Origin of the sequence: Micromonospora sp. NPDC049497 (assembly GCF_044465805.1) — a bacterium.
GTDB lineage: Bacteria > Actinomycetota > Actinomycetes > Mycobacteriales > Micromonosporaceae > Micromonospora.
Genome location: NZ_JBITMC010000012.1, coordinates 95914 through 202490 on the forward strand (window position 1 = coordinate 95914; position 106577 = coordinate 202490).

Genomic DNA, 106577 nt, shown 5'->3' on the forward strand with positions numbered 1-106577 from the left:
CCCGGGGGGCGGGGGGGGGCCCCCCCCGGGGGGCGGGGGGGGGGGGGGGGGGGGGGGGGGGGGGGGGCGGGGGGGGGGGCGGGCCGGGGGGGGGGGGGGGGGGCGGGCCCCGGGGGGGCCCGGCCCCGCCGCCCCTGACCCCGCGCCGCCGCCGCCCGCCGCCGTTCCCTTCGCGGCCCGCCGCCCGCGTGACCCCCGCACGGCCCGGCGTCCGTCCGCCGCGCACCGCACCACCTGAAGACCCTCCGCCGGTACGTCACGTGCCCGCGTTCGAGAACTGTCGACTCAATTTCCGTCGTACCGACACCCCGCCTCGCTCTGCGGGGTTGGTAATGCGGAGCGCAGCCCTTGGCGAAAATGCGTAACTCCGGACATAAGGCGCATGAGGCGCTTTAATGGTTTCACGAGATTAAGTCGACCTTGGGGGTTTTCGTGAAGTTCTTTGGCGTTACCGGCCTGGTACGGAGGCGCGCCTGATGGACCTGTACCGCCAACTCCGCCTGGTGCGTCGCCACTGGTGGATCGTGCTCCTCACGGTCATGGTCGCGCTCGGCGTGACCACCCTCGTCACCGTCCGGGCCCAGCCCCGGTACGTCGCCTCGGTGACCTTCTTCGTCACCACACCGAGCCAGGGCGTCACCGACGCCTACCAGGGCGGCCTGTTCCTCCAGCAGCGCGTGAAGTCGTACGCCGAGCTGCTGACCAGCGACCGGCTCGCGCAGAGCGTCGTCGCCGACAACCCGGTCGGACTGACCGCCGAGCAGGTCCAGCGGCGTGTCTCCACCTCCACCGAGGCCGGGACCGTCCTGCTGCGCGCGTCGGTGACCGACACCGACCAGAACCGCGCCCTGCGGGTGACCGAGACCCTGTCGGCCAAGTTCGTCGAGCTGGTCGGGAAGGTCGAGATGACCTCCGACGGCAAGGCCGGGCCGATCCGTATCGAGGTGGTCAGCGGGCCGCGGGTCACGTCCACCCCGGTGTCCCCCCAGCCGGTCCGCAACTTCACCCTCGGCGGTCTGCTCGGCCTGCTCGCCGGCGTGGGCCTGGCGATCCTGCGTGGGCTCGCCGACGTGCGGATGCGGGACGCGGCGGGTCTCCAGCGCGCCACCGGCGGCCCTCTGCTGGGCGAGATCCCGTTCGAGGGCAGCGCGAAGGCGTCGCCGCTGATCGTGGGTGACGCGGCGAACTCGGCCCGGGCCGAGGCGGTCCGCAAGCTGCGGACGAACCTGCGCTTCGTCGACGTGCACGAGCCCGCCCGGGTCATCGCCGTGACCAGCGCCCTCCAGGGCGAGGGGAAGACGACCCTGTCCTGCAACCTGGCGATCGCGCTGGCCGAGGCGGGGTGGCGGGTCCTGCTCGTCGATGCCGACCTGCGCCGCCCGAAGGTCGGCGACTACCTCGGGCTGGACGCCGGCGTCGGCCTGACCGACGTGCTGGTCGGCGACGTCGGGGTGGGCGACGTGGTGCAGCGCTGGGGCGACAAGTCGCTCCTGGTGCTGCCCAGCGGCTCGGCCCCACCGAACCCGAGCGAACTGCTCGGCTCCAAGGCCATGGCGGACCTGCTGCTCGCGCTCCGTGAGTCGGCGGACATCGTCATCATCGACACGGCGCCGCTGCTCGCCGTGACCGACGGCGTCGTGGTGGCCGTCCAGGCCGACGGCGCGCTGCTGGTCACCCAGCAGGGCCGGACGTCCCGGTCGCAGGTCGCCGCGGCGGCGCGGTCCCTGCACTCGGTCTCCGTCCGGCTGCTCGGCTGTGTGCTCAACATGGCGAAGGTGCCGAAGGCCGACGCGTACCAGTACGAGGCGTACCGGGTCGTCGCGGCGGCCGAGACGACGCCCGTGCACGCCGAGCGGGGCGCCGGGCCCCGGCACGCGGAGCACCTGGACCCCGGCGACGTCGGCGACCGGACGCAGGAACTCACCCGGCTGTCCCGATGAGCACCGCGAGGGGCCGCATCACGCGCTCGATCTCCTCGGCACAGCGCCGGAAGTCGGCGGCGGACCCACCCAGCGGGTCCGGCAGGTCGTCGGCGTCGGGGGCGGCGGGTTGCAGCCGCCCCCGGGCGCGGGCGGCCGCCTCGACCGCCGCACGCAGCGGGCCGGCCGTGCCGCCCCGGGCCGGCTCCGCCGCGTCCGGGGCGGCGCCGGCCGCCTCGGCGAGCCGGCCGAACTGCCGGAGGGTGAACGTCCGGTGCAGGGCGGCGGGGGCGAGCGCGGTGCACACCGACCGCTGCCGCCGGGTCGCGGTGAGCACGAGGGTCGCACCGGCCAGATGCTCCGGGCGCAACCGGCGGCTGCGGAACAGGCGGGGGTCGGCACCGGTGCCCGCGGCCACCTCCGCCGCGTACGGGTGCATCGCCAGGTCGTCGTGGGCGTCGGTGCCGGCGCTGCCCACCACCACCGGTTGGTCCGCCAGCAGGCGACGCGCGATGTACTCCGCCATCGGTGACCGGCACAGGTTGGCGTGGCACACGAACAGAACCCGGTCGACCATGTCGACCCCTCTCGTGACTGCGGTCGCGGGGAGTCCGGCCGCGACGCCGCGCATCCGGCGGCGGCCGGACGCGGAGGGGTTGTCCGCATCGTACGCGGGAGCGGGGCCCGTCCCGCACGCTGCCGCGCCGGTACGACGCCGGTCGTCGGAGGTGAACCGGTGAGGATCGGCATCCTGTCGTACCACTTCCCGCCCGAACCGGCCTTCATCCCGGGCAGCCTCGCCGAGGAACTGGCCCGCCGGGGGCACGAGGTGCGGGTGCTCACCGGCTTCCCGGACTACCCGGGCGGGCACGTCTACCCGGGCTGGCGGCAGCGCTGGCGCCACGAGACCCACAGCGAACGGCTCACCGTCCGGCGGGTGCCGCGCTACACCGGCGGGGACGCGTCGAGCCGCGGCCGGACGGCGGCGTACCTCTCCTTCGCCGGCAGCGTCGCGCTGGTCGGGCCGCGGTTCCTCGCCGGCGTGGACGCGCTCTACGTCCACCAGCCGCCCGCCACGGCCTTCGCGGCGGCCGGGCTGCTGCGTCTGCTGGGGCGGGTGCCGACCGTGCTGCACGTGCAGGACGTCTGGGCCGCCGACCAGCCGGCCGACACCGGGAACCGGCAGTGGGCGGAGCGACTGGGCGCGGCCATGGCGCGTACCTATCGGACCGCGGACCGCGTCGCGGTGGCCGCGCCCAGCCTGCGCGACCTGGTGGTCGCCGCGGGCGCGGACCCGTCCCGGGTCGAGGTCGTGCTGAACTGGACCGACGAGCGGATCTTCCATCCGGCCCGGGCCAGCTCGGCGGCCCGCCGGCTCGTCCGCCGCGAGGGGCGCTGCGTGGTCATGCACGCGGGGACCATCGGCCCGCGGCAGGGGCTGGAGACGGCGGTCCGGGCGGCGGCGGCCCTGGACGGCACGATGGACCTGGTCCTGGTCGGGTCGGGGCCCGAGGAGCGGCGGGTGCGGGGGCTCGCCGCCGAGTTGGGCGCCCACAACGTGCGGTTCGTCGAGCGCCGCTCGCCGCTGGACATGCCCGACCTGTACGCGGCGGCCGACTACCAGCTGGTCATGCTGCGCGACCTGCCCGAGCTGCGGGGCACCCTGCCCGGCAAGCTCCAGGCCGCCTTCTCCTGCGCCGCCCCGGTGGTGGCCTCCGCGGGCGGTGACACGGCCGAGGTGGTCGAGCGGGTCCGGGCGGGGCTGTCCTGCCCGCCGGAGGACTGGGCCACGCTGGCCGACCGGTTCTGGCTCGCCGCCACCATCCCGGCACCCGCCCGGGCCGACATGGGTCGGCGGGGCCGGGAGGCGTACCTGCGCGAGATGGCCATGCCGGCGGGCGTGGACCGCGTCGAGCGGCTGCTGTACGACGTCGCCGGCGGGCGTGCCGCCACGCGCGCGACCCACGAGTGATCCTCACATAACGGTCGGGGCGTCATATTTCGACGTCCTCGATCGTTACCTGCTGGGAACGTCCAAGAAGTATGTGCCTTCCTGTCTGATTTGCCGAACGGAGTGTGTGGTGTGACGGAGAGCGAGAGCGGACGTCGTCCACGTGGCCGGTCCCGTCGGCGCCGCAGGGCACGCCTGCGCCGGGCCCTGCTCGCCGGCCTGGTGGTCGGGTCGCTGCTGCTGCTCACCGGGGGCTGGGTGGGCGTACGCGGCTGGCAGGCCCGCGCCCATCTCCTGAACGCCGCGGGCCTGGCCCGCGACCTGAGTGCCCAGGTGGTGAGCGGTGACACCGACCGCGCCCAGCGGACCCTCGCCGCGCTCCAGGAGCAGGCGGCGGCGGCCCGGGCGGCGACCGGCGACCCGGGCTGGTGGCTCGGCCGGCAGACGCCGTTCGCCGGGGACAACCTCGCCGCCGTTCGACAGATCGCGGTGGCGATCGACGAGCTGTCCCGGCAGGCGTTCCCGGCGCTGCTGCGGACCGATCTGAGCAGTCTGCTGCCCCGGGCCGGGCGGCTGGACGTCGGCCGCCTGCGGACCGTCTCGACGGAAATGGCCACGGTCGACGACGCCGTGCAGGCCACCCGGGCGGACCTCGCCGCGGTGCCCACCGGCGGGCTGGTCAGCCAGGTGGCGCAGGCACTGACCGACCTGCGGACGGAGATCGACCGGCTGGCCGGTCTGACCGCCGCGGCGGACCAGGCGGCCCGGGTCCTCCCGCCCCTGCTCGGCGTGGACGGTCCCCGCAGCTACCTCCTCGTCTCCCAGAACCCCGCCGAACTGCGGGCCACCGGCGGCATGATCGGCGCGTACGCGGTCCTGCACGCCGACGCGGGCCGGGTCCGGATGGGGCGCCAGGGGTCGAGCGCCGAGCTGGCCCGTTTCACGCCGCCGCTCGCCGTGCCTCCCGAGGTGCGCGCGGCGTGGGGTGACCTGCCGGGCATGTATCCGGCCGACGTCAACCTGACCCCGCACTTCCCGACCGCCGCCGCGCTGTACCGGGAGATGTTCCGGCGCCGGACCGGCACGGTCGTCGACGGGGTGCTCGCGGTCGATCCGGTGGTGCTGTCGTACCTGTTGAAGGCCACCGGGCCGGTGCTCGTGCCGGACGGCGTCCCGCTGGCCACCGACACCGTGGTGCGCGCCCTGCTCAGTGACGCGTACCAGCGGCTGGACACCCGCCAGCAGGACCAGTTCTTCGCGACGGCGGGGGCCGCGGTCTTCGACACCCTATTTAAGAACAATGTCAACCCTCGTGGCTTAATGTCCGCATTCGACCGCGCTGTCCGGGAACGCCGGATATTGTTCTGGAGTGCCCGACCGGAGGAACAGCGGATGTTCGGCGACAGCCGGATGGCCGGCGTGCTTCCGGAGAAGGACACCGTGCCGACGGTCGGCGTGTTCCTCAACGACGGCAGCGGCGCGAAGCTCGGCTACTACCTCCGGCCCACGGCCACCCTCACCGTGGGCGAGTGCCGGTCGGACGGCCGGCGTGAACTGCGGCTACGGGTCACCCTGCACTCGTCGGCGCCGAAGTCCGGACTCAGCACGTCCGTCCTCGGCCTCGGCCTGGCGGGCGACCCGTACACCGTGCGGACGCTGGTGTCCGTGCACAGCCCGGCCGGCGGGGCCGTTCTCGGTACCCGCCTGGACGGGGTCGAGGTGGCCGTCGGTGCCGACAGCGAGCGGAACCGGCACACCGTGACCACGAACGTCGACGTCGGACCCGGCGCCACCCGCACGTTGGAGACGACCGTGCTGACGGCGAGCACCGGCAGCGGCTCGGCCGAGCTGTGGCTGACCCCCACCGCCACCCCGTGGACCACCCAAGTTGTTACCGCACCAAGCTGTGACCAGTAGGAGGGAACCAATCATGCGGCTATCCCGCATCATCATGGCGCTCACGGTCGGTCTGGCCGTGGTGGCCGTACCGACCGCGGCGGGGGCGGCCCAGCCGCAACAGCCGCCGCCGACCACGACCGCAACACCGCAGCCGCCGGTCTACCCACCCGGAACCGGCGCCGCGAGGCTGACCGTCAGCGATCCGACGATCTTCCTCGGTGACACGGTGGACATCATCGGGGACAACTTCGGGCCGAACGAGCGGGTCGTGATCACCGTCTCCTACACGCCGCTGGCGGCGGGCGCGCAGAACGCCCGGCGGAGCGACGGGTCCGCCGTGGCGATGACCACGGTCGCCGCGCAGCCCGGCACGGTCGAGCGCACCATCGAGGCGGTCACCGACGGGAACGGGGACTTCCGCGTCGAGGAGTACAAGCCCTCGGTGACGGGCCGATTCATCCTGAGCGCGGTGGGTCAGGAGTCCCGGCGCAGTGACACCGCCTCGCTGCGCGTGCTGCGCAAGAAGCAGCCCGCGCTGCCCGTCACGGGTGACAGCCTGGGCACGCCGATGAAGGTCGGTGGCGGCCTGCTCGGTGCCGGCGCGGTGATGCTGCTGCTGAGCCTGGCCTGGCGCCGGCGGCACCGGTTCGGTGGCGGGGCCGCCCACTGACCTGACCCCGCTCCGGGCAGGGCCCGGACGCGAACAGACGGCGCCCGTCGGATCACTCCGGCGGGCGCCGCCGTTCGTGTCGGGGACCCGGATCAGCAGGCCCCGTAGAGACGGCGGGTGCCCACGCCGGCCGCGTACGCCGCCCGGTCGGTGAACCGGCAGCCGTAGTCCGGCGCGGCCACCACCGCCTGGTCGGTCACCGTGTCGCCGGCCGGCCGCTTGCCCTGGCGTACCCAGGAGACCAGGTCGTCCCAGGCGGTGCCGGCCTCCGTCGGGGTGAACTCGCAGTGCTGCGCCGCGCGGATCGCCCGCTGCACGACCAGCCGGCTGCGGCCGTGCTTCGCGACGTCCCGTGCGTACGCCTGCTCCATCGAGAAGGGCACGAACAGGTCGCCGAGGTTGTGCAGGCTGACCACCGGCGCGGTGGGGCGGCCGGCGATCCGCGGCACCTCGGTCAGCGTCGGCGAGAGCCGCTGCCACAGGTTCTCCGGGGCCACCCGCTGCACCGTGGCGTTCACGTCGACCGGCGAGTTCGGGCTGTAGCGGGTGAACAGGTTCGTGGCGAGCTGCCCCGGGCGCTCGGCGGGGGAGTCGCCCCCGTTGGTGACGCTGATCCCGAAGAGGAAGTCCTTCCAGATCGCGAAGGACGCGTCGGCGCCCGGGCGCGGCCCGCCGGAGCGGTTGACGGTGATGTCGCGCAACTGCCGCCCCCGGTCGTTGGTGATGGCGGGGTTGGTCGGGCTGATCCCGGTCAGGCCCAGCGCCACCTGGATCCGGGGCACCGCATTGGTCAGGTAGTCCGGCGGCGTCGGGTACGCGCGTACCCCCGCGAGGGCCTGCGCGGCGAGGTTGTAGTCCAGGAAGAAGTCCAGCAGCTCGTGGTCGCCGAGGACGCCGCACATCGGCAGGCCGCCGTCGTAGTAGCCCGGGTACTGCTCCAGCGAGCGGCCGATGATGTAGCCACCCATCGACACCCCGGCCAGGTACGTCCGGTGGGGACGGTCGACGAGCCGGGCGAAGTGGTCGGCCAGGTCCTTCGTGCTGAGCACGCCGGAGCGGATGTCGAAGCCGTTGCGGGTGTACGAGGAGGCCGCCCAGGCATACCCCTGCTCCAGCAGGCGCTGCCGCAGGTCGAAGGCGGGCGCCTCGGGTGACAGCACCGTGGTCTGGCCCCGGTAGCCGTGCGCCCACATGACGAGGTCGCCGTTCCAGTTCGCCGGGACCTCGACGATGTACGCGGCGTGCCGGTGCACGCCCTGCCGGACGGTGGTCGGCACGCCGCCCACGACGAGGGGGGCCAGGGGCGGGTTGCTGATGGTGTAGCCGGGCAGTGGCTGCGTACCGTCTGAGTGGCGGTCGCCGGCGGCGGAGGCCGGCGCGGAGCCGGCGAGGCCGACCGCGACGGCCAGGGCCACGCCGGCGCCGAGCAGGCGACGAAGGGTGCGGGTGGTTGAGGACGGCATCGTCGCTCTCCCTGGGACGGTGGTCGCCCGGTGGTGAGGCGGGCGGGACGGGTGCCTACCGGCCGGTAGGGACCTGAAACTAGGCACGCCGTTCCACCGATGTCAATGGCTGCCTGACCGGCCGCTCAGATCAGGCCGTGCGCCAGCATCGCTTCCGCCACCCGCCGGAATCCGTCGATGTTCGCCCCCGCGACGTAGTCCCCGGGCAGCCCGTACTCCTCGGCGGTCGCCCAGCAGCGCGCGTGGATGTCCCGCATCGTCTCCCGCAGCCGCTGCTCCGACGTCGCGAACGTCCACGATTCACGGCTGGCGTTCTGCTGCATCTCCAGCGCGCTCACCGCCACCCCGCCGGCGTTGGCCGCCTTGCCCGGCGCGAACCGCACCCCGGCCCGGCCGAGGATCCGCACCGCCTCCGGGGTGGTCGGCATGTTCGCGCCCTCCACCACCGCGACGCAGCCGCCGGCCACGAGCGCCGCGGCCTCCGCGCCGCCGATCTCGTTCTGCGTCGCGCACGGCAGCGCCAGGTCGCACGGCACCTCCCAGACGGTACGACCGGAGACCGCCACCGCGTGCGGCACGTGGCGTACGTAGTCGTCGAGGCGGGCGCGCCGCTGCTCCTTCAGCTCGCGCAGCAGCTCCAGGTCGATGCCCTTCTCGTCCAGCACGTACCCGGTCGAGTCCGAACAGGCCACCACGGTGCCGCCGAGCTGGTGCACCTTCTCGATCGCGTAGATCGCCACGTTGCCCGAGCCGGACACCACCACCCGCTTGCCGTCCAGGCCGTCCCCGGTCTGCCGCAACATCTCCTCGGCGAAGAACACCGCCCCGTACCCGGTCGCCTCCCGGCGTACCTGCGCACCCCCATAGCCGAGGCCCTTGCCGGTGAGCACTCCCGACTCGTACCGGTTGGTGATCCGCTTGTACTGCCCGAACAGGTAGCCGATCTCCCGTCCGCCCACCCCGATGTCGCCGGCCGGCACGTCGGTCTGCGCCCCGATGTGCCGGTACAGCTCGGTCATGAAGCTCTGGCAGAACCGCATCACCTCGCGGTCCGAGCGACCCTTGGGGTCGAAGTCCGCGCCGCCCTTCCCCCCGCCGATCGGCAGCCCGGTCAGGGCGTTCTTGAAGATCTGCTCGAAGCCGAGGAACTTGACGATCCCCAGGTACACCGACGGGTGGAAACGCAGGCCACCCTTGAACGGGCCGAGAGCGCTGTTGAACTCCACGCGGAAACCCCGGTTCACCCGCACCCGGCCGTGGTCGTCCTCCCACGGCACCCGGAAGATGAGCTGCCGCTCCGGCTCGCAGATCCGCTCGACGATCCGGGCCTCCGCGTACTCCGGGTGCCGGGCCAGGGCCGGGCCGATGCTCTCCAGCACCTCCCGCACCGCCTGGTGGAACTCCGGCTCGCCCGGGTTGCGGGCCACCACGCTCGCGAACACCGTCTCCACGGTCTCCGGCATCACCGACACGTCCCTTCGGTCCCCGGCGGCCCCGTTGCCGCCCGCGTCGGCGTACGTGCGCCGAGCCGCCCCCGGGTACGGCCCGCGACCCCCGTCCGGTTCACCGACCGGCTCTACTGTGTCGGCGTGGACGAGACGATCTGGGACGCCGCCCGTGCCGCCCGTGCCTGGCTGGACGCCGCCAACGGCACCGGGCAGGCCGAGCTGACCTGCCGCATCCTCAAGCTGAGCGAGGAGGCGGGCGAGGTTGCCGGCGCCTGGATCGGCATGGTGGGGCAGAACCCGCGCAAGGGGGTCACGCACACCCGCGAGGACGTCGCGGCGGAACTCGCCGACGTCGCGTTCACCGCCCTGGTCGCCATCGAGAGCCTCGGACTGGACGCCCGCACCGTCCTGGACGAATGCGTGACAAAGGTGCGCACCCGCCTACTCCCACCCTCCCCCTGACCCCCCGCCCCGGTCGCCCACCGCGCCCCATGCCCCACGCCGGCGCTGAAAGGGCGGCAACTTCGGGGAAGTTGCGGGCTGCGGCACGGGGGAGGGGACATCTTCCCCGAAGTTGTCGCCGTTACGGCCGCCCGGGCGGCTGCGGTGCGCGTGGTCTGTGGCGTGGTGTCCGGTTCGGGGGTGTGGCCGGGGGTATCCCGGCCGCGGAATCGTGGCCGGCCGGGGGTCGTTACACATGGCAGACGATCGAGCAGGACGCGCAGCCCCCAGGCGCGGGTTCCTGGCCCCGGAATGACGGCGGGCAGCCGGTCGTTACATCCCCCTGGCACCGCGGACGAGCAACCCCCTGCTCGACGAGCGTGTGCCGATCCCCCGAACTTCCTTAGAGCGCCGGATGGTGCCTTGCACCCCGTACGGCCGATCCCCCTCGGCCCAGGGTGCTGACCCCCGAAGGAGCTTCCCCATGAACACGATCCTGCGTAAGAGCGTTCTGGGTATCGCTGGTCTGGCCTTCGCCGGTGGCGTCTTCGCCGGCCCGGTTGCCGCGCACGCCGCCGCTCCGATGGTGGAGTCGACGCCGGTCGCGGCTGCGGTGCAGGCCGACAAGGCCGACACCGGCAAGCTGATTCCGCACGGTGTGCAGGGCAAGCAGTCGCGCATCGACCTGTCGGATGAGCAGGTGGGCAACGTGAAGGCGATCATCGCGGCGACGAAGAAGGCCGACATGGACGAGCGTGCCGCGGTGGTGTCGATCGCGACCGCGTTGCAGGAGTCGAAGCTGGAGAACCTGGGTCACCTGGGTGAGCGCAACGACCACGACTCGCAGGGCCTGTTCCAGCAGCGTCCGAGCTCGGGTTGGGGCACCGTCGAGCAGATCACCGACCCGGAGTACTCGACGATGGCGTTCCTGAAGGGTCTGAAGCAGGTCGACGGCTGGCAGGACATGCCGCTGACCGAGGCCGCGCAGACCGTCCAGGTGTCGGCCTACCCCGACCACTACGCCCAGTGGGAGCAGCAGGCCGCCGACCTCGTCACCGAGCACTGGAACAGCTGACCATCACAGACCTTCCTCTCAGGGGGAACCAAGCCGCTGGCCGGCACCCGACAACGGGTGCCGGCCAGCGGCGTCTCCGGACACGGTCGAGGGGAGCGGGCGCGTCTGCAGGGCTCGGAGGAGCCAGTCGACCGCCGGCAGGAGGCTGTCCGTGGCCGCCGGCCAGCCGTTGACGACCGAGAGCAGGTGGAGGTACCGCTCCCGACGCGGGTCGCGGGCGGCCTCCAACCGGCTCAGCAGCCGCCGCCGGAGGTCGACGCCGTCGGGATGGCCGCAGAGGTCCGCGTACCGGGCCAGGGCCGTGGCGACGACGCGATCCGCTTCCGGCGCGGCGGGGTCGATGCCCGCCGCCAGAGCCGGGCGTACCTCCTCGTGGACCGTGACGAGGGCGTCGCGGCGTACCCCGGTGGCACCGCCCGCGACGCGGTCGTCCGCGTAGTGCTCGGCCACCCGTCGCAGGCCGGCACGAAAGTCCGGGTCCCGGGACAGCTCGGCCAGCTCGATCCACGCGGCGACCTGGTCGGCGTCGGGATCGTCCGGCAGGTCCGGGGTCATCGAACGCATGATCCCGGCGAACCCGCCGTCCGCGTCGAGCCCGCCGAAGACGGCGTCGAGGAACTCGTCCACCGACTGCCGTCGTCGGTCCGACGTGAGTCGGGTCAGCCTATGCATCAGATCCATCTCCTCGGGAGTCGTTCCGCGTCGGGCGATCGCGGTCAGCACCGCACGCCGCAGGCGCAGCGTCCGGATCTGCACGGTCAGCGCATCGGCGTGCGCCGCCGCGACCTCCGGAAGCGACACGTCCCGGTCTACGACCTTGCGCACCGTGGACAGGTCCAGACCGAGTTCGCGCAGCGTACGGACAAGGTCGAGACGAGCGAGGGCCTCGGTTCCGTAGCGGCGGTGGCCGGCCGGGGTGCGGCCGGTCGGCGGCACGATCCCGTGGTCGGAGTAGAACCGGATGGCCTTGACCGTCAGGCCGGTACGCCGGGCCAGGTCACCTATCGAGTGGAGCGCGTCGCCGTCCATGCCCTCCAGCTTTGCGTCTCCCCCGACGGGAGACGCAAGGAGTGATCCGTGGGCGCGTCGCACCCGTACCTTCTCGCGGGGACCGTGAAAGGGGAGACGATGGCGGCGTCGGGGCACCAGGAGAACCGCCGTCCGGGCGCGCAGGGCGGTGACCGCCCGACACCTGTGCCGGACGCCGTGGAGGAGCCGGCCGGGAAGCCCGGAAGGGACGACGCCGAACGGCCGGCGTGGCCGTACACGGCACGGGTGCTGATCGCGGCGGCGCTGGCGGTGCTCGCCCTCGGCGGCGTCGCAGTGGTGGTGACGCTCTCCGACCCGCAGCGGCTGGGTGTCGCGTTCTCCGGCGGCGAACCGGCCGGGCCACGGACGGGGCCGGCCGGGCGGCCGGCGGCCGAGCCGGGCGGCCTGGGCGCGGCGGCCGAGGCGTCCGCCCAGGAGACCGCGACGGGCGAGGTCGCCACGGCGCCCCTGGCCGGCCGGGGACGCGCGACCTTCGAGCTGGTGGACGGGCTGACCCGGCTCGACCTGCGGGTCGAGGACCTGGGCGACGAGCTGTACCGGATCGGCACGCCCTCGGATGGTGGCCTGCGGGCGGAGGCCGAGGTACGCGCCGACGTCGTCCGGCTGCGGTTCGCCCCGAGCGGACGGCCCGGTCCGGGTACGGCGGAGGTGGTCCTCAACGCCGCGGTGACGTGGCGGCTACGGCTGGCCGGCGGGGTGACCGAGCAGCGCCTGGACCTGACCGCCGCCCGGCTGGCCGGGGTGGAACTGGCCGGCGGGGCGACGACCACCGAGCTGCGCCTGCCCGAGATCACCGGCACGGTGACCGTGCGGATGACCGGCGGGGTGAACCGCTTCGACGTCGTCGTCCCCGGCACCCCGCCGGTACGGGTCCGGGCCGCCGCCGGGGCCGGTGCGGTCGCCGTCCACGGCGAGCGGACCGACGGCGTGGCCGCCGGCGCGCTGCTCGGCTCACCCGGCTGGGACCGCCTCCCCGACCGGCTGTTCCTCGACCTGGTCGCCGGGGCGAACACCGTCACCGTGGGTGCGGCTGACCGGGCCAGCACCGGAGGCGGGAGCTCGTCCGGGAGCCGGTGACGCGGGCCGCGTGCCGCGTAGAGTCGGGCCGTGGAGCGTACCGAGAAGATGCCGGCGGAGACCCGACCACCCGGCGTGGCGACGGTCGACCCCGGCAGCGTCCTGCTGCCGGGTCACGACGTGCCACTGGGGCGGTACACGACGGTGCGCCGGTTGCTCCCGCAGCGGCAGCGGCGGATGGTCGGGGCGTGGTGCTTCGTGGACCACTTCGGTCCGGCCGACGTCTCGCAGCGCCCCGGCATGGAGGTGCCGCCGCATCCGCACAGCGGCCTGCAGACCGTGACCTGGCTGCTCGACGGGGAGATCCTGCACCGCGACAGCCTCGGCAACGTCCAGCCGATCCGGCCCGGCCAGCTCAACGTGATGACCTCCGGCCACGGCATCACCCACTCCGAGCGGTCGCCGCAGGTGCGCCCGCCGCTGATGCACGGGATGCAGCTGTGGGTGGCCCTGCCGGACCCGGCGCGGGCCGGCGCGGCCGACTTCGCCCACCACGCCGACCTGCCCCGCTTCGTCGACGGCGATCTCGACGTGACGCTGCTCGTCGGTGAGCTGGCCGGCGAGCGGTCCCCGGCCGTCGTGCACACCCCGCTGCTCGGCGCGCAACTGGAGCTGCGTGGTGCGGCGCCGGCGACGCTGCCGCTACGGCGGGACTTCGAGTACGGGCTGCTGGCCATGTCGGGCTCGGCCGAGGTGGACGGGGTGGGCGTCGAGCCCGGCGCGCTGCTCTACCTCGGCAGAGGGCGCACGGAGCTGGCCCTGCGCGGCGAGCCGGGTTCGCGGCTGCTGCTGCTCGGCGGCGCACCGTTCGAGGAGCCCCTGGTGATGTGGTGGAACTTCGTCGGCCGCTCGCACGAGGAGGTCGTCGCCGCGCGGGAGGACTGGATGGCCGGGCGGCGGTTCGGCACCGTCGCCGACGACCCGGCGCCGCCGCTGCCCGCGCCGGAGCTGCCCACCACCCGCCTCAAGGCCCGCGACCGCAGCGGCGGCCTGCACGGCTGACCGGCAGGCGTGGCCGGCCCCGCGGTGGGTAGTCGCCGGGCATGCCGACCATCGCCATGTCCCGTACCGAGGACAAGAAGCGCCTGGTCCGCCGCCTGGCCGGCGGCGGGCGCGGGTTCGCCGAGCAGTACGGCTTCCGGGTCACCAACAACCCCTCGAGCCTGTTCCAGATCCTCTGCCTGGCTGTGCTGCTGGCCCGCCGGGGCGACTTCCGGCGTGCCGTGGACAGCGCGCACGCCCTGCCCGCCCAGGGCTGGGACAGTGCCGCCCGGCTGGCCCGGTCCCTGCACGCCGACCGGGTCCGGGTGCTACGCGAGTGCGGTCAGCGTGGTGACGTCGACGCCCTCGCCGACACGCTGGGCGACCTGGCCCGCACGGTGGTCGAGCGGTACCGGGGCGACCTGCGCCGCCTCCGGGCGGTGGCCCACCACGACCCGGCCCGGGAGCGGGAACTGCTCACCACGCTGCCCGGTGTGGACGCCGCCGTCGCCGACCTGTTCCTCCGCGAGGCGCAGGCGCTGTGGCGGGAGGTCGCTCCGGTCGCCGACCGGCGGGCGCTCGTCGCGGCCCGTCGGCTGGGGCTCGGCCGGTCCGCCGACGACCTCGCGGGACTGGCCGGCAGCGGCGAGTCCGAACGCCTCGCCTGGCTGGTGGGGTCGCTCGCGCGGGTGGACCTGGAGAAGAGTTACGCGGAGTTGAGCACCTGACGCCCGAACGTGCGTCGGCCCACAGTTCTGAAACTGTTACCCGTTCGGATGATATCTCGTCGTATGATGGTCCCGGCAGTGATGCCCGCCTGGTTCGGGCGTACATCAACCGCCTGGTGGTGAGGCCCCGGTTCGGGGTCTTCAGCATCGGGGACAGGTTCGTGGGGTGGCGCCCCGGGACGCGGTTCGCGACCCGGGGCGCCCGCCTGTCCAGCTCTCTCACTTCGGCAGGCCGGCCAGCAGGTTCACCGTCGCCGCGATGACGAACGCCCCGAACAGGTAGGACAGCATCGAGTGCGCCAGCACCGCGCGGCGCATCGCGTTGCTGGTCAGCGTGGTGTCGGAGACCTGGAACGTGGCCCCCACGGTGAACGCCAGGTACGCGAAGTCGGAGTAGCAGGGCCTCACCGGCTGGTTGAAGTCCACCCCGCCCTGCATCCCGGTGTAGTAGATCCGTGCGTACCGGGCGGCGAACACCGTGTGCACGACCAACCAGGACAGCAGCACGGTGAGCACGCCCACGGCGCCGAAGGCGTTCCGGGAGAGCAGCGTCGGCGCCCGGTGCGCGTTCGTCACCACGAGCCCCACCCCGAGCAGGCTCGCCAGGCAGGCGGCCAGCAGCAGCACGTCACGGACGGCCCGGTTGGGGTCCTCGCGTACCGACAGCCGGGCGGTCCGCGCGGCGTCGAGCGGGAACAGCTTGTGCCACACCAGCGCGAGCCAGCTCAGCGCGGCGGCGTCCCAGCCCACCAGCGGCGCGAGCATCGGGCCGGCCAGCACCAGCGTGGCGCCACCGGCCAGCACGCCGACCAGCGCCATGACGGTGAGTTGGACGGCGGCAGGAGGGTGACCGTCACGCACGGGTCAGGCGGCCGGCGCGGGCCCGGGTCACTCAGATGCCGCGCAGGTGCTGCGATACCCGTGTGTGCGGGTCCCGCGCCTGCAGGTTCCGCTGCGTGGCATCGACCTCCGGCGCGGCGTCGATCCCCGCCGAGCGGGCCACCTCGTTGCCGTTGGCGTAGTCGACCGGCGGCAACGCCCGCAACGCCTTCAGCACGTCCGGCGGGGCGCCCTCGCGCTCGGCCTCACGTACCACGTCGTCCTTCTCGGCCGGGTAGTCCAGGCTCGACAGGTACTGCAGCACGTCGGCGTAGCTCGCCATGGTGTCGGCTCCTCGTGGCATCGATGCGGTCACGACCGGCGGCGGTTACCCGTCCGCCCGGGTCTCACGCCGCCGGTACCGGAAAAACCGGGGCCGTTTCCCGACCCCGGCCGCGGGTAACCGCCAGCCCCGGCCCAGCCCTCAGGGAGTACCCATGAACTACGACACCTTCATCGTCCAGGTGGCAAGGCGCACCGGTTCGTCGTCGGAGCAGGCGGTGGAGCTGACCCGGGCGACGTTGGAGACGCTCGCCGACCGGCTCACCGGCGGCGAGGTGCTGGACCTGGCCGCGCAGCTGCCCCAGCCGTTGCAGGTGGTGGTGAAGGGCGGCGGGGAGGCGGCGGAGCGCTTCGGCGCGGCGGAGTTCGTGGCCCGGGTGGCGGCGCGCGCCCACGTCGACGAGGAGACGGCCCGGGACGCCGCGCGGGCGGTCTTCACGACGCTCCGGGAGGCGATCACCGGCGCCGAGTTCGACGACGTGGCGATGCAGTTCCCACGGGACTACCGGGACGTGGTGGAGCCGGCGATGGCGCCCGGCGCCACCCTGCGCTACTCCTGACCGGTACGCGCCTCAGGCGACGGCGCCGCTCGCGCGGAGGGCGGCGATGCGCTCGGCGTCGAAGCCGACCTCGGCCAGCAGCTCGTCGGTGTGCTCGCCGGGCTGCGGCGGCGGCCGGCGCAGAGCCGTCGGGGTGCCGGAGAAGCGCGGCGCCGGGGCCGGCTGGAGGACGCCGTCGGATTCGGTGTACGTGCCACGTGCGGCCAGGTGCGGGTGTTCCGGCGCCTCGGTCCAGTCCAGGACGGGCGCCACGCACGCGTCCGACGCGGACAGCAGCGCCGTCCACTCGTCCCGGGTGCGGGTCCGGAAGAGCCGGCCCCACGACTCGCGCAGCGCCGGCCAGTTCGCCGGGTCGGTGCGGTCCAGCGCCTCGTCCGGGTGCATCGGGAACCCGGTGCGTTGCACCAGTTCGTCGTAGAAGCGCGGCTCCAGCGCGCCCACCGCGAGGTACCTGCCGTCGGCGCACTCGTACGTGTCGTAGAACGGGGCGCCGCCGTCGAGCAGGTTGACCCCGCGCGGGTCCTGCCACATGCCGATCCGGCGCAGCGCGTGGATCTGGGTGCCGAGCACCGCGACACCGTCCACAATGGCCGCGTCCACCACCTGGCCGGGGGCGCCGCCGCGCACCGCGTACAGGGCGGAGACCAGGCCCAGGGCGAGCATCATGCCGCCGCCACCGAAGTCGCCGAGCAGGTTCATCGGCGGCACCGGGCGCTCCCCGGCCCGGCCGATGCCGTGCAGCGCCCCGGTCAGCGCCAGGTAGTCGATGTCGTGCCCCGCGTACGGCGCGGCCGGCCCGTCCTGGCCCCAGCCGGTCATCCGCCCGTACACCAGCCGGGGGTTGACCGCGTGACAGTCGGCCGGTCCCAGGCCGAGCCGCTCGGTCACGCCCGGCCGGAAACCCTCGATCAGCGCGTCCGCGTCGGCGAGCAGCGCGAGGACCGCCTCCCGCCCGCCGGCCGACTTCAGGTCCACCGCGATCGAGCGGCGGCCCCGGTTCAGCAGGTCCGGGTGCGGAGTGCCGAACGCGGAGGGGTTCACGTCGCCCACCCGGTCCACCCGGACCACGTCGGCGCCCAGGTCGGCCAGCATCATCGCGGTGAACGGGCCCGGCCCGATGCCGGCCAGCTCGATCACCCGTACGCCGGCGAGGGGACCGGTCACCGCGTCGTCCGTCATCGGGCCACCATAGGCGCTCGGCGTTTGTCGGGTAAGGGGCGGGGAACGCTCATGGGGTGGATCGGGGGAGTGGCGTGATCAGGGTGGCCATGCTGCACGGCCCCGGCCGCCCCGACGCCGATGGCGTCAGTGACTACGTGACGCACCTGGTCGATGCGCTGCGCGAGGTGGACGTCGAGGTGACCCCGGTGCCGCTGCGGCCGACCCGGGCGCGGGGCGGTTGGCGCGTGGCCGCCGCCCGGGCCGCCCGCCGGGTCCGTGAGCTGGCCCCGGACCTCGCGCACGTGCAGTTCGCGCCGTCGGCGTACCGGTTCTGCGGCCAGGCCGGCCTGCTGCCGCTGCGGCTGCCCCGCCGGATGCCACTGGTCACCACCGTCCACGAGTACGGCGGGTGGGCGTGGCCCGGCTGGCTGCCCGGCCGCCTCTGGTCCCGGGTCGAGCGGACCGGGCGCTGGGACCGGGAGACCGGTCGGCTCGTCCCGGCCAGCGCGGCGGTGGTCGTCACCAACCCGGGCCACGCGGCCCTGGTACGGGAGCGCACCGGACGCGAGCCGACGTACGTCCCGATCGCCCCGAACGTCGTCGACGGGACCGGCACGGCCACCGCCGGGCACCGGCTGCGGGCCGAGCTGGGCCTGCCCGAGGGCGCACCGGTGCTGGTCTTCTTCGGTTTCGTGCACCCGGTCAAGGGAGTGCGGTACCTGATCGAGGCGCTGCCCGACCTGCGGCGCACCCACCCCGACCTGCGGCTGCTGGTGGTGGGCGGCTTCGCCTCGCAGGCGCTGCCCGAGCCGGAGGCCCGGGCGTTCCGTGCCGAGCTGACCGCGCTCGCCGCCCACCACGACGTGGCCGGCGCGGTGACCTTCACTGACCACGTGCCGCGCGAGCGGGTCTCGGCGGTGCTGCACGCCGCCGACGTGGCGGTGCTGCCGTTCACCGCCGGGGTGAGCACCAAGAGCGGGGCCCTGCTCGCCGCGCTCGCGCACGGCGTGCCGACCGCCGTCACGGTGCCCGAGGAGGACGCGGACGACCTGCACCGCAGCGGGGCGGTGGCGGTGGTCCGGGCATGCCGGGACAGCGGTGCGATCGCGCGTACGGTGTCCCGGCTGCTCGCCGACCCGGTCCTGCGGCGACGGCTCGCCGAGCGGGGACGCGCGTTCGCCGCTGCGTACTCCTGGCCCCGGGTGGCCGCCGCGCACCGCGACCTGTACGCGCAGACCCTGGGGTGGGCCGGTGCCTGACCGGTACGCGGACATCCTGGTGGTCGACCTGCTCGGCGGAATCGGCGACCTGCTGATGCTGTTGCCGGCGGTGCACGGCCTGGCCCGCCGCAACCCGGGCGCGCGGCTGCGGGTCCTCACCCACGACCCGGGCGCCGGCCTGGTGCGCGTCGACCCGGCGGTGGCCGAGGTACGCACGCCCCGACACGACCGGCCCGGCGCCGAGCGGGAGGCGGTCCTGGCGGCCCTCGCGGCGCGGCGACCCGACCTGGCGGTCAGCACCACCCGCTACGACGGAATCCCGGACCTGCTGGAGGCCGCCGCCACCCACGCCGTGACGAACCTGTGGCGCGACCCGCCACCGGACCAGCCGGTCGGCCAGCGCTACCTGGAGATCCTGCACGCCGAGGGGCTGCTGGACCCGGCCGACCGGGCGGCCCGACCCCGGGTGCACGTCGGCGACCAGGCGCACCGGGCGGGGGAGCGGACCGTGGCCCGGCTGGTGGGTGAGCCGCTCGCGCCGCCGGTGGTGCTGGTCACCGACGCCGGAATGGCGGTGAAACGGTGGCCGTGGCGGCACTGGCGGACCCTGGCCGGCGAGCTGACCCGGCGCGGCCACCCGGTGCTCACCGTCGGCCCGGTCGACCCCGAGGCGCCGCTCGGTGTGCCGCTGCCCCGCGTCGACCTGCCCACCCTCGCCGGGCAGCTCGCCGCCGTGGGCCGGCGGGGTGGCGTGGTGGTCGGGCCCGACACCGGACCGGTGCGGCTGGCCGCCGCGGCCGGCGCCGCGACCGTCGGGCTGTTCGGGCCCACCGACGCGCGGCGGTACGGGACCGGCGACCTCGACCTCCAGGGGCTGCCCGACTGCGCGTACCGACGGCCCACCGCGATCGCCGACCAGCCCTGCTGGTGGCAGGCACGGTGCCCGCTGGACCCGGCCGGACCGGCGTGCATGGCCGACCTGGACGTGGACACCGTCCTCGCGGCGGTCACCGGCGGCACGTGAGACCGGCGTGCCCCGCTTGGCGGGCCAATGAGCCTGGCCTAACCTTGTGGCGGCGAGGGGAGTACTTCCCACGAACCATTCCGGTCAGTACGGCGGGCCTCAGAGCCTTCCCCGGGTGGTTGCCCACGATGTGTGGGTGAAGGAGACCTCGAACATGACACGGTGTTCGAGGAGGCCCTATGTCCGGTTCGTCATATCTTGCTGCCACCGAGATCACTTCGGTGGGCACCCCCACGCTGTGGGGCGTCACCATCGCCGGCGTGCTCGCGCTGCTGGTCCTGGACTTCCTCGTCACCCGTAAGCCGCACGAGGTGTCGATCCGTGAGGCGCTGGGCTGGTCGGCGTTCTACGTCGCCCTCCCGCTGGCCTTCGGCGCGTGGATCTGGTCCCGCTACGGGTCCCAGCAGGGCATCGAGTACCTGACCGGTTACCTGGTCGAGAAGTCCCTCTCGGTGGACAACCTGTTCGTCTTCATGCTGCTGCTCGCCGCGTTCGCGGTGCCGGCCGTGCTCGCCCAGCGCGTCCTGCTCTACGGCATCGCCGGGGCGCTGGTGCTGCGCGCGATCTTCATCGCCCTCGGCGCCGCCGCGTTGCAGACCCTCGACTTCGCCTTCCTGCTCTTCGCGATCATCCTCATCGCCACCGCGGTGAAGCTGCTGCGCGACGCCCTCTCCGGGCACGAGCAGGAGGTCGACATCAGCAAGATGCGCTCGGTGAAGCTGCTGCGCCGGTTCATGCCGGTGACCGACGAGTACCAGGGCACGAAGCTGACCGTCCGGGTCGACGGCAGGCGGGCGCTCACGCCGCTGGCGCTGGTCACGGTGGCCGTGCTCGCCACCGACGTGGTCTTCGCCGTCGACTCGGTGCCGGCGGTCTACGGCATCACCGAGGACCCGTACCTGGTCTTCGCCACCAACGCGTTCGCCCTGCTCGGCCTGCGCGCGCTCTACTTCGTCCTGCACGCCGCGCTCAGCCGTCTGGTGCACCTCAGCTACGGCCTGGCGATCATCCTGGCGTTCATCGGCGTCAAACTGGGCCTGCACTGGGCGCACGGGATCTGGTCCGGCGTCCCCGAGATCCCGACGCTGGCCTCGCTCGGCGTCATCATCGGCGTGCTGGTGATCGTCACCATCACCAGCCTGCGCGCCACCCGGACCACCGTGTCGCAGGAGAAGGACGTGGTCGTGGAACACCGCTGAGGTGGTCCGCCCCGTCGGCCGGTTTCCGGTCGAGAGGGCGCGGCGCACCCGCCGCGGGTGGTACGACTGACGGATGGGAATCGTGTCACCGGGCTTCCAGGGCCGGCCCCGCTCGGCGGAGCCGGCCCTGCCGCCGGGGCAGTACCTGACCGAGGACTTCCCCGTGCTGTCCGCCGGACCCACACCGCGGGTTCCGGTGGACACGTGGGAGTTCGTCGTCGCGACCGAGACCGCCACCGAGTTCCGGTGGACCTGGGACGAGATGACGGCGCTGCCGCAGGAGACCTTGACGGCGGACATCCACTGCGTCACCCGCTGGTCCAAGCTGGGCACCTCCTGGCGCGGTGTCTCACTGGACACGCTCCTGGAGGGGGTGGACACCGCGGCCGACTACGCGCAGGCCCACTCGTACGGCGGGTACACCACCAACCTGCCGTTGGACGACCTGCGCGACGGCCGGGCCTGGGTGGTGCACACCTACGACGACGAGCCGCTGGCCGCCGAGCACGGCGGCCCGGCCCGGCTGCTCGTGCCGCACCTGTATCTCTGGAAGTCCGCCAAGTGGGTGCGCGGCATCCGCCTCACCGTCGAGGACGAGCCGGGCTTCTGGGAGACCGCCGGCTACCACGACTACGGCGACCCGTGGCGTGAGCAGCGGTACCAGGGTGACTGAGCGGGCCGTCGTGGCGGACACCCCGGCGCGCGGCCCCGCCCGGTGGCGGGTCGCCCGGCTCGTCGAGCGCCGCATGGAGACCCCGACCGCGCAGACCCTCGTGCTCGACGTGCCCGACTGGCCGGGGCACCTGCCCGGGCAGCACCTCGACGTGCGGCTCACCGCCCCGGACGGCTACCAGGCCGCCCGGTCGTACTCGATGGCCGGCCCCGCCGACGGCAGCCGGATCGAGCTGACCGTGCAGCGGGTCGCCGACGGCGAGGTGTCGCCGTACCTGCTCGACACGTGGGCGCCGGGTGACCCGGTGGAGGTGCGTGGCCCGGTCGGCGGCTGGTTCGTCTGGCGGCCCGAGGAGACCGCGCCGGTCCTGCTCGTCGGGGGCGGCTCCGGAGTCGTCCCGCTGATGGCCATGGTCCGCGCCCGGCGCGCCGCCGGCAGCCGGGTCCCGTTCCGGCTGCTCTACTCGGTGCGCACCCCGGCCGACGTGATCTACGCCGACGAGCTGCGCCGCCGCACCCGCGACGACTTCGGCCTCGACGTGGCGTACGTGTACACCCGCGAGGCGCCCGTGGGCTGGCGGGGCGAGCCGCACCGGGTCGGCCTCGCGGACGTCAACAGTCACGGCTGGCCGCCCGACCTGGAACCGCTCTGCTACGTGTGCGGGCCGACCGGGTTCGTGGAGACGGTCGCCGACCTGCTGGTCGGGCTGCGTCACCAGCCCCGGCGGGTGAAGACCGAGCGGTTCGGTCCGACCGGCTGACGTTCGCCTGTCGCCGGTTCGCCGCACCTGGAGGAGGAGAACGCGATGACCGACATGTCGTACCTGGACGGCAACATGCTCGACGGCCCGCTGCGGGAGTTGTTCGCCGTCGACCTGAGCAGCGCCACCGGCCGCTGCGACCACTGCGGCAGGGTCGGCCCCATGGCCGGGCTGCAGGTCTACTCCCACGCACCCGGGCTGGTGGGGCGCTGCCCGGCCTGCACCGAGGTGATGCTGCGCCTGGTCCGCGCCCCCGACCGGGCCTGGTTCGACCTGCGCGGCACGACCTTCCTCGAGGTCCCGATGCCCCTGGACCAACCCCACCCGGGCCCGCTCTGACCCACCCCGCCCCACCCCACCCCCTCCCCGCGCCCTCCCCGCGCGGTCCCCACCCCCTCTCCCGCGCGATCTTGCACTTTCGGTCGCGTGAATGAGGTTTTCGAGAGCCTTTGTCGCGGCACAAAGTGCAAGATCGCGGAATGAAGAGGAGATGGAAGGGGGAGGGGATCAGGGAAGGTGGCGGTGTACGACCCGGCAGCGCCGAGGGTCACCACCACCAGGCGTACGCCCGCCTGAACACCACGGGTCCCGCCACGCCTCGTCGTGCCAGGTGGAGTTGCCGTGCCGCTCGTACCAGCGGCCGGCGGCGGTGCGCACCGGCGAGGTTGCGTGGCGCTCCCAGGTCAGCAGGTCCGTCGACGTGGCCAGGCCGATGTCGTCGAACGCGGGCCGGTCGGCGGGCACGTCAGGGGGAAATGATGCCTCATCAGGCACGCCGCGACGGCACGACCCAAGCCGACCGACCCCGGCGGACCAGACCCGAAGACCTGGCCGCCGTCTCCTCCGGTTGGACAGCCGGCGGGCCGACCGGCCAGAGTGTCCGCCGTGAGGTACCTGCGGACGGCCGGCGCGGTCGGGATCAGACGGCCCCGGCCCGGCGACGAGGCGGAGTTCACCGCCGCCGCCCGGCGCAGCCGGGACCTGCACCACCCCTGGCTGACCGCTCCCGCCGACCCGGCGGCGTACGCCGCGTACCTCGCCAAGCTGCGCCGCCGGGACCACTCCGGCTACCTGATCTGCGACCGGGCCAGCGGAGCGATCGCCGGGTACGCGAACATCAGCGCCATCGTCCTGGGCGCCCTGCGCGGCGGCTTCCTGGGCTACGCCGCGTTCCTGCCGTTCAGCGGCACGGGACACGCCTCGACCGGTATCGGCCTGGTCGTCGACCACGCGTTCACCGCGCTGGGCCTGCACCGGCTGGAGGCCAACATCCAACCGGGCAACGAGCCGTCCCGGGCGGTGGCCCGCAAGCTCGGCTTCCGGCTGGAGGGCTTCTCCCCGGACTACCTCTTCATCGACGGGGCCTGGCGCGACCACGAACGCTGGGCCATCACCGCCCCCGATCGGTGATCAAGGGGTTCGCGTCAGGGTCCGCGCCGGAACTGACGCAAACCCCTTGATCAACGCGGGGTGGGGTGGGGCGGGGCGGGGCGGGGCGGGTGGGTGGGGTGGGGGGTGGGTGGTTAGCGGCCGGGGCCGCGGGTTTCGCGGCGCTGGACGCCGAGGCGCTCGATGCGCCCCTGCTTCTGCTCGACGCGCCGCCGCTGCCGGGGCGTGAGCTGCTTGCGGCCGCTCTGCTGCAGGTAGATCGGCTGGCGCTGGTCGTTCGACATGGGGGCGCTCATGACCGTTTCCTCCTCGTCGTGCGTGCTGCGGACGCTCCCACCGTGCGCCCGCACCGGGTGAGCGGACCCCACCCGATGCGGGCTATCCGGACCGGACGTCAACTGGGTCCGCGGCGACCGATACTTCCGGTACCAGTGCGACAACAAGCTGGACGGGGGGTGCGGGAGCAATACCCGGAGTATGCCGAAGGTGGACGACCTGATCCGCGAGATGGTGTTCGAGCACCACGACAAGATGTCTGAGGCCGGCGAGCCGGTCAGCGAGCCTGACGCCGAGGACCAGGAGCGCCTGGAGGGTATCGAAGAACTGCTCCAGGAACTGTGGGCGCAGTGGAAGCACCCGGACAAGAGCCAGAGACTGCCGGGGCAGGACTACTTCGCCATGCGGGCCGAGCTGATTAAGGAGAGGGACGAGCTGCTGGCGGCGCGCTCCGTGGTCGAGAACCGGACGGCGTCGACCGACCAGGTGAGGGATGTGCGCAACGGCTGGGACGCTGCCACGATCCACGAGAAGCGCGCCTTCATCAATCGGTACGTGGAGGCCGTCATCATCCTGCCGATCGAGCCGGTGTGGAACGAGAAGCTGGGTCGCGTAGTCAGGCCGGGGACGAGGCTATTCAACGAGGATCTGATCGAGCCGGTGTGGAGGTAGGCCGGAAGCACGAAAAACCCCCAGCACGGATGCTGGGGGTTTTTCCTATGCCGCTTCCCGGCGCTTTACCTTGATCCCGAGGCCGCATTCGCGGCTGACCACTGCTCCCAGGTGATCGGCGGAGCGTTCTTGAGCTGGCGATCGATCCATGCCCTGCGACGGGCTTCGGCCTCGCTCACCCGAGCATCCCCGCCGGGTCGCCCTCGTCGCCGTGCGGCTCGAAGATGATCGCGCGCAGCTCCTCGTCGTTACTGCCTGCGTCCGAGGCGTCCAGCGGTGTTTGTCCATATCGGCAGTCATGGATGGTGGGTTCACCCGGTGCGGGTGATGCCGCGGCCCCGTGTCCCTTCCTACGGTGGATGCATGGCTGCCGCGCGTCCGACGCCCGCCGACCCGTTCCCCGGCGTGACCGCCCTGAGCCGTGAGCCGGGGGACCAGCGGGCCGTCCCGCCCGAGCTGGGCACGAACTCCATCGCCGTGCTCAACGGCCCGACCTTCCTGTACTCCGACTCGTGCGGGGACGTGCCGCCGGGCACCATCGGGGGGCTCGTCCACATGGACACCCGCCTGCTCAGTGGTTGGGTGCTCACCGTCAACGGGGCTCAACTGCTGCCGCTGCGCGGCGAGACGATCGACCACTACTCGGCCCAGTTCATGCTGGCCAACCCCGACGTGCCCGGGCTGCCGCCGGACAGCCTCGCCGCCCGTCGCATCCGCTACGTCGGTGACGGCTTCCACGAGCGGGTCGAGCTGCTGTCCTTCCGGACCGAGCGGGTGCGGCTGGAGGTGCGGCTGGCCGTCGCCGCGGACTTCGCCGACCTCTTCGAAGTCAAGTCCGGGGTGCGGAATCGTTCGGCCCGGATCACCCGCTCCCACGCCCCGCACGAGCTGCGTTTCGACTACTCCGCCGACGGTTTCGCCGCGTCCACGCAGGTCCGGTCGGATCCGCCGGCCACCCGCGTCGAAGGCGACGACCTCGTCTGGGAGGTCGAACTCGACCCCCGTGAGGGGTGGCATGTCGACCTGGTCGTGCCCCTGCCGACGGGGCACCGCGTGATGATCGACCCCCTCGGCGGCGACATCTCGCAAGTTATTCACCGGTCCACCGACAACCCACTGCGCCGCTGGGTGGAGGACCGGGCTGCCCTGCACAGTGACAACTCGGTGGTGGAGCGGGCCACCAACCGCTCCCGCTTCGACCTCGCCGCGCTCCGGCTCGACCTGGAGATCCGCGGGCAGCGGGTGATGCTGCCCGGCGCCGGCCTGCCGTGGTTCCTCACCGTGTTCGGCCGGGACACGGTGATCACCGCGTACCAGACGCTGGTGGCCGGGCCGGCGCTGGCGAAGGGGGCGCTCCTCGCGCTCGCCGGGCTCCAGGGGCGCACCTGCGACGACTTCACCGACGAGGAGTCGGGCAAGATCCTGCACGAGTTCCGCAGCGGCGAGCTGACCCGCACCGGCGTCAAGCCGTACAACCCCAACTACGGCACCGCCGACGCCACCCAGCTCTGGTTGATCCTCCTGTCGGAGTACTGGCGGTGGACCGGTGACGACGACCTGGTCCGATCGCTGCGCGACAACGCCCTCGCCGCCCTGACCTGGATCGACGAGTTCGGCGACCGCGACGGCGACGGCTACGTCGAGTACGCCACCCGCTCACCCGAGGGGCTCGGCAACCAGTGCTGGCGGGACTCCCCGGACGGGGTGCGCTTCTCCGACGGGCGGATGCCGGTGCTGCCGATCGCCACCAGCGACCTGCAGGGCTACACGTACGACGCGAAGCTCCGGCTCGCCGAGCTGGCCGACGGCCCGCTGGCCGACCCGGCGCTGGCGCGGCGGCTGCGCGCGGACGCCGCGGACCTGTTCGACCGGTTCAACCGCGACTTCTGGATCGAGGAGCGGGGCGGCTTCTACGCAACCGGCCTGGACGGGGACAAGAATCGCATCGACTCGAAGACCTCCAACATGGGCCACCTGCTGTGGAGCGGCATCGTGCCGCCGGACCGCGCCGGAGCGGTGGTCCGCCAGCTCGTGCACCCCGACATGTTCTCGGGTTGGGGCATCCGCACCCTGTCCCGGGAGGACCGGCCGTACAACGCGCTCGGGTACCACCTCGGTACCGTCTGGCCGCACGACAGCTCCATCGCGGTGCTGGGGATGGCCCGCTACGGCTACCGGGCCGAGGCCAACCAGGTCAGCATCGCCCTGCTCGAAGCGGCCGAGCAGTTCGACTACCGGCTGCCGGAGGCGCTCAGCGGGTACGTCCGCGAGCGGACCCTGTTCGCCGTCCCGTACCCGACCGCGTGCAGCCCGCAGGCCTGGGCGGCGGGTGCGCCGCTGGCGCTGGTGCGGGCGATGCTCGGGCTCAACCCGGTCGACGGGCGCCTGACCATCGACCCGGTCATCCCGCCCGAGATAGGCCGGATCACCGCCGAGCGCGTCCGTGCCTTCGGGCAGCTCTGGGAGGTGGAGGCGGTCGCCGGCACCGGCCACGTCCGCCGGTCCGCCGGTCCGCCGGCTGACGGCAGGTCACCGGCTGCGCCTGATCTGCCACGTTTGTCCGCCCCGGCGATGGGAACGGGGCCGAAATGACGAAACCTCGTGTGGTGATCGTGGGGGCCGGGTTCGCCGGTTACCACGCGGCGAAGACGCTGAGCCGGCTGGCGAAGGGCCGGGCCGAGATCGTGGTCCTCAATGCCACCGACTACTTCCTCTACCTGCCGCTGCTGCCCGAGGTGGCAGCCGGAGTGGTCGAGCCGACGCGGATCTCCGTGCCGCTCGCGGGCACCCTGCCCGGCGTACGGGTCGTCATCGGCGAGGCCGACCACGTCGATCTGCAGAACCGCTGGGTCGGCTTCACCCAGCCCGAGGGGGACCACAACCGCCTCGCGTACGACCGGCTGGTGCTCGCCGTCGGCAGCGTCAACAAGCTGCTGCCCATCCCCGGTGTGACCGAGTACGCGCACGGCTTCCGCAGCCTGCCCGAGGCGCTGTTCCTGCACGACCACGTCGTGCGGCAGATCGAGCTGGCCGAGCAGGCCGAGGACCCGGACGAGCAGCGGGCCCGTGCCACCTTCGTCGTCGTCGGCGCGGGATACACCGGCACCGAGGTCGCCGCGCACGGGCAACTCTTCACCGACGCTCTCGCCCGCCACCGGACCCGCCTCAAGATCCGCCCCAGGTGGATGCTGCTGGACGTCGCCCCGCGTGCGCTGCCGGAGTTGAACGAGCGCATGTCCAAGACCGCCCACAAGGTGCTCGACCGGCGCGGCGTCGACGTCCGGATGGGCACCTCGGTCGCGGTGGCCACCGCCGACGGGGTCAAGCTCACCGACGGCGACTACATCCCGACCTGCACCCTGGTCTGGTGCGTGGGCGTCCGCCCCGACCCCTTCGTCTCCGAACTGGGCCTGCGCACCGAGAAGGGTCGCCTCGTCACCGACGAGTTCCTGAACGTCCCCGGCTTCCCCGAGGTGTACGCCTGCGGCGACGCGGCCGCGGTGCCCGACATGACCCGCCCCGGCCAGATCTGCACCATGACCGCCCAGCACGCCCAGCGGCAGGGCAAGTTGGTCGCGCACAACATCGCCGCCTCGTACGGGTTCGGGCGGCGCAAGCCGTACAAGCACCACGACCTCGGCTGGGTGGTCGACCTGGGCGGCAAGGACGCCGCCGCGAACCCGCTCCAGGTGCCGCTGGCCGGGCTGCCCGCGAAGGCCGTCACCCGGGGCTACCACCTGCTCGCCATGCCCGGCAACCGGGCGCGCGTCGGCGCCGACTGGCTCCTCGACGCCGCCCTGACCCGCCCGGCCGTGCAGCTCGGCCTCGTCCCGGCGAACTCCGTCCCACTGGAGAGTTCCTCACCCGAGGTCCCCGTCCACGCCACGCGCTGACGCCGCCCCCAGCTCCACAAGCTGGGATCTGGCTCCGATATCCAAGACCTCCCCCCGGAGCGGGGCAGGGCGCGGGGCGCGGGTGTCAGGGTGGGGTGGTGAGGGTGGCGTCGGTGGCGGGGCGGGCGCCGGCCGTGAACCTGTCGAGGGGTGCGCCGTGCAGGACGCCTCCCGGTACCTCGTCGCGGGCGGCACGGGCCGCCAGGCGGGCCACCGGCAGCCGCCCGGTGCGTGCCGCGGCGGCGAGCACCACGTTGCCGTACCGCCGGCCGCGCAGCATCCGCCGGTCGGCGACCAGGCACACGTCGCCGAAGACGGCCCGCAGGGTCGCCACCTGCACCCGGGCGAAGACCAGCGGGGGCAGGTCGGTCACGTTCACCAGGTACACGCCGTCCGGGCGCAGGGTGCGGGCCACCTCGGTCACGAACTCGACGCCGGCGACGTGCGCCGGCATCCGGGCGGCCTGGTAGATGTCGGCGAGCACCAGGTCGTACCGGCCGGCGGGGGCGGCGGTGACCGCCGCGCGGGCGTCGGCGACCTGCACGGTCACGTCGCCGGGCAGGGTGGGCAGCTCACGGGCCACCAGGTCGACGACCGTGGGGTCCCGCTCGACCACCCGTTGGCGCGACCCGGGCCGGGTCGCGGTCAGGTAGCGAGGGAGAGTCAACGCGCCGCCGCCCAGGTGCAGGACCTCCAGGGGCCGACCGGCCGGCGCCACGAGGTCCGCGACGGCGGCCATCCGCCGGACGTACTCGAAGTGCAGGTGCCGGGGGTCGGCGAGATCCACGTAGGACTGTTCGACACCGTCGGCGAGCAGCAGGCGCCCGGTCGGGCGGGCCGGGTCGGCGACCAGCTGCAGCCGTTCGTCGGCGCGGTCCATGCGGGGCACGCTAGACCATCACGCGTCGGCGGCGGGCCGGTGGGCGTACACCCACCGGCCCGCCGAACGCTGTCAGGAAGGTGCCGGGTCAGCCGCTCGCCATCCCGGCGCCCGCCTCGTCGATCGCGTCGTCGATCGTGTATGCCAGGTCGACGTCCTGGGCGGTCACCGCACCGGCCTGCCGGGACCGTACGGTCAGCACGGCGGTCGTGGCGTCGGGCCGGCCGATGCGCGGACCGCGACCGGTCTCCAACCGGAGCCGGTCCAGCCGGTCGAGGACCCGGTCCAGGTTGTCCGGCGGCAGTTCGACCGTCCGCGTGAGCGCCTGCCCGTCGCCCGACCAGTACGGCAACCCGTTCAGCGCCTCGTTGAGCTCGTCGCCGCGCAGCGGCGGCGTGCTGGTCGTCGGGCCGACCACACCCCCGCCGGCGTCCGGCGGGGCCAGCAGGTCCCGCAACCCGTCCGGTACGTGCAATGACTCGACCAGGTCGCCGTCGCGGGCGGCCAGCGCGGCGAGTGTCGCCGATGCCTGGTAGCGGGCCTGCTCCGGGCTGCGGCCACTGAGCCGGCCGACCTCGGCCAGGAAGCCGGGCAGGTCGGCGTGGCTCCGCACCCCGTCGACCGGCGTGACGTCGTGCAGGGACACGGGCACCGCCTCCAGCAGCCGGCGCCGCTCACCCTCGTCGAGCGCCCACGCCAGGGCCAGCACAGTGGCCTCCGCACCGACCTTCGCCGTACGGAAGTCGACGCCGGCCCGGCGACCCACGTCCTCCACCAGATCGCGGTAACCCGTCTGCGTCACCCCGGGGGTGCCGGTGGCGGGACCGGGGCGTGGCCAGTTGGTCTCGGGCACGGCGGCGGGCGGCGGCGCGGGCCCGCCCCGGGTGGCGTCGGGCTTGCGACGTTGGCCGGCCGGGGCCGGGCCGATCCGCCGGCCCTTGTCGAGGTGGGTGAGCTGCTTGGAGGCGCTCAGGCTGGCACCGGTCTCGCTGGCCTGCATGCCACGTTCCCGCGCCTCGCGGGCCAGGGCCCGACGGCGCTGGTTGTCGCCCTCCATCTGCTTGCGCATGGTGACACCTCGCTTCGGCTGAGCGTGCGTACGTCCGTCGGTCGCCTTCCCGTCGAGGCCGGGGAAGTAACGGGCCGGACGGGTCGACGGCGGGGTGCCGACGGTGCCCGGAAGCTTCATCCCGGGCGGGTGAGGGGGGGTCACCCGGAGGCGGCCCACGATGGCGGTGGACCGGGGAACTTCCGATGTACGCGGAAGGAAAAGGTCGTGATGAAGAGGATCGTCGAGATCGTTCCCGCCCGACCCGGCTGGTACGCCCGCTGGCGGCTCTCACCCGAGGACACCCGCAGTTACGCGGTCAGCCTGTGGGCGCTGCTGGAGGACGCGGACGGCACCGGCCGTGAGGTGGTCGGCGTGGACTGTATCGGCCAGTGGCCGGGTGCGGACGACAACGAGGCGGGTGGGGAGTTCGTCCGCTATCTCTTCCAGACACCGGATTCCGGCTCACCGGAGGACGCCGAACCTCTCCGGACCGAGCAGCAGCGGACGACCGGACCTCGACTGCAACCGGTCACCGCGCCCTGAACCACACTCCGGCCCCCGACCCCTGGTCCCAGGGTCGGGGGCCACCCCCCGTCCGGGCCGCAGGCTCGTTCCCGGCGGTGCGGGTGGGCTCCCCCCGCGCCGAGACGACAGCGATGACGTCGGGTGGATCGGGGCGCGTCCGGGTCAGCCGGCCTCGCGCAGGCCGCCGTCCGCGCTGGGATCGACGGCGAGCAGCTCGACGAGGCCGGTGCGGTCGAGGAGCTGCTGAAGCTGCGGGCTGACGCCCGTCAGGCGCACCGGGCCGGTGCCGGCGCGGTGCACCACCACGAACGCACTGAGGCCGGACGAGTCGCAGAGCCCGACGCCCGTGAGGTCGATCACCAGGTCGTGGCAGCCGTCCCGGCGCAGCTCGGCCACCGCGTCGATGAGCTCCGGCGCGGTGTCGTAGTCCAGGTCTCCGGTCAGCCGCAGCCGGGCGTGCCCGGCGCCGAGCCGGGTCACCTCGATGGTCAACAGCTGGTGCGCCATGACTCCATGTTCCCAGCACGACGGCGGATGGCAAACAGCGGGGAGCGCGGCGATCCCTACCGGACCCGCGAGTGGTGCCGGCAGGCCGCCGGCGCAACGGTCAGGCCTGACGTTGCACGCGCATTGCGCTGTGCGCGTCGCCCATCGGGCGGGCCAGCAGGCCCATGACGCCCGTCATGTCCAGGATCGTCTCCAGGAAGCGGGGGACCGCGCGCAACTCGATGGCGGTGCCGGCCTGCTGCCCCTCACGCCAGGCGTGCACGATGACGCCGAGGCCGGTGCTGTCGATGAACTCCAGTCCGGCGAAGTCCAGGACGAGCACCGCAGGCGCGTCGGCGAGCGTCCGCTCGACCTCGTACCGCAGCGGTGCGGCCGTGGTGTAGGCCAGGTCGCCACCGACCATGATGAGGGGGACGTCCGGATCCGACCGATCGACGGACATGATCAGCGGCACCGTCTCCGCCTTCCTCCCATGGGGTGACACGCTCAACGCCTTTCCGCAGGCGGCCGCTCGGGCAGGGGCCGAGAGGATCGTAACAACGCCCGTCCGGACCCGCCCGGTGTGCGGCCATCCACCCGCGAGGGCGTGGGGTGGCGGAACCGGCACACCGGCGTAGGGTGGGTCGAAGAGACGTGACCACGAGCGCCGTGTCCGGCGCGTTGCAGGTGTCGACAAGGAGTGGGGCTCAGCTGGTGACTGCTGCCGACGTCAGGGGTCAGGACCCGGGCGACGGACGGATCTCCACGCCGAGTGCCGCGCGGGCCCCGGCGTGGCCCGTCGACGCCCCGGCTCGCTCCGCCGCCCTGCCCGCGCTCGCACCGGACCGCGGCCACGCCGCACCGGACTGGTCCGAGGTCGTCGAGCACTTCCGGGAGGGCCTCGTCATCTGCGACGCCGACGGCGTCGTCCGCCACCTCAGCCCGGTCGCCGAGCGGCTGCTTCCCGAGGTCGTTCCGGGTGAGCTGCTGGCGGCGGCCGGTGTCGCCGGGCTCGGCGCCGGCGGTGACTTCACCCACCACGGGCGTCGGCTGCGAGCCCGCCGGGTCCCGTTGTCGGCCGCCCGCTCCTGCTGGTACGTCGAGGACGTCACCGAGATCGTCTCCCGCGCCGACGCGCTGCTCGCCGAGCGGGCCCGTTCGGCGTTCCTCGCCGTGGCCGGCGAGAAGCTGGGCAACCCGCTGCACCCCGACCGGGCCGCCTCCGCGGTGGTCCGGCTGGCCGTGCCCACCCTGGCCGAGGTCGCGGTGCTGGTGCTGGCGCCCCGGTCGGGGCGGTCCCGCTGGTGGCGGGCGTCGCGGGGCCAGGACGAGGCGCCCACCGTCGACAGCGGCGTGCTCGACGCCCCCGACCTGCCCCCGGCCATCGTCGAGGGCCTGCAGGGCTCCGAGCCGCACGCCGTGGACTGGCTGGTCGAGCAGGCCGTGGAGGCCGGGTGGCTGCCCGGCCTGACCTCCGTCGAGGCGTGCGCCCGGGTGGTGCCGCTGCCCGGCCGGGACGCGCCGGCCGGGGTGCTGCTGGTGGCCCGGCGCGCGACCCGGTGGTACGACGACGCCGACATCGATCTCGTCCGGGCCTTCGGGGCGCGGGCCGGGGCGGCGCTGACCACCGCCATGCTCTACCGCGACCAGGCCGAGGTCGCCGACACGCTCCAGGCCAGTCTGGTGCCGGTGGAGCCGGCCGAGGCGACCGGCGTGCAGTGGGGCACCGCGTACCGGCCCGCGCAGGCGGGGTTGCGTATCGGCGGGGACTTCTACGGCTCGCACCGGCTGCCCGACGGCAGCTCGCTGTTCTTCCTCGGCGACGTCTCCGGCAAGGGCGTCGAGGCGGCCGTCTTCACCGGGCAGCTCCGGCAGTGCCTGCACGCGCTGCACCGGGTCGAGTCGCACCCGGGGCGGCTGCTGAAGCTGCTCAACGACGCGTTGCTGGAGACCACCCAGGCGCATGACCGGGGCCGGTTCGCCACCATGGTGCTCGGGGTCGTCAGGCCACACCGCGACGGTGGGCTCACCCTGGCTCTGGCCGGCGGTGGCCATCTGCCGCCGCTGGTGCTGCGGAACTCCGGCGAGGTCGAGCAGGTGTCGTTGAGCGGCATGCTGGTCGGTGTCGTGCCGGATCCGCGCATCGGCGAGGCGACGGTCCGCCTGGAGGCGGGCGAGACGTGCCTGCTCTACAGCGACGGCGTGACCGAGGCGCGCGGCGGCCGGAGCGGGCAGGAGCAGTTCGGCCCCGAGCGGCTGGTCGGCCTGGTGAGTGGTTGCCACCGCATGCCGGCGCCGGCCCTGGCCGAGCGGATCGAGCAGGTCACCTGTGACTGGCTGGGGCACGGGGACCACGACGACATCGCCGTGCTGGCGCTGCGTGCGACCGGCCCGGGTGGGCGTGTCCCGCGGCATCTGCACGCGGTGCCCGAGCCGGCGGCGACCGACACGAGGGAGTCGCGCCCGTGAGTGCTCCGACCACCGAGGCCGGCCTGACCGGCGCCTGGTCCGGCTACCTGAACTGCCTGGAGGAGGCCGACGAGTACGCCGCGATCGAGGTGGCGACCGGTCTGCTGGAGGGCGGCGTGCCCGCCGAGCGGGTGCTGCTGGACCTCGTCGCGCCCGCGCAGGCCGAGGTGGGGGAGCGGTGGGCGCGCAACGAGTGGAGCGTCGCCCAGGAGCACGCCGCCACCCACATCAGCGAACGGGTGGTGGCGGCGGTCGCCGCGTACGCCAATCCGCGTCCGACGCGGGGGCGGGTCGTGGTGGCCTGCATGGACGGCGAGTGGCACGCGCTGCCGCCCCGGCTGGTGGCCGAGGTGCTGCGGCTGCGCGGCTGGCAGGTGACCTTCCTCGGAGCGAGTGTCCCGGCCGCGCACCTGGTGTCGTACCTGCACCGGCACGACGCCCACGCGGTCGCGCTGGCGTGCGCGCTGCCGATGCGGCTGCCGTACGCGCACCGCATGATCGAGGCGTGCCGCCGCTCCGACGTCCCGGTGGTCGTCGGTGGTCGCGGTTTCGGGGCGGACGGGCGGTGGGCGCGCCGGCTCGGTGTGGCGTGGGGGCCGGACGCACCCTCCGCCGCCGACCTGGTGGCCGACGAGCCGGCACTGCGGCGGGTGCCGCCGGCGCAGTTGACCCACTTGGCCGACGACGAGTACGCGGGCCTGGTCAAGCGGCGCGGTGAGCTGATCGACGGGGCGCTGGCCGACCTGCGGGAGCGGGTGCCGTCCGCCCGGGACTACACCCCGGCACAGATCGACTCGACGGTCAGCGACCTGGGGTACATTGTCGACTTCCTGGCCGCCGCGCTGTACGTCGACGACGGCACCCTCTTCGCCGAGTTCGTCGACTGGCTGGTGTCCATCCTCACGAGCCGGGGGGTGCCGGCCGGCGCGGTGGGGCTGACCCTCGGGCACTACGCCCGGGAGCTGCGGGACTTTCCCCGGGCGACGCGGTTCCTGGAGGAGGGCCGGGCGTCGGTGGCCGCCGTGCGGGGTGCGGGCGTGCGCTGACGTGCCGCCGGGGCTCCCCGGCCCCCTGTCTATACTTGCTGCACTGCAAGCGTCTCGGCCTGCGGTGGAGTGAGGGGGTACGGGTGTCGTTCACCGTCACGTACGCCGAGCGCGACGGCGGGGCGTACCTGCGGCTCGCCGGCGAGCTGGACATGAGCACCGTCCCGGAGCTGACCGCCGTGCTGGACCGGCTCGCCGCCGCCGGCACGTACCGGTTGCTGCTCGACCTGGCCGAGCTGACCTTCTGCGACTCGACGGGGATCGCCGCCTTCGTGCGCGGCGACAACCAGGCGTCGGCTGCCGGGGGCTGGCTGCGCCTGACCGGAGCCAGCGGACGGGTCGACCGGGTGCTCCAGGTGACCGGGCTGGCCGACGTGCTGCGACACGCCGCGGACACCGCCGACCCCAGGACGCGGACTGCCGGTTGATGGGCTAGATTTCCCCGCCAGCAGGTCCCGCAAGGCTCCGCCCCCTCCCCGATACGAAGCAGGTAGCCATGCCTCCAGTGACCCCGAGTCCGGTACGCATCCTGGTGGTGGACGACGACCCGGGCGACGTGCTCATGATCGAGGAAGCGCTCGCGGACTCCGACGTCGAGAAGGTCATCGACGTGGTCAGCGACGGCCAGGAGGCGATGGAGTTCCTGCGCCGCGAGGGCCGGCACACCGAGGCCCGGCGGCCCGACGTCATCCTGCTGGACCTGAACATGCCCCGGATGGACGGCCGGCAGGTGCTCGGCGAGGTCAAGAGCGACGAGGACCTGCGGACGATCCCGATCGTCGTGCTGACCACCTCGAACGCCGACACGGACATCCTGGGCAGCTACACCCTCCAAGCCAACGCGTACGTCACCAAGCCGATCGACCTGGACGACTTCAACGACGTCGTGCGTCGCATCGACGAGTTCTTCGGCCGCGTCGTGGTGCTCCCGAAGCGCTCCTGAGGGCGGTCCACCCCGCACCGCTCGCATGCTGAACATTTTTCCCGATCCCCTCCGGCTGTCGCCGTGAGCGCCGAGGATCCAGGTGGGGAAGGAAAGCATCGGCTGCCTGGGGGGCGACAGCATGAGGTTCTCCGTCGTGGAGATGGGCTACGACCGGCGGCAGGTCGACTCCTGCCTGGACGAGATGGGCATCCGCCTGGCGCGGCTGGCGGCGCGGGCGGAGAGCGCCGTCGGGACCGGCCGGGAGTGGGACGAGGTCCGCGGGGAGGCGCTCGCGCTGAGCGGCCTCCTGGACCGGTTGGACCTGGGCGACGCGGCGGTCGCCCGGCGGCATGCCGACGCCGTCGACCGCGAGGCGGCGGACCTCCTCGCGCAGGCGCGCTTCGAGCTGGACGCGGCCCGCGAGGAGGCACGCCAGCTCCGGGAGCGGGTGTACGCCGAGGCGGTGCAGGCCCGGCGGGAGTTCGAGGATGCCCTGCAGGCGCGCCGTCGGCGCGAGTCGCGGGTGGACGAGATCCTCAGCGGGGTGTCCGTGGAGCCGGTGCCGGCCGACACCCCGACCGCCGCCGCCGCGGTGCCGGCCAGCGGTGTCCCGGCGACCCGGGCCGCCGGGACGGCGACCGAGCCGCCGGGTGGGCGCGGTGATGCCTGAGCGGCTGTGTCAGGTGAGCGCGGCGACGATCGTGCTCGCCCGGTCCTCGTGCTGGGCGTACGCGTCGGGGAAGGCGGAGACCTGCACGGCCTGGGCTGCCCCGGCGACGCTCATCTCCTGCCAGCCGGGGATCTCCCGCAGCGCGAGGTAGAAGGCGCGGGCCGCGTACGCCGGGCGCATCAGCTCGGCGACGGTCCCCCAGCCGCTGCTGGGGCGCTGCTGGAACAGGCCGACGGAGTCGTGGTCGGCGCCGCTGCCCTGGTTGGGCAGGTCGAGGGACTCGGGAACCCAGTCGTTGGCCAGGTTGTAGAGGTTGCTCTCCTGCATCGCGGTGGCCATCGCGACGACCAGCGCCCGGTGGGGCATCTTCAGGCCGACGCCGACGTCGACGATCACCTTAGCGTTGTCCATCTGGGTCTGGGTCAGACCGGCGACGGGTCGCGGGCGCACCGGCTTGGTGGGCTTGACCGGCTTCTTCCTCGTCGGGGCCGGTCGGCTGGCCGAGGGGGAGGGCTTGGCGCTCGGGGTGGGGCTGGCGGGGGCGGGGGAGGCGGCCCGGTCGAGGGACCGGGAGGCGCGTTCGTCGGCGGCGGCGCGGTCCGCGACCGCCTCGGCCACCGGTTCGCGGTCGGCCTCGGCCCGGTCGCCCACGCCGGTCGCCGCGAAGACGCCGACGCCGAGACAGCAGGTGACCCCGGTGGCGAGCGCGACCCGCATCCGCGCGGACACGTAGACACCGCGTCGCGGCTGCTCGGCGAGGCGGTGCCGGCCGACCGTCCGTTCGGTTGATGCGGTGTCGCCCGGACGGGTGGCCGGTCGATCCTGGGTCGGCTTGTGGTCGATGGAGTCGTCGGGATGCACCCGCCGAGGCTAGAAAGAGGAGCGCTCTTTGCCATCGGCGCGATTAGTGGCATGCGCCACAATTTGCGGTAATCGCGGTTGCGAATCGCCTCGGCTGATCAGCAAAGCCGCCTTCTCCGCCTATCCGAATTACCGGAAAAATACGCTCAGTAGTCCGTGAATCGGTCGTTAAGTTGATCTTATGCCGCATTGGTGGCGAGGTCGGACGCATCCTCCGTACGGTCGACCCGTCGTTGCACCGTACGGAGGAGGGGTGGCTGGCCGAAAACGTCAGGTCCCGGTGCTGAGCCCGTCAGTGCCGGCCGTTCTCGGCGGGTGTGACGGTCAGCCGGGTTCGACTCGCGTCTCCGCTGGTGAAGGGCCACAGCCGGTCGGCGTGCTCCACCAGCTCGGCCAACTGCTGTCGGCTGAGCCCGGCGGAGGAGATCGAGGCGTGCACGTCGGCCCGGTAGCGGCCGTCGTCGTCGCGACCCAGCTTGGCCTCGGCGCGTACCTGGACCGTGTGGGCCTCGTTGGTGATCTCACCGGCCGCCTCCACCGCGGCGTGGTGCAGGCAGGAGGCGAAGGCCGCGGCGAGCAGCTGCTCGGGCGTGAGACCCGTGCAGTGCGGTGCCAGCGGGGACGCCAGGGCGGTGGACAGACCGCCGTCGTCGGTGCGTACGTGACCGCCCTCGGCGGTCGCGGTGGCAGTCTCGGGTAGCCACGAACCTGAATCCGGCATCGAGTTCCTCCCGTCACTCACCGGCCCGGCTACCCGGCACCCGGGCCGTGAAACCGCAGGACACGGTGGTCCGCGACGGGACGGCGGTCAGCTGGCGCGGGTGGACCAGTCCGGCAGGGCCGCGGCCTGGGTCGCCTCGGCGGCGGCCCCGTCGGTCCACGGCGAGACCACCTCCCGCTGCCGGGGCGGTACCGACCGGAGCATCGGCACGTATACCCGGGCGTCCACCGCCTCGGCCAGCAGCAGCGCGGCCATCAGGCTGGTGGGCCGCTGCGCCGGGTCGTCGGCGAGGCAGCTCGCGCACAGGTCGGCCACCTCCGGCGGCAGGCCGGGGATTTCCGGCAGCGGCTCCGGCGGTAGTTGCCGGCGCCGGGCGCCGAGCAGCTGCATCGTGGTGTCGGCCTGGTACGGCATTCGTCCGGACAGGCTGTAGTAGAGCAGGACGCCGAGGGCGTACATGTCCGCGGCGGGGGTCGCCGGCGCCCGTTCCAACTGCTCTGGCGCCAGGTACGCGGGCGTGCCCACCAGTATCCCGTCCGGTGTGGGGTCCGCGGCGCCCGACGGGGTGGCGATGCCGAAGTCGAGCACCTTCACGCCGGCCGGGGTGAGCATGACGTTCGCCGGCTTGACGTCACGGTGCACGATGCCGTGGGCATGCGCCGCCGCCAGGGCGGCACTCACCTCCGCGCAGACCCGTACGGCGATCCGCCAGTCCAGCGGCCCGGCCCGCAGGTGCGCGGCGAGCGTCTCGCCCTCGGCCAGCTCCATGACGATGTAGGGCAGCTCGATGCCCGGCAGCGTCGCCGAGGTGCCGAAGTCGTGCACGCTGGCCACGTTGGGATGCACCAGCCGGGCGGCGGAGCGTGCCTCGGCGCGGATCCGCTCCACCGACGCGTCCGGATCCTCCTGCCCCGGGGACATCAGCTTCACCGCGACCGGCCGGTCCAGCACCGCGTCGTGGGCCCGCCACACCTCCGACATGCCACCGATGCCGATGCGCTGTTCGAGCTGGTACCGCCCGTCCAGCGTCCTCATCGATCGCTCCTCGCCTCGTCGTCCCCGATTGCGCCGGATGTCCGGCGCCGGTGCTTCCGATGCCGGTACCCGGCCTCCGAGCAGGGCAAACCGCAGGGTACGCCAGGTCGCGGTGGGGTAGCTTGCCAGCCAGGGGCAGCCGGCGCGAGGGAGTGCGACGATGAGCGAGGTGACCGTACGCTTCGTCGGCGGTCCGGCGCACGACCTGGAGCGGGCGCTACCGGCCGAGCCGGACGGCGGGCCCCCGGCCCGCTGGATCCTGCGCCATCCCGACGGCGGTGACCCGGGCCTGGCCGACCACCTCTACGAGCGCGCCGATTCCCGTGGCGGTGGGTGGACGATGCGGTTCGTGCACACCTACCCCGTCGGCATGACCGAGTGAGACCGGCCGTCACCGGGTGGCACAGCTGGTGCACAGGATGCGCACAAACGCAGCACAGCGGTCGCGCCCACGATGGGGGCCATGGTGACGGACGAGCACGGCGCACCGGCCCGGATCGAGCTGCGGCGCCCCGACGGTGAACCGGTCCGCGTCCTGGTGGTCGACGACGAACCCACCCTGACCGACCTGCTGTCGATGGCGCTGCGCTACGAGGGCTGGCAGGTACGCACCGCCGGCAACGGCATGTCGGCCCTGACCACGGCCCGGCAGTTCCAGCCCGACGCGGTGGTGCTCGACGTGATGCTGCCCGACCTCGACGGCTTCCAGGTGCTGCGCCGGTTGCGCGCGGCGGCGCCGACCGTCCCGGTGCTGTTCCTCACCGCCCGCGACGCCGTGGAGGAGCGGATCGCCGGGCTGACGGTCGGTGGCGACGACTACGTCACCAAGCCGTTCAGCCTGGAGGAGGTGATCGCGCGGCTGCGGGCGCTGCTGCGCCGGTCCGGCTTCGCCGTCGCGGCCCGCGAGGAGGCGGTGCTCACCGTCGGCGACCTCAGCCTCGACGAGGACAGCCACGAGGTACGCCGCGACGGGCAGCTCGTCACCCTCACCGCCACCGAGTTCGAGCTGCTGCGCTACCTGATGCGTAACCCCCGGCGGGTGCTCAGCAAGGCGCAGATCCTCGACCGGGTCTGGAACTACGACTTCGGTGGCCAGGCCAACGTGGTCGAGCTGTACATCTCGTACCTGCGCAAGAAGATCGACGCCGGCCGGAAACCGATGATCCACACGCTGCGCGGCGCCGGCTATGTCCTCAAACCGGCGGAGTGAGCGGGGCCGGCTGCGGCGGTGGCTGGCCGGCTGGTCCCTGCGTACCCGTCTGGTGGTCATCCTCGTCGCGCTGCTGGCTGCGGTCAGCGTCGCGACCGGCGCCGTCGCGACGGTCGCGCTGCGACAGTTCCTGGTGGAGCGGGTGGACGCGCAGCTGACCGCGGAGCCGGGGCCGCGCGACGGCCGGCCGTTCCCCCGGTTCTTCCCGCCCGACGGCGGCGAGTTGCTCATCCCGGCGGGCCTGCCACCGGACTCGATCGTCGCCACCCTGTCCGGGGGACGGGTGACGCAGGCGCTGGTGCAGACCGGCGAGCGGCAGGGCGGGGAGGGGGTACCCGTCGACGAGGTGGCCGCGCTGGGCGGGCTGCCGGCGGATGCCGGGCCACGCACGGTCGACCTCGGTGACCGGGGCGAGTACCGGGCGATCGCGCGACGGTGGCCGGACGGGACGGTCCGGGCCTTCGCCCTGCCCCTGGCGGAGGTCGAGGAGATCGTCATGTGGTTCGTCGCCGCCCAGGCCGCGCTGGCCGCCGCCGGCCTGCTGGTCGCCGGCGGCGCGGGCGCGCTCATCGTCCGGCGCACCCTGCGCCCGCTGCGGCGGGTCGCGGCCACCGCCGGCCGGGTCAGCGAGCTGCCCCTGGACCGGGGCGAGGTCGCCCTGTCGGTCCGCGTGCCCGAGGCGGACACCGATCCGCGCACGGAGGTCGGCCAGGTCGGCGCCGCGCTCAACCGCATGCTGGGGCACGTCGCCGCCGCACTCGCCGCCCGCCAGGCCAGCGAGACACGGGTACGCCAGTTCGTGGCCGACGCCAGCCACGAGCTGCGCACCCCTCTCGCGGCCATCCGCGGGTACGCGGAGGTGTCCCGCCGCGGCCGGGACCGGGTGCCGCCCGACGTGGCCCACGCGCTGCGCCGCGTCGAGTCGGAGAGCACCCGGATGACCAGCCTCGTCGACGACCTGCTGCTGCTGGCCCGGCTGGACTCCGGTCGCCCGCTCGCCGTCGAGTCGGTGGACCTGTCCGCGCTGCTCGTGGACGCGGTCAGCGACGCGCACGTCGCCGGCCCGGAGCACCGCTGGCAGCTCGACCTGCCCGAACGGGTCGTCCGGGTGCCCGGCGACCCCGCCCGGCTGCACCAGGTCCTCGCGAACCTGCTGACCAACGCGCGGGTGCACACCCCCGTGGGCACCACCGTCACCGCGTCGCTGGGCGTCGAGCCCGACGCCGCCGTGCTGCGCGTCACCGACGACGGACCGGGCATCCCACCCGAGCTGCGGCCGGAGGTCTTCGAACGTTTCGCGCGCGGGGACAGCTCCCGGTCCCGGGTCCACGGCAGCACGGGCCTCGGCCTGGCCATCGTGGCGGCCGTGGTGGAGGCCCACCGGGGAACGGTCGCCGTGGACAGTCGGCCGGGCCGCACGGTGTTCACCGTGCGCCTGCCGCATCCCACAGCGGACGCATAGGCGGCTCAGGGGAGCGGGACAGCCCGGCCACCCAGTGTTGCCGGCATGGACAGAACAGAGGCCCTGCCCGCCGCGCCCGCTCCGGCGCCCTCCCGCGAGGTTGCGCCGCCGGTCCCTCGGTCGCCCCGCTGGGCCCGCCCGGCCCTCACCACTCTGCTGCTGGGCACCGCACGCCCAGTGCGGCTTCAAGGCGATCCGCGCGGACGTCGCCGAGGGACTCCTCCCGCTGGTACGCGACACCGGGTGGTTCTTCGACACCGAACTGCTGGTGCTCGCCCAGCGGGCCGGCCTGCGCATCCACGAGGTGCCGGTGGACTGGGTGGACGACCCGGACAGCCGGGTGGACATCGTGACCACCGCGCTGGCCGACCTGCGCGGCATCGGCCGGCTCGGCCGGGCGCTGGCGACCGGCGCGCTGCCCCTGGCCGAGCTGCGCGAGCAGGTGGGTCGTGCGCCGCTCAGGCCGCCGCCCGCGCAGGTGCCGGTCGGCCTGCCCCGGCAGCTGGCCCGGTTCGCGGCGGTCGGGGTGGCCAGCACCTGCGCGTACCTGCTGCTGTTCGTGGCCACCCGGGGTGCGCTCGGCGCCCAGCCGGCGAACCTGCTGGCGTTGCTGGTCACCGCCGTGGCCAACACGGCGGCGAACCGGCGGTTGACCTTCGGCATCACCGGCCGCCGGCACGCCGGCCGGCACCACCTCCAGGGACTGCTGGCCTTCGGGCTCGGCCTGGCGCTGACCAGCGGCTCCCTCGCCGCGCTGCACGCCGTCACCGCCGTACCGGCCCGACCGGTGGAGGTGGCGGTGCTGGTGGTCGCGAACCTCGCCGCGACGGTGCTGCGGTTCGTGCTGCTGCGCCTGGGCATGCACCACCGCCGGACCTGAACCCCCACCCCCTCCGCCCGTGTTGATCAAGAGGTTTGCGTCATATCGCTCGCGCGATCCTGACGCAAACCTCTTGATCAACACGGACGTTGGACGGTCAGGCCGTCAGCACCTCTGCTAGGACCTCCACGATGATTTCCGCGTGGCGACCGTCGGGGTCCTCGTCTGCGTTGAGGTCGGCGACGCTCATGCCGAGCAGCCGGCCGGACCGCACCAGCGGGGTGATCAGCGCGGCGAGGTCCGGCCACTCCAGCCCGCCCGGCACCGGGTAGGTGACCGCCGGCAGCACGAGAGGGTCGAGGACGTCCAGGTCGAGGTGCAGCCAGGCGGGACAGACGCTGGCGGCGGCCAGTTCCCGGCCCACCCGGGCGGCGTCGGGGCCGCGCAGCCGGTCGGCCGGCACCTGGTGGATCGCCCGGTCCACCCGGGCCGCCTCCAGGCCGCTCTCGGCGTCGGTGGGCGGGCGGTGGCCGAGCAGGTGGACCTGGTCGGGATCGACCAGCGGGCCCTCCCGGTCGAGGAGGCCCGCCGGGCCGTGGTCGGTCACCAGCGACAGGTCCATGTCCGCCGCCTCGCCGGTGGGGGAGGTCCGTCCGTCGTGGAAGTCGACGTGCCCGTCGAGGAACCACAGGTCGAAGCCGGACGGCAGCCCCAGGAGGATCCCGGGCAGGATCGCGCAGTCGCCGCCCAGGACGAGCGGGTGCCGGCCGCCCGCGGTCAACTCCATCACCCGCGCGGAGATGTCCCGGATGGCCTCGCGGACCTGGTCCGCGCCGATCACCCCGGTCTCCGGGTCCCGCACCGGGTCGGTGACGAGCGTGTCGAGCGCCCCGGCGTCCTCGGCGCCGAGCCGCGCGAGCAGTCCCGCCGTACGCAGCGCCACCGGCGCCCGCCGCTCGCCCCGCCCCCGGCCGGACGACTCCAGCGGGGCGTCCAGCACCGACCATCGCATGCCGTCGAAGGTAGTCCGACGTGACCGGCCGGACGGCGCGTACGGCGAAGGTCGCCGCGGACGTCGGGTGGAGTGTCCGGTGTGGGTCTCCTTCGACCGTGAAGCGGCGTACGGTGTCAGACAAGCCCGGCGTAACGCCCAAAACCCGCATAGCGGTCGTTCAGGCGCGCCCGGGGACGAGACGGTAAGGGAAAGGAGCGGTCGGTGAACCACCTGGCCTACCTGGACGCGGGATCCGGCAGCTTGATCGTGCAGGCGGTGGTCGGCGGGGTCGCCGGCGCCGCGGTGGCGGCCAAGCTCTACTGGCGACGCCTGGTGGACCGGTTCCGCCGGCAGCCCACCGACCAGCGCTGACCGGCATGGCGATCTCCGACCCGCGGCTGCGGGCCGAGCCCGGTTCGTTCCGCGACCCCGCCAACCGGATCTTCCACCTCGGTGACGAGGTGCTGCGCGGGCTCGACGAGGAGGCGGCCGTGCAGTGGCGGGCCCTCGCCGCGAGCGGGTTCTTCCCGTCGCTGGTGGCCGCCGGCAAGGTGTGCGGCACCGAACCGGCCGATCCGGCGCCGCTCCCGCACGGCTGGGCGGCGGTGCTGCGCCACGAGCGGATCCCCTTCGTCTCCCACCCGTACGAGTGGTCCTTCGCCATGCTGCGCGACGCCGCGCTGCTGCACCTGGAGATCCTGCGCGCCGCCCTGCCGGAGGGGTTCACCACCAAGGACGGGTCCGCGTACAACCTCCAGTGGCGTGGCGCGGAGCCGGTCTTCATCGACGTCGGGTCCTTCACGCCGGCCCGCGACGGCGAACCGTGGGCCGGCTACCGGCAGTTCTGCCAGACCATGCTGTACCCGCTGCTGCTCGGCGCCCACCTGGGGCTGGACTTCCAACCCTGGCTGCGGGCCCGGGTCGACGGCATCGAGCCGGAGCAGATGCGTCCCCTCCTCGGCGGCACCCGGCGGCTGCTGCCGGGGGTGCTCACCCACGTACACCTGCACGGCGCCATGCAGCGCCGCAACGCCGGCGCGAGCACCGCCGACGTTCGCTCCCAGCTGCGCGCCGCCGGCTACTCCCGCGAGCTGGCCCTGGCCACCGTACGCGGCATCGAGAAGCTGGTCCGCCGCCTGGACCGCCGGGGCGCGCCCAGCCACTGGGTCGACTACCAGCGCACCTGCGGCTACACCGCCGACGACCGGGCGGCCAAGGAACGCTTCGTGGCCGAGGCGCTGACCGCCGGTCCCCGCGCCCGCCTGGTGCTCGACCTCGGCGCCAACGACGGCCGGTACGCGCGCCTGGCCGCGCGGCACGCCGACTACGTCGTCGCGGTCGAGCAGGACCCCACGGTGGTCGACGAGTTGTACCGGACGCTGCGCGCACAGGGGGAGCGGCGCATCCTGCCGCTGGTCATGGACCTCGCCGACCCGTCCCCCGGTGGGGGCTGGCGGGGCGTCGAGCGGGCCTCGTTCGCCGACCGGGCCCACGCCGACGTGGTGCTCGCCCTGGCGGTCGTGCACCACCTCGCGATCGGCCGCAACGTGCCGCTGCCCGAGGTGGTCGACGGGCTCGTCGCGCTCGCCGCGCCCGGTGCCCGGCTCGTGGTGGAGTTCGTCCACCCGGAGGACCCGATGGCCCGGCGGCTGCTGGCCAACAAGCCCGAGGGACTCTTCCCGGACTACCGGCGGGAGGAGTTCGAGCGGTCCCTCGCCGCCCGCTGCCGCATCGCCCGCCGGCTCGACCTGCCCTCGGGCACCCGCACGCTCTACGAGGCGGTCGTGGGTGACTGAGCCGGCGACACCGGCTCTCCCCGCGGAGTCATCGGCCGGCGGAGCCGACCGCGACGAGGTGGGTGGCACGGCGGGGAGGTCGGGTCGACCGTGGCGCGGCTGGCGGCGGGAGCTCGGCCGGCTGGCGGAGGTGGCCGGTCTGCTCGGGCTCGTGGTCACCCAGCCGGTGCTGGACGTGCTCGGCCGCAGTCCCGACTTCTTCCTGTTCCACCGGGCCGACCCGGGCGAGATCCTGCTGCTCCTCGCCCTCGTCGCGCTCGTGCCGACGCTCGCCGTCGGACTGCTCGGCGCGCTGTCCCGGGTGGCCGGGCCGACCGTCCGCGCCGCGACGCACACCGTGGTCGTGGGACTGCTGCTGGCCGCCGCCGCGGTCCAGGTCGGCCGGCACGTCACGCCGCTTCGGGGCGTACCGCTGCTCCTGCTGGCGGCCGTGGTGGGCGCCGCCGGCACGGCCGCCCACCGGCGCTGGCGCGGGCCCGGTCGCGTGCTGCGGCTGGCCGCTGCGGGCCCGCCGGTGTTCGTGGTGCTGTTCCTGTTCGCCTCGCCGACCTCGGCGGTGGTGCTGCCACGCGGGGAGGGCGGCGCCGCCGGTACGGCGAAGGGCGGCATCCACCCGCCGGTGGTGATGCTGATCCTCGACGAGCTGCCACTGGTGTCCCTGCTCGGCCCCGACGGCCGCATCGACGCCGCCCGGTTCCCCCACTTCGCGGAGCTGGCCGGCGGCTCGACCTGGTACCGCAACGCCACGGGCGTCAGCGGGTGGACGCCCTACGCGCTGCCGGCGATGCTGACCGGGCGGTACCCGGCCGACGGCGTCGCGCCGCACTACGCGCAGTACCCGGACAACCTCTTCACCGCCTTCGGCGGCCTCTACGACATCCACGCCGAGGAGAGCATCACCCGGCTCTGCCCGCCCAGCCGCTGCGAGACACCGGTCAGTCCGGAGCAGGGGCTCGGCGTGCTGGTCCGGGAGACCGGGACGCTGCTGCGCCGGATCGCCGCGCCCGTCGACAGCCGGATCGACCCGGCGGACTCCTACCGGGAACGGACCAGCGCCGAGGCGGGCATGGACGCCGCCGAGCCGGTGCCGGCCGACCCGACGTTCCGCTGGGACAACCTCGACGACAACCAGCCGGCCCGCTTCACCAGCTTCCTGGCCGGCCTGCGGCCCGCCACACGGCCCGCCCTGCACTTCCTGCACCTTCTCATGCCCCACTCGCCGTGGTCGTACCTGCCGTCGGGCGCCCGCTACGACGCGCCGGAGGACCTGCCCAACGACGGTGCCGCCGGCTGGACGGAACTGGCCCGGCAGCGCCACCTCGCGCAGCTCGGCTACACCGACCGGCTGATCGGCGAGACGCTGCGGACCCTGCGCGCCACCGGCCTGTACGACCGCGCGCTGGTGGTGGTGACCGCCGACCACGGGGTGAGCTTCACCCCCGGCGCCCAGGGACGGGGGATGGACGCGATCAGGGCCGCCGCCGACGAGGTCGCCTGGGTGCCGCTGTTCGTCAAGAGCCCCGGGCAGCGCACCGGCCGCGTCGACGACCGGAACTGGCAGCACGTGGACCTGCTGCCGACCGTCGCCGACGAGGCGGCGATCCGGCTGCCGTGGCGGGTCGACGGCCGGTCCGCACGGCAGGGCCCCCGTACCGACCCGGGCAAGGTGTTCTACGACCGGCCCGCCCAGCCGACCCCGATCACCGGCGGCGTGCCCGGCCCGCTCCCACCGCCCACGCCGCACCCCCTGGTCGGCACGACCGTCGGCGACCGTCCCCTCGGCGGTACCGCCGAGGTGGCCCGGCTCGGGGCGTTCCGTGCCGTGGACCCGGACGCCGGCCAGTTGCCCGCGCTGGTGTGGGGCGACGTGCCGGACGACGTGCCCGACGGGACGTCCCTCGCCCTCGCCGTCAACGGACGCGTCGGGGCGGTCGTGCCGGTGGTACCCCGCGACACCGGAGGCCGCCGCTTCGCGGCGCTGCTCGCCGACGACCGGCTGTACCAGGCCGGCGCGAACCGCCTCGACGTCTACCGGGTCGCCCCCGACGGCTCCCTGCGCCGCCTCACCCTGTCTGAGGTGTAAGGAAGGGCCCCCCGTTAACGCCTGCGGTAGAGGAAGGGCCCCCGCTTAACACCGCGGCCAGCTCTTGATCGACCTCGCGCGCCGGCCGCCTTCCGCGACCGGTACCGTTCCCATGCCTTCCGCCCGCCGCGCTCCGGCAGGCGGCGTACCCGGAACCGAGGGGGTTTCCCGGCCGGCAGGTCGGGAATCGGGTGACGCATACCTCACCGCCGAACCACGGCGGGCGGTATCCCCGAGACCGCGATTACGGTAAAAGCGAAGGCAATTCAACGAAGATCTGCCGGCGAAGCGAGGAACCACATGACGGAAGTCAAGCTCGATCACCCCGGTGGGCAGCTTTCGATGCCAGTGCACAACGCGGTCGAGGGCCCCGCCGGCATCGGGGTGGGCAAGCTGCTGAAGGAAAGCGGGATGACCACCTACGATCCCGGTTTCGTGAACACCGCGGCGTGCTCCTCCGCGATCACGTACATCGACGGTGACGCGGGGATCCTGCGCTACCGCGGGTACCCGATCGAGCAGCTGGCCGGGAAGTCCTCCTTCCTGGAGGTCTCCTACCTGCTCATCTACGGGGAGCTGCCCACCCAGCAGCAGCTCACCGAGTTCACCGAGTGGATCCGTCGTCACTCCCTGCTGCACGAGGAGATGCGCCGCTTCTTCGACGGCTTCCCCCGGGACGCGCACCCCATGGCGGTGCTCTCGTCGGCGGTCAGCGCCCTGTCGACCTTCTACCAGGACAGCCTGGATCCGTTCGACTCCGAGCACGTGGAGATCTCCACGGTGCGGTTGATGGCGAAGGTCCCGACCATCGCCTCGTACGCGTACAAGAAGTCGATCGGGCAGCCGCTGCTCTACCCGGACAACTCGCTCGGGTACGTGGACAACCTGCTGCGGATGACCTTCGGCGTCCCGGCGGAGCCGTACGAGGTCGACCCGGTGATGTCGAAGGTGCTGGACATGCTCTTCGTCCTGCACGCCGACCACGAGCAGAACTGCTCCACCTCGACCGTCCGGCTGGTCGGCTCCAGCAACGCCAACCTCTTCGCCTCGGTCTCGGCCGGCGTGAACGCGCTGTTCGGCCCGCTGCACGGCGGCGCCAACCAGGCCGTGCTGGAGATGCTCCAGAAGATCCACGCCGAGGGCGACGACGTCCGTTCCTTCGTCCGCAAGGTCAAGGACAAGCAGGACGGCGTCAAGCTGATGGGCTTCGGCCACCGGGTCTACAAGAACTACGACCCGCGCGCCGCGATCGTGAAGAAGGCCGCCCAGGACGTGCTCGGCCGGATGGCCAAGCCGGACCCGCTGCTGGACATCGCGATGGAGCTGGAGGAGATCGCGCTCGCCGACGAGTTCTTCGTCTCCCGCAAGCTCTACCCGAACGTGGACTTCTACACCGGCCTGATCTACAAGGCCATGGGCTTCCCGACGAAGATGTTCACGGTGCTGTTCGCGCTGGGCCGGCTTCCCGGCTGGATCGCCCAGTGGCGCGAGATGATCAACGACCCGGAGACCAAGATCGGCCGTCCGCGGCAGGTCTACGTCGGCTCCCCCGAGCGGGCGTACGTCCCGCTCGACGAGCGCTGAGGTCCAGGATCGCGTCACGAAGGCCGCCGACCATCGGGTCGGCGGCCTTCGTCGTGTACGCGCACCGCGCCTGTTAAGCGGGGGCCCTTCCTCTACCGCAGGCGTTAACGGGGGGCCCTTCCTTACACCTCAGCGGAGGCCGGCGGCGGCCAGCAGGTTGCCCTGGGGGAGGGTGGGCAGGGCCCGGCCGTGGGCCATCCGCTGGCCGGCGCGCTCGGTGGCGAACGCCGGGGCCTGGGTGATGGCCGCCGCGTAGGTGGCGGCGGTGCGGCTGGCGATCGCCGACCAGCCGTACTGCTCGTGCACCATGGCGCGGGCGCGGCGGGCGAGCCGGCGGGCGTGCTCCCGGTCGGACAGCAGGGCGTGCACCGCGTCGCTGAGCCCGTCGGGGTCCTGCGGCCGGAAGGTCATCCCGGTCACGCCCGGTTCGACGATCTCGGCCAGGCCGCCGGTGGCGGAGACGGCCAGGGGAGCGCCGGCGGCGGCGCCCTCCAGGGCCACCATGCCGAACGGCTCGTAGATGCTCGGCACCGCGAAGCAGTCCGACGCCGCCATGACGGCCGGCAGGTCGGTGCCGCCGAGGAAGCCGGGGAGGCTGACGGTGTCGCCGAGGCCGAGCCGGTTCACCTCGGCTTCCAGTTCGGCGCGGTACGGGCCGTCGCCGACGATCACGGCCCGCAGCCCGGGGTGCCGCTCGCGCAGCCGGGGCAGGCCGGCGATGAGGTGCTGGACGCCCTTCTCGTAGACCAGCCGGCCGGCGAAGGTGACCAGCGGGCCGTCGCCGGCGAACCGCTCGCGCGCCTTCATCACCGCACGGGAGGAGACCTTCCAGCGGTGCGGCTCGACCCCGTTGGGCACCACGTCGACCCGGGAGCCCGGTACGCCGAACAGCCCGGTCACCTCGTCGCGCATGTAGCCGGAGCAGACGATGACCCGGCCCGACTCGGTCGACAGCCACTGCTCGACGCCGTGGATGGTGCGGTTCATCTCCTCCGGGAGCCAGCCCTGGTGGCGGCCGGCCTCGGTGGCGTGGATGGTGCTGACCAGGGGGATGTCGAGGTGCTCGCGGAGGGTCATCGCGGTGTGCGCGACCAGCCAGTCGTGGGCGTGGATGACGTCGTACGACTGGGACTCGGTGGCGCGCAGGGCGGCGCGGGTCAGCGTGTGGTTGAACGCCATGGTCCAGGCCAGCAGCGACGAGGTGGCCAGCGGGAAGGCGACCGGGTCCTCGGCGGCGCGGACGATCCGGACGCCGTCGGCGTACTCCTCCAGGGGAGCGCCGTCGGTGTGCCGGGTGACGACGGTGACCTCGTGGCCGGCGGCGGCCAGCGCCACGGACAGGGCGTGCACGTGCCGGCCGAGCCCACCCACGAGCACCGGCGGGTACTCCCAGGACAGCATGAGGATGCGGCGGGACTGCGGGGCGACACCGGACCCGGACGGCACCGGGGTCTGCGGCCGGGAGGAGAGGGTGGGCCGGTGCTTCCGGCCTGCGGCGGTGGTGGGTGGTACGTCGACCCGCAGGGTCGTCACATCAATCTCCGTCCATGCATGGTGAATCGCGCCGGCGCCGTCGACGGCAGAAGAGGGTGCGTGGGGTGGCCGAAGGCCGAGTGGTGACGCGTGGGCGCGTCCCGCGCACAAGCAAAGGGCATCCTGCGCGATCCCGCATCTCGAAAGGGGTCAACGTGACGGACGACACCTGAAGGTTTACCACGCGTCAGTCGGGTGGATTACGGACATCGTCCGAACGGATGGATTCGTGTTCGAGACTGGGGGGCAATAAGGCGCCTGCGCGCCGCCGGTCCCCACCGTGTGATGCGCTCATGGTGCGGTGCGCGCTCATGATCGTGGGACTGAGGAGCGACATGCAGGTCTGGCCGGGTGAGCGGTACCCCCTGGGAGCCACCTACGACGGGATGGGCACCAACTTCGCGATCTTCTCCGAGGTGGCCGAGTCCATCGAGCTGTGCCTGTTCGACGAGTGGGACACCGGCGTCGAGCGGCGGATCCCGCTGCGCGAGGTCGACGCGTACGTCTGGCACGCCTACATCCCGGGCATCGAGCCGGGTCAGCGGTACGGCTACCGCGTGCACGGCCCGTACGACCCCGCCAACGGCCTGCGGTGCAACCCGAACAAGCTGCTCATCGACCCGTACGCGAAGGCGATCGACTCCGACGTCGAGTGGGACCCGGCGGTCTACGACTACGAGCTGGGCGACCCGGACACGCGCAACGACACCGACTCGGCCCCCTTCATGCCGAAGTCGGTGGTGGTGAACCCGTACTTCGACTGGGGCAACGACAAGCCGCCCCGCATCCCGTACCACCACTCGGTCATCTACGAGGCCCACGTGCGCGGCCTGACCATGCGGCACCCGGACATCCCGGATGAGCTGCGCGGCACGTACGCGGGCATCGCCTCGCCGCCGATGATCGAGCACCTGCGGACGCTCGGCGTGACCGCCATCGAGCTGATGCCGGTGCACCAGTTCGTGCACGACCACCGGCTGGCCGACCTGGGCCTACGCAACTACTGGGGCTACAACACCATCGGCTTCTTCGCCCCGCACCACGGCTACTCCGCGCTCGGCCGCCTGGGCCAGCAGGTGCAGGAGTTCCGGGGCATGGTCAAGGCGCTGCACGCCGCCGGCATCGAGGTCATCCTCGACGTGGTCTACAACCACACCGCCGAGGGCAACCACCTCGGCCCGACGCTGAGCTTCAAGGGCGTCGACAACCACAGCTACTACCGCCTGTCCGAGGAGGATCGGCGGTACTACGTCGACTACACCGGCACCGGCAACAGCCTCAACGTCCGCAGCCCGCACTCGCTTCAGCTGATCATGGACTCGCTGCGGTACTGGGTGACCGAGATGCACGTCGACGGCTTCCGGTTCGACCTCGCCGCCACCCTGGCCCGCGAGTTCTACGAGGTGGACCGCCTGTCGACCTTCTTCGAGGTGGTCCAGCAGGACCCGGTGGTCAGCCAGGTCAAGCTCATCGCCGAGCCGTGGGACGTGGGCCCCGGCGGCTACCAGGTCGGCAACTTCCCGCCGGTGTGGACCGAGTGGAACGGCAAGTACCGCGACACCGTCCGCGACTTCTGGCGGGGCGAGCCGGCGACCCTGGCCGAGTTCGCGTCCCGGATCACCGGGTCCGCCGACCTCTACCAGGACGACGGGCGTCGCCCGTTTCACAGCATCAACTTCGTCACCTGTCACGACGGGTTCACCCTCAACGACCTGGTGTCGTACAACGACAAGCACAACGAGGCCAACGGCGAGGAGAACCGGGACGGGGAGAGCCACAACCGGTCCTGGAACTCCGGCGTCGAGGGGGAGACCGACGATCCGGACGTGCTCGCCCTGCGGGCCCGGCAGCGGCGTAACTTCCTGGCCACGCTGATGCTCTCCCAGGGCGTGCCGATGATCGGGCACGGCGACGAGCTGGGCCGCACCCAGCGCGGCAACAACAACGCGTACTGCCAGGACAGCGAGCTGGCCTGGATCGACTGGGACAACCTCGACACCGAGCTGCTGGACTTCACCCGGCGGCTGGTCGCGTTCCGCCGCCGCCACCAGGTCTTCCGCCGCCGCCGGTTCTTCACCGGCCTGACCGTCCGCGGTCCCGAGGTCGACGAACCGCTGCCCGACCTGGCCTGGTACACCCCGGACGGCCGCCAGATGACCGGCGAGGACTGGGGCAACGACTTCGGCCGGTCGGTGGCCCTGTTCGTCAACGGCGAGGGCATCCGGGAGCGCGGCCAGTACGGCCAGCGCCACCACGACGACTCCTTCCTGCTCTGCTTCAACGCCCACGACGCGCCGCTGGACTTCACCCTGCCGCCGGTCGAGTTCGGCCAGCGGTGGGAGCTGGTCATCAGCACCGCCGACCCCGATCCGGAGAAGACGACGGTGGTCGAGGCGGGTGGTGCGCTCACCGTCCCCGACCGCTCCCTGGTGGTCCTCGAGAGGACGGTCTGAGCCATGCCCGACACCCCCCGCCCCACCCCCACGTCGACCTACCGCGTCCAGGTCCGCCCCGGCTTCGACCTCGACACCACCGCCGGGCTCGCCGGCTACCTCGCCGACCTCGGTGTCACTCACCTCTACAGCGCGCCCCTGCTGACCGCCGCCCCTGGCTCGGCACACGGCTACGACGTCGTGGACCACCGCGCGGTCAACCCGGAGGTCGGCGGTGAGGCCGGCCGGCAGCGCCTCCTGCGGGCGTTGCGCGCCGCCGGGCTGGGCCTGGTCGTGGACATCGTGCCCAACCACGCCGGGGTGGCCCAGCCCGCCGCCAACCCGGCCTGGTGGGACGTGCTGCGCCGGGGACGCGACTCGGCGTACGCCCGCTGGTTCGACATCGACTGGGACCGGGGCCGGCTGCTGCTCCCGGTCCTGGCCGACGCCCCGGAGGCCCTCGACGACCTCAAGGTCGTCGAGGGGGAGTTGCGGTACCACGAGCACCGCTTCCCGATCGCCGACGGCACCGGCGAGGGCACGCCGCGCGAGGTGCACGACCGGCAGCACTACGAGCTGGTGTCCTGGCGGCGCGGCGACGCCGAGCTGACGTACCGCCGCTTCTTCGCCGTCTCGGACCTGGCCGGCCTGCGGGTGGAGGACCCGGACGTCTTCGCCGCCACCCACGAGCTGGTCCTGGCCTGGGCGAAGGCCGGGGAGGTCGACGGCATCCGCGTCGACCACCCCGACGGGCTGCGCGACCCCGCCGGCTACCTGGCGCGGTTGCGCGCCGCCGCGCCCGAGGCGTGGCTGGTCGTGGAGAAGATCCTGGAGTACGGGGAGGAGCTGCCGGACTGGCCGGTCGACGGCACGACGGGGTACGAGGCGCTGTCGGCGGTGTGCGGCCTGTTCGTGGATCCCGACGCGGAGCCGGAGTTCACCGCCCTGGACGCCCGGATCACCGGCCGGCACACCTCCTGGGAGGACCTCACCCACGCCACGAAGGTGGAGGCCGCCACCCGGCTGCTGTCGGCCGAGCTGACCCGGCTCGCCGCGCTGGCGCCGGACGTCGACCGGGACGCGGCCCGTGCGGCCCTCGCCGAGCTGGCCGCCGCGTTCGCCGTCTACCGGGGCTACCCGCCGGAGGGCGCCCGGCACCTCGCCGCCGCCCGCTCCGAGGCCGGCCGCCGCCGGCCCGACCTGACCGGCGCGCTGGACGCGATCACCCGCCGGCTGCGCGACCCGGACGACGAGCTGGCCCAGCGCTTCCCGCAGTTCACCGGCGCGGTGATGGCGAAGGGGGTGGAGGACACCGCCTTCTACCGGTGGAGCCGCTTCGTCGCGCTCAACGAGGTGGGCGGCAGCCCCGCCCACTTCGGCACCCCGCCGGCCGAGTTCCACCGCTTCGCCGCCGCCCGGCACCTGCGCTGGCCGGCGGCCATGACCGCGCTCTCGACCCACGACACGAAGCGCAGCGAGGACGTCCGGGCCCGGCTCGCCGTGCTCAGCGAGCTGCCGGGCCGCTGGGCCGAGCAGGTCGGTCGGTGGACGGGGCGCGTCACCCTGCCCGACCCGGCCTTCGCCCACCTGCTGTGGCAGACCGCCGTCGGCGCCTGGCCCGTCGAGCGCGAGCGCCTGCACGCGTACGCGGAGAAGGCCGCCCGGGAGGCGTCGGTCTCGACCAGCTGGGCCGACCCGGACCCGGCCTTCGAGGACGCGATGCACGCGATGGTCGACGCCATGTACGACGAGCCCGAACTGCACGCCGAGCTGACCGCGTTCGTCGACGAGATCGCCCCGGCCGGCTGGTCGAACTCGTTGGGGCAGAAGCTCGTGCAGTTGGCAATGCCCGGCGTACCGGACGTCTACCAGGGCACCGAGCTGTGGGACAACTCCCTGGTCGACCCGGACAACCGCCGCCCGGTCGACTTCGCCGTACGCCGGGATCTGCTGGCCCGCCTCGACGGCGGCTGGCGGCCCCCGGTCGACGCCGGTGGGGCGGCGAAGCTGCTCGTCGTGTCGCGGACGTTGCGGCTGCGCCGCGCCCACCCGGAGCTGTTCACCACCTACCGACCGGTGCCCGCGCACGGCCCGGCGGCCCGGCACGCGGTGGCCTTCGACCGGGGCGGCGCGATCGCCGTCGCCACCCGTCTGCCGATGACCCTGACCCGTGGCGGCGGCTGGGGTCACACGATCGTGTCACTTCCGGTTAACAGGGTTACCGACCTGTTCACCGGGCAGGTCTACAGTGGTGGCGAGACCCCTCTGGCCGATCTGCTGGCCACCTGTCCCGTCGCGCTGCTGGCTCCCCTCACCGAGTCCGTGGAGGCCGCCTGATGACCGAGTTCGCGGTGTGGGCGCCGGATGCCGCCCGGGTCCGCCTGCGCCTCCCGGGTGCCGACGACCACGAGATGCGCGCCCACCTGGACGGCTGGTGGCGGGTCGACGTGCCCGACGCCGGCCCCGACTACTCCTTTCTGCTGAGTGACGACGAGACGCCGCTGCCCGACCCCCGGTCGCGGTGGCAGCCGCACGGGGTGCACGGGCCGAGCCGGCTCTACGATCACGCGGCCTTCGAGTGGACCGACCAGGGCTGGACCGGCCGGCAACTGCCCGGCAGCGTCCTGTACGAGCTGCACGTCGGCACGTTCACCCCGGAGGGCACCTTCGACGCGGCGATCGGCCGCCTCGACCACCTGGTCGACCTGGGCGTCGACATGATCGAGCTGCTGCCGGTCAACGCCTTCAACGGCGAGCACAACTGGGGCTACGACGGCGTCTGCTGGTACGCCCCGCACGAGCCCTACGGCGGTCCGGACGGGCTGAAACGCCTGGTGGACGCCGCCCACGCCAAGGGGCTGGGGGTGATCCTCGACGTCGTCTACAACCATTTCGGGCCCTCCGGGGCCTACGCGCCGATGTTCGCGCCGTACCTCACCGAGCAGTCGAACACCTGGGGCCGCACCGTCAACCTGGACGGTCCGCACTCCGACGGCGTGCGCCGCTACATCGTCGACAGCGTGCTCATGTGGCTGCGCGACTACCACGTCGACGGCCTGCGGCTGGACGCCGTGCACGCGATGCCCGACTCGCGCGCCACCCACTTCCTGGAGGAGGTGGCGATCGAGGTCGAGGCCCTGTCGACGCACCTGGCCCGGCCGCTGTCGCTGATCGCCGAGTCCGACCTCAACGACCCCCGTTTGATCACGCCCCGGGAGGCGGGCGGGTACGGCCTGCACGCCCAGTGGAACGACGACGCCCACCACGCGCTGCACACGCTGCTCACCGGGGAGCGGCAGGGCTACTACGGGGACTTCGGGTCGCTGGAGGCCCTGACCGACGTGCTGACGGGTGGGTTCCTCCACGCGGGGACGTTCTCCAGCTTCCGCAACCGTCACCACGGGCGGCCGGTGGATCGGCAGCGGCTTCCGGGCCACCGGCTCGTGGCGTACCTGCAGAACCACGACCAGATCGGCAACCGGGCCACCGGGGACCGGATCTCCGCCTCGCTGTCGCCCGCGTTGCTGCGGGTGGGGGCGACGCTGCTGATGACCGCGCCGTTCACGCCGATGCTGTTCATGGGGGAGGAGTGGGCGGCGTCCACGCCGTGGCAGTTCTTCACGTCGCATCCGGAGCCGGAGTTGGCGGTCGCCGTGGCCACCGGTCGCAGGCGGGAGTTCGCCGCGCACGGGTGGGGTGCGGAGGAGGTGCCCGATCCCCAGGACCCGCAGACGTTCGTACGGTCGCGGCTGGACTGGGCGGAGCTGGACAAGCCCGAGCACCGGGAGATGTACGAGTTCTACCGGCGGTTGATCGCGCTGCGAAAGTCGCGTGGTGACCTGTCGGACCCGCGGCTGTCAGCGGTGGACGTGCGGCACGGGGACCAGTTCCTGGTGATGCGGCGGGGGGAGTCTCTGGTCGTGGCGAACCTGGCTGGGCGGGCGCAGGGGATCTCGTTGCCGGGGGTGGTGCGGCGGGTGCTGCTCGCCACCGGTGAAGGGGTGACGGTGATGCGGGACCGGATCGAGTTGCCGGCGGAGACGGCGGCGATCGTCGCGCTGTAGGAACGCGTGCTTGATCGACTCGGATTCTGTGAAGTCGGGGTGTCGGCGTGCGTCGGATGCCCCGACTTCAATGACGTCGAGTCGATCTCGGCGCCGGACCGATGAGTTCACCGCTGCGGCGGAGTCTGTCCCGGTGTCCGCACACCGACCCGTGGAGGGCCCCATGTCCGACGTCCTGTCTCGCGAGGCCCTGTGGGCCGCCGCTCACACCGAGCGTGCTGCCCTCGCCGACGACCTCGCGTCGCTCGACGCGACGCAGTGGGCGCAGCAGTCGCTGTGCGGTGAGTGGACGGTGGAAGAGGTCGTCGCCCACCTGACGGCAGCGGCGAGCGTCGGTCGGCTGCGCTGGTTGGCCAGTGCCCTGGCCGCCCGGTTCGACTTCGGGCTGCACAACGACCGGCGTCTCGCCGAGCAGCGAGGCGCAACCCCGGCCGAGACCCTGGAGCGGTTCCGCCGCATCATCACCAGCACCACGTCGACGTTCGGTCCAACCGAGGCGTGGCTCGGTGAGGTGATCGTGCACGCCCAGGACATCCGGCGTCCCCTCGGAATCACGCGCACGCCCGCCATCGAGGCCGTCACCCCCGTCGCCCGTTTCTACGCCCAGCGTGACTTCACCGTGGCCGGCCGCAGCGCCATCGACGGCCTGCGTGTCCAGGCGACCGACGGACCCTTCGCGACCGGGTCCGGACCTCTCGTCAGGGGCACGACCCTCGCGCTGACCATGGTGATGGCCGGCCGGCATGCCTACTGCGACGACCTCACCGGCCCCGGCGTGCCCACCCTGCGTGAGCGGTGTACCTCAGCCTGAGTGGATCGCCCGGTCCTGCCTCGTCGCTGCGTCAGAGCAGAGTGACCGCGTCGCGGCGGCGATGTAGCGGCGGCCGGGCGGCGCACGATCAGAATGGTGCGGGTCCGCGGCCTGCCAACGACATCAACACCTGCGTGGCGAGTAGCTTGCGTATGCCGGTGACGGCGACTGTCCCCACCCGATCGTAGGGCAGTTCCAATTGCAGCCCTTCGACTGCGCTGCGAAGGTCTGTCGTGATCTCGTCCGGACGGAACGTGCCGCCCCAGCCGCTGAGTCCTCCGCGCTGGTTGGTACTGAGGGAAGCCATGCCGGATATGCATGCGCCGTCGACCAGGATCAGCCTCGCAGGACCCGAGTAGGTCGTCGTCATAGTCATCAACCCTTCACGATGTAACGCCGTGCACCCCGGATCCCGGCTGTCTGACAGTCACTCAGGAGGCGAGGCGTCGAGTCCGACCATGGGAATTCGGCTCGTCAGCGATAGAGGCCGATGTCGAGCTGGCTCCACACCGAGATGGCCCGCCTTCTGCCGATCAGACGATTTTCGCGATGCCGTGGTGAGCGCATGAAACGCCGAACGGCGGCCCGCTGAACCAGTCGGGCCGCCGTTCGCAGAGTGTGGATCAAAGCGGGCGGATGTTCTCCGCCTGCGGGCCCTTCTGGCCCTGGGTGATGTCGAACTCCACCTTCTGATTCTCGTCGAGGCTGCGGAAGCCGCTCGCCGAGATCGCGGAGAAGTGGGCGAAGACGTCGGCGCCGCCGTCGTCCGGGCTGATGAAGCCGAAGCCCTTGTCGGCGTTGAACCACTTCACGGTACCTGTAGTCATGTCTGCTCCTTCGCAGGCTGTTAGAGACCGCACTGTGCGGACCCTTACGCCGCTGCGTTGATCACCCGCGTCGAAACGACACGAAAAACGAAAGGCGCCTGGATGGGTTTCAGATGCCCCATCAGGCGCCGGAAAACGTCTACGGAAATCAAAACTGCAACTCGGCTACCGTAGCACATGATCCGTCGTCGATCCCGTGGCGGTGAGTGGGCACCTGCGGAAGCGCTGTCTGGCTCCGAGGCGGGACGGGGGCAGGTGGGCGGATCGGCCGGCTCGCCCAGTGATCTCGGTGGAGGACCTTGGTGGCCGCCGGCTGCGGCGACACGTGCCGGGCCGGGGAACTGACCGAGCGGGCGGTCGAACTGGGGGACGCCGGGGCGGCGGTGCGGAGGCACGCGACGGTGCTGCGGCGGGACGGGTGGCGGAGGCTGCCGGCCGAGCAGGCGACACCGGCAGAGGTGATCCGCAAATCTGGAGCGGATGTACATCAGCGCCTTGACCGGGACGGGTGCCGCGGTTGGAGGAGCCGCAGCCGCGCCTGGTGTCGGCACGGGTGTCGCACTGGCGCTGTCGGCCGGCGAGGTCTTCTCATCTCTTGAGCGGAGCGCCCTCTTCGCGCTCTCGATCGCCGAAGTCCACGGAGTCCGCATCGACGAGGTCGAACGCCGCCGAACGATCGTGATGGGGATCATGCTCGGCGGGTCCGGCTCCGCCACCATCACCAAGGTTGCCGAGCGGACGGGGCAACACTGGGGACGTCAGGTTGTCGCCAAGGTGCCTGTCGAGACGCTGCGCCAGATCAACAAGCTCTTGGGGAACACTTCATCACGAAATACGGGACCAAGCAGGGCATCATCGTTCTCGGTCGAGCGGCACCCTTCGGTATCGGCGCGGTGATTGGTGGTGGCGCCAATGCTGCCCTCGCCACCCTGGCCGTGCGGGCCGGTCGTCGCGCATTCGGCCCACCCCCGGCCTCGTGGCCCCCGCTGACGGACAGCACATCGGCGCCGGACGCCTCGCATGGCTGACTTCGCGAAGACGTACCTGCACACTGAGCTGCGGGAGATTCGCGAGGCGATCCTCTGGAAGCTCGACGGGCTCGGCGAGTACGACGTCCGCCCCCCTGACCGCAACCGGCACGAACCTTCTCGGCCTGGTCAAGCACCTGTCGGTCTGGGAGGCCCGGTACCTCGGCGGGGTCTTCGGGCGGCCGTTCCCCGAACCCCTGCCCCGCTGGGGACGACACCGAGGCGCAGGGCACCGACATGTGGGCGACCGAGCACGAGACGCTCGCGGAGATCGAGCGGGCCGCCAGGGCAGCCGATCGACGTTGGTCGGCCTGACCCGGTGACCGGCCTATTTGCCTTGTTGTCCTGCTGGCCCGTGCCTACCGTGAGCCGATGACCTCGCGACTGCTCTCGGTGACCTTCGATGCGCACGACCCGGCTCGCCTGGCGCGGTTCTGGGCCGGCATGCTCGGCCGGGAGATCGTCGAGGACGCCGGTGGTGCGCTCCTGCCCGGCGACGACACTCAGCTCAGCCTCCGGTTCGCCCCGAGCGACGCGGAGATGGTGCGGCCGAACCTCATGCATCTCCACCTGACCAGTGCCAGCGATGACGACCAGCAGGATCTGGTGGCGACGGCGCTGCGGCTCGGCGGCGGCCACCTCGACGTCGGGCAGCGTCCCGAGGAGGGGCACATCGTCCTGGCCGACCCCGAGGGCTACGAGTTCTGCGTGATCCCGCCGGGCACCACCTTCCTCGCTGGGTGCGGGCTGCTCGGGGAGCTCGCCTGCGATGGCACCCGCGAGGTCGGTCTCTTCTGGAGCGAGGCGCTGGGCTGGCCGCTGGTGTGGGACCAGAACGAGGAGACCGCGATCCAGTCGCCGCACGGCGGCACGAAGGTCGCGTGGGGAGGCCCACCCCTGACCCCGAGGACGGGGAGGAACCGGCAGCGCTTGGACCTCGCCGTGGCCGGTGGCGACCGGCGGGCGGAGGTCGACCGGCTGGTTTCCCTCGGCGCCACTCCATTCGAGGCCGGTACGGACGGCGCCGTCATGCTGGCCGATCCCGACGGCAACGAGTTCTGCCTGGGGCGGGCGGCAAGGATGTCGTAAAGCGATATGACTGAGGGGAATATTCATGCCTGACCGTCATTTCGCGCGCGAGGGACATCACTTCCGGCGCGCTGACCGGGCCGGCCTCTGGCGCGTACGCGCAATCGCCGAGGTCGCCCGGGGCCAGCCGGCGCCGGCCGGCGTGGCGCGCCCGGCGACGCTGGTCGGCCTGGCCTGGTGAGCAGCGGTCGGCCTGGCGTCAGCGGCGCGTGGCGAATACCACGCCGGTCAGGCAGAGCGCACCGCCGAGCAGGGCCAGCGGCGCCGGCACCTCGGCCAGCAGCGTCCAGGACAGCAGGACGGTCACCGGCGGCACCAGGTAGGTCGCGGCGGTGGTGCGACCCGCGGTCCAGCGGGACAGGACGTAGCCCCAGGCGAGGAAGCCGATCGCGGTCGGGAACACCCCCAGGTACAGCATGCCGAGGGTGGCCGGCAGCGGCGCGGCGGCGAGCTGTCCGACGAGGGTGGGGGCGAACGGCAGCAGCGCCGCGGTCCCGGCCAGCGCACCGAGCCAGGTCATCGTCACGGCGTCGACCCGCGCCAGCAGGCGCTTCTGGAGCAGGACGCCGAAGGCGTACAGCAGGGCGGAGAGCACGGCGAGTGCGACGCCGACCTTGTCGGCGTGCCCGGTGAAGCCGCTGGCCGCGATCAGGGCGACGCCGGCGAAGGCGACCGCCACGCCGGTGCCGAGCCGGCCGGTGAGCCGCTCGCCCAGGACGAGGACCGCGGCCACCGCGACGAGGATGGGCGCGACCGCCACCAGCAGTGCCGCCGTCCCGGCGTCGATCAGCCGCTCGGCGGCGTTCAGCGCCACGTTGTACCCACCGAACCAGGCCACGCCCCACAGCGCGATCAGCCCCAGGGTGCCGCCACGGGGCAGCGCGGGCCGGCGGTCCGGCCCCGGCCCGGCGGGCCGCGGTCGGTTGCGGCGCAGCCCGGCGGTGAACGCCACGAACGCGCTCAGCGCGATGGACGCCGCCACCATTCGACCCAGCGCCATGGCGCCGGGGGAGTAGTCGTGGCCGGCGAAGCGGATCCCGACGAACGCCGACGCCCACAGGAGCACGGTGGTCCCGGCGGCGGCGACAGTCGGCCACGACCGGGTGTACGGCCTGGGGGCGCGGTCGCTCCCGGTGTCATGCGGCCGGCTCGGGGCGGCGGTGAGCAGCGCAGGCGTCATGGGGAGATTCTCGTGCGCCCGATTGTTCAGCACCAGCGATTGTTTCTTCACCACGATTCAGTCCGGCTTTATAGTTGGGCATGCTCGACGTCCACCGCCTCCGGATCTTCCGCTCCGTCGTCGCGTCCGGGTCCGTGCAGGCCGCCGCCGCCAACCTCGGCTACACCCCGTCCGCCGTCAGCCAGCACCTCACCGCACTCCAGCGCGAGACGGGCCTCACCCTGCTCGCCCGAGCGGGGCGGGGCCTGCGACCCACCGCCGCCGGACACGCCCTCGCCGCCGAAGCGGACCGGGTACTCGCCCGGCTCGGAGCGGCCGAGTCGCTGATCGCGGACCTGCGCACCGGCCGTACCGGCGCACTGTCCATCGCGTACTTCGCGTCGGTGGGCGCGGCGTGGATGCCGCTCGTGGTGCGGCGCATCCTCACCGAACTCCCCGGAGTGCGGCTCGACCTGGAACTGCGCGAGCACATCCCGGACAGTCGGGAGGAACGCGCCGACGTGCAGGTGGTCGTGGCGGGCGCCGGCTTCGAGCCCGGTTCGGGCTTCACCGCCCACCACCTCCTCGACGACCCGTACGTGGCCGTGCTGCCCGCCGGGCACCGCCTCGCCGGGCATGAGGAGGTGGACCTCGTCGACCTCGCCGACGAGCGCTGGGTCGACAACGACTTCGCCCGTGGCTGGTGCCGTGCCAACCTCCTCGAGGCCTGCACCGCCGCCGGCTTCAGCCCGGCCTTCCGGGTCGAGGCGCACGACTACCCGACGGCGCTCGCCTTCGTCGCCGCCGGCATCGGTCTCACGGTGCTCCCCGCGATCGCCGCGGCCCACCTGCCCGACGGCGTGACCCCGGTCCGGGTGGTCCGCCCGACGCCGATCCGGTCGATCCACGTGGTGGTGCACGACGCGGTGGAGCACACACCGGCGGCGCGGACCGCGGTAGCCGCGCTGCGGGAGGCTGCCGCTTCCGCGTGACGCGCGCTGAGCGTGGTGGCCGGCGGACAGTCGATGGAAAAGGGAGTGGCTACTCCCTGCCACTTCTAACGTATAGCGCACCGGGGGGCTTGCCGCAAGACCGGGGTGGTGCCGCAGAATTCACCGGCCAAGCCCCGTCACCTGCGGAAACGCAAGCCACGACCTGCGTGTGCGCAGAGGCCGTGCTGCGCGCAAAGGCGGCAGGAACGACCTCAGAACGGAATTGATGAATTGCATTCCCGTGCGTTCGACCTTCCCGAGCACCTCTCTCCCAAGGCCGACCCGACGCTGATCGACCGCGACGAGCGGCACTTCACGGCCATGGCCGAGAGCCTCCAGGAGCTGCACGACGACCTGTCCGGCCGCCTGGATGCCGCGCGCCGGGCGCCCGGTGGCAAGGGCCGGCAGGCGGTGGACCGGGACATGGAGGTCCGCCGGCTGACCGCCCGCCTGCGTGCCCTGAGTCGCTTCGGCCTGGACCTGTGCATCGGGCGCATGGTCAGCGCCGACAACCCCGAGCCCGTGTACGTCGGACGACGGGGCCTCACCGACGGCAAGGGTCGTCGATTGCTTCTCGACTGGCGTTCCCTCGCCGCCGAGCCGTTCTTCGGCGCCACCCACGGCAACCCGATGGGCCTGGCGAGTCGCCGCAGGTATCGCTGGACCCGCGGCCGGATCACCGACTACTGGGACGAGGTGTTCACCCCGGACGGTCTGGAGGGGCACGCCGCCCTCGACGACCAGTCCGCCTTCATTGCCAGCCTGGGCAGCAGCCGATCGACCCGGATGCGTGACGTGCTCGGCACCATCCAGGCCGACCAGGACGCCATCATCCGAGCGGGATCCCGCGGCGCTCTCGTCGTCGACGGCGGTCCGGGCACCGGGAAGACGGTCGTCGCGCTGCACCGCACCGCCTACCTCCTCTACTCCGACCCGCGACTGGGCCACCGCCGGGGCGGGGTGCTGTTCGTCGGGCCGCACCAGCCCTACCTGGCCTACGTCGCCGACGTCCTGCCCAGCCTGGGTGAGGAGGACGTGCAGATCTGCACCCTGCGAGACCTCGTTCCCGAGGGTGCCGCGGCGACCGTCGAGTCCGACCCGGACGTGGCCCGGCTGAAGTCGTCCGCGGACCTGGTGACGGCGATCGAGGCGGCCGTCCGGTTCTACGAGGAGCCGCCGGACAAGGGGATGACGGTCACGACCGACGACGCCGACATCCGGCTGAGCGCCGAGGACTGGGCCCAGGCGTTCGAGGCGGTGGGGCCCGGCACCCCGCACAACGAGGCGCGGGACGAGATCTGGGAGGAGCTGCTCACGATCCTGCTGGACAGGTACGACGGTGACGAGCCGGACGACCTGGTCCGCACATCGCTGCTGCGGAACACCGAACTACGCACGGCGTTCCACCGGGCGTGGCCGCTGCTCGACGCGGCGGACCTCGTCGGCGACCTGTGGTCGGTGCCCGCGTACCTGCGGAAGTGTGCTCCCTGGCTCAGCCCCGACGAGGTCCGCAAGCTCCAGCGCGGCGACGCCCGGGCCTGGACGGTGTCCGACCTGCCCCTCCTGGACGTGGCACGGCAGCGGCTCGGCGACGCGGAGGCGTCCCGGCGCAACCGCCGGAACGACGCCGCTGTCGCGGTCGAACGGGAGCGCCGCGCCACGGTGATCGACGAGCTGATCGAGGCCCACGCCTATGACGACGGTGAGGGTGTGTTGTCGAGCCTGCGCCAACTGGACCTCCAGGATGCCCTGGTCGACGAGTCCGCGCTGGCCGGCGCCGACCCGGACCTGCTCGCCGGCCCGTTCGCGCACATCGTCGTGGACGAGGCTCAGGAGCTGACCGACGCGGAGTGGCAGATGTTGCTGCTCCGCTGCCCGTCGCGAAGCTTCACCGTCGTCGGGGACCGTGCCCAGGCCCGCCACGGGTTCACCGAGTCGTGGCAGGAACGGTTGAGGCGGATCGGGCTCGACCGGGTCACCCTGGCCGCCCTGAGCGTCAACTACCGGACGCCGGCGGAGGTCATGGCGGAGGCCGAGCCGGTCATCCGGGCCGTGCTACCGGACGCCAACGTGCCGACCTCCATCCGGAGCAGCAACGTGCCCGTCGTCCACGGATCTGTTGCGGAGCTGGGCGCGATCCTCGACACCTGGCTCGCCGCGCACGCCGAGGGGACCGCGTGTGTCATCGGCGATCCCACCTTCCCGCCGGCGTCCCGCGTCCGGTCGCTGACCCCGGTGCTGGCGAAGGGGCTCGAGTTCGACCTGGTCGTCCTCGTCGACCCGGAGGCGTTCGGCACGGGCATCGAGGGAGCGGTCGACCGCTATGTCGCGATGACGCGGGCGACCCGGCAACTCGTCATCCTCACGAACGCCGGACACCGTGACCGCCAGTCCTAGAATCGGGCGATGGGTAGGACCGACCGCGCCTGCCGGGTGATCGCGGCACCACCGGTGACCGTCTACGGCGCTCTCCTCGACCGGGAGTCGCTGGAGGCATGGCTGCCGCCGGACGGCATGCGTGGCCGGATCGAGCGGTGGGATCCCCGGCCCGGCGGCGGTTTCCGGATGGTTCTCACCTATCTCGACCACACCGGCAGTCCCGGCAAGACGTCAGATGCGACGGACGTCGTCGACGTCGAGTTCGCCGCCCTGGTGCCTCCGGAGCGCGTGGTGCAGCGGGCCGTGTTCGAGGCCGACGACCCGTCGTACGCGGGCACCATGACGATGACCTGGCACCTCGCTGCCACCCGTGCGGGGACCGAGGTGACCGTCACCGCGACGGACGTGCCGCCCGGCATCGACCAGGCGGTCCACGAGGTTGGGATCGCCTCCTCGCTGGCCAACCTGGCGTCCTACGTCGAAGCGGCGCACTGAGCCGCCCACATCGCAGGGGTCATCTCGTACTCGACCTCGCCCAGCTCCGTTCCCGGCAGCGGGTCGTCCCAGAACGGGAAGAACGTGCGGACGTACCGCATGCCGATCGTCTCCATGACGCGCCGGGACCCGGTGTTCACGGCCATGGTCTGCGCGATCACCCGGCTCTGCCCGACGGTGTCGAAGGCGTGCCGCAGGAGAGCGCGCGACGCCTCGCTGGCCAGGCCCTTGCGCCAGTGCCGGCGGACCAGGCGGTAGCCCAGGTCGCTGACGGCCGGGTCGTGGGGCTGGTCGGGGCCGTGTGCGGGCGGAAGCATCATCAGTCCGACGAAGGTCCCCTCACCCTCGTCGGCCGGTGGTGTCGAGCCGGGCGCGCAGTCGTCGGAGCCGAACGCCATCCAGTAGCCCAGGCCGTCCACCCTGCCCGCCAGGCTCATCCGCTGGGCGTGCGAGGTGACCACCTCGTCCCTCGACCGCGCCCGGCCGTAGAGGTAGCGGAGCACCTCGGGGTCGGAGTCCAGTCCGACCTCCAGGTCGAGGTGCCGGTCGGCGAGCGGGACGAGCAGCAGGCGGTCGGTACGCACGATCGGTTGGGGCATGCGGCCACGATCGCATGACTGGTTTGCGGGACGCGATCCGATTTGTCGTAGCCGCTCGCCGCGCGGGCGGGAATGGTCGCGGGCCTAAGGGGAACGGCAGTGCCGCCAGCAGGGACTGACCGGGGAGGCGGCGCCATGACGGACACAGCGCGCACAGGGTCGGGTAGCGGACGCCCGGGGGAGGGCGGTGGCTTCGCCGTCGTGGAGATGTTCACCTCCCAGGGCTGCAACAGCTGCCCGCCCGCCGAGGAGGTGCTGTCCGAGATCGACCGCGACGCCCGCGAGCGGGGCCAGCCCGTGTACGCCCTCGGGTTCCACGTCGACTACTGGGACCACCTGGGCTGGGCCGACCCCTACGGCGACCCGGCGCACACGCTCCGGCAGGAGGCGTACGCGCGCGCCTTCGGCTCCGGCGGGTTGTACACGCCGCAGATGGTCGTCAACGGCACCGTCGAGTTCGTCGGCTCCAACGACCGGGCGGCGTCGTCGGCGATCAAGTCGGCCCTCGGGGAGTCAGCCGCCACGTCGCTCGCGCTGTCGGTCGAGAACGTCGACGGCGGCGACGGACGCCGGCTGACGGTGGACTACCACGCCGAACATCCGCCGGAGCAGGCGGTCCTGAACATGGCGCTCGTCCAACGGGGCCTGGAGAACGACGTCCCCCGGGGTGAGAACGCCGGGCGTCGGCTCCGGCAGGACGGCGTGGTACGCGCCTTCACGTCCGCGAAGCTGGACATGGGGCGCGGGCGGGTCGAGATCACCGTGCCGCCGGACCTCGATCCTCGACACGCCTCGGTGGTCGGCTACGTGCAGAACAGAGGCGACAAGTCGATCGTCGGCGCCGCGGCCGTGGACGTCTCGGCGGCATTACGGACATGACCGTGCGGCTTCCTCCCGTCACCGTCGAGCGGTGGGTGAACTCGCCGCCGTTGACTCCCGACGACCTGCACGGCCGGGTGGTCCTGGTCGACATCTGGGAGTACACCTGCGTCAACTGGATCCGCACCGCCCCGTACGTCAGGGCGTGGCACCGCGACTACGCCGACCTGGGCCTGACCGTCGTCGGGGTGCACGCGCCCGAGTTCGAGTTCGGCCGGCACGCCGAGAACATCGACCGGGCGATCCGCGACCACGGGTTGACCCATCCCGTCGCGCTCGACAACGACTTCACGTTCTGGCGGGCCCTGCGCAACGACGCCTGGCCGGCGAAGTACCTCTTCGACGCCGACGGTCGGCTCGTCGACCGGTGGGTCGGCGAGGGCGACTACGAGCGGGTGGAGTCGGAGATCCGCCGGCTCATCGAGGTCCGGGCACCCGGCACCCCGCTGCCGCCGGTCAGCCCCGAGGTGACGGCGTTCGTCACGACCGGGCAGCCCACCTACGTCGGCATCACGCCCGAGACGTACCTCGGGGCCGACCGGGGCGTGCCGGGCACGTTCACGGTGGCCGGCGACTGGCGGAGCGACGGCGAGTACGTCGAACTCGTCGGCGGCACCGGCGAACTCGCCCTGCCCTTCACCGCCGGCGAGGTGAACCTCGTCGTCGACCCGGGACCCACCGGGCGGGCCGCGATTCAGGTGCTGCTCGACGGGAACCCGATCGGCGAGGAGCGCGGCCCCGACGTCGGCCCGGACGCGGTGGCGCTGATCGACCGGGCGGCCATGATCCGGCTCGTCGCCGACGCGTCCCAGGTCGACCACCTGCTGACCCTCGTCACCGACCAGCCGGGCTTCCGCGCGTACGTCTTCACCTTCGGCCCGTAGCGCGTGTCCTGATGTTCGAGTACCTGGACGGAGTGGAGCGATGAACGACAAGACCGAGAAGGCGATCCTGGCCGGCGGCTGTTTCTGGGGGATGCAGGACCTCATCCGGAAACGCCCCGGCGTGCTCGACACGAGGGTCGGCTACACCGGCGGGGACGTGCCGAACGCGACGTACCGCAACCATGGCACCCACGCCGAGGCCATCGAGATCAGCTTCGACCCGGAGGAACTGTCCTACCGCGACCTTCTGGAGTTCTTCTTCCAGGTCCACGACCCGACGACGAAGAACCGTCAGGGGAACGACATCGGTGTCAGCTACCGGTCGGCCATCTTCTACACCGACGACCAGCAGCGGCACGTCGCCGAGGACACCATCGCCGACGTCGACGCCTCCGGCCTGTGGCCCGGCAAGGTGGTCACCGAGGTCAGCCCGGCCGGGCCCTTCTGGGAGGCCGAGCCGGAGCACCAGGACTACCTGGAGCGCAATCCCGGCGGTTACACCTGCCACTTCGTCCGGCCGGACTGGAAGCTGCCCCGCCGGGGTGAGAGCGGCACCTGATGTCCAGCGCCCTCGCTGGATCCGACTGCGCCGAATCGACAAGGAGGCCCACGTGGCTGCCAGGACCCAGACGTTGACCCGTACCGCCACCGACATCCGGCCGTTCCGGGTGGAGTTCTCCGAGGCGGACCTCCAGGACCTGCAGGCACGCATCGCGGCCACCCGCTGGCCCGAGAAGCAGACCGTCGACGACCAGTCCCAGGGCGTGCCGCTGGAGACGAGCCAGGCGCTCGCCCGCTACTGGGAGAAGGAGTACGACTGGCGCAGGACCGAGGCGCGGCTGAACGACCTGCCGAACTTCATCACCGAGATCGACGGGCTCGACATCCACTTCCTGCACATCCGGTCCAGGCACGACGACGCGCTGCCGCTCATCGTCACCCACGGTTGGCCGGGCTCGATCATCGAGCAGATGAAGATCGTGGGTCCGCTCACCGATCCGACGGCGCACGGCGGCACCGCGTCGGACGCCTTCCACCTGGTGATCCCGTCGATGCCCGGCTACGGCTTCTCGGGTAAGCCGACCACGCCCGGCTGGGGCCCCGAGCACATCGCGAACGCCTGGATCGAACTGATGAGGCGTCTGGGCTACTCGCGGTACGTCGCGCAGGGGGGCGACTGGGGCGCGCTCATCACCGACCTCATCGGCCTGCAGGCGCCGCCGGAACTGGCCGGCATCCACACCAACATGCCGGGCGCGATTCCGCCGGACATCGACACGTTGCTCCAGTCGGACATCACCGGAGCGGGCAACGCGCTGGCCGCGCTGCCGTCCGGCCTCTCCGACGAGGAGCGGCGGGCGTGCGAACAGCTGTACTTCTTCTGGCAGCACTCCGCCTACGCCCTGATGATGGGGACGCGCACGGAGACGCTGACCGGGCTCGCCGACTCGCCGGTCGCTCTGGCGAGCTACATGATCGACCACGACGCGGCGAGCCTGGAGCTGATCTGCCAGGCCTTCGCCGGGCAGCAGGTCGGCCTCACCCGCGACGACGTCCTCGACAACGTCACGCTCTTCTGGCTGACGAACACGGGGGTGTCCGCGGCTCGTCTCTACGCGGAGAACACGCTGTCCTTCTTCGCCGCCAAGGGGGTGTCCGTCCCGGTCGCCGTGAGCGTCTTCCCGGACGAGCTCTACCAGACCCCGCGGAGCTGGGCCGAGCAGGCGTATCCCAACCTCATCCACTACAACCAGCTCGACCGGGGTGGGCACTTCGCGGCCTTCGAGCAGCCGATGCTCCTGACCGGGGAGTTGCGCGCCGCCTTCCGGTCGCTGCGCTAGCCGCTCCTGCTGGGACGGTGCTCAGCCGAGCCAGCCAGTCATCAGGGGAGCCCCTCCTTCCAGAGGGGCTCCCCTCGCTGATCGTCCATCGTGCCGGTGACCGTCTCGTGATCGCCGTCCGGTAGGCCCTCGCCGGGGTCACGCCCCTTCACATCGTCGTCGCGCAGGCGCTGGGCCGCGGCCAGCGCGTGCCCCCATGCGGGCAGACACACGAGAGAACTCCTTCCATCGGTGACGGGCGACCGGACGGGTCAGCGAAGCTCCTGTATGCGGACCAGGTTGCCCGCGGGGTCGCGGAAGGCGCAGTCGCGGATGCCGTACGGCTGCTCGGTCGGCTCCTGGACGACCTCGGCGTCGCCGGCCTGCACCTTCTCGAAGGTGCCGTCGAGGTCCCGGGTGGCCAGCAGGATCCAGCCGTAGGTGCCCTTGGCCATCATCTCGGCGATGGTGCGGCGCTCGTCCTCGGTGACCCCGGGGTCGGCGGCCGGCGGGGCCAGGAGGATCGACGTGCCGGGCTGGTCGACCGGACCGACCGTGATCCACCGCATCCTGCCCTGTCCGACGTCGTTGCGGACCTCGAAGCCGAGGACGTCGCGGTAGAAGGCCAGGGAGGCGTCCGGGTCGACGTGCGGAAGGAAGGTCGTGTGAATGGTGATGTCCATGTCGATCAGGCTAGGTGCGGCCCCCTGGCCGGCACTTCTCGATTCCTGATCGATCGGGCCGCCGGTCTCGTCGGTCCGGGCCCGTCTCCCTGCCCCGTCAGGGTGAGCGCCGGAGGGATCGGGCCCGCGGTCGGGTTGCCGCCGGGAGAATCGGCGGTCGCAGGGTGTGGGCCGCGGTGACCGGGAGGAGCCACGAGTGTGAGCCGTCCGGCCGCGCTGCTGAGACGCGGCGACGAGCCACTTCAGGCATCGTTCCTGGAACTCTTCTTCGATCTCGCGTTCGTCCTCGCCCTGCGGCAGATCTCGCTCGTCCTGCTCGCCGACGCGAGCCTCACGGGGCTGGCCCGCACCGCCCTGCTCCTGCTTCCGCTGTGGTCGGTCTGGGTGGTGACGGCCTGGTTCACCGACTGGTTCGCCCGCGACCACCGCGCGGTGCAGGCCCTGCTCGTCGGCGCCACGCTCGGGGTCCTGCTGATGAGCGTCGCCGTGCCGCACGCGACGGGGAACCGGGCGGCGCTCTTCGCCGGAGCGTACGTCGCGCTCCACGTCGGGCGGAGCATCGTCACGACCGTGGCGTTGCGCGGGCACCCCCTGCGTCGCCGTACGCTGCGGGTCCTGGTCTGGTTCGTCGTCTCCGGGATCTTCTGGTTGGTCGGGGCCGCCTGGCCGGCGGCACGGGTGCCCGCCTGGGTGGTGGCCGTGGCGCTGGACTACGCGGCACCGCACCTGGGCTGGCCGGTCCCCGGGCTGGGCCGTGCGCAGCCCGGTGAACTGCGGCTGCGCGGCGAGCATCTCACCGAGCGGTTCCAGCAGGTCTTCATCATCGCCCTCGGCGAGCTGATCATCGCCGCGGGTCTGGCGTACTCGGCGACCGAGCTGGCCCCGGTGCAGTCGGCCGCCTTCCTCCTGGTCTTCGCCGCCGCGGTGCTGATCGGCCGGCTGTACGTCGCGCCGGCCGGCCCGTACCTGGGTGCCGCCATCGACCAACGGGATCCGGCCCGGTTCGCCACCCTCACCGGCAACCTGCACCTGGTCATGATCGCCGGTGTGGTGGCCACGTCGGTGGCCGCCGACCTGGTGATCGCGCACCCCACCGACGAGGCGTCCGGGGCCGGGATCGCCCTGACCGTCGCCGGCCCCGCGCTCTTCCTCGCCGGCCGGATCGCCCTGTCCGCCCTCATCTACCGCCGGCTGTCCTGGTCCCGCCTGCTCGGATTGGCCGCTCTGCCGGTCATCGCGCTCACCGGCCACGCGGCGCCGCTGCTCGTCGTGGCCGCGACGACCGTCGGCGTCCTGCTGGTCGTGGCGGTCCTGGACCGTCGCGGGGAGTCCGCGTCACGGATGAGCCGCTGACCCGGCCGTCGCCACCATCTCGCCGAATCGGGCTCACGCGGCGAATCAGTCGCATAACGTCACGTGGCGGAACCATCGCCGGGCCACCGGGGCCTCGTGCCAGTGGTCCCGTGCCGACCGGAGGGGCCGAGCGTGGATGACGACGACCGCGTGCTGTTGCGCGAGCTGGACGGACCGCAGCCGGCAATCCGGCTGCCCCGGGCCCTGGGCTGGCTGAGCCTCGCGATCGGCGTCGGCGCTCTCGCCGTACCCGATCGGTGTGCCCGGCTGGTCGGGGTGGACGACGTGCCGGCGGCGCGGACGGTGGTCCCGGCGCTCGGCGCGCGGTACCTGGCCCACGGCGTCGGGCTGGCCGCCGGTCGCCGGCCGGTCGGCGGCGCGTGGGCCCGGGTGGCCGGGGACGCGCTCGACCTCACCCTGCTCTCGCGGGCGATGGCCGACCGGCGCGGCGAGCGGCGACGCCGGGTGGCGCTCACCACCGCCGTGGTCGGGGGAGTGGCGGCCCTGGACCTGCTCGCCGCCGTCCGCGCCGGACGCGCCCGGCGGGCCTGGCGGCGGGTGATCGAGGTACGGATGGCCGTGACCGTCAACCGCTCACCGGCCGAGGCGTACCGGTTCTGGCGTGACCTGGAGAACCTGCCGCGCTTCATGTCCCACCTGGAGTCGGTCCGCACCGACGACCTGCGCCGGACCCACTGGGTCGCCCGTGCCCCGGCCGGACGCCTCGTCGAGTGGGATGCGGAGATCGTCGAGGACCAACCGAACCGGCGGCTGGCGTGGCGGTCGCTGCCCGGCGCGCGGGTGCCGAACGCGGGCCGGGTGCGGTTCGAGCCGGCGCCCGGTGACCGTGGCACCGAGGTGCGGGTGCACCTGCGGTACGCCCCACCGGCCGGAGCCCTCGGCCGGGCGGTGGCCAAGCTCTTCGGCGAGGAGCCGGAGCAGCAGGTCCGCGACGACCTGCGCCGGTTCAAGCAGGTGCTGGAGGCCGGCGAGGTGGTGCGCTCCGAGGGCAACCCCGACGGCATCTCGGTACGCCAGCAGGTCAACCAGCGCCCGGCGCAACCGTTGCCGACCGGTCGCCGGTGAACACACAGGAAGGCAACCGATGAGGGCCACCGCCTGGATGGGCAAGGACAGCGTCAAGGTCGTCACCGTGCCCGACCCCACCATCATGAACGCCCGCGACGCGATCGTCCGCGTCACCAGGACCGCCATCTGCGGCTCCGACCTGCACCTCTACCACGGCTACGTCCCCGCGATACGCAAGGGCGACATCCTCGGCCACGAGTTCGTGGGCGAGGTCGTGGAGGTCGGCCCGCAGGTGCGCAACCTACGCCGCGGCGACCGGGTCGTCGTGCCGTTCCCGATCGCCTGCGGGCACTGCAACTCCTGCCAGCGCGGGCTCTACTCGGTCTGCGAGAACTCCAACCCGAACGCCCGGGCCGCGGAGAAGATCATGGGTCACTCGCCGGCGGCCATCTTCGGCTACTCCCACCTGTTCGGCGGGTACGCCGGAGGTCAGGCCGAGTACGTCCGCGTGCCGTTCGCCGACGTCGGGCCGCAGAAGCTTCCCGACGACGTCACCGACGACCAGGCGGTCATGCTCGCCGACGTCTTCCCGACCGGGTTCATGGGTGCGGAGATGTGCGACATCACGAACGGGGACGTGGTCGCGGTGTGGGGGGCCGGCCCGGTGGGGCTGCTCGCCGCCGCCAGCGCCCGCCTGCTCGGCGCCGCCCGGGTGATCGTCATCGACCGGTACCCGTACCGGCTGCGCCTGGCCGCCGAGCACGCCGGCGCGGAGACGATCAACTACGAGGACACCGACGTGCGGGACGCCCTCGACGAGATGACCGCGGGCCGTGGGCCGGACGCCTGCATTGACGCGGTCGGCCTGGAGGGACATCACGGCAACGCCGGCGTGTACGCGTACGACCGGGCCAAGCAGGCCATCCGCACGGAGACCGAGCGGCCGTTCGCGCTGCGCCAGGCCATCCTCGCCTGCCGCAGCGGCGGGGTGGTGTCGGTCATCGGCGCGTACGGTGGGCTGGTCGACAAGTTCCCGATGGGCGCGTTCATGAACCGCTCGCTGACCATGCGTACGGGGCAGTGCCACGTGCAGCGCTACACGCGCCCGCTCCTGGAGCGCATCCGGCGTGGCGATATCGACCCGAGCTTCGTCGTGAGTCACCACATGAAGCTCAAGGACGCCCCCAAGGGCTACCGGATCTTCCAGAAGAAGCAGGACGACTGCACCAAGGTCCTCCTCACGGTGTGACAGCGGGCGGGTTGGCCAGGGTGGCCTGATGGCCCCGGGTGGTGGTTCTTCGGAGATCGGTGCGGAGGTCCGGCGCGACGGGGTCCGGCTACGCCCGGTCACCGAGCCGGATCTGGCGATGTTCCGCCGGTTCGCCGTCGAGCCCGGCCTGCTCGGCCCGGACTGGCACGGCTTCCGCGACCCCGGCGCGGCGGAACGCCGCTACGCCACGGATGCCTGGCTGGGTGAGAAGGACGGCCGGCTCGTCGTCGAGGTCGAGGCCGAGGAGGCCGCCGAATTCCGGGCCGGCCGTTGGTGCGACGGCCTGCTCTACAGCCGGCTGCGTGACGACCCGTCACCATGGGACCGGCCGGCGGAGCGGGAGTGGCCCGGTCCCGGCCCGGATCGCCCCTGAACGGCTGTCTCGTAGCGGCCGTTTCCGCGAATCGTGGTCTTCGCGGACGCTGTCGAGCTGACTTGTCGACGACATCAGGCCGGCTGATCCGTTCACGACCACCACCGGGCTGATCCATTCACGACATCAGCTCGACAGCGTCCGGACCGGGTTACCGGCCGGCGCCCGCGTCCCGCCGACCGCCGACCGCCGGCGTCCGCCGGGGCGGACGGGGCGGCGTACCGCCGCCGGTCAGGGCAGCGGCCACTCGTGCACCGGGCGGTTGCTGTGCATCAGCGTCACGTAGTGCCGGACCACCTCGCGCAGCGCCTCCGGGCGGTCCAGGTGGTCGGCGGACTCCAGCCGGTGCAGGGTCTCCACCTGCCAGCTCGCGCCGTTGCGGCCGGTGAGGCAGCGCTGCTCGATGATCCCGAGCAGCCGGTCCCGCTCCGCCGGGTCGACACCCCACCGGTCCAGGCCATGGTGGGCCAGCGGCAGCAGCCGCCGCAGCACCAGCTCGGTCGCCGGCAGGTAGCCCAGGCCCGGCCAGTACACCTGCGCGTCGATGCCGTGTCGGGAGCAGGCGGTGAAGTTCTCCTCGGCGGCGCTGAACGACATCTGCGACCACAGTGGCCGGTCCGCCTCGGCGAGCGCCCGGACCAGCCCGAAGTAGAAGGCGCCGTTGGCCACGGTGTCGACGACCGTCGGGCCGGCCGGCAGCACCCGGTTCTCCACCCGCAGGTGCGGTCGGCCGCGCAGCACGTCGTACACCGGGCGGTTCCACCGGTAGATGGTGCCGTTGTGCAGCCGCAGCTCCCCGAGCCTCGGCACACCGCCGGTGTGCAGGGTCTCCGCCGGGTCCTCCGGGTCGCACACCGGCAGCAGCGCCGGGAAGTAGCGCACGTTCTCCTCGAACAGGTCGAACACCGTGGTGATCCAGCGTTCGCCGAACCACACCCGGGGGCGTACGCCCTGGGCCTTGATCTCCTCGGAGCGGGTGTCGGTGGCCTGCTCGAACAGCGGCACCCGGGTCTCCCGCCACAGCTCCCGGCCGAAGAACAGCGGCGCGTTCGCACCGAGCGCCACCTGGATGCCGGCGATGGCCTGGGCGGCGTTCCAGTAGTCGGCGAACTGGTCCGGTGCGACCTGGAGGTGGAACTGGGTGCTGGTGCAGGCCGCCTCCGGGGTGATCGTGTCGGCGGTGACCGCGAGCCGCTCCACCCCGTTGATCGCGATCCGCAGGTCCTCCCCGCGCGCGGCGAAGATCTGCTCGTTGAGCAGCTTGTAGCGGGGGTTGGCGGACAGCGTCTCCGCGGTCAGGTGCTCCGGGCGCAGCGTCGGCAGGATGCCGATCATCACCATGTGGGCGCCGACCGTGCGGGCCTTCTCCTCGGCGGCGTTGAGGCTGGCCCGGACCTGCTCCTCGAACTCCGCAATGCCCGTGCCGGCAAGCCGCCGCGGCGCGACGTTGATCTCCACGTTGAACTGGCCCAGCTCGGTCTGGAAATCCGGGTCGGAGACCGCCGCCAGCACATCGGTGTTCTTCATGGTCGGCATGAAGTCGTCGCCGACGAGGTTCAGCTCGATCTCCAGCCCGGTCATCGGCCGGTCCACGTCGAACCGCGACTCGCGCAACATCTCGGCGAAGACGTCGAGGCAGCGGCGAACCTTGTCGCGGTAGCGGGCCCGGTCCTCCCGGCTGAACGTCCGAACGCCGACTTCCTCGCCCATGGTCACCACCCTGTCACCGCTGGTACCCCCTAACCTCGCACGTGACACCGGGTGGGGGAAAGACCCGAAGTTCCCTCCACGTACCCACGGACGGCCCTGGTGATCCCCGTCGCGCCCCGGCCGGTCGCACCGGGCTGTGCCGCCGGTCCCGACTAGCATGGCTCGCGCGAGAGGTGGGGGAGCGGCGATGCGCGAGAAGGTGACCCGGCTGTTCGTCGTGGCGGCGATCGCCGAGGCGATCTCCTGGGCGGCCCTGCTGGCCGGGATGGCGGTCAAGTACGGCCCGCCGGCCAACGAGCTGGGCGTGCAGATCTTCGGCCCGATCCACGGCGGGCTGTTCGTGGCGTACGGCGTGCTGGTCCTGGCGGTGGCCCGCCTGCACCGGTGGAGCCTGCTGACCACCGGGGTGGCCCTGGCCTGCGCGGTGCCGCCCTTCGCGACACTGATCTTCGAGCGCTGGGCGCGGCGACGCGGCCTGCTCGGGCCGGCACGGGAGTCGATCCGCGAGGCCACGCCCGTCGGCTGACGGCTTTACCGACGGCCGGGCGGCCGGCCGCTCCGGCCTCAGCCGGCCAGGAAGTCCGCCAGCGCGGCGGCGAGCTGCTCCGGCGCCTCCTCGGCCATGTGGTGCCCGGAGTCGATCGCACCCGAACGCACGTCGTCGGCCCAGTCGCGCCAGATCGCCGTCGGGTCGCCGTAGAGGTCCACCATGTCGTCGTGGGTCGACCAGAGGAACAGCACCGGGCAGGTGATCCTTCGCCCGGCGGCGCGGTCGGCGTCGTCGGCCGCCCGGTCCGGGCCGAGCCCGGCCCGGTAGTCCTCGCACATCGCGTGCACTGTCTCGGGGTCGTGGATGGCGCGGCGGTAGTCGGCGTACGCCTCCTCGCCCATCTGCTCGGGCGACCCGCCGTACCAGGCGTCCGGGTCGGCGTTGATCACCCGCTCGGCGGGCCTGCCGGTCTGCCCCAGGAAGAACCAGTGCCACCAGCGGGCGGCGAACCGGGCGTCGCAGCGCGCCAGCGCCTCGCCGATCGGCACCCCGTCCAGGACCGCGAGCCGCGAGACCCGGTCCGGGTGGTCCAGCGCCGTCCGCATCGCCGCGTACGCGCCCCGGTCGTGGCCGACGACGGCGGCCCGGTCGTGGCCGAGCCGGTCCAGCAGCGCCACCACGTCGGCGGCCATGGCCCGCTTGGCGTACGTGGTGTGGTCCGGGCTGCTCGGCGGCTTCGAGGACCCGCCGTAGCCGCGCAGGTCCGGGCAGATCACGGTGTGCCGCGCGGCGAGCAGCGGCGCCACCCGGTGCCAGGTGGCGTGGGTACGGGGATGGCCGTGCAGCAGGACCACGGGTGGGCCGGAGCCGCCGTGGCGGACCCGCAGCCGCACCGGGCCGACGTCGATCTCGTCGAGCGCGAAACCGGGAAACATGTCTGCCCGCGTTGCCCGGCGGCCGACAGGCCGAAACGTCGCGCCTCGGGTTGTTAGGAGGGGGCCCTTGTACAACGCCAGGCGTTAAGAAGGTGCCCTTCCTTTCACGTCAGGGTGGTGCAGGCCGCCACGCCGGTGAGCAGGACCGCACCGAGCACCGCCTGGAGCAGCAGCGGCGGCCCGAGGTGCGACCAGAGCGTCGCCGTACGCGGGGTGAGCAGCTGGCCGGTGGTGAGGTTGACGATCCGCTCGATCTTCGGCGGCAGGTCCGCGTCGCGCTGCCGGCGGAGCGTGATCTGGACGTGGTCGGCGGGGTGCAGAGCGCTCTGCGGCAGGTGCCCGTGCAACTCGACCTCGACCAGCTGCCCGGCGGCGTCACGCAGCCGGACGGGAGTGACCAGATACTCCGGACCCTTCTTCAGGTCCTTGAACGTCCGTCGCGCACCGGAGCCGGCGCCCAGCAGCGAGCGCAGCAGGGTCACCAGGAGCCCGGCCACCCCGGCCGCCACCAGCACCGTCACCAGCACCGGCTGACCGATCCGCACCTCGCGGGGATAGCCGTCGAGCAACCGGACGATCCGCCCGGTGACGATCCGTCCGGTCGGGTGCGCGATCCGCCGGTATTGCAGGTCGCTGTCCATCTCCACCACCCAGAGTCCGGTTGTGTTCACCGATGGTATCGATCCTCCGGGTTGAACGACGTGAATGAACACTGGTCACGCGGCCGGAGAGGGGACTCGGGCGCCAGGTGACATCGTCGGTCGCGTGGGTAAGCGCAGGGCCGAGCTGGAAAGGGGTCGAGCATGCAGCTGTCCTTCCTGCGCCCGCTCTACGACCGACCCGGGCCGTGGTGCTCGGTCTATCTGGACGCGTCCGCGAACACCGAGGACGCCCACCCGGCGCTGGATCTGCGCTGGCGCGCGCTGCGCGACAAACTGCAGCAGAAGCGTGCCGACGCGGCGTCCATCAACGCCATCGAACGCGTGGTCCGGGGTCACGACCCGATGGCCGGCGACTACGGCCTGGCCGTGTTCGCCAGTCACGGCCGGGTGGTGCTGTCGGAGTACCTCTCCGCACCGCCCCTGCGGGACGTGGCCGCGTACAGCCCGCTGCCGCACGTGATGCCGCTGCTCGCTCAGCGGGGCGAGCAGGTGGCCTGGGTGCGGGTGCTGGCCGACCGGGCCGGCGGCGACGCGATGGCGGTCAGCGCCGGGGGTGTGCCCCGCCGTGCCCACGTGACCGGCCGCCAGGACTTCCAACTGCGTCGGGTGCAGCCCGGCGGCTGGTCGCAGTCCCGCTACCAGCGGGCGGCCATGGAGGCCTGGCACCACAACGCCGGTGACGTCACCGCCGCGACCGTGGAGCTGGCCGAGAAGGTCGGCGCCGAGGTGGTGGTGGTCGCCGGCGACATCCGGGCCACCGGCATGATCGCCGCCCAGATGCCGAATCGCTGGCAGGACCTCGTGGTCCGCACCGACGCCGGCTCCCGGGCCCTCGGCGCAGACCAGACCCTGCTGGACGACGTCACCGTGCAGACGATCGCCGAGGTGGCCGACCAGCGGATCACCGCCGCGCTGGACCGCTTCGGCATGCAGGAGGACGTCGGCGCCGGCCTGGACGCCGTCGTGTCGGCCCTGCAACGCAACCAGGTCGACACCATGCTCATCGTCGACGACCCGTCGGCCAACGGTGAGCTGTGGATCGGGCCGGAGCCGACCGAGATCGCCACCGACCCGGGCCAGCTCGCGGCCATGTCCGTGCCGGACCCGGCGAAGGTACGCGCCGACGCCGCCCTGGTCCGCGCGCTGGTCGGCACCGACGCCGAGCTGACCGTCCTCGGCCCGGACGAGGCCCCGGACCTGACCGACGGGGTGGGCGCGGTGCTGCGCTACGTCGACGAGTCCACGCCGGGGCGGGGTAATGGCTGAGCGTACGGTCGCCGACCTGGTGGTCGACCGGCTGCGGGCCTGGCGGGTACCGCGGGCCTTCGGTTACCCCGGCGCGGCCATCGCGCCGGTGGTCGAGGCCCTCGACGCCTCGGGCGGGGACCCGGCGTTCGTCCCCGCCCGGCACGAGGAGACCGCGTCCTTCATGGCCACCGGGCACGCCAAGTTCACCGGCGGCATCGGGGTCTGCCTCGCCACCCAGGGCCCCAGCGCGGTCCAACTGCTCAACGGCCTGTACGACGCGAAGCTGGACAGCAAGCCGGTGGTGGCGATCGTCGGCGAGGACGTCTCCGGTCCACTCGGCGGCGCCCACCAGGAAATCGGCCTGAGTCGGCTGTTCGGCGACGTGTGCAACCAGTTCGTCCGGTACGGACGGGACCCCGCGCACGTCCCGAGCCTGCTCGACCAGGCGTTCCGCACCGCCGCGGCGACCCGCAGCCCGGTCTGCGTGGTGCTGCCCATCCAGTTGCTGGAGGCGCCGGCGCCCGACCTGCCACTCCAGTCGGCGGGCGTGCTCACCGCCACTCCGGGCGTGCCGCTGGCCCGGGTGCTGCCGCACGACGTGGACCTGGACGCCGCGGCGCAGATGCTGGCCACCGGCCAACGCACCGCGATCCTGGTGGGGCAGGGTGGCCGGGACGCCGAGGACGAGATCATCGCGCTGGCCGACCGGCTGGGCGCCGGGCTGGCCACCTCGCTGCTCGGCAAGCCGGTGCTGGACGAGCGGCTGCCCTTCCACACCGGGGTGCTCGGCGAGGTGGGCACGCCCGCGGCGGCCGAGCTGATGGGCGGCTGCGACACGTTGCTGCTGGTCGGCACCAACGACCCGTGGACCGACTACTACCCGATGCCCGGTCAGGTCCGCACGATCCAGATCGACATCGACGGGCGGCGGATCGGCACCCGCTACCCGGTGGACGTCCCGCTGGTCGGCGACGCCGCCGAGACGCTCCGCGCGCTGCACGCCCGGGTTCCGGACCGGCCCAACCCGACGTGGCGCGCCACCGTGGAGAACTCCGTGGACCGGTGGCGTCTCGAGGCCGCCGACCGGGCCGCCGCGCCCGCCGAGCCGATCAACCCGCAGCTGGTGCTCCAGGAACTGTCCGTCCGGTTGCCGCGCACCGGGGCGGTGGCGGTCGACGTCGGTTCCGTCCTCTACTGGTACGCCCGCCACCTGGAGCTGCCACCGGGGGTCAACGCGCAGCTCTGCGGCACCCTCGGGTCGATGGGCTGCGCCCTGCCGTACGCGGTCGCGGCCAAGCTGGCCGACCCGGGCCAGCCGGTGATCGCACTGGTCGGCGACGGCGCCATGCAGCTCAACGGCCTCGCCGAGCTGATCACCGTGTCGCACCACTGGCAGGAGTGGCAGGACCCGCGGCTGGTGGTGCTGGTCCTCAACAACCGGGACCAGTCCGGGATGGGCGGCGGGCGGCCGACGAGCGACCCGTCCCGGCGCCGCCCCGACGTGCCGTACGCCGGCTGGGCCCGGCTGCTCGGGCTGCACGGTGTACGGGTGGACCGGCCCGAGCTGGTCGGCGCCGCCTGGGACGAGGCGCTCGCCGCCGACCGCCCCTGCGTCGTCGAGGCCGTCGTCGACGCGGCCGTGGCGCTCAACCCGCCGGAGCCGGCGTTCGCGGACCTGCGGTCGGTCGTCGCCGACGGCGACGCCGCCCGACGCGTACGCGACCGCATACTCGCCGCCCGGACGACCGTGGAGGCGGAGGACCTCGTTTAGCCGTCCACCGCCCGGGCACTGGGAGATCCGCAGTCCAACGCGGGAGGTCAGCGTGCCCCAGTCCACCGATCGCCGGTACGGCCCGGCGCCCCTGCCGCAGCCCCGTGGGCCGGTGTCCGGGGCGCTGCTGACCGCCCTGCGGCAGGCGCCGCACGACCTGCCCGCCGACCTCGGTGACCGGCTCGACCCGGAGGACCCGCTCACCGGCGAGGACCTCCAGCTCACCCTCTTCCTCTGCTACGAGCTGCACTACCGGGGCTGGGAGGGCGTCGGCGACGACTGGGAGTGGCAGCCGTCCCTGCTGGCGCTGCGCGCGTACGCGGAAGGGCTCTTCGAGGCGGCGGTGCGCGCGCTGGTGGGGCCGCTGCCGGCGGTGCTGCCCGGCGGCGTCCCGGCGGCCCTCGCCGGCGTGGTCGCCGCCGACGACGGCCCGTCCCTCGCCGGGTACCTGCAACGGCGGGCCACCCTCGCGCAGTTCCGGGAGTTCGCCACGCACCGGTCGGTCTACCACCTGCGCGAGGCCGACCCGCACACGTGGGTGCTGCCCCGGCTCGGCGGACCGGCGAAGGCCGCGCTGGTCGAGATCCAGTCCGACGAGTACGGCAACGGCCGCTTGGAGCGGATGCACGCCGAGCTGTTCCGGACGACGCTGGGCCGGCTCGGCCTGGACACCCTCTATGGCGCCCACCTCGACGTGGTGCCCGCGATCACCCTCGCCACCAACAACCTGATGTCCCTGTTCGGGCTGCACCGGCGGCTGCGCGGGGCGGTGCTCGGTCACCTCGCCGCGTACGAGATGACGTCCTCGCTGCCCAACCGCCGCTACGGCAACGCCCTGCGGCGGCTCGGGTTCGACGAGGTGGCCACGCGGTTCTACGACGAGCACGTCGAGGCCGACGCGGTGCACGAGCAGATCGCCGCGGTCGACATGTGCGGGGGCCTGGCCCGGGTCGAGCCCGCGCTCACCGGTGACGTGCTGTTCGGCGCGGCGGCGGCGCTCGCGGTGGACCGGCTCTTCGCGGCGCACCTGCTCGACGCCTGGTCGGCGGGCCGCACCTCCCTGCGTACGCCGTCCGGTGCCGGCGCCCCCGCGACCGTCGACCTGTCCGCCGCCGCAGCCTGACCCCGCCCTGCCCCGCCCCCGCCCCTGCCCCGCCCCGCGCTCGGCCGGGGCGCGGCTGGCGGGGGCTGGGGTCAGGCCTCGCGGTCGGTGCCGGCTCGGAACTTGATCGCCTTGTGGGTGCCGTCGCAGAAGGGCTTGAGGGCCGACTTGCCGCAGCGGCAGAGCGCCACCGTGCCGCGCCGGGCGTCGATGCGTCGGCCGTCCGGCGTGACCAGGGCGAAGTCGCCCCGGACCAGCAGCGGGCCGTCCTGGTACGGGGTGATGGTGGCGGCGGCGCTGGTCTCGTGTTCCTGCATGGGCGGTCATGTGCCCGTGCCGTGCCGACCGAAACCCGTGGCGTCGCACCGGGGGCTGGCCCGGCGGGCCGATCGGGGTCGCCCTGTCGACAACCGCCCCAGACCGGCGAAGCGCCAGAGTTCCGAGGATTACTCCCGACCGGTGTGGGATGCCCCGTTTGAACCCCATCCGGACGGGAAGCCGGGCCGCGTGGTGAGCGAACGAGGCAAGGTGGAGCCGGTGCACAAGGTGCGCAAGGGGCTCACGGCCGACGGTGCCGGGATGGCCGGCGACCGGGTGGTGGCGGCCGGGAGCGTCGCGCGGGTCCTGGTGGCGGCCACCGCTCGGGCGCTGCGCGGGGAGGACTGCGCCGATCTGGGGCACCCGGGGCCGCTGTCGCGGTTCACCGGCGCGCCCGATCCGGTGCGGCGGGCGGCGGTGACGCGGGCGGCCGGCCGGGTGGCGCTCACCGTCGGGCAGACCGCGGAGGTCGACGCCGGTCGGGTGGCCGGGTGGTTCGCCGACCAGTACCCCCGCCGCCGGTATCCCGCGGCGCTGCTCGGGTCCCCGCACGGCGCGGTCGCCCACCTCGCGGTGGTGCTCGGCGTGCCCTGGCTGCCCACCGGCTTCGAGATGTCGGTGCACTGGGCGCAGGGAGCGGTGGACCGGCCCCGGGCCGCCCTGGACCACGGCGCCGCCCTGGCCGGTCGCCTGCTCGCCGGCAACCCCGACCTGCACGTACGACAGGTGCACTGCCCGGCCAGCCGGGGCGCCCTGAGCGGCGCGACGGTCTCCCTCGCGGCGCGGTGGCGGTCGCTGCCGGCGGCGTACGCGCGGTTCCTGGCCGACCGGCTGGAACCCGGCGCCCCCCTGCTGCTGCTGCGCGACGCGCGGACCTGGCCGGTCCTGGACGAGGGGTCCGGGCACAGCTTCCAGGTCGGCTCCCCGGCCAGCGGGCTGGACCCGGTGGACTTCCACCCGGACAGCCACGCCCTGCGCCAGGTGCTGCGCTCGGCCGGGGGCGACGGCGCGGGCTGGGAGCCGCCGGAGGTCACCGCACCGCGCGGCGTGGCCGAGCACGGCGTGGAGGACGGTTTCGAGGCCGACACCCGCCGGTGGGTCTCCGAACACGGGCACACCCTGCACCGCGTCCTCGTGCCGCAGCCGTCGGCGCTGAGCGCGGCCACCGCCGACCTGTACCGGCGGTGGCTGCGCGCGGCCGGCAAGACCGGTGACCGGTTGGTGGTCGAATGCGGCCGGCTGCTCGATCCGTGGCAGGTCGTCCGGGCCGGCATGGTGCCGTACTGGTGCGAGAACGCCACCCGGCGCAGCGTGGAGCAGGTGGAGTGGTGGCTCGCCGGCAGCGAGCCGTTCAGCTCCGTCGACGTGCTGCCCGAGCCTCCGGGGCTGCGCTCGCCCGCCCTGGCCGGGTTGCCGCAGTGGTTGGCGGTGGCCGGGTTCGGCCGCCGGCGGCGCGCCCTGGACCGCACCGCCGCCCGGGGCTACCCGGTGACGTCGGTGCCCACCCGGCGTGCCACGGAGGTGTTGCGCGCCCAGCCGTACGACCTGCCGACACCGGCCCCGATGGGCGTGCCGGAGGCCCTGCAGACGCTCCGCGACACCGGCAACCACCTGGGGCTTCAGGTCTGTTGAGACCGGGACACCGAAACATCCTCGCGAACCGGGGATGCCGTGATTGAGTACCTACGGAGCGGGAACACCGCTGGCTGCGACGGCCTGATCACGCTGTGCAGTGCGGCGCCGTCACCCGCTGGCATCCCAGTCACGTAACCCACTTCCGGCCCGGTGCGTGGTGCGAGCACGCGCACGACCGGTTTCCCAATCCGGGCGGGGGACCTTCCTGAGGGAGGCGCGGATGTTCGGACAGACCACCACAACCACACCACCGCCCACCGAGCGGGGCCTGGAGGACCTCGACGCGGCGGCGCTGGCGTACGCGGCACGGATCGAGGGCCTGCCACCGGAACGCCGGCAGGAGGCCCGGGACGACCTGGTCCGCTTCGCGCTGCCCTTCGCGGGCCGGCTGGCGCGCCGTTACCGGGGGCGGGGGGAACCGCTGGAGGATCTGGAACAGGTCGCCCGCCTGGGCCTGGTGAACGCCGTCGACCGGTACGACCCGGAACGGGGCTCGTTCACCGCATACGCGGCGATCACCATCGTCGGCGAGATCAAACGGCACTTCCGCGACCGCACCTGGGGCGTGCACGTGCCCCGCCGGCTGCGCGACCTCATCCTCGAGGTCGGACAGGCGACGGCGTCGCTGACCAGCGAGCTGTCCCGGGCGCCCACGGTCGCCGAGCTGTCCGCGCGGCTGGAGACGCCCGAGCAGGAGATCCTGGCGGCCCTGGAGTCGGCCGCCGGCTACAGCCCGGCCTCGCTCAACGCGCCGGTCGGCGGTGAGAGCTCGGCCGAGTTCGGCGACCTGGTGGGCGAGTCGGACAACGCGCTGGAATCCGTCGACGACCGGGTGACGGTCAGCGGACTGCTGCACCGGCTGCCGTGGCGGGAACGGCGGATCCTCGCGATGCGCTTCTACGGCAACCAGACCCAGGCGGAGATCGCGGCCCGGTTCGGCATCTCCCAGATGCACGTCTCCCGGCTGCTGTCCCGAGCACTGACGTGGCTGCGCCAGGCGATGCTCGCCGACGCGCCGCCGCCGTGGCAGAACGGCACCGCGGAGACCGGCACCGCCAAGACGCGGATCTCGGTGAAGCACAACGGCGACCGCGTGCTCGTCGAGGTCGGCGGTGAGGTCGACCGCGACGGCGCGGACCAGTTGCGCCGGGCGATGCTGGAGGCGGTCACCGGCCAGCCCGCCGAGGTGGTCGTCGACCTGGTCGGCGCCGGCGGGTTCGACGCCGGCGGCATCGCCGCCCTGATGGCCGGCCACGAGGCGGCGGTCCGAACCGGGGTGCCGCTGCGGCTGACGCGGGTGCAGCCCGCCGTCCGCCGGTCGCTCACGGCCGCCGGACTGGCCCCGGCCCGCGAGGGCTGACCGAGCGGAAGGGGGCCGGCACCGTCGAGCGTGCCGGCCCCCTTCCGCGTACGCGGACAGTCACCCCCGCGGTTCGTCACCGCCGTCGCTGTGCGGGTGCCGCCAGCGGGGCGGGCTCTGGCGCGGCCCGCGCTCGGAGTCCAGCGGGTTCGGGTTCTCCTCCTCGTCCGGCGCGTCGCTGTGCTCGAAGCTGGGCCGGCGTACGTCCTCCGGCTCCGGCACCTCCACCGGCCGGGCGCCGGACTGCGGTGCCGGGTGGTACTCGACGGCCTCGTGGGCGCCGCGCGCGCCGCCGGCGGCGGGCGACTCGGGTAGGTGCTTCTCCCGGTGCAACTCGTCCCGGAACGCCTGCGGCGGCTTGGTGGTGCGCTGCGGCAGGTCCCGGCCGAGATCGGCGACGAGCGGGCCGTACTTGGCGTCGAACGCGGGCCGCTCGGAACGGATCCGGGGCATCCGGTCGAAGTTGCGCAGCGGCGGCGGGCAGGTGGTGGCCCACTCCAGCGAGTTGCCGAAGCCCCAGGGGTCGTCCACGTTGACCATCGCCCCGTACCGCCAGGACTTCCAGGCGTTCCAGATGAAGAACAGGGTGGACGCGCCGAGGATGAAGGCGAAGATGCTGGAGACGGTGTTGAGCGCCGTGAAGCCGTCGGTGGGCAGGTAGTCGGCGTACCGGCGGGGCATGCCCTCGTTGCCCAGCCAGTGCTGCACCAGGAAGGTGCCGTGGAAGCCGATGAACATGGTCCAGAAGTGCGCCTTGCCGAGCCGATCGTCCAGGAGCCGCCCGGTCATTTTCGGCCACCAGAAGTAGAAGCCGCCGAACAGGGCGAAGACGACGGTGCCGAAGAGCACGTAGTGGAAGTGCCCGACGACGAAGTACGTGTCGTGGGTGTGGAAGTCGGCCGGCGGGCTGGCCACCAGCACCCCGGTGAGCCCGCCGAACAGGAAGGTGACCAGGAAGCCGATGGCGAACAGCATCGGTGTCTCGAAGCTCAACTGCCCCTTCCACATCGTGCCGATCCAGTTGAAGAACTTGACCCCGGTGGGCACCGCGATGAGGTAGCTGAGGATGCTGAAGAACGGCAGCAGCACCTGGCCGGTACCGAACATGTGGTGTGCCCAGACCGTCATCGACAGCACCGTGATCGCGATGGTGGCCAGCACCAGACCGGTGTAGCCGAAGATCGGCTTGCGGGCGAAGACCGGGATGATCTCGGTGATGATGCCGAAGAACGGCAGCGCGATGATGTAGACCTCGGGGTGGCCGAAGAACCAGAACAGGTGCTGCCAGAGCATCGGCCCGCCGGTGGCCGGGTCGTAGACGTGGGCGTTGAGCAGCCGGTCCGCCGAGAGTGCCAGCAGCGCCGCGGCCAGCAGCGGGAAGACGAGGATCACCAGCACGCTGGTGAAGAGCATGTTCCAGGTGAAGATCGGCATCCGGAACATCGTCATGCCCGGCGCGCGCAGGGTCAGGATCGTGGTGATCAGGTTGACCGCGCCGAGGATGGTGCCGAGTCCCGAGATCACCAGACCGACGACCCACATGTTCGCCCCGACGCCGGGGGAGTGCTCGGCGCTGCTCAGCGGCGTGTACGCGGTCCAGCCGAAGTCGGCGGAGCCCTGTGGCGTCGCGAAGCCGCCGATCACCATCAGCCCGCCGAAGAGGTAGAGCCAGTAGGCGAGGGCGTTGAGCCGGGGGAACGACACGTCCGGCGCGCCGATCTGGATCGGCACGATGTAGTTGGCGAATCCGAACGCGGCCGGGGTGGCGAAGAGCAGCAGCATCACCGCCCCGTGCGAGGTGAAGAGCTGGTTGTACTGCTCGGAGGAGAGCAGTTGCAGGCCGGGGCGGGCCAGCTCGGCGCGGATCAGCATCGCCTCGATCCCGGCCACGATGAAGAAGCCGAACGAGGTGAGCAGGTAGAGCAGGCCGATCTGCTTGTGGTCGGTTGTGGCGAGGAACCTGAGGAGTTTTCCGCCTGGTGTGGCGGGCCTGAGGGGTCCTGGATAGCCACCGAAGCGCGCCGGCGCCAGGATGGCCGGACCTCGGTCGCGCGGTTCCGTCGTGACCTCTTTGGCCATGAAAGTTTCACCCCGCCGTGATGACAGAAAGGACGGGCGCAACTACCCGCCCCTCCGACCATGAAACCAGGCGAGAGAGCTTATTCAGGCTAGAGCGGTAATTTCGGTCAATTCGCGGGGAGTACCGCCCAGACGACCTTGCCGTCGCCGGCCGGCATGCTGCCCCAGCGCTGCGCCAGTTCCCGGACCAGCATCAGGCCGCGACCGCCCTCGGCGCGCAGGTCCGGCGAGGTCATGCGGGCGGCGACCCGGCTGCCGTCCAGCACCGCCAGTTGCAGGTACGGCCGGCGCAGGGTGAGCGTCACCTGCATCGGGGTGCCGGCGTGCCGGACCACGTTGCCGACCAGCTCGCTGAGCACGAGCGACGCCGGGCCGACGGCCTCCGGCAGGTTCCACCGCGTGCAGGCGTCGCCCACCAGTTCCCGAGCCCGCCGGCAGGCCTCGGCCACCGGTTCCAGGCGGGCCCGCAGCCGGGGCGCGGCGGCGGCGTTCGCGACCCGGGTCGCCTCGGCGCAGTCCCGGCGCACCGGTACGACGCGACAGGCGGTCGACTCCGCCAGCCACGCTGCGGCGTCCGGCGGCGGGGCGCAGAGCACCACGGGAACCCCCGGCCAGTCGGCGGCCTGACGCGCGGTGGCGGCGAACACCGACAGTGCCAGCCGGTCCCGCACGGTGACGTCGGCGAGATCCACCACCAGGGCGTCGGGCTGTGTGGACAGGCACCGGTCCAGCACGGTGTGGACGCTCCGCATGGTGCCCAGGTCGAGGCCGCCGTGGAGCCGTACGACGGTCACCGGTGACCAGTCGCGCACCTCGCAGGTGATCCGGCTCGGCATCGCAAGCCCCCGTTTCGGTTCGTCGGGAACCTGGCACCTACCCGGGGGCGAGGAGGGTCAAACCGGACGTCGGCGTGGAGCGACGCACGTCACGGGGGGTGCCGCCCTCGTCACCGGCGCCCGCGTCGGGCGGTCAGGACGCCGAGGGAGATCATCCCCGCTCCGAGGGCGAGGTGCAGCCAGTCGTCGGCGGGGTTGACCGGGACGACGTTGGCCGCGCTGTCGTGGTCGACCGCGAGGCCGTAGAGCCAGAGCACGAGGTAGACCGCGCCGCCGCCGACGAGGAAGGTCCGGGCGCCGGAGACGGTCCGGGCCAGCACCAGCCCGGCCACCCCGAAGGCCAGGTGGACGAGGTTGTGCAGCACCGACACCTGGAAGGCGCCGAACAGCAGCGCGCCGGACTGGTGGCCGGCGAGGCGGAGATCGTCGAAGTTGCCGGTCACGCCGGGCACGAAGCCGAGGGCACCGATGAGGAGGAAGACCACGGCGACCGGGGTCGCCGCCCGCCGTACCGGCGCCTTGCCGTCGGCGGGGTTGTGCCGGGCGCGCGCGTGGGCCATCGGACCGGTCACCGCCGCCTCCTTCCGCCCGGAGGGCCGGGCCGCCCGGGTTCCCGCCCCGGCCGCCGGCAAACCGTGCGTCGTGGGGCGACGACCGGCGTGTCGGCGCCCGGACCGCACAGGCACGCGACGGGACATGTGTGAGAGACACGGCGCCGCCAACCACGCCCCGACGACGGGGCCGGTCCGCCGTAACGGCGGACCGGCCCCGGTGCGGGACGACGCGGCTCAGACCGGTTGCAGGCGCGGCGCCGCCGCGAGCGTCCGGACCCGCTCGTAGAGCGCGACGTACTTCTCCGCCATCACCGCCGGGGTGAACCGCACGGCGGCCTCCCGGCGGCACTCGTCCGGGTCCAGCAGGCTGGCGGCCAGCAGCAGGTCGCCCAGCTCGTCCTCGTCGGTGGTGAGCAGGCCGGTGCGGCCGTGCTCGATCAGCTCGGGCAGGCAGCCCCGGGCGGTGGCCACCACCGGCGTACCGAGCGCCAGCGACTCCACCACGGCGGTGCCGCCGGGCTCCTCCCACCGCAGCGGGAACAGCGACGCCCGGGCACCGGCCAGCAGGTCGTCGCGCTCCTGCCCGGCGACCGTCCCGACCCACCGGACCAGGTCGCCGTCGACGTGCGGCGCGACCTCGTCGTAGAAGAACCGCACGTCCGGGTTCTGCCGGGCCTCGTCGCCGGCCGCGGCCAGGTCCTCCGGCCGGTGGTACGGCCCCACCGGGCCGGCCAGCACCAGCGGGACCCCGACGCGCTGGGCGAGGCGCGCGCCGACGTCCTGTCCCTTACCCGGGTTGATCCGCCCAAGAATGATCAGGTAGTCGCCCTTGTCCGCCCGGGGCCGCCGGTCCGCGCCGACGGCGAGGGGGGTGGACAGGTGCACGTGCCCCACCGAGTGGTCCCGCAGCGCCTGCGGCGCCCGGGCCAGCTGCGAGGCGGACACCCCGTTGACCCGGACGCGGTCACCGCCGGCGAGGTTGCCGTACAGCTCCGGGTGCTTCGCCAGGTCCCAGTGCAGCGTGTGCAGCGCCGGGGGCGCGTCCGGGCCCATCGCGGCGAGCGTGGCCAGGCCGACCGCCTCCACGTGGTCGTGCACGAGGTCGATGTCGTCGCGGGAGTGCAGGGCCCGCACGACCCCGTTGAGGTGCGCCTGGGAGATGCCGCAGACCTGGTTGTACGGCCGTTGCAGGGCGTGGAACTGGCCGTCGGGGAAGACCGAGAACTTCTCGTCGACCGGGAGGGTGCTGCTGTCCACGGAGGCCAGCACCACCTTCACGCCCAGCCGGCGCAGCTCCGGCACCAGGGTGGCGATGATGTTCTCGATGCCGCCGTAGCCGGGGGGCGGCACGGACAGCCACGGACCGGCGTTCATCAGGACGGTGAGGCTCATCGTGCGCGATTCCTTCCCTCGGCGGGCCGTCGGGCCGCCCGCGCTCCACCATCGACCGGTCGGTGTGACCTGGCCCTCACGCCGCGGCCACCCGGCGTCGCGGCACCCGGTGCCGCAGTTCCGCCAGCGGCGGACGTTCCTCGATCGACACGTCGCTGACGACGATCTCCCGCTCCAGGTTGGGCAGTGCGTCGGAGCCACCCCGCCGGAACTGCGTCAGCAGTTCGGCGGGCATGGCGCCGGGTGCCGCCCAACCCCGCCGCTGCAACCGCGACCAGGCGGTGAGCATGATCTGGGCCGACATCCGGCCCAGCGCGGCGGTGTCCTGGTGGCGGTGCTTGCGCTCACCCAGGTCCACCTGGGCCAACGCGTCCAGGCCGACCATCTCCAGCAGGTCGATGAGCATCGCCGTCTCGACGCCGTAGCCGGAGACGAACGGCACCTGCGCGAGCACCTCCCGCCGGCCGGCGTACTCGCCGGCGAGTGGCTGCACGAAACCGGCCAGCTCCGGCCAGAACAGGTTGAGCAGCGGGCGGGCCATGAGCTCGGTCACGCGACCGCCGCCGTCGGCCTCCACACCGGTCGCACCCACCAGGGGGCGGTGGTAGAAGCCCTTGACGAAGTCCACCGACGGGTCGGTGAGGAGCGGGCCGATCAGCCCCGTGACGAAGTGCGGACGGAACTCCCGCAGGTCGGCGTCGACGAACGCGACCACGTCCCCCTCGGCCGCCGCGAGGCCCACCCAGAGGGCGTCTCCCTTGCCGTGGAGCCGGGGCAGCCCCCGGGTCATCGCGTCCTGGCTCACCACCTCGGCGCCCGCGGCGCGGGCCACCTCGGCCGTGCGGTCGTCGGACCGCGAGTCCACCACGATCAACTCGTCGACCAGCGGCACCCGGTCCATCAGGTGTTCCCGGATCGTCGACACGATCGCGCCGACCGTAGCTTCCTCGTTGCGCGCCGGCAGCACCACGCTGACCCGGCTGTCACCCTTGGCGCGCATCAGTCGCCGCGCCGGCCAGTCGGCCGCCGACGTCGTCCGGTAGGTGGCCCACGCCTCCACCACCGGCGAGACCGTCGTTTCCGTATTCCGCACAGGCACCCCCTGATCGTGGGCGGAAAAACCAGAGTTGGTTTTCCCACTACCCTGCTCGCGCTAACCGGTTGAGGGCTAACAGCTTGATCACGGCCGGGACTCCGGTGCGTTCCCAGGTGGTGAACGTTTGATTGCGCCCACACCGGGGGAGTGGTTTCGCGCAGAACATGAACCGTGGCGAGAGGGCTATAGATGCGCACGTGCCGGGTGGGACTGGTAGGGGCCGGCGGGGTGGCGCAACGCCACGCCCGGGTGCTGGGCGGTTTCGAGGACGTCGAACTGATCGGTGTGACCGACGTGCTGCCGCAGGCGGCGGCGGAGCTGGCCGGAGCCCACGGCGCCCGGACCTTCTCCGACGTCGAGGAGTTGCTGGCCGCGGGGCCGGACGCGGTGTACGTCTGCGTGCCCCCGTTCGCCCACGGCCCGGCCGAGGAGGCGGTGATCACCGCCGGGGTGCCGATGTTCGTGGAGAAGCCCGTCGCGGTGGACCTCGCCACCGCCGAACGGATCGGCGACCTGGTGGCCCGGCGGGGCCTGCTGACCGGGGTCGGACACCACTGGCGGTACCTGCCGGTCGTCGACCGCGCCCGGGAGCTGCTCGCCGACCGTCCCATCCGGATGGTCAGCGGCGCGTGGCTGGACAAGGTCCCGCCGGTGGCCTGGTGGTCGCAGCGGGACCGCTCGGGCGGCCCGGTCGTCGAGCAGGCCGCCCACGTGCTGGACCTGATCCGGCTGCTGGCCGGCGAGGTGTCCGAGGTCACCGCGTACGGCGACGGGACGCCGCCGCCGGTCGACGGCGCCGACATCGACTCGGTGACCACCGCGGCGCTGCGGTTCGCCGGCGGGGCGGTGGGCACGCTCAGCGCGGCGTGCGTGCTGGGCTGGAAGCACCGGGCCGGGCTGGAGATCCTCGCCGACGGGCTGGCCCTGTCGCTGGCCGAGGACGGCCTCGTGGTGCGCGACGCCGACGGCGAGCGCCGGTTCGACGCCGACCCGGACGCGGCGCGGGTGGCCGTGGACCGGGCGTTCGTGGACGCGGTCCGCGGGATCGGCGATGACGTGCGCGTCCCGTACGCCGAGGCGCTGGGCACCCAGCGGCTCGCCCTCGCGGTCGCCGACTCGGCCCGCACCGGCCGCACCGTACGCCTCGACGCCCCGGCCCTCGCGCCGGCCGTCACCACCGGGGTGACCGTCGATGCATGACACGGTCGTGGTGGTCAGCGGTCCCGGCAAGGTCGAACTGGTCGAGCAGGACGCCGGCGAGGTGCCCGAGGGCGGCTTCCGGGTCGAGACGCTCCACAGCGGTGTCTCCGCCGGCACCGAGCTGAGCTTCGTCAAGGGCACCAACCCCTACCTCACCGTGACCTGGAACGCCGACCTCGGCCTGTTCCAGCCCGGGGAGGCGAGCACCCCGTACCCGGTGACCCGGCTCGGTTACATGCAGGTCGGACGGGTGGTGGAGAGCCGCACCCCGGCGGTCGCCGTGGGCACCGTCGGCGCGATGACGTACGGCCACCGCACCGGCTACGTGGCGGACCCGGTGAAGGAGCGGTTCGTGCCGCTGCCCGACGACCTGGACCCGCTGCTCGGCGTGTACGTCGCACACATGGGCCCGATCTGTGCCAACGGCGTCCTGCACGCCGCCGCCGACCTGTGCGGCACCGACGTGCGCACCCTCGGCGACGGGGTACGCGGCCGGCGGGTCGCGGTGGTCGGCAGCGGGGTGGTGGCCCTGCTCACCGCGCTGTTCGCGCAGCGGCACGGTGCCGCCTCGGTGGTGGTGCTCGACCCGACGCCGCAGCGCCGGGCGGTCGCCGAGGCACTGGGCCTGGAGACCCTCGACCCGGAGGCCGACGACCCGGCGGTGGTCCTCAAGACCCGCTGGAACCACGCCGCCGGCGACCGGGGAGCGGACGTGGTGTTCCAGTGCCGGGGTCAGGCCTGGGCGCTCCAGTTGGCGCTGCGGCTGCTGCGGCCCCAGGGCACGGTGGTCGACCTGGCCTTCTACCAGGACGGCGCGGACGCGGTGCGGTTCGGTGAGGAGTTCCACCACAACGGTCTGTCGCTGCGCTGTGCCCAGATCGGGCGGGTGCCGCGTGGGCTGGCGCCGACCTGGGACCGGGAGCGGCTCTCCGCCGAGACCATCGACCTGCTGCGGGTCCACGGCGACGCGATCCGCAAGCACCTGGTGTCGGCGGTCGTGCCGTTCGAGGAGGCGCCGACGCTGCTGACCGACCTGGCCGAACGCCGCCGGCAGGAACTCCAGGTGGTGTTCACCCCCTGATCCGCCCTCGCGCGCGGCGGATACCGTTCCCCGCATGAGCGCCGAGGAGAACCGGCGGGTCGGCCTGTCCGCCCTGCTGCCGTACCTGCGCGCCCACCGCGGCACCCTCGCCGTGGTGGGCGCGCTGTCGTTGCTCGGTGCGGCGGCGTCGCTGGCGCAGCCGCTGCTGACCCGTGCGGTCCTCGACGGGGTGACCGCCGCCCGTCCGGTGGCCGGCCTGGTCACGCTGCTGGTGGGCCTGGTGCTGGCCGCCGCGGTGATCGGCGGGCTCCGCGACTACCTGCTCCAGCGCACCGCCGAGGGCGTGGTGCTGGGCACCCGCCGGCGCCTCGCCGGGCACCTGCTGCGCCTGCCGATCGCCGAGTACGACCAGCGCCGCACCGGTGACCTGCTGTCCCGGGTCGGCTCGGACACCACCCTGCTGCGGGCGGTGGTGACCTCCGGCCTGTTCGAGGTGGTCACCGGCGCGGTGATGGTGGTCGGCGCGGCGGGCGCGATGGTGCTGCTCGACCCGGTGCTGTTCGGGGTGACCCTGCTCGGGGTGGCCGCCGGTGTCGGCTTCGCGGTCACCGTCGCCCGCCGGGTGCGCGACCTGGCCCGCGCCGCGCAGGAGCGCATCGGCGAGATGACCTCGACCGTGGAACGGGCGATCTCCGCGGCGCGCACCATCCGCGCCGCCCGCGCCGAGCGGCGCGAGGCCGACACCGTCGGAGCCAGCGCCGAGGCGGCGTACACGGCGGGTCTGCGGGTGGCCCGGGTCCAGGCGGTCGTCGGCCCGGTGAGCACGGTGACCATCCAGAGCGCCTTCCTGCTGGTGCTCGGCGTCGGTGGCGCCCGGGTGGCGTCCGGCGCGATCACCGTCGGCGACCTGGTCGCGTTCATCATGTTCCTGTTCTTCCTGGTGCTGCCCCTGGGACAGGCGGTGCACGCGTACACCCAGCTGCAGACCGGCCTCGGCGCGCTCCAGCGGATCGAGGAGGTCCTGGAGATCCCGGCGGAGGGGGCCGCCGACCGGGCCGGACCGGCGGTGACCGTGGACCGGGCACCGGCCGGCAGGCCCGCGTCGATGATCGAGTTCGACCGCGTCGGCTTCGGCTACCCCGGCGGCCCACCGGTGCTGCACGAGGTGAGCTTCGCCGTCCCGACCGGCACCCGGACCGCCCTGGTCGGTCCCTCGGGCGCCGGCAAGTCCACCCTGCTGGCCCTCGTCGAGCGCTTCTACGAGGTCACCGCCGGCGCGCTGCGGGTCGACGGGGTCGACGTGCGGGACCTGCCCCGCGACGCGCTGCGGGCCCGCCTCGGCTACGTCGAGCAGGAGGCGCCCGTCCTGGCCGGCACGCTGCGGGAGAACCTGCTGATCACCGCGCCGGCGGCCACCGACGACCAGCTGCGCGCCGTGCTCGACGAGGTCAACCTCGGCCACCTGGCCCAGCGTGCCGCCGAGGGCCTGGACGTGCAGGTGGGGGAGGGCGGCGTGCTGCTGTCCGGTGGCGAGCGGCAGCGACTCGCCATCGCCCGGACCCTGCTGGCCGGACCGCCGGTGCTGCTGCTGGACGAGCCGACCAGCAACCTCGACGCCCGCAACGAGGCGGCGCTGCGCCGCGCGATCGACGCCGTGGCGGTCCGCCGGACCCTGTTGATCGTGGCGCACCGGCTCTCCACCGTCGTGGACGCCGACCAGATCGTGGTGCTCGACGGCGGCCGGGTGGTCGCCACCGGCACGCACGACCAGTTGACCACCACCAGCCCCCTGTACCGGGAACTGGCCGCCCACCAGCTCCTCGTCGGCTGAGCCCGGCCGCGCGGGGGCGACGCCCGACCGCCGGAGGTGGCGCGCCCCGGCGCGGCGTCGGCCGACCGGGACGCGGCGGGTGCGCCCGGTCGCGTACCGTTGCCGCTCATGGGTGTGTCGCATCGGTTGAAGACGAGGTTCCGGCGCTTCCTCCAGCGCCCGGGCACGACGGTGGACCTGGGTCCGCTGGAGAAGCTGCTGCCGGCCATCGAGGCGCGCGAGGAGGAGCTCGCGGCGCTCGACGACGTGGAGCTGACCGAGGCCGCCGGCCGCGCCGAGGGCTACACGGAGATCTGCGCGATCGGCCGCGAGGCCGCCCGACGCGGCCTCGACCAGCGGCCGTACGACGTGCAGCTGCTCGGCGCCATGGCGCTGCTGTCGGGCAAGGTCGCCGAGATGGCCACCGGTGAGGGCAAGACGCTCACCGCCGTCGTCGCCGCGTACGGGCACGTCCGGGTCGGCAACGGCCCGGTGCACGTGCTCACCGTCAACGACTACCTGGCCCGCCGCGACGCCCAGTGGATGGAGCCGGTCTACACCCTGCTCGGCCTCACCGTCGGCTGGGTCAACGAGGCCTCCACCCCGCAGGAGCGGCGCGACGCGTACGCCTGTGACGTCACCTACGTCTCGGTCAGCGAGGCCGGCTTCGACTACCTGCGCGACCAGCTGGTCACCGACATCGACGACCGGGTGCAGCCGCCGCTGCGCACCGCGATCGTGGACGAGGCCGACTCCATCCTGATCGACGAGGCCCGGGTGCCGATGGTCCTGGCCGGCGCGGTGCCGGGCGAGCAGGACCCGGTGCACGCCGCCGCCGCCCTGGTGCGCGGGCTGCGCAAGGGCAAGCACTACACGGTCGCCGAGGACGGTCGCAGCGTGGCCTTCACGTCGGCCGGCCTGGCCGCCGTCGAGGCCAAGCTCGGCGTCGACCTGTACGACGAGGAGCACGTCGCCCAGCTCTCCGCGGTGAACGTGGCACTGCACGCGCACGCGCTGCTGCACCGCGACGTCGACTACATCGTGCGGGACGGCTCGGTCGAGCTGATCGACGAGATGCGGGGGCGGGTCGCCCAGCGCCGGCGCTGGCCCGACGGGCTCCAGGCGGCGGTGGAGGCCAAGGAGGGCCTGGACGCCAGCGCCGAGGGCGAGGTGCTCGGCACGATCGCCGTGCAGGCGTACATCGGCCTGTACCCCACGGTGTGCGGCATGACCGCGACCGCGGTGCTGGTGGGTGACCAGCTGCGGGAGTTCTTCGGCCTGGAGGTGGCGGTGATCCCGCCGAACACCCCCTGCGTCCGGGAGGACGAGCCGGACCGCATCTACGCCACCCGGGCGGAGAAGGAGGAGGCGCTGGTCGACGAGATCAAGCGCAACCACGACCGGGGTCGCCCGGTGCTGGTCGGCACCCTCGACGTCAAGGAGTCCGAGAGCCTCGCCGCCGCCCTGAGCTCGGCCGGGGTGCCCTGCGTGGTGCTCAACGCCAAGAACGACGACGAGGAGGCGGCGATCATCGCCGAGGCCGGCGCGTACGGCGCGGTCACCGTCTCCACCCAGATGGCCGGCCGGGGCGTGGACATCCGGCTCGGTGGCAGCGACCAGACCGACCGCGACCGGGTGGCCGAGCTGGACGGCCTGTACGTGATCGGCAGCGGCCGGCACGACAGCCGCCGGGTCGACGACCAGCTCCGCGGCCGGGCCGGTCGGCAGGGCGACCCGGGTGGCTCGGTGTTCTTCGTCAGCCTGGAGGACGACCTGGTGGCCCGGCACGCCGGCGACAGCGTCCCGGCCTCGCCCCGGATGAACGCCGACGGCCTGGTCACCGACCCGCAGGTCGACTACGCCGTCGAGCACGCCCAGCGGGTCGCCGAGGGCGTCAACCACGAGATCCACCGCAACACCTGGCGCTACAGCGTGGTGATCGAGCAGCAGCGCAAGGCCCTCGCGGAGCGCCGCGAGCGGCTGCTCACCACCGACGTGGCCGCACTGATGCTGCTGGACCGGGTGCCGGACAAGGCCGGCGAGATGGACGAGGACCTGCTGGCCCGGGTGGCCCGGTGGATCGCGCTGCACCACCTGGACCGGCTCTGGGCCGAGCACCTCGCCGAGCTGTCCGAGGTGCGCGAGGGCGTGCACCTGCGGGCGCTGGGCCGGCTGGACCCGCTCGACGAGTTCCACCGGGCGGCGGTGCCGGCGTTCAACAACCTGGTGCCGGAGATCGAGCGGCGGACCATCGAGACCTTCACCGAGAGCGAGTTCGACGAGGACTGGGAGCCGGACCAGGCGCAGCTGGCGCGGCCCAGCGCGACCTGGACGTACCTGGTGCACGACAACCCCTTCGGCTCGGAGCTGGACCGACTCATCGCCTCGGTCGGCCGGCGGCTCACCGCCGCCTCCCGCTGACACACGGTCGGCCCCTTCCGGCCCTCACCGGTGCCGGAAGGGGCCCCCTTTTGCGCCGTTTCGACCCCAGTTCGCGGGGGTAGTAGGGCGGGTCGGAGAATCGGGAGAGTGCAGAGGATGAGACGGGTGACGACACCGGTCGGGCGCGCAGCGACGCGCACGGGAACGGCGGGAGCTGCGGACCGGTGAACCTGGACATGCGGGACCCGGTGGTGGAGACGCTGGGCGTGCTGGAGACCGCCGCCCTGCTGCGGGAGTTGACCGCCGGCCTGATCGCCGTCGGCGACTTCGACGAGGCGCTCAACGCCCTGGTCCGCATCGCGCGCGACGCGGTGGCCGGTGTCAGCTGGTGCGGCTTCACCGCCCTGCGGGCCGGCGAGCCGGCCGGGGTGGCGGCCTCGGACGCCCGGCTGGCCGGGCTCGACGACCTGCGGCACGGGCCGGACTCGCCCGCCATGGAGGCGATCCACCGCCGCGAGATGATCCTCTCCGAGAACCTGACCCGGGAGACGCGCTGGACGGCCTGGACCGGCCGGGCCCGCGAGTTCGGGGTGCAGGGGGTGATCTCCGCGCCGGTCGACGTCGACGAGCAGGTGATCGGGTCGATCAACCTGTACGCGGGCGCCAGCGACGTGCTCACCCCGCAGCACCAACTGACCGCGATGCTCCTCGCCGAGCACGCCGGTCTGCTGCTGGCGGCCGTGCGGGACCGGGCCCGGGTGGCGGCGCAGGCCGGGGACCGGGACGCGGCGCTGCTCTCCGAGGGCGTCGTCGGGCAGGCCGTCGGTGTGATCATGACGCAGCGCGGCTGCCCGCCCGAGGAGGCCCTCCAGGTGCTGCGCAGCGCCGCGGAGTCGCTCTCCATCCCGCTCCGGGAGGTGGCGGAGCGGCTGGTCAGCACGGTGTCGCGGCCCCGGGATTCCTGAGCGTGTCGTTTCGTCCCCCGGGCGCCCGGGTAGCACCCTGGACTGGTGACCTGAGGCGACCTGGGGGAATGCGATGGAAAGCCGACTGCGGGTGCAGGGGCATCCGATCCAACCGATGCTGGTGACGTTCCCGTTCGGGCTCTTCGTGAGCGCGACGGTGTTCGACCTGACCGATGTGATCGGGGGGCCGGCCTTCCTCGGCGAGGTGGGCTACTGGACGTCGGTGGCCGCGCTGGTGGCCGCCGCCCTCACCACGGTCGCCGGGATGGTGGACCTGTGGGACTCACCGGGTGACGCCACCCGTCGTACGGCGGTGACCTTCAACCTGGTGAACGCGGCGATGGCCGGACTGTTCCTGGTGGCCTGCCTGATCCGCGCGGACGCCCCGCAGCGGGGCGCCAGCGTCGTGCTGCTCGCCACCGAGCTGGTGGCCTTGACCGTCGGCGCGGTCGGGGTGCGGCTGGGCGCCCGGCTGATGCGGCAGTTCGACTCCCGGCGGCGGGCCGAGGCGGGCACCTTCGAGGTCCTCGGTGGTGTCGGTGGCGTCGGCGGCTCGACCGTGGAGATCGTCCGGCGGTAACTCCGTTGCCGGGCGCCCGGTGGTCGGCCAGGCTGCCGGGGTGGAACGCGAAGCGGACGTGGACGCCCTGATCGCCGAGGGGGCCGCCGCGCCGGTCGACGGCTGGGCCTTCGACTGGCTCGCCGGGCGGGCGACCGAGGAACGCCCACCCTGGGGGTACGCGCGTCGCGTTGCCGCCCGGATGGCGGGGATCGGCGCCGCCCTGGACGTGGACACCGGCGGGGGAGAGGTCCTCGCGGAGGTGCCGCGACGGCCGCCGCTGCTGGTCGCCACCGAGGGCTGGCCGCCCAACGTGGCGGTCGCCGCCCGTGTCCTGCGGCGGATCGGGGGCCACGTCGTCGCGGTGACGCCCGGTGCGCCGCTGCCGTTCCGGGATGCCGCGTTCGACCTGGTGGTGAGCCGGCACCCGGTCCGCACCGACTGGGCCGAGACCGCGCGGGTGCTCCGGCCGGGCGGGACCTTCCTGTCGCAGCAGATCGGCCCGGGCACCGTACGCGAACTCAGCGAGGCGATCCTCGGTCCGCTGCCCCCACCCACCGGGCGGCACCCCGAGCGGGCGGTGGCCGACGCGGAGGCGGCCGGGCTGCGCGTGGTGGACCTGCGGGAGGCCACCCTGCGTACGGTGTTCCACGACGTCGCGGCGGTGGTCTGGTTCCTGCGCAAGGTGGTGTGGACGGTTCCGGGCTTCACCGTCGAGCGGCACCGTCCCGCGCTGGTACGCCTGCACCACCGCATCCGGGCCGAGGGGCCGTTCGTGGCGCACGCCCGCCGCTTCCTCGTCGAGGCGATCCGGCCCGCCGGCTGAGCCGAACACCGGTCAGCCGTGCGCCCGCGCGTGGTGGGCGGCGAGCACGTCGGTGCCGAAGTCGCTGGCCGGCCGGCGCAGCACCGTGTGCGCGTGGTTACCGTCGTCGGTGGTGTTGTCGTACTCGACGAGCAGGTCGTCGCCCTGCACCCGGTAGTAGTGGCGCTGGCCGGGACGGGTGGGGCCGGCCCAGGCGAAGTGCAGCTGCCCGCCGTCGAGCCGCTGCGCCTCGTGCTGGGCCAGGGCGGGTGGCAGGCGTTCCAGGTACAGCGCGACGAGCTGCTCCACGAGTGCCCGCGCGCCGGGTCCGAGCCGGTCGGTCGCCACGCCGAGCGGTTCCAGCGGCCCGTCGACCCGGGGCCGGGTGGCGCTGACGATGTCGGCCGGCGCCTCGTCGGCGATGATCGCGGCGGCGCGGGCGGCCGGTCCCATCGCGTCCAGCACGGCGCGTGCCAGGTCCTCCTCGACGCCGAGCGGGCGGGAGACGGGGCGACCGGCGTACCGGACGGCGGCCGGGTTGGCCCCGAAGAACACCGGCGTCGGGGAGACCTGGTCGTCCACCACCGTCATGCTCACCGACAGGTGGTGCCCCTCGACACGCCACGCCCAGGCGTCGTCCCGGTCGGGGTCGCCGAAGACGGCCACCCAGTAGTCGTCGCTGTGCCGTCCCCGCCGCCATCCCTCGGCCCGGTCGAGCACCTCCTCCAGCGCGACGATCGCCATCGCCTGCGCGTACGCCGTCGGGCTGAGCGCGGTGGCCAGCAGCCGGTGGGCGGCCTTGCGCGCGGCGCGGTCGAGGTCGGCGAGGCACACCCCGGGCCGGGGTCGCGGCCGGTACTCCAGCCAACGCCGGGCGGCGTCGTCGTCGAAGCGGTGCGCGGCGCGCGTGCGCTCCGGCTCGTCCAGGGCGGCGAGCAGGGCCGCGCCGGCGGCGCGCATCTGCTCGGGTACGGGATCCTCCACCGCCTCTGTATACCGGCCCGCGCCCCGGTGCGCCGGGGAGTCGCCGCCGTACCGTCCGTCCACCCTCGCGCCGCCGGTGACCGCCGGCCGGCGCTCACGCGTCGCCCGTCCCACCATCGAGACGGGCGCTTCCCCGTGGGAGCGCGTCCGGATGGTGCCACCTGGTCGTGAATCACGTTTCTCCACCACGGTGGGTTGATGGCCGGGACGAATAGGAACCGTGCGGGTACCCCCCGTATCGGGTTAACTCGGCGGCTCTGCTGTAATCATCAGGCTTCGTACGCAGAGCGAGCATTTGGCTCCGATGTGTTCGTCAATTGTCACATTCATGCAACGCAGCCGCCCCTTGACCCCTGCACGGGCGCCGGGAAGCATCGATGAAGCGGCGTCCCGGGCCGTGGGGAGTAACCCGGACCAGCCAAGGAGGACCATGTCGGTCAGCCCCGCCTCGTCGCGCGCCGGATGGCATACGTCCCAGCCCGCTGTTCCCGGTCGGCCCCCCGGCGGTCAGCGCCGGCCCGCGAACACCGCCGCACCGATGCTCACGGTCACCCTCACCATTCCCCTCGCCTGTGAGGAGTCGCTGACCCCGCCCGCCCGTCGGCTGCTCGAGGCCGCGCGGGAGATGCTGGAGCGCGGCGAGGGAACGATCACCGCCACCACCAACGCCCCCGTCGAGCGCCGCCCGGACCCGGTTCCCGCCGGCCGGTCGCCGTCCCGGCCGCTGGCGTCCACCATCCCCGTCCTGCACATCCTCGCCGCCTCCCGTTCGGTGCTGCGCGACGGCGAGCCGATCCCGTTGACCCGCCTGGAGTTCGACCTGCTGCTGCACCTGGTCGCCCACCCGCGGCGGGTGTTCACCCGGCTCCAGTTGCTCAACGCCGTGTGGGGCTACGAGCACGCCGGAGTGCGGACCGTCGACGTGCACGTACGGCGGCTGCGCGGCAAGGTCGGCGTGGACGTCCCCCTGGTCACCACGGTCTACGGGGTCGGCTACCGGCTCGCCGACGACGCCCGGATCACCATCGACCGCACCGGCTGACCGTCTCCCGCCGCCTTTGGGTCGGCACGCGCGGGATCGGCGTGGCTGTGGCGTGGCGTAGGCGTGGCGGCCGCAACGCGGCCGATTTCGGCTGCGCTGCGTCACGGTCGGGGCAGCTGACGCTCCGTGTCGGGTCGGTCGGGGTGCCACCCACCGCTCTCCCCACTTTGCTCTGCACCCTGATACGCGCCAGTTCCCTGACCTGCGTATTCCGTCCCGAGGCCGGTTGCGCTTCCGTCACCCATCATGACGGGGAGTAACTGGTGCACTCCGGGGTGCAGAGCAAAGGGGTCGGGCGGCGACATGCCCTCCACGGCTGACCTGACGGAGTGTCACTGACATGGCGGCCCCCGCCGCGCCCCGTCGGCACTGCGTCGGCACTGCCTCGGTTTGCAGCACTGCGTCGGTACTGCGGCGGGGCGCGGCGGGGCACCATGGTCGGATGCGCGTCCGTCCCGTCTCTCCCGACCTGCTCGCGGCCGAGCTGACCGACCGGCTCGCCGGCACCGACCCGGCGAGCCGGCTGCGCGTGGCCGTCGACGGCGCGCCGGCGGCCGGCCCCGACGCGCTGGCCGACGCGCTGGTCGATCCCCTGCGCGCGCGGAGCCGGCCGGCGCTGCACGTCCGGGCCGAGGACTTCCTGCGGCCGGCGTCGGTGCGCCTCGAACACGGCCGCACCAACCCGGACGCGTACTACGAGGGGTGGGTGGACGAGGCGGGCCTGCGCCGGGAGGTGCTCGACCCGGCCGGGCCCGGAGGCTCCGGGCGGGTGCTGCCGTCGCTGTGGGACGCGCGGACCGACCGGTCCAGCCGCGCCGCGTACGTCGACCTGCCGCCGGGCGGGGTGCTGCTCGTCAGTGGCGCGCTGCTGCTCGGCGGTGGTCTGCCCTTCGACGTCACCGTGCACCTGCAGCTCTCGCCGGGAGCGCTGGCCCGCCGTACCGACCCGGCGCTGACCTGGACCCTGCCGGCCTTCGCCCGGTACGCCGACGAGGTCGCCCCGGCCACCTTCGCCGACGTCGTCGTACGCCTCGACGACCCCCGGCACCCCGCGGTGGTGGAGGCCGCCGGAACGGGCTGAAAACCGGTGGGGTCGGTCGGTTTGGCGCGCCGGAGACGGGGGTATTCGCCCCGCTCACAGAGCACGGGTGATCGCCCGTGCCGAGACGACCATTGGCCGGGGCCCGCGCCACCGGCACCCCGGTGGCCCGTTCGGCCCTCAGAAAGGCAGGCAGCGATGCTCGTCCACGACACGGTCGGTACCGGTCGGTCCCAGCAGGAGATCGACCAGATCCGGCAGTCCCTGCAGGCCCGGTACGACGAGCTCTCCGCGGAGTACGAGCAGGCCGTGGTGCAGAGCCAGGTGCTGCGGCTGGTCGAGGTGGGCGACACCGCCGGCGACGACCAGGCCGACAGCGGCACCAAGACCGCCGAGCGGGACACCGCGCAGTCGCTGCTGCGGACCATCCTCGACCGGCGCACCCAGTACGAGCACGCCCTGACCCGGCTGGAAGAGGGCACCTACGGCTTCTGCGAGGGCTGCTCCGCGCCGATCCCGGTGGAGCGGCTGGAGATCTTCCCCTCGGCGACGGCCTGCGTCACCTGCAAGCAGAACCGGGAGCGTCGAGCGGCCTGACCGCCTCCTCAACTTGCCGGTCGGTCCGGGACACGGTGGACTCCACCCATGGGTGACATCCTGGTGGGGACGGCGTCCTGGACCGACCGCACGTTGCTCGACTCGGGCTGGTACCCGCAGACGGCCGACACGCCGGAGAAGCGGCTCGCCCACTACGCCCGGCAGTTCCCACTGGTCGAGGTGGACGCCACCTACTATTCGCCGCCGGCCGAACGCACCGCCCGGCTGTGGGCCGAGCGGACCCCGGCCGGATTCACCTTCAACGTGAAGGCGTTCAGCCTGCTGACCGGCCACCCGACGAAGGTCAGCGCGCTCTACAAGGACATCCGGCCGGACACCGGCAAGAAGAACGTCTACCCCGACGACCTGCCACCGCAGGCGTACGAGGAGGTCTGGACCCGGTTCCTCAGCGCGCTCGACCCGCTGGTCGAGGCGGGCAAGCTCGGCGCGCTGCTGTTCCAGTTCCCGCCCTGGTTCACCATCCGGCGGGACAACAAGCAGTACCTGCTGGAGGTGGCGAAGCGCTGTGCGCCGCTGCGCCCGGTCTTCGAGTTCCGGCACCAGTCCTGGTTCGACGGTGCCAACGCCGACGAGACCCTGTCCTTCCTGCGGCAGCACCGGCTGCCGTACGTCGCGGTGGACATGCCGCAGGGGCACCGCTCATCGGTCCCCCCGGTGCTGGCCGCCACCGCGGACCTCGCGGTGGTCCGCTTCCACGGCCACAGCGACAAGTGGACCAGCAGGGACATCCACGAGAAGTTCGGCTACCGGTACTCCGACCGGGAGCTGAAGCAGTGGGCCCCGAAGCTGCGGGAGCTGGCCGACTCCGCCGAGCAGACCCATGTGCTCATGAACAACTGCTACCGGGACTACGCGCAGACCAACGCCGCCACCCTGGCCAAGCTGCTCGACGCGGCCGGCTGACCTCACCCCCACCGGGTGAGGCCGGCTCACCCTCTCCCGGCACAGCATGGACGGTGCGTGCGGCCGTCCGCCGACGGAGCCGGTCGCGCGGAGCCGACAGTACGGAGGTGGCTGGACATGACGGTTCGGGTGGTACCGGATCGACGACGCGGCGCCGTGCTGCACGTCGTCGGCAGGACCGGCGACGCCCGGCGTACACCGCGAGCCGCGCGGGTCGTTCCGACCCGGCAGTGGCGTGGCCCGGCCGGGCCTCCGCGGCGCGCCGACGACCGACCGTGGGAGACCTACGTACGGGGGTGGAGAGATGGCTGAGCAGCTGCATTCCGCGTTCGAGTCCTCGATGGACAAGACGAACGTGATCCTCAAGGAGATCGAGAGCGCGTACGGCTGGCCCAAGGAGCAGCGCAACCAGTCGTACGCGGCGCTGCGGACCGTGCTGCACCTGCTGCGCGACCGGATGCCGGTGCAGGAGAGCGCGGAGTTCGCCGCGCAGTTGCCGGTGCTGGTGCGCGGGATCTACTTCGACGGCTGGAAGCCCGAGGACGTACCGGTGAAGCTGAACCGGGACGACTTCCTCTACGAGGTGCGGCAGGGCTTCCCGTACGACGTGGAGGGTGGCCCCGAGCGTGTCGTGCAGGTGGTGCTGGACACCCTGCGCCGTCACGTCACCCAGGGCGAGTGGCAGGACGTGAAGTCCCAGATGCCGAAGGACCTTGCGCGGATCATCCCGTGACACGCGCGGCCCGACCCGTGGACGGGCCGGGCCGGGGGGGGGGGGGGGGGGGGGGGGGGGGGGGGCGGCGCGCGGGGGGGGGGGCGCGGGGGGGGGCCCCCCCCCCCGCCGCCCCGCGGGGGCGGCCCGCCCGCGGGCCCCCCCGGCCCCCCCCCGCCCCGGGGGCCGGGGGCCGCCGCGGGGGGGGGGGCGGGCGCCCCCCCCCCCCCGGGCGGGGGGGGGGCCGCCCGCGGCCGGCAAGACCGGTGACCGGTTGGTGGTCGAATGCGGCCGGCTGCTCGATCCGTGGCAGGTCGTCCG

103 protein-coding genes and 2 pseudogenes are annotated in these 106577 nt (G+C 73.1%); 71 read left to right on the forward strand and 34 right to left on the reverse strand.

What is annotated here, in order from left to right; all coding sequences use genetic code 11:
• Nucleotides 1-476 precede the first annotated feature (476 nt).
• Nucleotides 477-1940, forward strand: coding sequence for a polysaccharide biosynthesis tyrosine autokinase (locus tag ACIBR0_RS17975; RefSeq protein WP_396716896.1), 1464 nt, complete (start codon nucleotides 477-479; stop codon nucleotides 1938-1940).
• Here the strand turns inward: ACIBR0_RS17975 and ACIBR0_RS17980 are convergent.
• On the reverse strand, nucleotides 1921-2496 hold the full coding sequence (locus ACIBR0_RS17980) for a low molecular weight phosphatase family protein (protein ID WP_396716898.1): 576 nt from the start codon (nucleotides 2494-2496) through the stop codon (nucleotides 1921-1923). The two genes, ACIBR0_RS17975 and ACIBR0_RS17980, sit on opposite strands and share 20 nt — an antisense overlap.
• A gap of 159 nt (nucleotides 2497-2655) precedes the next feature.
• Here ACIBR0_RS17980 and ACIBR0_RS17985 point away from each other — a divergent pair, with 159 nt between their 5' ends.
• From ACIBR0_RS17985 to ACIBR0_RS17995, 3 genes are all read left to right on the forward strand, one after another.
• Nucleotides 2656-3891, forward strand: a complete 1236-nt coding sequence (locus tag ACIBR0_RS17985; RefSeq protein ID WP_396716900.1) for a glycosyltransferase family 4 protein — start codon at nucleotides 2656-2658, stop codon at nucleotides 3889-3891.
• A gap of 111 nt (nucleotides 3892-4002) precedes the next feature.
• On the forward strand, nucleotides 4003-5787 hold the full coding sequence (locus ACIBR0_RS17990) for a DUF4012 domain-containing protein (protein WP_396716902.1): 1785 nt from the start codon (nucleotides 4003-4005) through the stop codon (nucleotides 5785-5787).
• 13 nt (nucleotides 5788-5800) lie between these two features.
• A complete protein-coding gene (locus ACIBR0_RS17995; protein WP_396716904.1) occupies nucleotides 5801-6439 on the forward strand; it encodes a hypothetical protein in 639 nt (212 codons plus the stop codon).
• A 92-nt stretch (nucleotides 6440-6531) separates the two neighbouring features.
• Here the strand turns inward: ACIBR0_RS17995 and ACIBR0_RS18000 are convergent, their stop codons facing one another.
• Both ACIBR0_RS18000 and gdhA read right to left on the reverse strand, forming a co-directional pair.
• Nucleotides 6532-7902, reverse strand: coding sequence for a hypothetical protein (locus ACIBR0_RS18000; protein WP_396716906.1), 1371 nt, complete (start codon nucleotides 7900-7902; stop codon nucleotides 6532-6534).
• Nucleotides 7903-8027: 125 nt separating this feature from the next.
• Nucleotides 8028-9365: an NADP-specific glutamate dehydrogenase gene (gene gdhA / locus ACIBR0_RS18005; RefSeq protein ID WP_396716908.1), complete on the reverse strand. Its 1338-nt coding sequence runs from the start codon at nucleotides 9363-9365 to the stop codon at nucleotides 8028-8030.
• Nucleotides 9366-9491: 126 nt separating this feature from the next.
• Here gdhA and ACIBR0_RS18010 point away from each other — a divergent pair, with 126 nt between their 5' ends.
• The gene (locus ACIBR0_RS18010) at nucleotides 9492-9812 is read left to right on the forward strand and encodes a MazG-like family protein (protein WP_396716909.1); all 321 of its coding nucleotides are present in this window, start codon (nucleotides 9492-9494) and stop codon (nucleotides 9810-9812) included.
• Nucleotides 9813-10275: 463 nt separating this feature from the next.
• Nucleotides 10276-10866 (forward strand): hypothetical protein, encoded by a 591-nt coding sequence (locus ACIBR0_RS18015; RefSeq protein WP_396716911.1) that lies wholly within the window; start codon nucleotides 10276-10278, stop codon nucleotides 10864-10866.
• 18 nt (nucleotides 10867-10884) lie between these two features.
• Here the strand turns inward: ACIBR0_RS18015 and ACIBR0_RS18020 are convergent, their stop codons facing one another.
• Nucleotides 10885-11895: a MerR family transcriptional regulator gene (locus ACIBR0_RS18020; RefSeq protein ID WP_396716913.1), complete on the reverse strand. Its 1011-nt coding sequence runs from the start codon at nucleotides 11893-11895 to the stop codon at nucleotides 10885-10887.
• A gap of 48 nt (nucleotides 11896-11943) precedes the next feature.
• Between ACIBR0_RS18020 and ACIBR0_RS18025 the strand changes: the two genes are divergently transcribed.
• From ACIBR0_RS18025 to ACIBR0_RS18035, 3 genes are read left to right on the forward strand one after another with little or no spacing between them, the layout of a single operon-like run.
• The gene (locus ACIBR0_RS18025) at nucleotides 11944-12993 is read left to right on the forward strand and encodes a hypothetical protein (RefSeq protein WP_396716915.1); all 1050 of its coding nucleotides are present in this window, start codon (nucleotides 11944-11946) and stop codon (nucleotides 12991-12993) included.
• A gap of 30 nt (nucleotides 12994-13023) precedes the next feature.
• Complete coding sequence (locus ACIBR0_RS18030) at nucleotides 13024-13995, forward strand: pirin family protein (protein ID WP_396716917.1); 972 nt, start codon at nucleotides 13024-13026, stop codon at nucleotides 13993-13995.
• Nucleotides 13996-14036: 41 nt separating this feature from the next.
• Nucleotides 14037-14702: a hypothetical protein gene (locus ACIBR0_RS18035; RefSeq protein WP_396716918.1), complete on the forward strand. Its 666-nt coding sequence runs from the start codon at nucleotides 14037-14039 to the stop codon at nucleotides 14700-14702.
• A 219-nt stretch (nucleotides 14703-14921) separates the two neighbouring features.
• Here ACIBR0_RS18035 and ACIBR0_RS18040 read toward each other — a convergent pair whose 3' ends face one another.
• A complete protein-coding gene (locus ACIBR0_RS18040) occupies nucleotides 14922-15521 on the reverse strand; it encodes a DUF1345 domain-containing protein (protein ID WP_396716920.1) in 600 nt (199 codons plus the stop codon).
• A 73-nt stretch (nucleotides 15522-15594) separates the two neighbouring features.
• The gene (locus tag ACIBR0_RS18045) at nucleotides 15595-15864 is read right to left on the reverse strand and encodes a DUF2795 domain-containing protein (RefSeq protein ID WP_396716922.1); all 270 of its coding nucleotides are present in this window, start codon (nucleotides 15862-15864) and stop codon (nucleotides 15595-15597) included.
• Nucleotides 15865-16018: 154 nt separating this feature from the next.
• Here ACIBR0_RS18045 and ACIBR0_RS18050 point away from each other — a divergent pair, with 154 nt between their 5' ends.
• Nucleotides 16019-16423, forward strand: coding sequence for a DUF2267 domain-containing protein (locus ACIBR0_RS18050; RefSeq protein WP_357041864.1), 405 nt, complete (start codon nucleotides 16019-16021; stop codon nucleotides 16421-16423).
• Between the two features lie 12 nt (nucleotides 16424-16435).
• Here the strand turns inward: ACIBR0_RS18050 and ACIBR0_RS18055 are convergent, their stop codons facing one another.
• Nucleotides 16436-17602: a CaiB/BaiF CoA transferase family protein gene (locus tag ACIBR0_RS18055; protein ID WP_396716924.1), complete on the reverse strand. Its 1167-nt coding sequence runs from the start codon at nucleotides 17600-17602 to the stop codon at nucleotides 16436-16438.
• A gap of 74 nt (nucleotides 17603-17676) precedes the next feature.
• Here ACIBR0_RS18055 and ACIBR0_RS18060 point away from each other — a divergent pair, with 74 nt between their 5' ends.
• From ACIBR0_RS18060 to ACIBR0_RS18085, 6 genes are all read left to right on the forward strand, one after another.
• A complete protein-coding gene (locus ACIBR0_RS18060; RefSeq protein ID WP_396716926.1) occupies nucleotides 17677-18843 on the forward strand; it encodes a glycosyltransferase family 4 protein in 1167 nt (388 codons plus the stop codon).
• The gene (locus ACIBR0_RS18065) at nucleotides 18836-19828 is read left to right on the forward strand and encodes a glycosyltransferase family 9 protein (protein ID WP_396716928.1); all 993 of its coding nucleotides are present in this window, start codon (nucleotides 18836-18838) and stop codon (nucleotides 19826-19828) included. The genes ACIBR0_RS18060 and ACIBR0_RS18065 overlap by 8 nt, the downstream gene beginning before the upstream one ends.
• Nucleotides 19829-20007: 179 nt before the next feature.
• Entirely contained in the window at nucleotides 20008-21027 is a 1020-nt protein-coding gene (locus ACIBR0_RS18070; protein ID WP_396716930.1) for a TerC family protein, read from the forward strand.
• A 73-nt stretch (nucleotides 21028-21100) separates the two neighbouring features.
• Nucleotides 21101-21700: a sulfite oxidase-like oxidoreductase gene (locus ACIBR0_RS18075; RefSeq protein ID WP_396716932.1), complete on the forward strand. Its 600-nt coding sequence runs from the start codon at nucleotides 21101-21103 to the stop codon at nucleotides 21698-21700.
• Nucleotides 21701-21773: 73 nt separating this feature from the next.
• The gene (locus ACIBR0_RS18080; RefSeq protein WP_396717067.1) at nucleotides 21774-22460 is read left to right on the forward strand and encodes a ferredoxin reductase; all 687 of its coding nucleotides are present in this window, start codon (nucleotides 21774-21776) and stop codon (nucleotides 22458-22460) included.
• A 45-nt stretch (nucleotides 22461-22505) separates the two neighbouring features.
• Complete coding sequence (locus tag ACIBR0_RS18085; protein ID WP_396716934.1) at nucleotides 22506-22799, forward strand: DUF6510 family protein; 294 nt, start codon at nucleotides 22506-22508, stop codon at nucleotides 22797-22799.
• Nucleotides 22800-22967: 168 nt separating this feature from the next.
• Here the strand turns inward: ACIBR0_RS18085 and ACIBR0_RS18090 are convergent, their stop codons facing one another.
• Nucleotides 22968-23234 (reverse strand): hypothetical protein, encoded by a 267-nt coding sequence (locus ACIBR0_RS18090; RefSeq protein ID WP_396716936.1) that lies wholly within the window; start codon nucleotides 23232-23234, stop codon nucleotides 22968-22970.
• Between the two features lie 111 nt (nucleotides 23235-23345).
• On the opposite strand from ACIBR0_RS18090, the gene ACIBR0_RS18095 reads away from it, so the two are divergent.
• The gene (locus tag ACIBR0_RS18095) at nucleotides 23346-23870 is read left to right on the forward strand and encodes a GNAT family N-acetyltransferase (RefSeq protein WP_396716938.1); all 525 of its coding nucleotides are present in this window, start codon (nucleotides 23346-23348) and stop codon (nucleotides 23868-23870) included.
• A 113-nt stretch (nucleotides 23871-23983) separates the two neighbouring features.
• Here the strand turns inward: ACIBR0_RS18095 and ACIBR0_RS18100 are convergent, their stop codons facing one another.
• Nucleotides 23984-24145: a hypothetical protein gene (locus tag ACIBR0_RS18100; protein WP_357036954.1), complete on the reverse strand. Its 162-nt coding sequence runs from the start codon at nucleotides 24143-24145 to the stop codon at nucleotides 23984-23986.
• 190 nt (nucleotides 24146-24335) lie between these two features.
• Here ACIBR0_RS18100 and ACIBR0_RS18105 point away from each other — a divergent pair, with 190 nt between their 5' ends.
• The 3 genes from ACIBR0_RS18105 to ACIBR0_RS18115 all read left to right on the forward strand — a co-directional run bounded on the left by ACIBR0_RS18105 (nucleotide 24336) and on the right by ACIBR0_RS18115 (nucleotide 28690).
• Nucleotides 24336-24797 (forward strand): hypothetical protein, encoded by a 462-nt coding sequence (locus ACIBR0_RS18105; RefSeq protein ID WP_396716940.1) that lies wholly within the window; start codon nucleotides 24336-24338, stop codon nucleotides 24795-24797.
• A 363-nt stretch (nucleotides 24798-25160) separates the two neighbouring features.
• The gene (locus ACIBR0_RS18110; protein ID WP_396716942.1) at nucleotides 25161-27389 is read left to right on the forward strand and encodes a glycogen debranching N-terminal domain-containing protein; all 2229 of its coding nucleotides are present in this window, start codon (nucleotides 25161-25163) and stop codon (nucleotides 27387-27389) included.
• On the forward strand, nucleotides 27386-28690 hold the full coding sequence (locus ACIBR0_RS18115; RefSeq protein ID WP_396716944.1) for an NAD(P)/FAD-dependent oxidoreductase: 1305 nt from the start codon (nucleotides 27386-27388) through the stop codon (nucleotides 28688-28690). The genes ACIBR0_RS18110 and ACIBR0_RS18115 overlap by 4 nt, the downstream gene beginning before the upstream one ends.
• An 85-nt stretch (nucleotides 28691-28775) precedes the next feature.
• Here the strand turns inward: ACIBR0_RS18115 and ACIBR0_RS18120 are convergent, their stop codons facing one another.
• Both ACIBR0_RS18120 and ACIBR0_RS18125 read right to left on the reverse strand, forming a co-directional pair.
• Nucleotides 28776-29570, reverse strand: a complete 795-nt coding sequence (locus tag ACIBR0_RS18120) for a spermidine synthase (protein ID WP_396716946.1) — start codon at nucleotides 29568-29570, stop codon at nucleotides 28776-28778.
• Nucleotides 29571-29658: 88 nt separating this feature from the next.
• Nucleotides 29659-30639 (reverse strand): DUF2267 domain-containing protein, encoded by a 981-nt coding sequence (locus tag ACIBR0_RS18125; RefSeq protein WP_396716948.1) that lies wholly within the window; start codon nucleotides 30637-30639, stop codon nucleotides 29659-29661.
• A 210-nt stretch (nucleotides 30640-30849) separates the two neighbouring features.
• Between ACIBR0_RS18125 and ACIBR0_RS18130 the strand changes: the two genes are divergently transcribed.
• Nucleotides 30850-31164, forward strand: coding sequence for a hypothetical protein (locus ACIBR0_RS18130; RefSeq protein WP_396717069.1), 315 nt, complete (start codon nucleotides 30850-30852; stop codon nucleotides 31162-31164).
• A gap of 144 nt (nucleotides 31165-31308) precedes the next feature.
• Here the strand turns inward: ACIBR0_RS18130 and ACIBR0_RS18135 are convergent, their stop codons facing one another.
• Entirely contained in the window at nucleotides 31309-31653 is a 345-nt protein-coding gene (locus tag ACIBR0_RS18135) for an STAS domain-containing protein (protein WP_396716950.1), read from the reverse strand.
• A gap of 100 nt (nucleotides 31654-31753) precedes the next feature.
• Nucleotides 31754-32107, reverse strand: a complete 354-nt coding sequence (locus tag ACIBR0_RS18140; RefSeq protein ID WP_396716952.1) for an STAS domain-containing protein — start codon at nucleotides 32105-32107, stop codon at nucleotides 31754-31756.
• Nucleotides 32108-32346: 239 nt separating this feature from the next.
• Here ACIBR0_RS18140 and ACIBR0_RS18145 point away from each other — a divergent pair, with 239 nt between their 5' ends.
• The 5 genes from ACIBR0_RS18145 (at nucleotide 32347) to ACIBR0_RS18165 (ending at nucleotide 36742) form a co-directional block, all read left to right on the forward strand.
• Nucleotides 32347-34101, forward strand: coding sequence for a PP2C family protein-serine/threonine phosphatase (locus ACIBR0_RS18145; protein WP_396717071.1), 1755 nt, complete (start codon nucleotides 32347-32349; stop codon nucleotides 34099-34101).
• Nucleotides 34098-35147, forward strand: a complete 1050-nt coding sequence (locus tag ACIBR0_RS18150) for a B12-binding domain-containing protein (protein ID WP_396716954.1) — start codon at nucleotides 34098-34100, stop codon at nucleotides 35145-35147. Before ACIBR0_RS18145 ends, ACIBR0_RS18150 begins: the two co-directional genes overlap by 4 nt.
• An 83-nt stretch (nucleotides 35148-35230) precedes the next feature.
• Nucleotides 35231-35575, forward strand: a complete 345-nt coding sequence (locus ACIBR0_RS18155; protein WP_396716956.1) for an STAS domain-containing protein — start codon at nucleotides 35231-35233, stop codon at nucleotides 35573-35575.
• 68 nt (nucleotides 35576-35643) lie between these two features.
• Nucleotides 35644-36090 (forward strand): response regulator, encoded by a 447-nt coding sequence (locus ACIBR0_RS18160; protein WP_357041298.1) that lies wholly within the window; start codon nucleotides 35644-35646, stop codon nucleotides 36088-36090.
• 121 nt (nucleotides 36091-36211) lie between these two features.
• Nucleotides 36212-36742: an ATPase gene (locus ACIBR0_RS18165; protein WP_396716958.1), complete on the forward strand. Its 531-nt coding sequence runs from the start codon at nucleotides 36212-36214 to the stop codon at nucleotides 36740-36742.
• 9 nt (nucleotides 36743-36751) lie between these two features.
• Here the strand turns inward: ACIBR0_RS18165 and ACIBR0_RS18170 are convergent, their stop codons facing one another.
• The 3 genes from ACIBR0_RS18170 to ACIBR0_RS18180 form a co-directional block, all read right to left on the reverse strand.
• Nucleotides 36752-37603, reverse strand: a complete 852-nt coding sequence (locus ACIBR0_RS18170; RefSeq protein ID WP_396716960.1) for a hypothetical protein — start codon at nucleotides 37601-37603, stop codon at nucleotides 36752-36754.
• Between the two features lie 292 nt (nucleotides 37604-37895).
• Nucleotides 37896-38324 carry an OsmC family protein gene (locus ACIBR0_RS18175; RefSeq protein WP_396716962.1) on the reverse strand — a complete coding sequence of 143 codons (429 nt, stop codon included), beginning with the start codon at nucleotides 38322-38324 and terminating at the stop codon, nucleotides 37896-37898.
• An 87-nt stretch (nucleotides 38325-38411) separates the two neighbouring features.
• Complete coding sequence (locus ACIBR0_RS18180) at nucleotides 38412-39359, reverse strand: serine/threonine-protein kinase (RefSeq protein ID WP_396716963.1); 948 nt, start codon at nucleotides 39357-39359, stop codon at nucleotides 38412-38414.
• 160 nt (nucleotides 39360-39519) lie between these two features.
• Here ACIBR0_RS18180 and ACIBR0_RS18185 point away from each other — a divergent pair, with 160 nt between their 5' ends.
• From ACIBR0_RS18185 to ACIBR0_RS18200, 4 genes and pseudogenes are all read left to right on the forward strand, one after another.
• Complete coding sequence (locus tag ACIBR0_RS18185; protein ID WP_396716965.1) at nucleotides 39520-39741, forward strand: hypothetical protein; 222 nt, start codon at nucleotides 39520-39522, stop codon at nucleotides 39739-39741.
• A gap of 72 nt (nucleotides 39742-39813) precedes the next feature.
• A complete protein-coding gene (locus tag ACIBR0_RS18190; RefSeq protein ID WP_396716967.1) occupies nucleotides 39814-40569 on the forward strand; it encodes a response regulator transcription factor in 756 nt (251 codons plus the stop codon).
• The gene (locus ACIBR0_RS18195) at nucleotides 40547-42031 is read left to right on the forward strand and encodes an ATP-binding protein (protein ID WP_396716969.1); all 1485 of its coding nucleotides are present in this window, start codon (nucleotides 40547-40549) and stop codon (nucleotides 42029-42031) included. Before ACIBR0_RS18190 ends, ACIBR0_RS18195 begins: the two co-directional genes overlap by 23 nt.
• 172 nt (nucleotides 42032-42203) lie before the next feature.
• A pseudogene (locus ACIBR0_RS18200) lies at nucleotides 42204-42911 on the forward strand (GtrA family protein); the annotation flags it as partial.
• Between the two features lie 97 nt (nucleotides 42912-43008).
• Here ACIBR0_RS18200 and ACIBR0_RS18205 read toward each other — a convergent pair.
• A complete protein-coding gene (locus tag ACIBR0_RS18205) occupies nucleotides 43009-43863 on the reverse strand; it encodes an arginase family protein (RefSeq protein ID WP_396716971.1) in 855 nt (284 codons plus the stop codon).
• Between the two features lie 204 nt (nucleotides 43864-44067).
• Here ACIBR0_RS18205 and ACIBR0_RS18210 point away from each other — a divergent pair, with 204 nt between their 5' ends.
• From ACIBR0_RS18210 to ACIBR0_RS18225, 4 genes are all read left to right on the forward strand, one after another.
• Nucleotides 44068-44217 (forward strand): hypothetical protein, encoded by a 150-nt coding sequence (locus ACIBR0_RS18210; protein WP_167183181.1) that lies wholly within the window; start codon nucleotides 44068-44070, stop codon nucleotides 44215-44217.
• A 5-nt stretch (nucleotides 44218-44222) separates the two neighbouring features.
• Nucleotides 44223-45641, forward strand: a complete 1419-nt coding sequence (locus ACIBR0_RS18215; RefSeq protein ID WP_396716974.1) for a class I SAM-dependent methyltransferase — start codon at nucleotides 44223-44225, stop codon at nucleotides 45639-45641.
• Complete coding sequence (locus tag ACIBR0_RS18220; RefSeq protein ID WP_396716976.1) at nucleotides 45634-47724, forward strand: sulfatase-like hydrolase/transferase; 2091 nt, start codon at nucleotides 45634-45636, stop codon at nucleotides 47722-47724. Before ACIBR0_RS18215 ends, ACIBR0_RS18220 begins: the two co-directional genes overlap by 8 nt.
• 300 nt (nucleotides 47725-48024) lie before the next feature.
• On the forward strand, nucleotides 48025-49308 hold the full coding sequence (locus tag ACIBR0_RS18225) for a citrate synthase (protein WP_396716978.1): 1284 nt from the start codon (nucleotides 48025-48027) through the stop codon (nucleotides 49306-49308).
• A gap of 129 nt (nucleotides 49309-49437) precedes the next feature.
• On the opposite strand, the gene ACIBR0_RS18230 is transcribed toward ACIBR0_RS18225, so the two are convergent.
• Nucleotides 49438-50841, reverse strand: a complete 1404-nt coding sequence (locus ACIBR0_RS18230; RefSeq protein WP_396716980.1) for a glycosyltransferase family 4 protein — start codon at nucleotides 50839-50841, stop codon at nucleotides 49438-49440.
• A gap of 335 nt (nucleotides 50842-51176) precedes the next feature.
• Between ACIBR0_RS18230 and glgX the strand changes: the two genes are divergently transcribed.
• The 4 genes from glgX (at nucleotide 51177) to ACIBR0_RS18250 (ending at nucleotide 58148) form a co-directional block, all read left to right on the forward strand.
• Nucleotides 51177-53294 carry a glycogen debranching protein GlgX gene (gene glgX / locus ACIBR0_RS18235; protein ID WP_396716982.1) on the forward strand — a complete coding sequence of 706 codons (2118 nt, stop codon included), beginning with the start codon at nucleotides 51177-51179 and terminating at the stop codon, nucleotides 53292-53294.
• A 3-nt stretch (nucleotides 53295-53297) separates the two neighbouring features.
• Complete coding sequence (gene treY / locus ACIBR0_RS18240) at nucleotides 53298-55610, forward strand: malto-oligosyltrehalose synthase (RefSeq protein WP_396716984.1); 2313 nt, start codon at nucleotides 53298-53300, stop codon at nucleotides 55608-55610.
• On the forward strand, nucleotides 55610-57337 hold the full coding sequence (gene treZ / locus ACIBR0_RS18245) for a malto-oligosyltrehalose trehalohydrolase (RefSeq protein ID WP_396716986.1): 1728 nt from the start codon (nucleotides 55610-55612) through the stop codon (nucleotides 57335-57337). The genes treY and treZ overlap by 1 nt, the downstream gene beginning before the upstream one ends.
• A gap of 163 nt (nucleotides 57338-57500) precedes the next feature.
• Nucleotides 57501-58148: a maleylpyruvate isomerase family mycothiol-dependent enzyme gene (locus tag ACIBR0_RS18250; protein ID WP_396716988.1), complete on the forward strand. Its 648-nt coding sequence runs from the start codon at nucleotides 57501-57503 to the stop codon at nucleotides 58146-58148.
• Nucleotides 58149-58236: 88 nt separating this feature from the next.
• Here the strand turns inward: ACIBR0_RS18250 and ACIBR0_RS18255 are convergent, their stop codons facing one another.
• Together ACIBR0_RS18255 and ACIBR0_RS18260 are read right to left on the reverse strand one after the other, a co-directional pair.
• Nucleotides 58237-58518: a hypothetical protein gene (locus ACIBR0_RS18255; RefSeq protein WP_357036271.1), complete on the reverse strand. Its 282-nt coding sequence runs from the start codon at nucleotides 58516-58518 to the stop codon at nucleotides 58237-58239.
• 253 nt (nucleotides 58519-58771) lie between these two features.
• Complete coding sequence (locus tag ACIBR0_RS18260; protein WP_013283833.1) at nucleotides 58772-58975, reverse strand: cold-shock protein; 204 nt, start codon at nucleotides 58973-58975, stop codon at nucleotides 58772-58774.
• A gap of 480 nt (nucleotides 58976-59455) precedes the next feature.
• On the opposite strand from ACIBR0_RS18260, the gene ACIBR0_RS18265 reads away from it, so the two are divergent.
• The 4 genes and pseudogenes from ACIBR0_RS18265 to ACIBR0_RS18280 all read left to right on the forward strand — a co-directional run bounded on the left by ACIBR0_RS18265 (nucleotide 59456) and on the right by ACIBR0_RS18280 (nucleotide 61273).
• On the forward strand, nucleotides 59456-59872 hold the full coding sequence (locus ACIBR0_RS18265; protein WP_396716991.1) for a hypothetical protein: 417 nt from the start codon (nucleotides 59456-59458) through the stop codon (nucleotides 59870-59872).
• 123 nt (nucleotides 59873-59995) lie between these two features.
• A pseudogene (locus ACIBR0_RS18270) lies at nucleotides 59996-60276 on the forward strand (DUF664 domain-containing protein); the annotation flags it as partial.
• Between the two features lie 99 nt (nucleotides 60277-60375).
• On the forward strand, nucleotides 60376-61092 hold the full coding sequence (locus ACIBR0_RS18275; protein ID WP_396716993.1) for a VOC family protein: 717 nt from the start codon (nucleotides 60376-60378) through the stop codon (nucleotides 61090-61092).
• Nucleotides 61093-61117: 25 nt separating this feature from the next.
• The gene (locus ACIBR0_RS18280; RefSeq protein ID WP_396716994.1) at nucleotides 61118-61273 is read left to right on the forward strand and encodes a hypothetical protein; all 156 of its coding nucleotides are present in this window, start codon (nucleotides 61118-61120) and stop codon (nucleotides 61271-61273) included.
• An 18-nt stretch (nucleotides 61274-61291) separates the two neighbouring features.
• On the opposite strand, the gene ACIBR0_RS18285 is transcribed toward ACIBR0_RS18280, so the two are convergent.
• A complete protein-coding gene (locus tag ACIBR0_RS18285; protein WP_396716996.1) occupies nucleotides 61292-62272 on the reverse strand; it encodes a DMT family transporter in 981 nt (326 codons plus the stop codon).
• Between the two features lie 80 nt (nucleotides 62273-62352).
• On the opposite strand from ACIBR0_RS18285, the gene ACIBR0_RS18290 reads away from it, so the two are divergent.
• From ACIBR0_RS18290 to ACIBR0_RS18300, 3 genes are all read left to right on the forward strand, one after another.
• Nucleotides 62353-63243 carry a LysR family transcriptional regulator gene (locus ACIBR0_RS18290; RefSeq protein WP_357033951.1) on the forward strand — a complete coding sequence of 297 codons (891 nt, stop codon included), beginning with the start codon at nucleotides 62353-62355 and terminating at the stop codon, nucleotides 63241-63243.
• Between the two features lie 222 nt (nucleotides 63244-63465).
• Nucleotides 63466-65640, forward strand: a complete 2175-nt coding sequence (gene helR, locus ACIBR0_RS18295; RefSeq protein WP_396717073.1) for an RNA polymerase recycling motor ATPase HelR — start codon at nucleotides 63466-63468, stop codon at nucleotides 65638-65640.
• 9 nt (nucleotides 65641-65649) lie between these two features.
• Nucleotides 65650-66117, forward strand: a complete 468-nt coding sequence (locus tag ACIBR0_RS18300; RefSeq protein ID WP_396716999.1) for an SRPBCC family protein — start codon at nucleotides 65650-65652, stop codon at nucleotides 66115-66117.
• Here the strand turns inward: ACIBR0_RS18300 and ACIBR0_RS18305 are convergent.
• A complete protein-coding gene (locus tag ACIBR0_RS18305) occupies nucleotides 66096-66716 on the reverse strand; it encodes a GNAT family N-acetyltransferase (RefSeq protein ID WP_396717001.1) in 621 nt (206 codons plus the stop codon). The two genes, ACIBR0_RS18300 and ACIBR0_RS18305, sit on opposite strands and share 22 nt — an antisense overlap.
• 135 nt (nucleotides 66717-66851) lie before the next feature.
• On the opposite strand from ACIBR0_RS18305, the gene ACIBR0_RS18310 reads away from it, so the two are divergent.
• From ACIBR0_RS18310 to ACIBR0_RS18325, 4 genes are read left to right on the forward strand one after another with little or no spacing between them, the layout of a single operon-like run.
• A complete protein-coding gene (locus tag ACIBR0_RS18310; RefSeq protein ID WP_396717002.1) occupies nucleotides 66852-67595 on the forward strand; it encodes a DUF1223 domain-containing protein in 744 nt (247 codons plus the stop codon).
• Nucleotides 67592-68479, forward strand: coding sequence for a redoxin (locus tag ACIBR0_RS18315; protein ID WP_396717004.1), 888 nt, complete (start codon nucleotides 67592-67594; stop codon nucleotides 68477-68479). The genes ACIBR0_RS18310 and ACIBR0_RS18315 overlap by 4 nt, the downstream gene beginning before the upstream one ends.
• A gap of 40 nt (nucleotides 68480-68519) precedes the next feature.
• On the forward strand, nucleotides 68520-69038 hold the full coding sequence (gene msrA / locus ACIBR0_RS18320; RefSeq protein ID WP_396717006.1) for a peptide-methionine (S)-S-oxide reductase MsrA: 519 nt from the start codon (nucleotides 68520-68522) through the stop codon (nucleotides 69036-69038).
• Nucleotides 69039-69090: 52 nt separating this feature from the next.
• Nucleotides 69091-70320 (forward strand): epoxide hydrolase family protein, encoded by a 1230-nt coding sequence (locus ACIBR0_RS18325; RefSeq protein WP_396717008.1) that lies wholly within the window; start codon nucleotides 69091-69093, stop codon nucleotides 70318-70320.
• A gap of 41 nt (nucleotides 70321-70361) precedes the next feature.
• Here the strand turns inward: ACIBR0_RS18325 and ACIBR0_RS18330 are convergent, their stop codons facing one another.
• On the reverse strand, nucleotides 70362-70532 hold the full coding sequence (locus tag ACIBR0_RS18330) for a hypothetical protein (protein ID WP_396717010.1): 171 nt from the start codon (nucleotides 70530-70532) through the stop codon (nucleotides 70362-70364).
• Between the two features lie 39 nt (nucleotides 70533-70571).
• The gene (locus ACIBR0_RS18335; RefSeq protein ID WP_396717011.1) at nucleotides 70572-70982 is read right to left on the reverse strand and encodes a VOC family protein; all 411 of its coding nucleotides are present in this window, start codon (nucleotides 70980-70982) and stop codon (nucleotides 70572-70574) included.
• Between the two features lie 198 nt (nucleotides 70983-71180).
• On the opposite strand from ACIBR0_RS18335, the gene ACIBR0_RS18340 reads away from it, so the two are divergent.
• The 4 genes from ACIBR0_RS18340 (at nucleotide 71181) to ACIBR0_RS18355 (ending at nucleotide 75007) form a co-directional block, all read left to right on the forward strand.
• Nucleotides 71181-72335, forward strand: a complete 1155-nt coding sequence (locus ACIBR0_RS18340; RefSeq protein ID WP_396717013.1) for a low temperature requirement protein A — start codon at nucleotides 71181-71183, stop codon at nucleotides 72333-72335.
• Between the two features lie 132 nt (nucleotides 72336-72467).
• Nucleotides 72468-73421, forward strand: a complete 954-nt coding sequence (locus ACIBR0_RS18345) for an SRPBCC family protein (protein WP_396717015.1) — start codon at nucleotides 72468-72470, stop codon at nucleotides 73419-73421.
• Between the two features lie 19 nt (nucleotides 73422-73440).
• Nucleotides 73441-74613 carry a zinc-dependent alcohol dehydrogenase gene (locus tag ACIBR0_RS18350; protein ID WP_396717017.1) on the forward strand — a complete coding sequence of 391 codons (1173 nt, stop codon included), beginning with the start codon at nucleotides 73441-73443 and terminating at the stop codon, nucleotides 74611-74613.
• A gap of 28 nt (nucleotides 74614-74641) precedes the next feature.
• Nucleotides 74642-75007, forward strand: coding sequence for a hypothetical protein (locus tag ACIBR0_RS18355; RefSeq protein ID WP_396717019.1), 366 nt, complete (start codon nucleotides 74642-74644; stop codon nucleotides 75005-75007).
• Nucleotides 75008-75238: 231 nt separating this feature from the next.
• On the opposite strand, the gene ACIBR0_RS18360 is transcribed toward ACIBR0_RS18355, so the two are convergent.
• Nucleotides 75239-76717, reverse strand: a complete 1479-nt coding sequence (locus ACIBR0_RS18360) for a glutamate--cysteine ligase (protein WP_357038887.1) — start codon at nucleotides 76715-76717, stop codon at nucleotides 75239-75241.
• Nucleotides 76718-76904: 187 nt separating this feature from the next.
• Between ACIBR0_RS18360 and ACIBR0_RS18365 the strand changes: the two genes are divergently transcribed.
• A complete protein-coding gene (locus ACIBR0_RS18365; protein ID WP_396717021.1) occupies nucleotides 76905-77243 on the forward strand; it encodes a DUF3817 domain-containing protein in 339 nt (112 codons plus the stop codon).
• Nucleotides 77244-77281: 38 nt separating this feature from the next.
• Here the strand turns inward: ACIBR0_RS18365 and ACIBR0_RS18370 are convergent, their stop codons facing one another.
• Nucleotides 77282-78142, reverse strand: a complete 861-nt coding sequence (locus ACIBR0_RS18370; protein ID WP_396717023.1) for an alpha/beta fold hydrolase — start codon at nucleotides 78140-78142, stop codon at nucleotides 77282-77284.
• 104 nt (nucleotides 78143-78246) lie between these two features.
• On the reverse strand, nucleotides 78247-78792 hold the full coding sequence (locus ACIBR0_RS18375; RefSeq protein WP_396717075.1) for a hypothetical protein: 546 nt from the start codon (nucleotides 78790-78792) through the stop codon (nucleotides 78247-78249).
• A 153-nt stretch (nucleotides 78793-78945) separates the two neighbouring features.
• On the opposite strand from ACIBR0_RS18375, the gene ACIBR0_RS18380 reads away from it, so the two are divergent.
• Genes ACIBR0_RS18380 through ACIBR0_RS18390 form a run of 3 tightly spaced genes read left to right on the forward strand, consistent with a single transcriptional unit; the run spans nucleotide 78946 to nucleotide 82946 of the window.
• A complete protein-coding gene (locus ACIBR0_RS18380) occupies nucleotides 78946-80070 on the forward strand; it encodes a Vms1/Ankzf1 family peptidyl-tRNA hydrolase (protein ID WP_396717025.1) in 1125 nt (374 codons plus the stop codon).
• Nucleotides 80063-81823, forward strand: coding sequence for a thiamine pyrophosphate-binding protein (locus tag ACIBR0_RS18385; protein ID WP_396717027.1), 1761 nt, complete (start codon nucleotides 80063-80065; stop codon nucleotides 81821-81823). The genes ACIBR0_RS18380 and ACIBR0_RS18385 overlap by 8 nt, the downstream gene beginning before the upstream one ends.
• A 52-nt stretch (nucleotides 81824-81875) precedes the next feature.
• Nucleotides 81876-82946, forward strand: coding sequence for an iron-containing redox enzyme family protein (locus ACIBR0_RS18390; protein ID WP_396717029.1), 1071 nt, complete (start codon nucleotides 81876-81878; stop codon nucleotides 82944-82946).
• A 71-nt stretch (nucleotides 82947-83017) separates the two neighbouring features.
• Here ACIBR0_RS18390 and ACIBR0_RS18395 read toward each other — a convergent pair whose 3' ends face one another.
• Nucleotides 83018-83242, reverse strand: coding sequence for a CDGSH iron-sulfur domain-containing protein (locus ACIBR0_RS18395; protein WP_396717030.1), 225 nt, complete (start codon nucleotides 83240-83242; stop codon nucleotides 83018-83020).
• Between the two features lie 262 nt (nucleotides 83243-83504).
• Between ACIBR0_RS18395 and ACIBR0_RS18400 the strand changes: the two genes are divergently transcribed.
• On the forward strand, nucleotides 83505-84875 hold the full coding sequence (locus ACIBR0_RS18400) for a hypothetical protein (RefSeq protein ID WP_396717077.1): 1371 nt from the start codon (nucleotides 83505-83507) through the stop codon (nucleotides 84873-84875).
• Between the two features lie 223 nt (nucleotides 84876-85098).
• Entirely contained in the window at nucleotides 85099-86238 is a 1140-nt protein-coding gene (locus tag ACIBR0_RS18405) for a SigB/SigF/SigG family RNA polymerase sigma factor (protein WP_396717032.1), read from the forward strand.
• A 60-nt stretch (nucleotides 86239-86298) separates the two neighbouring features.
• Here the strand turns inward: ACIBR0_RS18405 and ctaD are convergent, their stop codons facing one another.
• The 5 genes from ctaD to ACIBR0_RS18430 form a co-directional block, all read right to left on the reverse strand.
• Nucleotides 86299-88317, reverse strand: coding sequence for a cytochrome c oxidase subunit I (gene ctaD / locus ACIBR0_RS18410; RefSeq protein WP_396717034.1), 2019 nt, complete (start codon nucleotides 88315-88317; stop codon nucleotides 86299-86301).
• A 107-nt stretch (nucleotides 88318-88424) separates the two neighbouring features.
• Nucleotides 88425-89153: an ATP-binding protein gene (locus ACIBR0_RS18415; RefSeq protein WP_396717036.1), complete on the reverse strand. Its 729-nt coding sequence runs from the start codon at nucleotides 89151-89153 to the stop codon at nucleotides 88425-88427.
• A 110-nt stretch (nucleotides 89154-89263) separates the two neighbouring features.
• Nucleotides 89264-89725, reverse strand: a complete 462-nt coding sequence (locus ACIBR0_RS18420; RefSeq protein WP_396717038.1) for a DUF4383 domain-containing protein — start codon at nucleotides 89723-89725, stop codon at nucleotides 89264-89266.
• A gap of 216 nt (nucleotides 89726-89941) precedes the next feature.
• Nucleotides 89942-91099 (reverse strand): glycosyltransferase, encoded by a 1158-nt coding sequence (locus ACIBR0_RS18425; RefSeq protein ID WP_396717040.1) that lies wholly within the window; start codon nucleotides 91097-91099, stop codon nucleotides 89942-89944.
• Nucleotides 91100-91175: 76 nt separating this feature from the next.
• The gene (locus ACIBR0_RS18430; RefSeq protein WP_396717079.1) at nucleotides 91176-92159 is read right to left on the reverse strand and encodes a glucosyl-3-phosphoglycerate synthase; all 984 of its coding nucleotides are present in this window, start codon (nucleotides 92157-92159) and stop codon (nucleotides 91176-91178) included.
• A 225-nt stretch (nucleotides 92160-92384) separates the two neighbouring features.
• Between ACIBR0_RS18430 and ACIBR0_RS18435 the strand changes: the two genes are divergently transcribed.
• The 7 genes from ACIBR0_RS18435 (at nucleotide 92385) to ACIBR0_RS18465 (ending at nucleotide 100979) form a co-directional block, all read left to right on the forward strand.
• The gene (locus ACIBR0_RS18435; RefSeq protein WP_396717042.1) at nucleotides 92385-93395 is read left to right on the forward strand and encodes a Gfo/Idh/MocA family protein; all 1011 of its coding nucleotides are present in this window, start codon (nucleotides 92385-92387) and stop codon (nucleotides 93393-93395) included.
• Nucleotides 93388-94476, forward strand: coding sequence for a zinc-binding dehydrogenase (locus ACIBR0_RS18440; protein ID WP_396717044.1), 1089 nt, complete (start codon nucleotides 93388-93390; stop codon nucleotides 94474-94476). Before ACIBR0_RS18435 ends, ACIBR0_RS18440 begins: the two co-directional genes overlap by 8 nt.
• Before the next feature lie 34 nt (nucleotides 94477-94510).
• Nucleotides 94511-96268 (forward strand): ABC transporter ATP-binding protein, encoded by a 1758-nt coding sequence (locus ACIBR0_RS18445; protein WP_396717046.1) that lies wholly within the window; start codon nucleotides 94511-94513, stop codon nucleotides 96266-96268.
• A gap of 108 nt (nucleotides 96269-96376) precedes the next feature.
• The gene (gene secA2 / locus ACIBR0_RS18450) at nucleotides 96377-98668 is read left to right on the forward strand and encodes an accessory Sec system translocase SecA2 (protein ID WP_396717048.1); all 2292 of its coding nucleotides are present in this window, start codon (nucleotides 96377-96379) and stop codon (nucleotides 98666-98668) included.
• A gap of 185 nt (nucleotides 98669-98853) precedes the next feature.
• Nucleotides 98854-99594, forward strand: coding sequence for a GAF and ANTAR domain-containing protein (locus ACIBR0_RS18455; protein ID WP_396717050.1), 741 nt, complete (start codon nucleotides 98854-98856; stop codon nucleotides 99592-99594).
• Between the two features lie 73 nt (nucleotides 99595-99667).
• Nucleotides 99668-100174: a DUF2231 domain-containing protein gene (locus tag ACIBR0_RS18460; RefSeq protein WP_357038383.1), complete on the forward strand. Its 507-nt coding sequence runs from the start codon at nucleotides 99668-99670 to the stop codon at nucleotides 100172-100174.
• Between the two features lie 40 nt (nucleotides 100175-100214).
• Entirely contained in the window at nucleotides 100215-100979 is a 765-nt protein-coding gene (locus tag ACIBR0_RS18465) for a class I SAM-dependent methyltransferase (protein WP_396717052.1), read from the forward strand.
• Between the two features lie 12 nt (nucleotides 100980-100991).
• On the opposite strand, the gene ACIBR0_RS18470 is transcribed toward ACIBR0_RS18465, so the two are convergent.
• Nucleotides 100992-101918 (reverse strand): DUF3500 domain-containing protein, encoded by a 927-nt coding sequence (locus ACIBR0_RS18470; RefSeq protein WP_396717081.1) that lies wholly within the window; start codon nucleotides 101916-101918, stop codon nucleotides 100992-100994.
• Nucleotides 101919-102372: 454 nt separating this feature from the next.
• Here ACIBR0_RS18470 and ACIBR0_RS18475 point away from each other — a divergent pair, with 454 nt between their 5' ends.
• The 5 genes from ACIBR0_RS18475 (at nucleotide 102373) to ACIBR0_RS18495 (ending at nucleotide 106277) form a co-directional block, all read left to right on the forward strand.
• Nucleotides 102373-102984, forward strand: a complete 612-nt coding sequence (locus ACIBR0_RS18475; RefSeq protein ID WP_357042309.1) for a winged helix-turn-helix domain-containing protein — start codon at nucleotides 102373-102375, stop codon at nucleotides 102982-102984.
• A gap of 442 nt (nucleotides 102985-103426) precedes the next feature.
• Nucleotides 103427-104065, forward strand: coding sequence for a uridine kinase (locus ACIBR0_RS18480; RefSeq protein ID WP_396717055.1), 639 nt, complete (start codon nucleotides 103427-103429; stop codon nucleotides 104063-104065).
• Nucleotides 104066-104221: 156 nt separating this feature from the next.
• Nucleotides 104222-104620 (forward strand): TraR/DksA C4-type zinc finger protein, encoded by a 399-nt coding sequence (locus tag ACIBR0_RS18485; RefSeq protein WP_357041243.1) that lies wholly within the window; start codon nucleotides 104222-104224, stop codon nucleotides 104618-104620.
• Nucleotides 104621-104668: 48 nt separating this feature from the next.
• A complete protein-coding gene (locus ACIBR0_RS18490) occupies nucleotides 104669-105544 on the forward strand; it encodes a DUF72 domain-containing protein (protein WP_396717057.1) in 876 nt (291 codons plus the stop codon).
• A 304-nt stretch (nucleotides 105545-105848) separates the two neighbouring features.
• Entirely contained in the window at nucleotides 105849-106277 is a 429-nt protein-coding gene (locus ACIBR0_RS18495) for a DUF2267 domain-containing protein (protein ID WP_357041249.1), read from the forward strand.
• The last annotated feature ends 300 nt before the right edge of the window (nucleotides 106278-106577 follow it).

Coding starts and splice junctions, on each gene's coding strand:
- ACIBR0_RS18395 (WP_396717030.1), bottom strand. CDS start 83,242: ATGCAGGAACACGAGACCAGCGCCGCCGCCACCATCACCCCGTACCAG.
- ACIBR0_RS18045 (WP_396716922.1), bottom strand. CDS start 15,864: ATGGCGAGCTACGCCGACGTGCTGCAGTACCTGTCGAGCCTGGACTAC.
- ACIBR0_RS18355 (WP_396717019.1), top strand. CDS start 74,642: ATGGCCCCGGGTGGTGGTTCTTCGGAGATCGGTGCGGAGGTCCGGCGC.
- ACIBR0_RS18215 (WP_396716974.1), top strand. CDS start 44,223: ATGGCGATCTCCGACCCGCGGCTGCGGGCCGAGCCCGGTTCGTTCCGC.
- treY (WP_396716984.1), top strand. CDS start 53,298: ATGCCCGACACCCCCCGCCCCACCCCCACGTCGACCTACCGCGTCCAG.
- ACIBR0_RS18315 (WP_396717004.1), top strand. CDS start 67,592: ATGACCGTGCGGCTTCCTCCCGTCACCGTCGAGCGGTGGGTGAACTCG.
- treZ (WP_396716986.1), top strand. CDS start 55,610: ATGACCGAGTTCGCGGTGTGGGCGCCGGATGCCGCCCGGGTCCGCCTG.
- ACIBR0_RS18185 (WP_396716965.1), top strand. CDS start 39,520: ATGAGCGAGGTGACCGTACGCTTCGTCGGCGGTCCGGCGCACGACCTG.
- ACIBR0_RS18350 (WP_396717017.1), top strand. CDS start 73,441: ATGAGGGCCACCGCCTGGATGGGCAAGGACAGCGTCAAGGTCGTCACC.
- ACIBR0_RS18205 (WP_396716971.1), bottom strand. CDS start 43,863: ATGCGATGGTCGGTGCTGGACGCCCCGCTGGAGTCGTCCGGCCGGGGG.
- ACIBR0_RS18360 (WP_357038887.1), bottom strand. CDS start 76,717: ATGGGCGAGGAAGTCGGCGTTCGGACGTTCAGCCGGGAGGACCGGGCC.
- ctaD (WP_396717034.1), bottom strand. CDS start 88,317: ATGGCCAAAGAGGTCACGACGGAACCGCGCGACCGAGGTCCGGCCATC.
- ACIBR0_RS18260 (WP_013283833.1), bottom strand. CDS start 58,975: ATGACTACAGGTACCGTGAAGTGGTTCAACGCCGACAAGGGCTTCGGC.
- ACIBR0_RS18250 (WP_396716988.1), top strand. CDS start 57,501: ATGTCCGACGTCCTGTCTCGCGAGGCCCTGTGGGCCGCCGCTCACACC.
- ACIBR0_RS18000 (WP_396716906.1), bottom strand. CDS start 7,902: ATGCCGTCCTCAACCACCCGCACCCTTCGTCGCCTGCTCGGCGCCGGC.
- ACIBR0_RS18180 (WP_396716963.1), bottom strand. CDS start 39,359: ATGAGGACGCTGGACGGGCGGTACCAGCTCGAACAGCGCATCGGCATC.
- ACIBR0_RS18040 (WP_396716920.1), bottom strand. CDS start 15,521: ATGGCGCTGGTCGGCGTGCTGGCCGGTGGCGCCACGCTGGTGCTGGCC.
- ACIBR0_RS18405 (WP_396717032.1), top strand. CDS start 85,099: ATGTTCGGACAGACCACCACAACCACACCACCGCCCACCGAGCGGGGC.
- ACIBR0_RS18285 (WP_396716996.1), bottom strand. CDS start 62,272: ATGACGCCTGCGCTGCTCACCGCCGCCCCGAGCCGGCCGCATGACACC.
- ACIBR0_RS18485 (WP_357041243.1), top strand. CDS start 104,222: ATGCTCGTCCACGACACGGTCGGTACCGGTCGGTCCCAGCAGGAGATC.
- ACIBR0_RS18380 (WP_396717025.1), top strand. CDS start 78,946: ATGCAGCTGTCCTTCCTGCGCCCGCTCTACGACCGACCCGGGCCGTGG.
- ACIBR0_RS18225 (WP_396716978.1), top strand. CDS start 48,025: ATGACGGAAGTCAAGCTCGATCACCCCGGTGGGCAGCTTTCGATGCCA.
- ACIBR0_RS18445 (WP_396717046.1), top strand. CDS start 94,511: ATGAGCGCCGAGGAGAACCGGCGGGTCGGCCTGTCCGCCCTGCTGCCG.
- ACIBR0_RS18115 (WP_396716944.1), top strand. CDS start 27,386: ATGACGAAACCTCGTGTGGTGATCGTGGGGGCCGGGTTCGCCGGTTAC.
- ACIBR0_RS18365 (WP_396717021.1), top strand. CDS start 76,905: ATGCGCGAGAAGGTGACCCGGCTGTTCGTCGTGGCGGCGATCGCCGAG.
- ACIBR0_RS18070 (WP_396716930.1), top strand. CDS start 20,008: ATGTCCGGTTCGTCATATCTTGCTGCCACCGAGATCACTTCGGTGGGC.
- ACIBR0_RS18130 (WP_396717069.1), top strand. CDS start 30,850: ATGAAGAGGATCGTCGAGATCGTTCCCGCCCGACCCGGCTGGTACGCC.
- ACIBR0_RS18310 (WP_396717002.1), top strand. CDS start 66,852: ATGACGGACACAGCGCGCACAGGGTCGGGTAGCGGACGCCCGGGGGAG.
- ACIBR0_RS18085 (WP_396716934.1), top strand. CDS start 22,506: ATGACCGACATGTCGTACCTGGACGGCAACATGCTCGACGGCCCGCTG.
- ACIBR0_RS18280 (WP_396716994.1), top strand. CDS start 61,118: ATGCCTGACCGTCATTTCGCGCGCGAGGGACATCACTTCCGGCGCGCT.
- ACIBR0_RS18460 (WP_357038383.1), top strand. CDS start 99,668: ATGGAAAGCCGACTGCGGGTGCAGGGGCATCCGATCCAACCGATGCTG.
- ACIBR0_RS18265 (WP_396716991.1), top strand. CDS start 59,456: ATGTACATCAGCGCCTTGACCGGGACGGGTGCCGCGGTTGGAGGAGCC.
- ACIBR0_RS18490 (WP_396717057.1), top strand. CDS start 104,669: ATGGGTGACATCCTGGTGGGGACGGCGTCCTGGACCGACCGCACGTTG.
- ACIBR0_RS18480 (WP_396717055.1), top strand. CDS start 103,427: ATGCGCGTCCGTCCCGTCTCTCCCGACCTGCTCGCGGCCGAGCTGACC.
- ACIBR0_RS18075 (WP_396716932.1), top strand. CDS start 21,101: ATGGGAATCGTGTCACCGGGCTTCCAGGGCCGGCCCCGCTCGGCGGAG.
- ACIBR0_RS18100 (WP_357036954.1), bottom strand. CDS start 24,145: ATGAGCGCCCCCATGTCGAACGACCAGCGCCAGCCGATCTACCTGCAG.
- gdhA (WP_396716908.1), bottom strand. CDS start 9,365: ATGCCGGAGACCGTGGAGACGGTGTTCGCGAGCGTGGTGGCCCGCAAC.
- ACIBR0_RS18400 (WP_396717077.1), top strand. CDS start 83,505: ATGGCCGGCGACCGGGTGGTGGCGGCCGGGAGCGTCGCGCGGGTCCTG.
- ACIBR0_RS18035 (WP_396716918.1), top strand. CDS start 14,037: ATGCCGACCATCGCCATGTCCCGTACCGAGGACAAGAAGCGCCTGGTC.
- ACIBR0_RS18015 (WP_396716911.1), top strand. CDS start 10,276: ATGAACACGATCCTGCGTAAGAGCGTTCTGGGTATCGCTGGTCTGGCC.
- ACIBR0_RS18440 (WP_396717044.1), top strand. CDS start 93,388: ATGCATGACACGGTCGTGGTGGTCAGCGGTCCCGGCAAGGTCGAACTG.
- ACIBR0_RS18385 (WP_396717027.1), top strand. CDS start 80,063: ATGGCTGAGCGTACGGTCGCCGACCTGGTGGTCGACCGGCTGCGGGCC.
- ACIBR0_RS17995 (WP_396716904.1), top strand. CDS start 5,801: ATGCGGCTATCCCGCATCATCATGGCGCTCACGGTCGGTCTGGCCGTG.
- ACIBR0_RS18495 (WP_357041249.1), top strand. CDS start 105,849: ATGGCTGAGCAGCTGCATTCCGCGTTCGAGTCCTCGATGGACAAGACG.
- ACIBR0_RS18160 (WP_357041298.1), top strand. CDS start 35,644: ATGCCTCCAGTGACCCCGAGTCCGGTACGCATCCTGGTGGTGGACGAC.
- ACIBR0_RS18475 (WP_357042309.1), top strand. CDS start 102,373: ATGTCGGTCAGCCCCGCCTCGTCGCGCGCCGGATGGCATACGTCCCAG.
- ACIBR0_RS18290 (WP_357033951.1), top strand. CDS start 62,353: ATGCTCGACGTCCACCGCCTCCGGATCTTCCGCTCCGTCGTCGCGTCC.
- ACIBR0_RS17975 (WP_396716896.1), top strand. CDS start 477: ATGGACCTGTACCGCCAACTCCGCCTGGTGCGTCGCCACTGGTGGATC.
- ACIBR0_RS18435 (WP_396717042.1), top strand. CDS start 92,385: ATGCGCACGTGCCGGGTGGGACTGGTAGGGGCCGGCGGGGTGGCGCAA.
- ACIBR0_RS18055 (WP_396716924.1), bottom strand. CDS start 17,602: ATGACGGACGACGCGGTGACCGGTCCCCTCGCCGGCGTACGGGTGATC.
- ACIBR0_RS17980 (WP_396716898.1), bottom strand. CDS start 2,496: ATGGTCGACCGGGTTCTGTTCGTGTGCCACGCCAACCTGTGCCGGTCA.
- ACIBR0_RS18110 (WP_396716942.1), top strand. CDS start 25,161: ATGGCTGCCGCGCGTCCGACGCCCGCCGACCCGTTCCCCGGCGTGACC.
- ACIBR0_RS18305 (WP_396717001.1), bottom strand. CDS start 66,716: ATGCCCCAACCGATCGTGCGTACCGACCGCCTGCTGCTCGTCCCGCTC.
- ACIBR0_RS18135 (WP_396716950.1), bottom strand. CDS start 31,653: ATGGCGCACCAGCTGTTGACCATCGAGGTGACCCGGCTCGGCGCCGGG.
- ACIBR0_RS18415 (WP_396717036.1), bottom strand. CDS start 89,153: ATGCCGAGCCGGATCACCTGCGAGGTGCGCGACTGGTCACCGGTGACC.
- ACIBR0_RS18255 (WP_357036271.1), bottom strand. CDS start 58,518: ATGACGACGACCTACTCGGGTCCTGCGAGGCTGATCCTGGTCGACGGC.
- ACIBR0_RS18050 (WP_357041864.1), top strand. CDS start 16,019: ATGAACTACGACACCTTCATCGTCCAGGTGGCAAGGCGCACCGGTTCG.
- msrA (WP_396717006.1), top strand. CDS start 68,520: ATGAACGACAAGACCGAGAAGGCGATCCTGGCCGGCGGCTGTTTCTGG.
- ACIBR0_RS18470 (WP_396717081.1), bottom strand. CDS start 101,918: ATGCGCGCCGCCGGCGCGGCCCTGCTCGCCGCCCTGGACGAGCCGGAG.
- ACIBR0_RS18335 (WP_396717011.1), bottom strand. CDS start 70,982: ATGGACATCACCATTCACACGACCTTCCTTCCGCACGTCGACCCGGAC.
- ACIBR0_RS18165 (WP_396716958.1), top strand. CDS start 36,212: ATGAGGTTCTCCGTCGTGGAGATGGGCTACGACCGGCGGCAGGTCGAC.
- ACIBR0_RS18275 (WP_396716993.1), top strand. CDS start 60,376: ATGACCTCGCGACTGCTCTCGGTGACCTTCGATGCGCACGACCCGGCT.
- glgX (WP_396716982.1), top strand. CDS start 51,177: ATGCAGGTCTGGCCGGGTGAGCGGTACCCCCTGGGAGCCACCTACGAC.
- ACIBR0_RS18020 (WP_396716913.1), bottom strand. CDS start 11,895: ATGGACGGCGACGCGCTCCACTCGATAGGTGACCTGGCCCGGCGTACC.
- ACIBR0_RS18080 (WP_396717067.1), top strand. CDS start 21,774: ATGGAGACCCCGACCGCGCAGACCCTCGTGCTCGACGTGCCCGACTGG.
- ACIBR0_RS18370 (WP_396717023.1), bottom strand. CDS start 78,142: ATGTTTCCCGGTTTCGCGCTCGACGAGATCGACGTCGGCCCGGTGCGG.
- ACIBR0_RS18425 (WP_396717040.1), bottom strand. CDS start 91,099: ATGAGCCTCACCGTCCTGATGAACGCCGGTCCGTGGCTGTCCGTGCCG.
- ACIBR0_RS18190 (WP_396716967.1), top strand. CDS start 39,814: ATGGGGGCCATGGTGACGGACGAGCACGGCGCACCGGCCCGGATCGAG.
- ACIBR0_RS18195 (WP_396716969.1), top strand. CDS start 40,547: ATGTCCTCAAACCGGCGGAGTGAGCGGGGCCGGCTGCGGCGGTGGCTG.
- ACIBR0_RS18120 (WP_396716946.1), bottom strand. CDS start 29,570: ATGGACCGCGCCGACGAACGGCTGCAGCTGGTCGCCGACCCGGCCCGC.
- secA2 (WP_396717048.1), top strand. CDS start 96,377: ATGGGTGTGTCGCATCGGTTGAAGACGAGGTTCCGGCGCTTCCTCCAG.
- ACIBR0_RS18125 (WP_396716948.1), bottom strand. CDS start 30,639: ATGCGCAAGCAGATGGAGGGCGACAACCAGCGCCGTCGGGCCCTGGCC.
- ACIBR0_RS18175 (WP_396716962.1), bottom strand. CDS start 38,324: ATGCCGGATTCAGGTTCGTGGCTACCCGAGACTGCCACCGCGACCGCC.
- ACIBR0_RS18300 (WP_396716999.1), top strand. CDS start 65,650: ATGGGTAGGACCGACCGCGCCTGCCGGGTGATCGCGGCACCACCGGTG.